Raw genomic sequence first — 114028 nt, forward strand, 5'->3', positions numbered from 1 at the left:
TTCGCCATTTAAAGTGGTACGCGAGCTGGGTTTAGAACGTCGTGAGACAGTTCGGTCCCTATCTGCCGTGGGCGTAGGAAAATTGAGAGGAGCTGCTCCTAGTACGAGAGGACCGGAGTGGACGAACCTCTGGTGTTCCGGTTGTGACGCCAGTCGCATTGCCGGGTAGCTAAGTTCGGACGGGATAACCGCTGAAAGCATCTAAGCGGGAAGCCTCCCTCAAGATGAGTTTTCCCATGAAGCCCGTTGAAGACTACGACGTTGATAGGCGAGGTGTGGAAGCGCAGTAATGCGTGAAGCTAACTCGTACTAATTGGCTGATTGTCTTGACCATATAACCTGAATTGCTTTGAGGTTATAGGCAATAATGAAAGACGAATACGTTTGTGTTACCTCATATTCTTTACCGGCCTCCTGGCTATCGCAGTTAACCCTGCTTTAACCAGAACAGGCAAACCAGTTTTCCTGGCGACCATAGCGGTTTGGAACCACCTGACTCCATCTCGAACTCAGAAGTGAAACAGACCCGCGCCGATGATAGTGTGGAGTTTCTCCATGCGAAAGTAGGTCATCGCCAGGGCTTTTTTCCTAAGCAGTAGCTCGTGTGAATTGCGCACGAGAAAATTGGATGAAACCGTGCTGTTTCATCCGGCTGACTGGAGTCCCAGTTAGCGTGACTAAAGCACATGGCGTAAATAGTATGCTGGCGTAGCTCAGTTGGTAGAGCAACTGACTTGTAATCAGTAGGTCCCGGGTTCGATTCCTGGTGCCAGCACCATCTAGATGCTAGCCCTCGTGTATACAAGGCTATTGACTTTAATCATATCATGAAAGAAAATGGCGTTCTTTTTGGAGGGGTTCCCGAGCGGCCAAAGGGATCAGACTGTAAATCTGACGGCTCTGCCTTCGAAGGTTCGAATCCTTCCCCCTCCACCAATATGAACAAAAAGATGTGGTTGACAAGCGGGTGTAGTTCAATGGTAGAACTTCAGCCTTCCAAGCTGATAGCGTGGGTTCGATTCCCATCACCCGCTCCAAGTTTGTTAAGCGGCAGACTGTAAAGTCTGTAATTTAATGCCCACATAGCTCAGGCGGTAGAGCACTTCCTTGGTAAGGAAGAGGTCGTTGGTTCGAGTCCAGTTGTGGGCACCATACAGTTATAAACTTTTGAATGGGGAGATTTTCCGATGGCGAAGGAAAAATTTGAGCGTAAGAAGCCACACGTTAACGTTGGCACGATTGGTCACGTAGATCATGGTAAGACGACATTAACAGCGGCGATTACCACGATTATGGCAAAGAAATATGGTGGTACAGCGAAAGCGTACGATCAGATTGATGCGGCGCCAGAAGAGCGGGAGCGCGGAATTACGATATCAACAGCACACGTTGAATACGAATCAGCAAACCGCCATTACGCTCACGTAGATTGCCCAGGTCATGCTGACTATGTTAAGAACATGATTACCGGAGCGGCTCAGATGGATGGAGCGATCCTGGTTGTATCAGCAGCAGATGGCCCAATGCCTCAGACAAGGGAACACATTCTGTTGTCGCGTCAGGTTGGTGTGCCTTACATTGTTGTGTTTTTGAATAAGGCGGACATGGTTGATGATGCGGAGCTTCTCGAGTTGGTAGAGATGGAAGTACGCGATCTGTTGAGCAGCTATGAATTTCCTGGTGATGATATTCCAATTGTAGTTGGATCTGCACTGAAAGCGTTGGAAGGCGACACGAGTGATATCGGCGTACCAGCGATTGAGAAGCTAGTAGAGACAATGGATTCATATATCCCCGAACCAGTACGTAACATTGACAAGAGCTTCTTGTTACCAATCGAAGACGTATTCTCGATCTCTGGACGTGGAACAGTAGTAACAGGCCGTATCGAGAGTGGTATCGTTAAAGTTGGTGAAGAAGTTGAGATTGTAGGAATACGGGATACCCAGAAGACGACCTGCACAGGCGTTGAGATGTTCCGCAAACTTCTTGACGAAGGGCGCGCTGGGGATAACGTTGGTGTGTTATTACGCGGAACGAAGCGTGATGAAGTTGAGCGTGGTCAAGTATTGGCGAAGCCAGGAACAATCAAGCCTCATACAAAATTTGAAGCAGAAGTCTATGTGTTATCAAAAGATGAAGGTGGTCGTCATACACCATTCTTCAACGGCTACCGTCCGCAGTTCTATTTCAGAACGACAGACGTGACCGGTTCTTGCGATTTACCAGCAGGTATAGAAATGGTAATGCCAGGTGACAACGTACAAATGATTGTTAACCTGCATTCGCCAATTGCTATGGACGAAGGATTGCGTTTCGCAATTCGTGAAGGTGGCCGCACAGTTGGTGCCGGTGTAGTCGCAAAAATCATTGAGTAAGTGATTGATGGTGTGAAACTTCAGGGTTTCACACCAAGATGTAAGATAGGCCAGTAGCTCAATTGGCAGAGCGGCGGTCTCCAAAACCGCAGGTTGGGGGTTCGATTCCCTCCTGGCCTGCCAACTACTAGATAATTATGAAAAATACGAATGGTTCCACTATGAACTTTAAAGAAATTATGTTGTGGTTTAGTATCGGGCTAATCGCAATTTTAGCCTTTTTCTGTACATATTACTTTAATTTCTCAGGTCCTATAAAAGTCATTATCTGGCTCGGTTGGTTTGTGTTGACAGGATTGTTAGGCTTTTTTACATCCAAAGGTAAAGAAGTCTTCGCATTTGCAAAAGACGCAAAGATAGAGTTGCAAAAGGTAGTCTGGCCAACACGTCAGGAAACCGTTCAAACTACATCAATTGTTATGATCATGGTTGCTGTCACTGGATTCATTCTGTGGGGTATTGATTCTGGCATGATGTGGGTAATCGCTAAATTAACACATTTGGGTTGATAATACGGTGGAAGAGCAAAAAACTAAACAATGGTATGTGGTTCATGCCTATTCAGGTCATGAAAATTTTGTTATGCGTGAAATAAAGTCACGTGCAGAACACCACAACCTGCAAGATAGAATAGGTGAAGTAGTCGTTCCATCAGAAGAAGTTGTTGAAATGCGGGCAGGTCAAAAAAGGAAAAGTACCCGCAAATTTTTTCCCGGCTATGTGCTGGTGAATATGGTTATGGATGATGAAACCTGGCATATGATTCGCGCAATTCCACGTGTCTTGGGCTTTATTGGTGGGACCAGTCAAACGCCGACTCCTATTTCCGATAAGGAAGCTCGAGCAATTTTGCAACGTGTTGAAGATGGTGTTACTAAACCGAGACCGAAGATTCTGTTTGAACCAGGTGAGGTGGTGCGAGTTAAAGATGGACCATTTGTTGATTTCAACGGTGTTGTCGAAGAGGTCAACTATGAGAAAAGTAGGCTGCGAGTAGCAGTACTCATATTTGGTCGTTCTACGCCGGTTGAACTTGAGTTCAGTCAAGTAGAAAAGACGTAATTTGTTTGTATGTTAACCGGGGAGTCAAATTAGTACCTGCCCTTGATGCTTTGAGGGTAACTATGAAATGGCGTTATACCCAAGAGGAGTAATGATGGCTAAAAAAGTAGAAGCATATATAAAATTGCAAATTCCAGCCGGTAAGGCTAATCCAAGCCCACCTGTTGGTCCTGCTTTGGGACAACGTGGTGTTAACATCATGGAGTTCTGTAAGGCTTTTAATGCGCAAACTCAAAATATGGAACAGGGCTTGCCTACGCCTGTAGTGATTACCGTATACAGTGATCGCAGCTTTACCTTTATAACCAAGACACCACCAGCCTCTGTGTTGCTTAAAAAGCAAGCAGGTATCCAAAGTGGAAGTGGTACTCCCAATACCAAGAAAGTCGCTAAGCTTAACCGTGCTCAACTTGAAGAGATTGCTAAAACAAAAGAGCCTGATCTTACAGCGGGTAGTTTGGACGCGGCAGTACGCACGATTGCGGGAACTGCACGCAGCATGGGTATTGAGGTTGAAGGTATTGAATAAGGGGTTACCATGGCTAAGTTAAGTAAAAAACAGCAAAAAATTCGTGAAAAGGTCAAGCTTAATCATCTCTATAACGCAGTTGAAGCGATTGAGGTGTTAAAGGAATTTGCTAGTAGTAAATTTAAAGAAAGTTTTGATGTAAGTTTCAATCTTGGTGTTGATCCACGTAAGTCTGATCAGGTTGTACGTTCATCAACTAACCTACCAAAAGGTACAGGAAAAACTGTACGTGTTGCAGTATTTGCGCAAGGCGACAACGCGACTAAGGCAAAAAATGCTGGCGCTGACTTGGTTGGGTTTGAAGATTTGGCTGAACAAATTAAAGCCGGCGAAATGAATTTTGACGTTGTCATTGCAACGCCAGATGCAATGCGCATTGTAGGGCAACTTGGACAAATTCTAGGCCCCCGTGGTTTGATGCCTAACCCCAAGGTTGGCACTGTAACAATGAATGTTGAAGCGGCTGTTAACGATGCCAAGTCTGGTCAGGTTCGTTATCGAACAGATAAGAATGGTATTATCCACTGCTCAGTCGGCAAAGCAGATTTTAGTGCAGATGATTTGTTAACTAACATTTCTGCATTGATGGCGGATCTACGTAAAGCGAAGCCAGCTTCTTCAAAGGGTGTGTATTTTAAGAAAATATCATTTTCTACCACGATGGGACCAGGTTTGCCTATTGATATTGCTACGATACCCGTGTAACATATATCGCCCTTTAAAACGCTTTCACGGCATAGACATGGTTCGATGCCGTCGAAGACCGCAGGTGCCGAAGGCTTAATTTCCTGCGCAGACGGTGAACCGGCTCCGGAACTCTCCGAGACGGCCACCATAACTGTCAAATCCACAGGATTTGCACAACTTAGGAGGTCAGTAACGTGACGTTAACATTAGCTGCAAAGAAAGCTGTTGTTGAAGAAGTGACTGTAGTTGCTTCTAAGGCTATTTCGGCAGTCGTTGCTGATTATCGTGGTTTAACAGTGAATCAAATGACCCAGCTCCGTAGCGGAGCACGCAAAGCCGGTGTTTACATGCGAGTAGTGCCAAATACACTTGCCCGCAGAGCTTTTGAAAAAACCGAATTTGCTTGCTTAAGTGACAAGTTGGTAGGTCCTCTGTTTATTGCATTGTCACTTGAAGCACCAAGTGATGCAGCAAGAATGCTAAAGGACTTTGTTAAAACATTTGATAAGCTTGAAATCAAAGCATTAGCAGTGAGTGGTAAGGTTTATGAAGCCGATCAGCTTGATGCGGTTGCTAGCTTGCCAACTCGTGATGAGGCGTTAGCCAAGTTGCTGTATGTGATGAAAGCGCCTGTTGAGAAGTTTGTCCGTACACTTGCAGCCCCGCATACCAAATTGGTTAGAACGGTTGCTGCTGTTAAAGACACAAAGTAATAAACCACATAATCTTTTAATATTTTAACTTAGGAGCTAGAAATGGCTGTATCTCAAAACGACATTCTTGACACAATTTCTAAAATGTCTGTAATGGAAGTTGTAGAACTTATCGAAGCAATGGAAAAGAAATTCAACGTATCTGCTGCTGCCGCTGCTGTTGCTGTTGCTGCACCAGCTGCTGGCGCCGCTGCCGCTGCTGAAGAAAAGACTGAGTTTGATGTGGTAATGTCAAGCTTTGGTGCTAACAAAGTAGGCGTTATTAAAGCAGTGCGTGAAATTACTGGTCTGGGCTTGAAAGAAGCTAAAGACTTAGTAGAAGGTGCTCCTTCAACAATTAAAGAAGGTGTATCTAAAGACGAAGCCGCTGACATTAAGAAGAAGCTTGAAGAAGCTGGCGCGTCTGTCGACGTTAAGTAATACCGTTGTTTATATGTATAAAAACCCGGCCATGGTCACATGGCTGGGTTTGTGTGTTTGATGACATCAATAATTTACAGAGGAACCACCATGGCAATTGCAAAAGCTAAACCTCAATATTCACATGCTGAGAAAAAACGATTTCGCAAAAGCTTTGGTAGGCAAGCAGATAAGATGAAAATTCCTAATTTGCTTGAGATCCAGCTAAAGTCCTATAGTGATTTTTTACAGATCGATCCCAAGAGCGAGCAGCAAAATACTGGTCTGCACGCCGCGTTCTCGTCAGTATTTCCTATTGAGAGTTTTTCGGGTAATGCTCGACTAGAGTACGTGAGCTATAAATTGGGTGAGCCGGCATTTGACGTAAAAGAATGTAAACTGCGTGGGTTAACTTATTCAGCCCCTCTGCGCGTAAAAATACGACTCGTTGTCCTGGATAAGGATGCTGCAGGCGAGCCTAAGCCTATTAAAGATATTCGCGAACAAGATGTTTTCATGGGTGAAATACCCTTAATGACTGACGTGGGTACTTTTGTTGTTAATGGTACAGAGCGCGTTGTTGTATCTCAATTACATCGTTCACCTGGCGTTATCTTTGAACATGATAAGGGTAAGACACATTCCTCCGGGAAGTTGCTGTATTCTGCCCGTACAATACCTTACCGTGGCTCATGGTTGGATTTTGAATTAGATCCCAAGGATTGCGTTTTTGTGCGAATTGATAGACGTCGCAAGTTACCCGTGACTATTTTATTGCGTGCTTTAGGCTATGAAACAGAAGAGATCTTAGGTGAGTTTTTTGAATCCACCTATTGCCAATTACGAAATGGTGAATTCCATATTAATTTAATTCCCGCCAGACTTCGGGGTGAAATTGCTTCTTTTGATATTGTTGTTCCAGAAACCGGTGAGTTAATTGTTGAGTTAGGTCGCCGTATTACTGCCCGTCACATTAAGCAGATGGAAAAGAGCAACATGCAGGATCTCGTTGTTCCAAGAGATTATTTGATTGGTAAAATTCTGGCAAAACATGTTGTTAATACAGAAACTGGCGAAGTGCTTGCTCAGGCCAATGATGAAGTGACCGCTGAGTTACTAGACCAACTTGCTGAACAAGGAATTTTCAGTTTTGAAATGATCTATACCAATGATCTGGATCATGGATCATACATTTCCGATACGTTGAAGATAGATCCTACCGCTAGTCAGCTTGAGGCTTTGGTTGAAATCTATAGAATGATGCGCCCAGGAGAGCCTCCGACTAAGGAAGCTGCAGAAGCCCTATTCAAAAATCTTTTCTTTGCTGAAGATCGCTACGATTTATCGGCAGTCGGTCGTATGAAATTTAACCGACGTGTAGGTCGGAAAGATGATACTGGCCCAGGTACTCTAACTAAAGAAGATATTCTTGCTGTTATCAAAACACTCATCGATATTCGTAACGGTATTGGTATGGTTGATGATATTGACCACCTTGGTAACCGTCGTGTACGTAGCGTAGGTGAAATGGCTGAAAACCAATTTCGCGTTGGTTTGGTCCGTGTGGAACGCGCAGTTAAAGAACGTTTGAGTTTAGTTGAGTCAGAAAATTTGATGCCGCAGGATCTGATTAATGCTAAACCAGTCTCTGCTGCGATCAAAGAGTTCTTTGGTTCCAGCCAATTATCGCAGTTCATGGATCAAGTTAACCCGCTGTCAGGTGTTACTCATAAGCGCCGTGTTTCGGCCCTTGGCCCAGGCGGCTTAACCCGGGAACGTGCCGGTTTTGAGGTTCGTGACGTTCATACAACGCATTATGGTCGAGTTTGTCCGATTGAGACGCCTGAAGGGCCAAACATTGGTTTGATTAACTCGTTGTCTGTTTATGCGCGTACAAATGAGTACGGCTTTATTGAGACACCTTGCCGAAAAGTGATTGATGGTCATGTTACTGATGAAATCGAATATCTCTCCGCAATTGAAGAGGTTGATCAGTACATTGCTCAATCAAGTGTTGAAGTGGACGCAAAAGGTAAAATCCTGGCTGATCTCGTACCTTGCAGACACCAGAACGAATTTTCACTGACAACGCCAGATAAGATTAACTATATGGATGTGTCACCTAAGCAAATCGTTTCTGTGGCTGCATCGCTAATTCCATTCTTGGAGCATGATGATGCTAACCGAGCTTTGATGGGCTCAAACATGCAACGTCAAGCTGTACCGACCTTACGTTCTGAAAAGCCGTTGGTAGGAACTGGTATGGAGCGCACAGTTGCTTCCGACTCAGGTGTGTCGGTTGTTGCGAAGCGTGGTGGCATTATTGATTTAGTAGATGCTTCCCGTATTGTTGTCCGCGTCAATGATGACGAAACAACAGCAGGTGAGGCTGGTGTTGATATTTATAACCTGACAAAGTACTTTCGTTCAAACCAGGATACTTGTATCAATCAAAGGCCGATTGTTTCTGCCGGTGATCGTATCCAGCGTGGTGATGTGCTTGCTGACGGTCCATGTACTGACATGGGTGAGCTTGCTCTGGGACAAAATTTGTTAGTTGCTTTCATGCCCTGGAATGGTTACAACTTCGAGGATTCTATTCTGATTTCTGAACGAATCGTACAAGAAGACAGATTTACTACGATCCACATCGAAGAATTAACTTGTATTGCCAGGGATACCAAACTAGGTACAGAAGAAATTACAGCTGATATTCCTAATGTGGGTGAATCAGCTTTGGCTAATCTGGATGAGTCTGGTGTTGTTTATATTGGTGCAGAGGTTAGTGCGGGTGATATTTTGGTGGGTAAGGTAACACCAAAAGGTGAAACACAACTTACCCCGGAAGAAAAACTATTACGTGCTATTTTCGGTGAGAAGGCATCTGATGTGAAGGATTCTTCTCTGCGTGTTCCTTCTGGAATGAATGGTACCGTAATCGATGTCCAAGTCTTTACACGTGATGGACTTGAAAAAGATGAACGTGCCAAGAGTATTGAAGAAGAGCATCTGGCACGAGTTCGGAAGGATCTGATCGACGAGCGCCGTATCCGCGAAGAAGATATTTATCATCGCGTAAACACCTTGCTGTTGAATAAATCTGCGACTGGCGGACCAGGCGCAATAAAAGCTGGCACTAAAATTACTGCAGCACATTTAGAAAAAATCGACAGGGAAAAATGGTTTGATATTCATGTTGATGATGATGCTGTCAGCCAGCAATTGGAACAGCTTTCCAAGCAATTAGAGTTACTCAGCAAGGAAATGGAAAAGCGCTTTAACGATAGCCGTAAAAAAATAATTCAGGGGGATGATTTAGCTCCTGGCGTATTGAAGATTGTTAAAGTCTATCTAGCTGTTAAGCGTCGTATACAGCCTGGTGACAAGATGGCTGGACGGCACGGAAACAAAGGGGTTATCTCGATCGTTGTTCCAGTGGAAGACATGCCTTATATGGAAGACGGTACGGCTGTAGATATCGTACTAAACCCATTGGGGGTACCTTCGCGTATGAATATCGGGCAGGTATTGGAAACCCATCTTGGTCTGGCTGCTAAAGGGCTCGGCCATAGAATTGCTGCACTATTGGATAATCAAGGCTCTACCGGTGAGATCAGGGATTATTTAGGCAAAATATATAATCATGATGATCAGGAACGTGTACGCCTCGATAGTCTGGATGATAGCGAATTGATGCTGCTGGCGGATAACCTGAGAGAAGGTGTTCCCATGGCAACGCCAGTGTTTGATGGTGCAAGCGAGGCAGAAATTAAATCCATGCTCGAGTTAGCCGGTTTACCTGCTGATGGGAAGACAATATTGTTCGACGGAAGAACTGGTAAGCAATTTGATAATCCAGTAACCGTTGGTTATATGTATATGCTCAAGCTGAACCATCTAGTTGATGACAAAATGCATGCCCGTTCAACGGGATCGTATAGTCTGGTAACCCAGCAACCTCTTGGTGGAAAGGCACAATTTGGTGGTCAACGGTTTGGGGAGATGGAAGTGTGGGCCTTAGAGGCTTACGGTGCCGCTTATACGTTGCAAGAGATGTTAACAGTTAAATCGGATGATGTCGGTGGAAGGACAAAGATATATAAAAACATAGTCGATGGCGATCATCGAATGGATCCTGGTATGCCTGAGTCTTTCAATGTGTTACTGAAAGAAATAAGGGCGTTGGGGATTGATATCGAATTGGATCACGACTAATCGTTCACTGAATAATTCTGACTAATAAATTTTTGGAGGCATAGACTTGGCTACTCTAGACCCGATGAGAAAACCGCCTGTAATGAGTGACCTGCTTGGTATCCTCAAACAACAGGGACAAAGTGAAGAATTTGATGCAATTAAAATTGCGTTGGCTTCACCTGATTTAATTCGTTCATGGTCCTATGGTGAGGTGAAAAAGCCAGAGACTATCAATTACCGCACGTTCAAACCTGAGCGTGATGGATTATTCTGTGCGAAAACGTTTGGTCCAGTAAAAGACTATGAGTGCTTATGCGGTAAATATAAGCGTCTTAAACACCGTGGTGTTATCTGCGAAAAGTGCGGGGTTGAACTCGCACTTGCCAAAGTTCGACGTGAACGTATGGGGCATATTGAATTGGCGAGCCCAGTAGCACATATCTGGTTCCTTAAATCATTGCCATCCCGTATTGGTCTTTTGCTTGATATGACACTGCGTGACATCGAACGAGTTCTCTATTTCGAAGCATTCGTCGTTGTTGATCCAGGTATGACGGAATTGGAGCGTGGCCAATTACTGAATGATGAAGTTTATCTTGACGCCATGGAACAATATGGTGATGAATTTGATGCCCGTATGGGTGCTGAAGCAATTCGCGATTTACTCCGTCAAATTGATTTGGAAGAAGAAATTAAATCGTTACGTGAAGAATTGCCGACAACGAATTCGGAAACGAAGATTAAAAAGATCACCAAGCGATTGAAGCTGCTCGAAGCATTTTATGAGTCAGGAAACAAGCCTGAGTGGATGATCATGGATGTGTTGCCGGTACTTCCTCCGGATTTACGCCCACTTGTACCTCTTGATGGGGGACGATTCGCCACGTCAGACTTAAACGATCTTTATCGACGAGTTATCAATCGTAATAATCGTTTGAAGCGACTCCTTGATTTAAGTGCACCTGATATTATTGTTCGTAATGAAAAAAGAATGTTGCAGGAATCAGTTGATGCCTTGCTTGACAATGGTCGTCGTGGTCGTGCGATCACTGGTACCAATAAGCGTCCGTTGAAATCTCTTGCTGATATGATTAAGGGGAAGCAAGGTCGTTTCCGCCAAAACCTTCTAGGAAAGCGTGTTGACTATTCTGGCCGTTCTGTAATTGTAGTGGGACCAACTTTACGCCTGCATCAATGTGGATTGCCAAAGAAAATGGCTTTGGAATTATTCAAGCCATTCATTTTTAGCAAGCTGGAATTTAGAGGTTTGGCAACTACGATTAAAGCTGCCAAGAAAATGGTTGAGAGAGAAGAGCCTGTTGTTTGGGATATTCTTGATGACGTTATTCGCGAACATCCTATTCTACTCAACCGTGCACCGACGCTGCATCGGCTTGGTATTCAAGCATTTGAGCCTGTATTAATTGAAGGTAAAGCCATCCAATTACATCCTCTAGTCTGTACAGCATATAACGCTGACTTTGACGGGGACCAGATGGCAGTGCACGTGCCACTGACCATAGAGGCACAGTTGGAAGCACGTTCCTTAATGATGTCGACAAATAATATTTTGTCGCCAGCAAGCGGTGAGCCGATTATTGTACCTAGCCAGGACGTAGTGTTGGGACTTTACTACCTGACGCGTGAGCGCATAAATGCCCTGGGAGAAGGTAAGATCTTTGTAAGTGCACAAGAGGCCCAGAATTTTTATGAAGCAGGTTATGTAGATATCCATGCGAAAGTGAAAATTAGAATGCCTCGTGAGGATGGTGAAGGCTTCCACTTGGTAGAGACGACTGTGGGACGCGGCATTCTTGCTGATATTCTGCCTAAGGGAATGCCTTTTGCACAGATTAATAGGGCAATGACCAAAAAGGCCATTACTAAGGTTGTAGACAGTTGCTACCGTAAATTTGGTTTGAAAGAAACGGTTATCTTTGCCGACCAACTTATGTACACTGGATTTAAGTATGCGACTCGAGCCGGTGCTTCGATCGGTATTGAGGATATGGAAATCCCGGATGATAAAGCGTCGATCATTGAGCAGGCCGACAATGAAGTTCGTGAGATTGAATCTCAGTTCCGTTCTGGTCTCGTTACTAATGGCGAACGTTATAACAAAGTAATCGATATATGGTCGCGAACCAACGAAATGGTAGCCAAGTCGATGATGGCCAAGATTGCCACCGAAGAGGTTGTTGACCGTACAGGTAAGGTTTTACGTCAAGAATCCTTTAACCCCATCTTTATGATGGCCGACTCCGGTGCTAGAGGATCTGCTGCCCAGATCAGACAGCTTGCCGGGATGCGGGGATTAATGGCTGCACCAGACGGCTCGATTATTGAGACACCAATTACAGCTAACTTCCGCGAAGGTCTAAACGTATTCCAGTACTTTATTTCTACCCACGGAGCGCGTAAAGGTCTAGCTGATACAGCATTAAAAACAGCAAACTCAGGTTACCTGACTCGCCGATTGGTTGATGTGGCGCAGGACGTGGTTATTACAGAAGATGATTGTGGTACAGAAAATGGTATTTTGATGCAGCCGTTGATTGAAGGCGGTGACATTGTTGAGCCATTGCATGAGCGTGTACTGGGCCGAGTCGTTGCTAAAGATGTTTATGTTCCTAACCAGGATGAGCCGGTTGTTACCACAGGCACCTTGCTGGATGAAGATTGGGTTGAAGAACTGGAGAAGTTTGGTGTTGATCAGGTTACTGTTCGTTCACCCATTACCTGTGATACTCGCTTCGGCCTCTGTGCTAAATGTTATGGACGTGATTTAGCCCGTGGTCATTTAGTCAATACAGGTGAAGCGGTCGGTATTATTGCTGCTCAATCAATCGGGGAGCCAGGAACTCAGTTAACCATGCGTACTTTCCACATTGGGGGAGCCGCATCAAGAGCGACGGCAGCAAACAATATTCAAATTAAGAATAAAGGTGTGATTCGCCTGCATAACATCAAAACTGTAACCCACGAAAATAGTAACCTTGTTGCTGTTTCACGGTCAGGTGAAGTTTCCATTGTTGATGATTTTGGTCGTGAGAGAGAGCGTTATAAACTGCCTTATGGTGCGGTTTTAACCGTCCATGACAACATGGCTGTAGAAGCTGGGCAGGTTATTGCTACTTGGGATCCACATACTCACCCGGTTATTTCTGAAGTAAGTGGCCGTCTGAAGTTTGTCGATCTTCTCGAAGGGTTAACGATGAATCGCCAAACTGATGAGTTAACCGGTTTGAGTAATATCGTGGTAACTGATGCCAAGCAACGCATAGCTGCAGGCCGTGATTTACGCCCGATGGTTAAACTGGTCTCTGATGATGGTGATGATATCTACCTGGCTGGTACGAATGTTCCTGCACAATACTATTTGCCGGTGGATGCAATTATTAATTTCGAAGATGGCAGTGCAGTGGGAATTGGGGATGTTATTGCCCGTATTCCACAAGAGCGTTCTAAGACCCGCGACATTACCGGGGGTCTACCACGTGTAGCTGACTTGTTTGAAGCGAGAAAGCCAAAAGATGCGGCTGTTATGGCTGAAACTTCTGGGCTAGTGAATTTTGGTAAGGAAACCAAGGGTAAGAGGCGGTTGATAATAACTGCGTCTGAACAACATTCACATGAAGAACTCATTCCTAAATGGCGTCATATTTCAGTCTTTGAGGGTGAGCATGTTGAGCGTGGTGAGGTAATAGCAGATGGACCGCTTAATCCGCACGATATTTTACGTTTGCTTGGTGTTGGCGCTTTGGCGAATTATATTGTCAATGAAGTACAAGACGTATACCGCTTACAAGGTGTGAAGATTAACGACAAGCACATTGAAACAATCGTTCGGCAGATGTTACGTAAACGTGTCATTACGTTTGCAGGAGATTCAAAATTCCTTGTTGGTGAGCAAGTCGAAGAGAGCATGATGTTGCAGGAAAATGATAGGCTCGCTGCTGAAGGAAAAGAAGTGGCTCGAGGTACGCCTATATTACTTGGTATTACTAAGGCCTCTTTGGCAACTGAATCATTCATTTCCGCTGCGTCATTCCAGGAAACAACTCGTGTTCTGACGGAAGCGGCTGTAAGTGGAAAGGTTGATGATTTGCGTGGTTTGAAAGAGAACGTGATGGTAGGTCGCCTGATTCCAGCAGGAACTGGCTACGCATATCATCAAGGCCGAAAAGCGAAGCGCGCGAGAGCTGCTGCTGCAGGTACTGAGCATAATGCGCATATGGTGACTGCTAGTGATGTGCAACATGCATTAAGTGAAGCGCTTAATGCAGACAGTCATGATGAATAAAGCTGATCTATTACCAGTGGGTTTGAACTTGACAAACCCGCTGGACCTATATAGAATCCGGCCTCCTTATGCACTCGAAATAAATACAAATTGAAAGTTCGGAGTTAAGAATAAATGGCTACTATTAATCAGTTAGTAAGAAAGCCTCGCGTGAACGCCAAGAGAAAATCTAACGTTCCCGCATTGGAATCATGTCCGCAACGACGGGGTGTATGTACACGTGTTTACACCACAACACCTAAAAAGCCTAACTCAGCTATGCGTAAGGTTGCTCGTGTTCGTTTGACAAATGGTTTTGAGGTGTCTTCATACATCGGTGGTGAAGGCCACAATTTGCAGGAACACTCTGTAGTACTAATCCGTGGTGGTCGTGTTAAGGACTTACCAGGTGTGCGTTATCACACTGTACGCGGTAGTTTGGATACTTCCGGTGTGAACGACCGTAAACAAGGCCGTTCTAAGTACGGAACCAAAAAACCGAAAGATAAGAAATAATCTGATTTTAGGAAGCTAGAAATGCCAAGAAGAAGAGAAGTCCCCAAACGCGAGATTTTGCCTGATCCAAAGCATCACAGTGAATTGCTCGCAAAGTTTATCAATGTGCTGATGATTAGCGGTAAAAAATCAACTGCTGAAAAAATTATTTATGGTGCGTTGGAGTTGCTGAACGACCGTGTTAAGAAGACTAAGAAAAGTGATGATGAGAGTGGCGAGCAAGGCAGTACTGGCGGCGCTACTGGAGTTTTGAATTATTTCGAGCAGGCACTTGACAATGTTCGACCAAGCGTTGAAGTTCGTTCACGACGTGTTGGTGGCGCAACCTATCAGGTTCCAGTAGAAGTGCGTACTGATAGAAGTATCGCTTTAGGTATGCGTTGGATTGTGCAGGCAGCACGTTCACGCGGTGAAAAAGGCATGATGCTACGTTTGGCTGGTGAATTGATGGATGCCTTTGAAAGTAAAGGGTCAGCTGTAAAAAAACGTGAGGACACCCATAAAATGGCAAAAGCTAACCAGGCCTTTGCGCACTTTAGATGGAATTAAAAGAGAGGTATGTCGTGTCTACTCCATTAGAACTGTACAGAAATATTGGCATTGCCGCGCACGTTGATGCTGGTAAGACGACCACTACTGAGCGTGTTCTGTTTTATACGGGTGTTTCGCATAAAATTGGTGAAGTACATGACGGTGCTGCGACAATGGACTGGATGGTTCAAGAGCAGGAGCGGGGGATTACGATTACATCCGCTGCAACTACCTGCTTCTGGCCCGGAATGGACAAGAATTTTGCACCTCATCGTATCAATATTATTGATACCCCAGGGCATGTTGACTTCATGATTGAGGTTGAGCGTTCTCTGCGTGTTCTTGATGGTGCTGTTGTGGTATTTGACTCTGTTTCTGGCGTTGAGCCACAATCAGAAACAGTGTGGCGTCAGTCAGACAAATATGGTGTGCCACGTATCGTATTTGTTAATAAAATGGATAGAATGGGTGCTAATTTCCTGCGAGTCGTTACTCAAATTAAGCAGCGCCTTGGTTCAAATCCTGTCGTTGTACAGTTGCCTATCGGTGCTGAAGATTCATTTAAAGGGGTTGTTGACCTTATCAAAATGAAAGCGATTGAGTGGGATGAAGAGTCTAAAGGTATGACCTTCAAATATGTTGAAGTACCTGCAGATATGAAAGCTCAATGTGAAGAGTACCGTGCCAAAATCATTGAGGCAGCTGCTGAAGCTACTGAAGAGTTGATGGAAAAGTACCTCGAAGGTGAGGAGTTTACAGAAGAAGAAATTAAGAAGGCACTTCGTAAACGCACAATTAACAATGAAATTGTTCCTGTCTTCTGTGGTTCGGCTTTTAAGAACAAAGGTGTACAAGCTGTTCTTGATGGTGTTGTTGAGTATCTGCCATCTCCACTGGATATCCCCGCGATTCGTGGTGTTGATGAAGATGGTGAAGAAATTCATAGAAAGACATCTTATGATGAACCTTTCTCTGCATTGGCATTTAAAATTGCTACCGACCCGTTCGTTGGTAACTTGACTTATTTCCGTGCTTATTCGGGTATTGTTAGAAGTGGTGATACAGTATACAACCCTGTAAAAGGTAAAAAAGAGCGTATTGGTCGTTTGCTGCAAATGCATGCTAATTCACGTGAAGAAATTAAAGAAGTCAGAGCGGGTGATATTGCTGCCGCAGTAGGTTTGAAAAACGTAACTACGGGCGATACACTTTGCGATGTTGATAAGGTAGTAACGCTTGAGCGAATGGACTTCCCTGATCCGGTGATCGCAGTTGCTGTGGAGCCCAGGACAAAAGCTGATCAGGAAAAAATGTCAATTGCTCTTGGCAAGTTGGCACAAGAAGATCCATCTTTCCGTGTTCATACTGATGAAGAGTCAGGCCAAACAATTATTCAAGGTATGGGTGAATTGCACTTGGAAATTATTGTTGACCGTATGAAGCGTGAGTTTAATGTGGAAGCCAACGTTGGTAAGCCACAGGTTGCTTATCGTGAAACCTTGAAAGCCAGTGTTGAACAAGAAGGTAAATTTGTTCGTCAATCAGGTGGGCGTGGTCAATATGGACACGTTTGGCTGAAACTAGAACCTCAAGAGCCAGGTGCTGGCTATGAGTTTGTAAATGCTATCGTGGGTGGTGTTATTCCCAAAGAATACATTCCTGCGGTTGATAAGGGTGTACAAGAACAGTTGCAAAATGGTGTTATTGCTGGATATCCAGTGGTTGACGTCAAAGTTACGTTGTTTGATGGTTCTTTCCACGAAGTGGATTCAAGCGAGATGGCATTTAAAATCGCTGGTTCACAATGTTTCAAGCAAGGTGCATTGAAAGCAAAGCCGGTGTTACTTGAACCCATAATGGACGTTGAGGTAGTTACCCCTGAAGATTACATGGGTGATGTCATGGGTGACCTTAATCGTAGAAGAGGTATGGTTCAAGGGATGGAAGATTCTCCGGCGGGTAAAATTGTCCGTGCAGAAGTTCCACTTGCTGAAATGTTTGGTTATGCAACGGACCTGCGTTCAGCAACTCAAGGTCGTGCTACTTACACCATGGAGTTTGCTAAATATTCAGAAGCACCAGCAAACATTGCTGAAGCAATTATCAAGAAACAATAAAAGTTAATGAGGTATTGAAAATGGCGAAGGAAAAATTTGAGCGTAAGAAGCCACACGTTAACGTTGGCACGATTGGTCACGTAGATCATGGTAAGACGACATTAACAGCGGCGATTACCACGATTATGGCAAAGAAATATGGTGGTACAGCGAAAGCGTACGATCAGATTGATGCGGCGCCAGAAGAGCGGGAGCGCGGAATTACGATATCAACAGCACACGTTGAATACGAATCAGCAAACCGCCATTACGCTCACGTAGATTGCCCAGGTCATGCTGACTATGTTAAGAACATGATTACCGGAGCGGCTCAGATGGATGGAGCGATCCTGGTTGTGTCAGCAGCAGATGGCCCAATGCCTCAGACAAGGGAACACATTCTGTTGTCGCGTCAGGTTGGTGTGCCTTACATTGTTGTGTTTTTGAATAAGGCGGACATGGTTGATGATGCGGAGCTTCTCGAGTTGGTAGAGATGGAAGTACGCGATCTGTTGAGCAGCTATGAATTTCCTGGTGATGATATTCCAATTGTAGTTGGATCCGCACTGAAAGCGTTGGAAGGCGACACGAGTGATATCGGCGTACCAGCGATTGAGAAGCTAGTAGAGACAATGGATTCATATATCCCCGAACCAGTACGTAACATTGACAAGAGCTTCTTGTTACCAATCGAAGACGTATTCTCGATCTCTGGACGTGGAACAGTAGTAACAGGCCGTATCGAGAGTGGTATCGTTAAAGTTGGTGAAGAAGTTGAGATTGTAGGAATACGGGATACCCAGAAGACGACCTGCACAGGCGTTGAGATGTTCCGCAAACTTCTTGACGAAGGGCGCGCTGGGGATAACGTTGGTGTGTTATTACGCGGAACGAAGCGTGATGAAGTTGAGCGTGGTCAAGTATTGGCGAAGCCAGGAACAATCAAGCCTCATACAAAATTTGAAGCAGAAGTCTATGTGTTATCAAAAGATGAAGGTGGTCGTCATACACCATTCTTCAACGGCTACCGTCCGCAGTTCTATTTCAGAACGACAGACGTGACCGGTTCTTGCGATTTACCAGCAGGTATAGAAATGGTAATGCCAGGTGACAACGTACAAATGATTGTTAACCTGCATTCGCCAATTGCTATGGACGAAGGATTGCGTTTCGCAATTCGTGAAGGTGGCCGCACAGTTGGTGCCGGTGTAGTCGCAAAAATCATTGAGTAATAATAATGAGTAACAATCAAAATATTAAAATACGTCTAAAATCTTTTGATCATCGGCTGATTGATTTATCAACTCGCGAAATTGTCGAGACAGCGAAACGTACAGGGGCACAAATACGTGGCCCTATACCTCTGCCGATTAAGAAAGAGAAATTTACTGTATTGATCTCTCCGCACGTTAATAAAGACGCGCGCGATCAATATGAACTACGCACTCATAAACGCCTGGTTGTCATCGTACATCCCACTGAAAAAACAGTTGATGCATTGATGAAGTTGGATTTGGCTGCAGGGGTTGATGTGCAGATTAGCCTTGATGACGAATAGTCCTAACAGGCAAGGTTATTAATGAGGTGTTAGAATGACGATTGGGTTATTAGGCCGTAAAATCGGTATGACACGGGTCTTCACAGAGGAAGGTGTTTCAATTCCTGTTTCTGTTGTTGAGGTTGTACCTAACCGTGTGTCACAGATTAAAACCATCGAAAAAGATGGTTATACAGCTGTTCAGATAGCAGGTGGCGTGAAAAAGGCAAGTCATGTAAATAAGCCTTTAACAGGTCATTTTGCCAAGGCTGGAATTGATGCTGGTGATATGCTTTGTGAATTTCGTATAGATGAAATTGATACTTTTACTGCGGGTCAAGTGATATCAGTAAACGAGATTTTCAATGCAGGGCAACTGGTTGATGTATCAGCTCTTTCTAAAGGGAAGGGTTTTGCTGGTACTGTCAAGCGCTACAACTTTCGTACTCAGGATGCAACGCATGGTAACTCAAGGTCGCACCGTGTAGTTGGATCAATTGGTCAAAACCAAACTCCAGGCCGTGTATTTAAAGGTAAGAAAATGGCTGGCCATATGGGTAATGCAAGATGTACAACACAAAGCCTTGAAGTGGTTCGCGTTGATCAAGAGCGTAATTTACTTTTAATCAAAGGCGCTATACCAGGCTGTCCGGGTGCAAGAGTTGAAGTAAGGCCCGCTGTTAAGAAGAATGTAAGGGGCAAATAATGGAACTGAAAACAAAAGATACCAACAGCCAATTAAAGGTTAATGAAGAGGTATTTGGATACAACTACAACGAAGGTCTAATACACCAAGCTGTTGTTACGTTCATGAATAACGCTCGTAGTGGTAATAGTGCGCAAAAGACACGCTCCGAAGTGAGTGGTGGTGGCAAAAAACCTTGGCGCCAAAAGGGTACTGGTAGAGCACGGGCAGGAACTATTCGTAGTCCAATCTGGCGTTCTGGCGGGGTAACCTTTGCTTCTAAAAAGAGAGATTATAGCCAAAAACTTAATAAAAAAATGTACAAACGCGCATTGCGTAGTATAATCTCCGAGCTTCATCGTGCTGGAAATCTGGTGGTTGTCAGTGATTTTCAATGTCAATCACATAAAACCAAAGATTTTATTAGCAAAATGAATGAATTAGAGTTGCCAAATGCGTTGATCGTTATGAATGAAGTCGGTGAGAATGAATACTTGGCTTCTCGTAATTTGATTCAATATGACATTTGTGATGTGAGTTCTTTAGATCCTGTCAGTCTGTTGCGCTTTGAAAAAGTGTTAATGACTCAAGATGCCATTAAAAGTTTAGAGGAGCAGTTACAATGAATGCTGAACGTTTGTTAATGATTCTTCGAGAACCGCATACCTCTGAAAAAACGACAGTGATGGCTGACAAGTTTAAGCAATTCACTTTTAAAGTGTTAAAGACAGCTACGAAGCAAGAGATTAAGCAAGCTGTTGAGCACATGTTTAATGTCAAGGTCAAGAATGTGTCAACTATCAATGTAAAGGGTAAAACAAAACGTTTTAAACAATTGAATGGTAAGCGTAGCGATTGGAAAAAGGCGTTTGTTTCTTTACACGATAATTATGACATCGACTTTAGCGTGACAGAATAAGGCAGATTAAGATGGCATTATTAAAATCTAAACCCACATCACCCGGTAAGCGTGGTGAAATTCGAGTTGTCCATCAGAATATTCACAAAGGACAGCCACACGCTGCCTTGGTTGAAAAATTAAATAAGACAGGTGGACGTAATAACCAGGGGCGAATAACAGTACGTCACATTGGTGGCGGTGTTCGTGCTAAGTATCGTTTGATTGACTTCAAAAGAAATAAAGACGGTATAGAAGCTAAAGTTGAGCGAATTGAATACGATCCCAATCGTTCTGCACTTATCGCTTTAGTCGTTTACAAAGATGGTGAACGACGATACATTATTGCACCTTCAAGTTTGAAAGCTGGTGATACAATTATCAGTGGTGAAGATTCACCAATTAGCAATGGCAACTGTTTGCCGTTGAGAAATATTCCTGTTGGTACAACAATTCACTGCGTAGAGCTCAAGCCTGGCAAAGGTGCGCAGATGTTACGAAGTGCTGGTTGCAGTGGGCAGATCGTTGCTAAAGAGGGTGCTTATGCCACACTGAAACTGCGATCTGGTGAAATGCGTAAAGTATTAGCTACTTGCCGTGCTGTTATTGGTGAAGTTAGCAATAGTGAGCATAGCTTGCGTGCGCTTGGTAAAGCAGGTGCGAAACGCTGGCGTGGAATTCGGCCAACTGTGCGTGGTGTAGCAATGAACCCTGTCGACCATCCACATGGTGGTGGTGAGGGACGTACTTCAGGTGGTCGTCATCCAGTCACACCATGGGGTGTACCAACAAAAGGGTACAAAACTAGAAGTAATAAGCGTACTGACCGTTTTATCGTCAGAAGACGTAAGAAGAAATAATTAGCTAAGAGGATATCAAGGTGGCACGTTCTATTAGAAAGGGTCCTTTTATCGATCATCACTTGATGAGTAAAGTTGAAGCGGCGATCGAATCGAAGTCCAAAAAACCAATTAAAACTTGGTCCAGACGCTCAACAATTGTACCTGAGATGATTGATCTCACAATTGCAGTACACAATGGTAAAGATCATGTGCCGGTATATATTACTGATAACATGGTAGGCCATAAATTAGGTGAGTTTGCCATGACTCGTACATTCAAAGGCCATTCTGGTGACAGAAAAGCCAAAGGTAAGTAAGAGGCAATGATGGAAGTAACAGCAAAGTTAAGAAATGCACCGCTTTCTGCCCAAAAAGGCAGATTGATTGCAGATATGATTCGTAAGATGGACGTTTCTCGCGCAATTGATGTCCTGAAATTTACCCCTAAAAAAGGTGCACAATTGATGTTGAAATTGTTGGAGTCTGCTATTGCTAATGCAGAAAACAACAACGGCGCAGATATTGACGAATTAAAAGTAGGTGTGGTTTTTGTAGATGAGGCAGCAACTTTAAAGAGAATTAGTCCTCGAGCTAAAGGTCGTGCTAATCGTATTTGCAAACGAACCTGCCACATCACAATTAAAGTGTCTGACGAGGAATAGCAATGGGACAGAAAGTAAACCCTATAGGCATACGCTTAGGTATAATTCGAGATTGGAATTCCAAATGGTTTGCAAGTAAAAACTATGCACAACTGCTGAATCAAGATATCAATCTCCGAAAAGACCTGAAGAAAGAACTTATGGCGGCTGCGGTAAGTAGTATCCGTATTGAGCGTCCGGCGAATAATGCAGTTGTTACAATTCATACTGCCCGACCAGGCGTTATTATCGGTAAGAAAGGTGGTGGGATCGAAGCTTTGAGAGCTAAAATTGCTACAAAGCTTGGTGTTCCAGTCCATCTGAATATAGAGGAAGTACGTAAGCCAGAGTTAGATTCAACTCTTGTTGCTGAGGGAATTGCCCAGCAATTAGAACAGCGGGTCATGTTTAGACGCGCGATGAAGCGAGCTGTGACTTCCGCAATGAAAGCTGGTGCCAAAGGAATCAAGATTTGTGTTAGTGGACGACTTGGTGGCGCTGAGATTGCACGTAGCGAATGGTACCGCGAAGGACGAGTTCCTCTACATACATTCCGTGCTGATGTTGATTATGGTACTGCTGAAGCAAAGACAACCTATGGAATCATAGGCGTAAAGGTCTGGATCTTCAAAGGAGAAATCCTTCCACAGAAGAAGCGTAATGCTGAAAGCGGTAAGTGAGTGAGGAATAACAATCATGTTACAGCCAAAACGTACGAAATATCGTAAACAAATGAAAGGGCGAAACAGAGGTTTGGCCCAAAGAGGTAGCACAGTCAGCTTTGGTGAGTTTGGTCTTAAAGCGCTGGAGAGAGGACGTTTGACCGCACGTCAAATCGAAGCCGCTCGACGGGCAATGACAAGGCACATCAAGCGTGGCGGAAAGATCTGGATCAGAGTATTTCCTGATAAGCCAATTACCCAAAAGCCTCTTGAAGTTCGACAAGGTAAGGGTAAAGGTAGCGTTGAATATTGGGTGGCACAAATCCAGCCTGGTAAAGTGCTGTTTGAAATGGAAGGTGTAAGCAAAGAATTAGCAATGGAAGCGTTTGATCTTGCTAAGGCAAAACTACCTTTCAAAGTTATATTTGAAGAGCGCAAGGTGATGTAATGAAAGATATTAAAGAGTTAAGAAATTTAACCCCTGACGAATTGCAAGCCGAGCTCCTCTCATTACGTAAAGAGCAGTTTAATTTACGCATGAAAAAAGCTAGCGGCTCTCTAGATAAGACTCATCATATCACGAAGGTCCGAAAAGCTGTTGCTAGAGTTAAAACAATTATGACTGAAAAGGCGGGAAAGAGTCATGTCGACTAATAGTGAAACAAGTGGCAGAACAATTGTAGGAAAGGTTGTTAGTGACAAGATGCAAAAAACCATTGTTGTAATGGTTGAGCGTACTGTTAAACATCCTAAATACGGTAAAATCATGAAGCGTAGAACAAAGCTCCATGCACATGATGAAGGCCAGATTGGTAAAATTGGAAATACTGTAAGAATACGTGAATCTCGACCACTCTCTAAGATGAAAAGTTGGGTACTTGTTGAAGTAATTTCCTGATCTTCATGATTTACTTTTAAAATACCAAGAGGGCTGATATAATCAGCAGCCTTTTTCTGGTTGGATTTGAGCTGGAGAATAGAATGATACAAATGCAGACAGTGCTCGATGTCGCAGATAACAGCGGCGCACGCAAAGTGATGTGTATCAAAGTGCTTGGCGGATCACACAGACGTTATGCCCGTGTTGGTGATGTCATTAAAGTAAGCATTAAAGATGCAATTCCACGTAGCAAGGTAAAAAAGGGCGCGGTAATGAAGGCTGTTGTTGTTAGAACTAGCCAGGGTGTGCGTCGTGATGATGGTTCACTTATACGTTTTGATGGTAATGCAGCAGTGCTTTTGAATAACCAAAATGAGCCTATAGGTACACGTATATTTGGTCCTGTAACTCGTGAGCTTAGAGAGCGGTTTATGAAAATCATTTCTCTAGCGGCTGAAGTATTGTGAGAAGGATTAGTTTATGAAGCGCATAAAATCAGGTGACACTGTTATTGTCATCGCAGGTAAGAGTAAAGGTCATATTGGCAAGGTGACGCGTGTGATAGCTGACGGCGTTGTTGTTGAAGGTGCTAACCTTATTAAGAAGCATGTCAAGCCAAATCCACAATTGGAGCAACGTGGCGGAATAATTACTCGAGAAGCACCCTTAGATGTTTCCAATGTTGCTATTTACAATCCGGTATCAAAGAAAGCGGATAAAGTCGGCTTCAAATTTCTTGAAAAAGACGGTAACAAGAAAAAAGTTAGATATTTTAAATCTAACAATGAAGTTATTGACGCTGTCTAATTAGGTGACAAAAATGGCTAGATTGAAAGATTTGTATGAAAAAGAAATAGTCGAAATGATGATGAAGAAGTTCGGCTATAAAAGTGTTATGGAAGTGCCGAAGATTGTTAAAATTACCCTGAATATGGGTGTTGGCGAAGCGGTAGGCGATAAGAAGGTTATGAATCATGCTGTTGAAGACATGACTTTGATATCTGGACAAAAACCTGTTGTTACGAAAGCGAAAAAATCTATCGCAGGGTTTAAGATCCGTGAAGAGTGGCCTATTGGTTGTAAAGTGACTCTACGCCGTAGTCGCATGTATGAGTTTTTGGATAGATTAATTACAATCACATTGCCGCGCGTAAGAGATTTCCGTGGTTTGAATCCAAAATCTTTTGATGGTACTGGAAACTACAGCATGGGTATCCATGAACAAATCGTATTTCCTGAAATTGATTTCGATAAGATAGATACTATTCGTGGTATGGATATCTGCATCACTACGAGTGCAAAAACAAATGAAGAAGCAAAGGCTTTGTTGGAAGCATTCAACCTGCCTTTGAAAGACAGAGATAAACACTAAAAAGGGTAATACCGTGGCTAAAAGATCAATGCTTGAACGCGAAAAGAAAAAAGCAAAACTTGTCGCGAAACACAGAGAGAAAAGAACTGAGTTAAAGATTTTAATTAAATCGTCTCAGGATTTTGATGAAATTATGGAAGCGCAAGCCAAACTTGCAAAGCTTCCTTTAAATTCCAATCCTGTGCGACATAGTACGCGTTGCCAGCAATGTGGTCGTCCACATGCCGTTTATCGCAAGTTTGGACTTTGCAGGATTTGCTTAAGACAACAACTGATGGCAGGTAATGTCACTGGTGGTCGCAAATCCAGCTGGTAAATTTTATTCTATGGAGAACAACTGTGAGTATGCATGATCCTGTAGCTGACATGTTGACTAGAATTCGTAATGGTCAACAAGCTAAACATCAGAGCGTTACCCTGAATTCATCTAAATTGAAAGAAGAAATAGCTAGGGTGTTAAAAGAAGAAGGTTATATATTAGACTATAGTGTACAACCTCTTGAAAACAATCTTAAATCAATCACGTTGCAATTAAAGTACTATCACGGTAGGCCAGTAATTGAGCGTATTTTGCGTATTAGCCGCCCCGGTTTAAGAGTGTATAAATCTTCTAAAGAGTTACCTTCAATCCCAGGTTTTGGTGTAGCAATTCTTTCCACCTCTCATGGTGTAATGACTCATGTTACAGCTAAAAAGAAAGGTGTTGGTGGTGAAGTTCTTTGTGAAGTGGCTTAATACTTGGGAGTAATAATATGTCTAGAGTCGCAAAAGCCCCCATTCAATTACCTGCTAACGTTGAACTCACAGTAGGGAAAGACACTTTAACAGTGAAAGGTCCGAAGGGTTCGCTGGTTCAACACTATAACAAGCATGTAGATGTTAGTAAGTGTAAAGAAGACAATAATAAAATATTGTTTAAACCTGCTTCAAATGATCCTAATGCCTGGGCTCACGCTGGAACAGTGCGTGCGTTAGTTAAAAATATGGTTGATGGTGTTACTAAAGGTTACGATCTGACCTTGGAACTGGTTGGTGTAGGCTATCGTGCACAAGCGAGCAGCAAAGCTTTAACTCTCTCTTTAGGGTTTTCTCACCCAGTTGAATATGAGTTACCACAGGGAGTGGCTGTAGAAACACCAAACAATACTACGATTATCATTCGCGGTATTGATAAGCAATTGTTAGGTCAAGTTGCTTCTGAAATTCGTGCTTTCAGGCCGCCTGAGCCCTACAAAGGTAAGGGAGTCAAGTACGCTGGCGAAGTTATTGTTCGTAAAGAAGCCAAGAAGAAATAAGGTATAAATCATGAATAAACAGAAAGCCCGTACTCGACGTGGTTTAAAAGCAAAAGCAATCCTTCGCCATTCAAGCAGACCTCGATTGGTGGTGTATAGAAGTGGTGCTCATATCTACTCACAAATTGTTACACGTGGTGAGAATGGTGATGTTGTTCTTGTTTCTTCATCCACAGTTGACAAAGAGTTGAAGGCCGCTCTTAAAGGCACAAAAGTTGAGCGAGCTCAACAAGTTGGTAAGTTGCTTGGCCAACGCGCAAAAGCCAAGAAAATAATTGATGTTTCATTTGACCGTGCAGGTTATAAATATCATGGCCGAGTGAAAGCTCTGGCTGAAGGTGCGCGTGAAGCTGGGTTGAATTTTTAAGGAACAGTTATGGCACTTGATGAATCACAAAAAACCGATGGATACCAAGAAAAATTAGTATCTGTAACACGTACAGCCAAAGTAGTTAAAGGTGGTCGTGTTTTTGGCTTTGCAGTATTGGTAGTTATTGGTGATGGAAAAGGCAAAGTAGGCTTTGGCCGTGGTAAGGCTAGAGAAGTACCTATCGCAATCCAAAAAGCGATGGAGCAAGCTAGAAAAAATATGACTTATATTCCTTTAGCTGGCAAAACTATCCATCACGAAATTACTTGGAACTATGGTGCTTCTAAAGTATTCATGAAGCCAGCCAGTGAAGGTACTGGGATTATTGCTGGTGGGGCAATGCGTGCGGTATTGGAAGTACTTGGTGTACAAAATATTCTGGCAAAAAGTATAGGTTCAACCAATCCAAGTAACATTGTTCGGGCTACTATTGGCGCTCTTACTAATATTGGAACACCTGATTATGTTGCTGCTAAACGCGGAAAAACAGTAGCAGAAATAATGGCGGAACAAGCATGAGTAAAAAATTAAAAATTACTTTGGTAAAAAGTACTATTGGTCGAAAGCCAAAGCATGTTCAAATTGCGAAGCAACTGGGTTTAGGTAAGTTGAATAGTTCAGTAATTCAAAGTGATAATCCCTGTATCCGTGGTTTGATTAATTCAATTTATTACCTGGTACAAGTCGAGGAGTGTGCGTAATGAATTTAAATACACTATCTCCAGATCCTGGTTCAAAACCAAGTAAAAAACGCCTTGGTCGTGGTATAGGTTCTGGCTTGGGTAAAACAAGTGGTAAGGGTCACAAGGGACAAAAAGCCAGAGCGGGTGGTTTCCACAAAATCAACTTTGAAGGCGGACAAATGCCTATTCAACGTCGTTTACCTAAAATGGGATTCAAATCCCGTGTTGGTAGAACGATTGACCAGGTGACTTTGACCGAGTTGGCTGCTGTGAGTGCAGAGCTTATTGATTTGGAAGCTTTGAAATCAGCCGGTTTGGTTAACAAAGCAATTCGAGAGGTGAAAGTTATTCTTTCTGGTGAAGTGAACATCCCCCTGAAGCTTAAAGGCTTGCGCGTTACCAAAGGTGCACGTGCAGCAATAGAGCAGGCGGGTGGCAGCATTGAAGAGTAATTATGAATAACCAAAGGCAAACTGCTAGCCAATCCCGTGGTGGATTGGCAGAACTTAAGTCACGATTGCTGTTTGTTGTAATTGCTATCTTGGTCTACAGACTCGGTGCTCATATCCCTGTCCCTGGACTAGACCCTCAGAAATTAGCTAATTTCTTTGGGGAACAGCAAAATACGATATTTGGTTTGTTCAACATGTTTTCCGGTGGTGCATTATCCCGGGTAACTGTATTTGCTATTGGTATAATGCCTTATATCTCTGCCTCAATTATAATTCAGCTGTTTTCAGTAGTTTCGCCTAAACTGGAGCAATTGAAGAAGGAAGGCGAGTCAGGCAAGAGAAAGATTAATCAGTACACACGTTACCTGACTTTGATTCTAGCTGTGTTTCAATCGTTGGGTATGGCTAGATGGTTAGCAGGTCAGCAAATAGCGTTACAGCCTGATTTACTCTTCTATTTTACCGCAGTCGTTACTTTAGTAACTGGCACAATGTTTTTGATGTGGTTAGGAGAGCAAATCACTGAAAAAGGTGTTGGTAATGGAATATCACTGATTATTTTTTCCGGTATTGTTTCAAGCATGCCGAACGCGATTGCTTCAGTATTACAACAAGTTAAAGAAGGGCAAATGCAAGCACTTACTTTAATCTTGGTTGCAGTTATTGTGGTTGCGGTAACTGGGTTTGTTGTTTTTGTGGAAAGGGCGCAACGTCGCATTCGGGTTAATTATGCACAAAGGACTCATGGACGTAAGGTTTATGCTGCTCAAACAAGCCATTTACCATTGAAAATTAATATGTCAGGGGTTATTCCTCCCATATTTGCGTCCAGTATTATTCTTTTACCTGCTACACTTGCGCAGTTTTTTGCAAAGGGGAAGGGAATGGATTGGCTGGCAGATATAGGTATGGCACTTTCACCTGGCCAACCGTTATATTTGATTGTTTATGCTGCAGCAATTTTGTTCTTTGCTTTCTTTTATGCTGCATTAGTATTCAATCCCAAGGATACAGCTGACAATTTGAAGAAATCTGGTGCTTACATCCCTGGAATTCGTCCAGGGGAACAAACAACCAGATATATTGATTCAGTAATGACGCGTTTAACTTTGGTTGGCGCACTGTACTTGGTACTGGTTTGCTTATTGCCACAAATTTTAATGTATACCTGGCATGTGCCTTTTTATTTTGGTGGAACCTCACTGTTGATTATTGTTGTTGTAATTATGGATTTTGTTGCTCAAGTGCAAGCCCATCTTATGACACAACAATATGATTCTTTGATGAAGAAAGCCAATTTTAAAGGGACCAAGTTGCCCGGTCTTTTATGATTATTATCGGAGTTATTAATGAAAGTTAGAGCATCAGTAAAGCGCCTCTGCCGCAACTGCAAAATCATTAAGCGTGAAGGTACCATCCGCGTTATATGTAAAGATGCAAGGCATAAGCAAAAGCAAGGTTAAAATCCTTGCTTGATTTTGGTTCATTATAATAGTATTCTTCTGTCCCTTCCTGACAGAGCAAAAAATAACGTTCGGAGAGATTAATGGCTCGTATTGCAGGTGTAAACATACCCGATCACAAACACATCGTGATTGCGCTTACGTCGATTTACGGAATTGGCAAAACTACATCAATGAATTTATGTAAAGCAGTTGGCATTGAACCGTCAACAAAAGTATCTCAGTTAAGTGAAGAAAAATTAGAAGCTTTACGTACTGAAATTGCAAAAATGACGGTTGAAGGTGACCTACGTCGTGTTGTTACGATGAACATAAAACGACTTATGGATCTGGGTTGTTACCGTGGACTTAGACACCGTCGTGGTTTGCCACTGCGTGGTCAACGCACTAAAACAAATGCGCGTACTCGAAAAGGCCGACGTAAAGGTAGCAGTAACTAATTTATATGTAGGAAATAAAGATGGCTATAACTAAGGCAAAGCAACAAAAAGTAAGAAAGAAGGTAAAACGCGTCGTAAATGATGGTATAGTCCACGTCCATGCTTCTTTTAACAATACCATTGTGACTTTCACAGATCGTCAAGGTAATGCTTTATGCTGGGCAACTGCTGGTGGTTCAGGTTTCCGTGGATCCAGGAAAAGTACTCCTTATGCTGCTCAAATTGCTACTGAGAGAGCGTCACAGGTAGCAAAAGAATATGGCATGAAGTCTGTGGCTGTATTTGTACATGGTCCTGGCCCTGGTCGCGAATCAACTATTCGTGAGTTGATATCCCAGGATTTTAAAATAGTAGAGATAACTGATGTGACTGGCATACCTCATAACGGATGTAAGCCACCTAAGAAACGTCGCGTATAAGATTCAGGAGTTTTTAATGGCTAGATACCTTGGTCCAAAATGCAGGTTGTCCCGTAGAGAAGGGACTGATTTATTTTTGAAAAGCGGTGTTCGTGATTTCAAAGCTAAGTGCAAATCAGAAAAGCAACCTGGTCAACACGCTGATAAACGTCCACGTTTAAGCGATTACGGTATACAATTACGTGAAAAGCAAAAAATCAGACGCTTTTACGGTGTTTTGGAAAAGCAATTCCGCAATTACTACAAAAAAGCAGCCGGTCAGAAAGGTTCCACCGGTGAGAATTTGGTGGTATTACTTGAAAGACGCCTCGATAATGTTGTTTATCGCATGGGGTTTGCAAGTACGCGTGCTGAAGCGAGACAATTAGTCGCGCATAAAGCAATTTTGGTTAATGAGAAAGTGGTAAATATACCTTCTTACTTGGTTAACCCTGGTGATGTAATTGCCATTCGTCAGAAGGCAAAAACGCAAGGGCGTATTCAGGCGGCTATCGCATTGTCTGAGCAACGTGCTCCTTGTGATTGGTTAACTGTTGATTCTAGTGCTTGCAAAGGCACCTTTGCGACAGTGCCTACGCTAAATGACGTATCATCTCTTTATAACGTGAATTTAGTTGTAGAACTTTACTCTAAGTAAGCTCGGAGACCTAGCCGAATGATAAACGAAATGCTGACGCCATCTGTACTTAAAGTACTTGCTAATACGCCCTACCATGCTCGGATTGTGCTTGAGCCTTTGGAGCGTGGATATGGTCATACGCTTGGAAACGCTTTACGGCGCATCCTGCTGTCGTCAATGCCAGGTGCTGCCATTACTGAAGCTTCCATTGATGGTGTATTACACGAATACAGTACCATTGAAGGGGTGCAAGAGGACGTAGTTGATATTCTACTGAATCTGAAGCAGGTTGCTATTAAACTGACTACTGGTACTGAGGCCTACCTCACTCTAAGTAAGCAAGGCCCATGTCAAGTTACCGCTGGTGATATTCAGTTGACTCATGGCCAGGAAATCATTAATCCTGACTTGGTTATTGCCACTTTGAATGAGAATGGCAAGCTGAATATGACCTTGAAAGTTGAGCAAGGTGTTGGTTTTCATTCTACTGATTCATTTGTCAGAGCGTTTGACGAGGAAATGGAACAAAAATCAGTTGGCAAACTAAAGATTGATAATACCTTCTCACCGGTCAAAAAAGTGGCTTATTTTGTTGACAGTGCTCGTGTAGAGAATCGTACGGATCTTGATAAACTGACTATTGATTTGCAAACAAATGGCACTTTGGATCCTGAAGAAGCCATTCGTATCTCTGCTTCTATTTTGCAACGTCAATTGCATGCTTTTGTTGATATGAAGTTTGAAGAGTCACGTGCTGATAGTAAAGAGCGAAACGATTTTGATCCAGTATTATTGCGTCCAGTTGACGATCTGGAGCTGACAGTTCGTTCAGCAAATTGTCTGAAAGCCGAAAATATTTATTATATCGGTGATCTGGTGCAGAAAACTGAGAATGAATTATTAAAGACACCCAATTTAGGTAAGAAATCCCTCACTGAGATCAAGGACGTATTAGCGTCACGTTCTTTGTCATTGGGAATGAAACTAGAGAATTGGCCGCCAGCTAATCTTGGCGAGTAATATTAGGAGTTTTAGTCATGCGTCACCGTAATTCTGGCCGTGGATTTAGCCGCACAAGCAGTCACAGAAAAGCAATGTTTTCTAACATGTGTACTTCTCTAATTGAGCATGAGTTGATTAAAACAACTCTGCCAAAGGCTAAAGAACTGCGTCGTTATATTGAACCTTTGATTACAGTTAGTAAGTCTGATTCTGTTGCATCACGTCGTTATGTCTTTGACAGACTACGTTCTAAGAGTGCGGTAGGAAAACTATTTACTACCTTAGGCCCACGTTATGTTGAGCGTCCTGGTGGATATGTACGAGTTTTAAAATGTGGTTTCCGTCCAGGTGATAATGCACCAATGGCCATTGTTGAGCTTGTCGATCGCCCAGTAGCAGCTGAAGGCTCTGACGAGGAATAATCAAGGCTGTCGATTATGAAACCCGCTAAGGCGGGTTTTTTTATTGTTAAAATAATATCTGTTAGCCTTGGTGAAAGCCGAAGGCTGTAACCCGGGTCAAAAAACCGTTAAAACTTTTCATTGTGAGTGCTATTTAAGATCTCAGGTTTCACTCGGGCTATGTGCCGTTTTTGCTAAATGTCCTACATCTACTCGAACAAAAACTGAGTCGCCAAGCGCTGTAAGCGTATCACCAGCATATACCTCACAGAGTACACGGGTTTTACGTTCAATTTTACCTTCGACTCGTGCCTTGAGCGTTAACAGAATGCCCATTGGCGTTGGTTTGATGTATTTCACGCCAAGGGATCCCGTTACGCAATCGATCCGTGGGAGTGTCCCTGCCTCGCGGCCTTCACAGCGATAGTGGTTTGCCATCGCCGTCCAGTTAGAATGGCAGTCGATGAGACAGCTGAGCAAACCGCCATATACAAGCGCTGGCCAACCAGTGTAGCACCTATCTGGCATGTGCGTTGTTACAACGTGCAAATTGTCTTTATCCCAATAGCTTTTGATTCTCAGGCCATGCAGGTTTTTTGAACCACAACCAAAACAAATGCCATCAGGGGCTGCAAGATCTTGCAAGGCGTAACGCTTCTTTTCCATAATCTGATCTCGGGTGATGACAACGATTAGTAGGTTAGTTGTACGGTTCCAATAATATTTCCATTGTGCATTTCCTGCAAGTCTACAGCACAGTAACCTGAGATGCTTTCTGTTTAGGTTGAAAGGGAAGTAATTTGTTTCTTTATCGCAAAAGAGGAATTAAGAATGATTTATCCAATTAGTTATGAAGCAAATCCAAAATTTGAAGATATACAACTATTAAATGATGGCATTATGGAACAGGCTAAGAAGAAAAAAGGTATGAAACAACTTGATTTCTTTGCATTTTTTATGCGTGACGAGGACGGCAATATTGTGGGGGGATGTGCTGGTGATAACCTGTACGGTGGGTTATTTGTTGGCCAGCTATGGGTACAAGAACAGTTAAGAGGCATGGGTTATGGTACCAAGTTAATGCACAGAGCAGAAGAGCTGGCAAGAAGAAGTGCATGTAATTTTATGGCAGTAAATACCTTCGATTGGGAAGCGCTTGAATTTTATAAGAAGCTTGGATTTTATGTGGAATTCGAACGAAAAGGCTTTGAAAAGAATTCGATATTTTATTTTCTTCGCAAGGAGTTAAGCTGACAGGGAGATAGAAGAGTGAGTGCGTATAGCCACACACTCTCCAATCACAAAGTTAGAATGGTATATCGTCGTCCAATTCATCAAAAGCATCTTGCGCTGCCTGAGCAGACTGAGCTGCTGGTTGTGGTTTACGCGCTGGACTACCTTGCTGCTGTTGGGCTGGAGGAGGTGACATCTCGTCATAATTACCTGAGTTGCCTTTGCTATCTAACATTTGAATATCAGTGGCTACGATTTCAGTCGTATAGCGATCTTGCCCTTGCTGATCTTGCCATTTACGGGTACGTAAACTGCCTTCAACATAGAGTTTGGAACCCTTACGTACATACTCACCAGCGATTTCGCCTAAGCGATTAAAACAGACGACACGATGCCATTCTGTACGCTCTTGCTTGTCACCGGTTTGTTTATCTTTCCAGGTTTCACTGGTAGCTAAGGATAAGGTTGTTACTGCGTTACCATTGGGCATGTATCTAACTTCAGGATCCAAACCAACGTTACCGACCAAGATGACTTTATTAATCCCACGGGCCATTTTTTCTCCTGCGTGCGAAAGTTGTTAGACCAGTAATTATACCTAATCTAGGAGGAATCTAATAGTAAACAAATAGGAATCTAATGGTAATCTAATAGCAATCAAATAGGAATCAAAGTTATCTAATAGGTTATCTAATAGGTTATCTAACACTAATTAGCAGTGATCTATTTGCTGCCGTTTGGAGTAGCGAGTTGCTGTAATACTTTTTCAATGCTGCCACCTTGATAAATAGCTTTATCCAGGCGACAGTAGATCACTTTTTCTTCCGGAGCTAGCATGATCTCTTTAATGCCTGGGAGTTTTTTAAGGTGTTGTATGAGTTCATCCTCCCCTCTTTTCAGATTCGCGGGGTAATTCACAATGAGGGTTGATAAATAAGCATGGGGTTGCATAGAAAAAGAAATAAACAGCCACAGAAGTGCTAAAAGCCCATTGGTAAGAAAGATGCCTTTGTCACCTGCCCATTGGTAAAGTAGTCCAGCTAGTGCCCCGCCGGCAAAGATACCTAAAAACTGACTGGAAGAATAAATGCCCATTGCAGTTCCTTTACTATTGGCGTCAGCTTGTTTAGACACCAGTGAGGGTAAACTTGCTTCGAGAATATTAAAGGCCAGAAAATAGGCAAGCATTAATGCAAACAGGGAGAGCCAATATTGGTTTGAGAACGCGAGGAGAAACTGGGTTAGGCTGGTAACTAATACGGAGCCTATGAAAACAGGCTTCATTTGCCGTTTTTTCTCGGCAAGTAAAATAAAAGGAACCATAAAAATAAAAGCGAAGATCATCAATGGCAAATAGAAGTGCCATTGATGTGTCAAATGGCCTTGCTTGAGTTGTTCCTGGAGCATCATGGGAATGGCGTAAAAAGTCGCAGTTAAAATAAAATGCTGGAAAAAAATGCCCATATTGAGGCGCTGTAAATGCTTGTTATGGATAACCGCTTTGAACAGAGATGGGTTGGCTTCGCTATCGATATGAAATCGTTCTCTCTTCGGTGTTGGTATGACGCCATGAAGCAAAAATAAACCCAAGAAAGCCATTCCAGTGGTGAGATAGAAGATACCTGGTAAGCCATAATGATGAGTAATTGCTGGGCTAATTACCATAGCCAGGCTAAATGACAAGCCAATGGTCATTCCAATAACGGCCATCGCTTTTGTACGCTGTTCGTCGGGAGTCAGATCGGCGAGTAAGGCAATTAAAACGCTGCCAATTGCTCCGGTTCCTTGTAAAGTACGGGCAAGTATCATCATATAAATTGAGTGACTCAAGGCACCAATGAGACTACCGCTGGCAAAGAGCAGTAACCCAATAGTTAATAGCGGCTTTCTCCCATAACGATCAGATAACATGCCGAAAGGCATTTGCAATAACCCTTGACTTAAACCATAGCTGCCTAGTGCCAAACCTATGAGAGCAGGCGTTGCTCCTTGAAGGTGAGCGGCAAAAACGGTAAAAACAGGAATTAACATAAATAATCCCAGCATGCGGAATGAAAAAATTGCTGCTATAGGTAAAACACTGTTGAACCAGGAGGAATGCTTCATTGATAATTGTATGCCCATAATACGATGTGCTGATGGTACAAAGTTAACGCCTGAGAGACAAGAATATCATAGATCTTGTTAATTAATTCGCTAAAAATAGAGCAATGATCGACTGCGATTGACAGACTATCTGATTCGCTGTAGTTTGAGGCATTTTTAAACGAGAGGAAAATGGAATGGCTTTGCAGTTCGCCAATAGAGTAGCTTTAATTACAGGCGGTGCGCGTGGTATTGGAAAGGCTACCGCATTGAAATTAGCGCAAGCTGGATGTGATATCGCTATTGTTTATTATAACAGTTCTGATGAAGCGCAAGCCTTGGTAACAGAACTACAAGGCTTAGGACGCAAAGCCATCGCTATACAAGCGAATGTTGCTGATCATCAATCGGTTAAAGAAATGTATACGAAATTCCGCGAACATTTTAACCGGCTCGATTTCTTAATTAGTAATGCAGCGAGTGGTGTTTTAAAACCCGCGTTGAAAATGTCGACTAAACATTGGCGTTGGTGCATGGAAACGAATGCCTTGGCCCTGAATCATTTAGTATCAGAGGGACGGGAGTTGATGTCAGAGGGAGGTCGTGTGGTGGCCTTATCAAGCCTGGGGGCTGAACGAGCTATTCCTAATTATGCTTTCATTGGCGCGTCTAAGGCGGCGCTGGAAGCACTGGTACGTTCCCTGGCGCTTGAGCTTGCAGAATATGGTATCACAGCAAATACGGTTTCAGCCGGGGTAGTTGACACGGACGCCTTAAAACATTTCCCTAACCGTGAGCAGCTGCTTGACGAATATCAAGCGCACTCCTTATCGGCGCGACCATTAACACCCCAGGATGTAGCGAATGCGATTTATCTGCTCTGTTTACCTGAGGCAGCAATGATTAATGGGCATACCTTATTTGTTGATGCAGGATACAGTCGCGTAGGATAAATGCCAAGCAGGCGTTATTAGTGACGTCTAAGGGACTTTACCGATACGCAGCAAGCCTATTGTTTCATCAAAAGGTTTTTCTGCCAGAGTTACCAGGCTCTGATTTTGTTGGTCAATGATAGTCAATAGCGTGATTAAACTATTCACCCCGTGGCAAACAGCATCTGTACGTATGCTTTGGCTGATAAAATCACGCATAAAACCACCAATGGCCTGCGAAGGATTTCGGATGTCATAACTATTCGCTTCCGTGTAAGCATTTTGCAATAGCCAGCGGGTAGTTAAGATAATCGCATCGCGGTATTGCTTACAATTAGACTTGCCTTGGTTAAGACAAGACTGATGTAATTCACCCATCACTTCATTAATCCAGCCATTGCCGCTTGTGGCCATCGTGTCAAGGTAGCGCCCATGGTTGTAAGCATCATTGGGATCATCGATCTGCCTTGCTAAAATCGCTGACGCAGTTTTGTCTATTACTGCGCGATAAAGAGAACCGTTATTTATTTTACTGTAGTCGATTAATGCCATTAGAACCCAACTGGTCGATATGGTATTGGGGGCACGGAAATCATCACCAACAAAATCACCTTGTTTATTTGCTGCAATAGTCATGTACTGTGCGATTTTACTGGCCGCATCATAATAACGTTCATCGTTGGTGATTAAGTAAAGGCGCGAAAGGGCGGAGAGTACTTGTCCTGAATAGAGAAAGGATTGTTTTTTGTTAAAACTCCAATTGTCTGCTTTGCAGCGCACCCCAGATATCACCTGCCCATTATCCTTTATCATAGTTAATAACCAATCTCCCGCTCGTTTAGCGGCACTGAGATAAGCTTCCTCGTGATAAAAACGATAAAGTTCCAAGAGCGTAAAAATCGTTTTGGACGTAGTGCCAACTGACAGAAAGCAAGTTTTTTCCTTGGTATTGATATCATAAGAATAATAAAAACTACCTGCCTGTTTTCCTTGTGTGACTTGCATCCCGAGTAGGAAAGCAGCGATTGCCTTGAAGTGTTTTTCCAGCTGCGGATCTTGATTCAAACGGTAAATTTTCAAAAGGGTATATAAACTTGAAGCACTATAAATGGTGTGTAATTTGCTACTGCGTTTGTCTTCTGCTACATCGTATTTTTTATAAAAGCCATGCAATTGCGGATGCAGGTTGTTGAGTAGATAATGTTGACTGGAATAAATCTGTTGTTTAATTAAATCGCTGTCTAAATAACGTATTACTACACGATTGCTTTGCAATTCCAATCCTTTTCCCTTGTCCTCAATGAAGGAATAATAACGGCGGGGTGGGTAGTCAAAAATAACCTGGAAGCGAAATGCAGCCAATTCTTTTGTACCAATAGGTTTTAAGCGGCTTTGTTCCAAAGCACGCTCTGTTGCTTTTGCAATCGTTTTGGATAACGAGGCTTCATTTGCGGTCCCCACACCGAGTTGTTGCCCTTGAAAATAGGCAATTACACTCACATACCAGTATCTATGTGCATATTGTGCATCCCATCGTTTATCCAGTATTTGAGCATTTGGTAGAGGGGTATTAAAGAGCGTATAGGCTGCAATGGAGCGGACATACTGGATGACTGTGTCGCGAAACTCATTATTCTGTTGGTTGGCTGAGGGGAGAGTAATTGTTGGGCTGGATGGTAAAGCTGCGGCGGGTAAACTTTGTGTGAAAGGCAGCAAAACCAGGCTTAATAAGCTAGTTGTTATTATTTTATGCATTAATCAGAATCCTTGGGCGCTAAAAAAGCCGAGGGTTGCAAATACTAGTTCCCAATTATGCTTCATTCTTTCTTTATTTTCATGCTAACGAAAAAAATTCTTATATTAACCCCCATGTTTGTATAAATGATATACATCTAATGTATGTCGACGTAGCTGAGCGCTAAAAGTTTGTGATACAATCTGAAGTTTTTTGAACTAGCTGAGCTCTGAGGATAGAACATGAATGTAGATAGCGTATACCCCAAGGTGAGGGAAATTATCGCTGACGTACTGGTTATCGATGAAGAAGAAGTCTCTTTAAACAGTCGATTGATTGCTGATTTGGGTGCTGAATCTATCGATTTTCTCGATTTGGTTTTTCAGTTAGAAAAAGAATTTGCTATCAAAATACCACGAGGTCAATTAGAGAAAAATGCTCGTGGCGATTTGGCGGAAGATGAATTTGAGAAAGGTGGCGTGTTAACAGCACAAGGGATGCAGGCACTTAAAAATTATCTAAGTGAAGTCCCTGCTGAACATTTCAAGGCTAATATGAAGGTCAATGAAATTCCTATGCTGTTTACGGTAGAAACCTTTTGTAAGCTGGTTGTTGTTGCTGTCAGCGAGCAGAACGCTTGTGAAACTGTCGCCTGATGCGCTTTCTATTTGTTGATAGAATCCTGCAATTGTCCCCTGGTGAAATGGTGCGGGGGGTAAAGCACATTACACAGGATGATACCTACCTTTGTCCAAGTGCTGAGGGCCCTCTCTGTTTTATGCCTTCTTTGATTGGCGAGACGTTGGGGCAGTTAGCAGCTTGGAATGCCATGTCTTTCAATGATTTCACATTAAGACCTGTTGCTGGGGTTGTAGCAAGCGCACGCTTGCATCGCCCTGCCTATGTCGGTGAAACGTTGTTGTTGGAGTCCTTTATTGAGCGTCTGGATGATGATGCTGTACAGTACCATAGCGTAGCTCGTGTTGGTGACGAAGTGATTTTCAATATTGATGGGGCTTTAGGGCCTATGCTGCCTATGGCAGATTTTATTGATCAGGATGAGGTGCGTCGTCAATTTAATGAGGTAAATAGACCCGGTGAATGGCCTCCGCAGAGTTTTGTTGAGGGGGCTGTTACCGAAAAACCTGATTCCACTGGTATTACTGGGCTCCCTCGGTGTGTGGCTCCTATGTCGTTTGACCATATTCTGACTTCAGAGCCAGGTGTAAGCTTGAGTGCAATAAAATCTATCACTCGGGCTGCCCCTTATTTTCCAGATCATTTCCCCAACAAACCGGTTTTACCCCTGACTATTTTATTAGAGTGTAAATTGAATTTGGCGCAAGAATTTGTGCGACGTGCTTCCTTCTCTAATACCTATGTAGTCAGTGAATTCCGTAAAATTAAAATGAGTGGATTTGTTTACCCCGGAGACGTTCTAATCTGTTATGTCAAAGTCAAAGAGCAAGATGAACAACAATTGGTGTTAAGCTATCGCAGTGAAGTGGCTGGTAAACGAGTATGTGTTTTAGATGTAGTGATGAAGGCGAAAGGTACGAAACATGAAAAATAGACGTGTGGCAGTTACTGGTCTGGGAGTTGTATCGCCCTTAGGCAATGATGTGCAATCTACTTGGACAAATCTGCTGGCAGGTCAATCCGGTGTCGCTGAGATAAGACAATTTGATGCCAGTGCTTTTCCTACCTATATTGCAGCAGAAGTCAAAGGGTTTACATCAAATCTGGCTACTGGCGGGAAGCACAAGCGGTTTACCATGCCGTTTACCCAATATGCTCTGGATGCTGCACAGCAAGCCTTTGCAGATGCAGGAATTCGACCGGAAAAGCCGACTGCCAAGCGTTGGGGAGTGGTGACCGGAAGTGGAATGATGACTGCCGAATTTTCTTATCTGCAACGGTTTCAACAAACTTGCGCTACAACGGGTGAGATCGATTGGAGTCAATTGCAGAATAATACCCAGGATTTTTATAGGTTGGTTGATTTTGGAAAAACAACCTCAAACTCCGGTTTGTCTTCGCTTATTCAGGAATTTGGTATTGAAGGTTTTGCAACGTCTGTGCATACAGCCTGCGCTTCTGGAGGACAGGCTTTAGGGCTAGCCATGCAAGTTATTCGCCGCGGTGAGGCTGATTTTATGTTGGCAGGTGGTTTTGATTCCATGATCAATCCTCTAGGCCTTTCCAGTTTCTGCCTGTTAGGCGCTTTATCTACTTATAATGAGACACCAACAACAGCAAGCAGGCCGTTTGATGGTACTCGTAATGGGTTTGTCCTCGGTGAGGGTGCAGCGTTCCTAATATTGGAAGAGTGGAGCAAGGCAAGGGCTCGCGGCGCAAAAATCTATGCTGAATTGGCGGGGGAAGGCAACTCGTTAAGCTCTTATCGGATTACGGATTCCCATCCTAATGGCGATGGCGCTATCCAAGCGATTGAACGGGCTTTGCAAGATGCGGGTGTGCAAGCGAGTGATGTTGATTACATCAATGCACACGGAACCTCAACTAAAATGAATGATCTAAGTGAAACGAATGCAATTAAAGCCGTTTTTGGGGAACAGGCCTATCAATTACCAGTCAGCTCTACAAAAAGCCAGACAGGTCATTTGATTGCCGCTGCTGGGGCATTGGAAGCTGTCTTGTCTGTTTTATCGATTCAACATGCACAAGTTCCCAAAACAGCCAATTTAACGGTAGCCGATCCTGAGTGTAACCTGGATTATGTCGTTGATGGTCCACGCGAAAAATCATTAGGTGTGGTACTATCCAATTCTTTTGGGTTTGGCGGTTCAAATAGCTGTTTGCTGTTCAAGCATCCCGAATTTGAAGGAGCTGGTAAATGAGTAACGCCAATCGTGTTTTTATTACAGGACTAAGTGCTTTAACTGCTTGTGGTGAAACGGCTGACAGCACCTGGGATGCGCTGCTTGCCGGCCAAAGTGGTATCGGTGAAATCAGTCAATGGGATTTATCAACGTGGGCTCACCGTTTGGGGGGAGAACTGAAGAATTTTCAACCTGCCAAGATGCTCCCTGATCGCAAACTAATGAAAGTTATTTCGCGTCAGGATGCGATGGGTATTAATGCAGCGATGCAAGCCATCAATCATAGCCAGCTTCTTCCTTATCGTGAAACCCTGGCTGCTACAGAATCTTTTAATGATCAAACGGCTGTGTATGTTGGTTCGCCCGGGAATAAATATTTCCAACAATATGATTTTTTGCCTTTGCTCGCCAAAACAGGCAGTGATATGCAGCAGTTTGCTACACAGCTGTTTAATGAAGTGCATCCCATGTGGTTACTGCGCATTTTACCTAATAATGTTTTGGCTTATACTGGTATTAGCTATGGTTTTAAAGGGCCTAATCACAATATCACTAACCATGCAGTGAGTGGCACACAGGCTATTTTAGAGGCTTATCATGCGATTAGGCAGGGACAGGCTGAACGCGCAGTAGTCGTTGGCTACGATATAGGGATTGAACCTCAGGCACTCTTTTATTATGAAAAATTGGGAGTCATGAGTGCAAATCATTTAAAGCCCTTTGATAAAGAACATGATGGGACTGTCTTAGCCGAGGGGGCCGCTGCATTGATTCTTGAAAGTGAAGCAAGTGTGCAAGCGCGTTCTGCGACTTGTTATGGAGAAATTGTCGGAGGTCTGTCTGCCAGTGAGGCATCCGGGCTTTTTTCTATTGAAGCAGAAGGCAACCATTTGGCTGAGCTGATGTCGAATACCCTTGAGACTTCCCAAATTAATTCCTCCGAAGTAGGTTTGCTAGTGGCTCATGGCAATGGCAATAGCAAATCAGATGACAGTGAGGCGATAGCGATTCAGCGTGTTTTTGGTGATAACTCTGTACCGGTTACTGCATTTAAATGGGCAATGGGGCATACGCTTTGTGCTTCAGGTGTTTTGGATACGGTATTGACAACCTATGCTTTGCGTAACGATTGTGTCCCCGGTATCGCCAACTTCAATCAGGCCGCCTCTGTATGCGAGCCATTAAACATAAGCGCTCATCATCGTCGATTACAAGGTAATAAAAAGGCTGTCATGCTCAATCGTGGGTTTGCCAGTATGAATGCTTGTTTGGTGATCAAAGCTTGTGACTGAATTAGCCGATAAGATTAATAGCCTGCCCTTATCATGGAGCGGGCGTTTTTTATACCGTTATCTACCTTATCGCCGTAAGGTCATTATGGCTAATATTGCGCAAGTATTTGGTGATCACTTGACTATTGCGCAGCAAACCCATCTTGCTAAAGCATTTTATTCGCACCTGGCTACCTCCATCAAAGAAGCAATTCAGTTGCGTTTTATGAGCGAACAGACACTTAGTGAACGGGTGGAAGTACGCGGGTATGAGCGTTTGTTGGCGATTGCTGCTGAAAATAAAGGGGTGTTGGTATTAACGGGTCACTTTGGTAATTGGGAATTTGCACCGCTTGGCGGAATTCTCAATTTTAAGCAGTTTCAAGGCCAATTTCATTTTATCCGCCGTACTTTAGGAAATAAAACATTAGAGCGCATCTTGTTTAGCCGTTATTACCGTGCAGGGTTAAATGTGATTCCCAAGAAAAACTCACTGCAACAGGTTTGTGACGCACTGGATCAAAATCACGCGGTGGTTTTTGTTTTAGATCAACATGCCTCGATAGTCAATCGCGATGGTATTGCAGCGGAATTTTTTGGTAAGAAAGCTGGAACTTATCGCAGTCTGGCAAGCTTTGCGCGTCACACAGGAGTACCAGTGGTTCCTGCTGCAGGTTACCGGCTACCTGATGGACGTCATGTGCTTGAATTTCATGAGCCGATCAAATGGCAAGACTATGGTAGTACCCAAGAATCAATTTATCGCAATACGCTTGCTTATAATCAGGCTTTGGAACGTATTATTTTAGCCCACCCAGAACAATGGTTGTGGTTACATAAACGCTGGAAATTAAAAGAAAAATAACCCTCATTTACCGAAATAAATCGCTTTATGTCGTCCCCGCATTAATTACTGGGGAATAAAAAACTCAAAATCGTAATTATACATTCGTACAAAAGTGCCATCATTTAGAATTTGCTCCAGGACCGTATCTATTTGCTCAATTTGTTCTCTGTTGTCCATCGTTGTTGCAATAGCAATACCATCACCTAATGAAAATTGCTCCGGAAGTGCTCGTACACGTGTGGGATATTGGTGCATGAAAAACATCGCGGTGTAGGTGTTCATGAAAACAGCATCAATGGTATTCGAATTAAGAGCCTGGATTAAATTGCTAGGCTCCTCAAAGGGTACTACGATTAACTGGTCAACAAAATTTTGCTCAAGGTAATTGAAATATTCCTTTCCTTTTAAACAACCTACTTTTTTTCCTGCTAACTCTTTTGCATGTCTGAAGGGAGCTTGCTTCAGGGTAACAAATACAGCAGAGCTAGGCATGTAAGGAATGCTAAATAAATAGTGTGATTGACTATAGGGTGTAATAATAATCGCCCCCAGTACAAAATCAACTTTGTTTGCTTGCAAGGCGGAAAGTAACTCGTAATACCGCATACCAATATATTGGCATTGCCAATGCAGGCGTGCGCAGATTGTATTCATCAATTGAATATCGAATCCCCCAATTGGATAGGCAGGATTATTAACTACAAAGGGCGGATCATAGATTGGCGTGCCAATTTTAACAGTGGCATTCACATGACAAGATAAGCAAAAGAACAGCGTTACTACGACTCGAAGACAGGCCTTTGCCATAGACGCATCCCATACTCATTTTTTTTAATTATAGAACGACTTTGGATCATAAATAAAATAGGTCTAACTCTCTCTATAGAGGACAAAACTTGAGAATCGAGTCTTTTTGCGGCATTTAGCGAAGCGAGCGAGCTTGATTCTGAACAAAAATTTCTTTTGTTCGCAACGACAATAAACATTTTTTCCCTGTACCGAGTCTAAAGCGAAATAATGGTTGGAACATAATTACCGGGGTTGGTTTATATGTTACCATTAGCTCCTTTTCTTGGCCATGTGGCATTAATAAACGGTGAGATTAGGCATGTTTTATCGAAAAATGTTGAAATCAAAAATTCATCGCGCTTGTATTACCCAAGCTGATTTGGATTATGAGGGGAGTATCACCCTGTCCCCAGAACTACTTGCAGCGGCTAATATTTTACCCAATGAGGCCGTCAATGTGTGGAATGTGACAGCAGGAACGCGATTTGAAACCTATGCTATAACGGGTGAAAAAGGGTCTAAAGACGTCTGTGTCAATGGTGCCGCCGCTCATTTAGTCACGCCTGGCGACATTGTTATTATTGCAACCTTTATTCAGCTTCCTGAAGAGCTTTGCCAAAACCATCATCCTAAGGTTGTCTTCGTCGACAGCAATAATCGTATAAAAGAAGTCCGCCCAGAGCTTGCAGAGAACAATAAGCAGGGTGCAAGCGTTGATAACGCTGTTTGTGAGGTATAGAGAATGGCCTGCCCGTATTACCTTGTGTCCGCTAATACCGGGGCGGCAGGGTGGTTAAGCGTAAGAGATTAGCTTTCTTACCAGTTCTAATTCCTCATTCACATCATTAATACAGGATTGAGAGCAGGGACGTTGAAACATTCTGCTGCAGATAAGTGCTTAGATGGAGTCATTTGGCCTGTTCCAGAGGGTATAGCCTGACAGATACAGGTTGAGAAAAATACTCGTGATGGCGATATCTGCTATCGTAAAATGCTCGTCCACCTGCCACCCAACCGTTCTCTAACTAGTCAGCACTTGGCGGAAATTTTTCCGCCAAGTGCCTCGTTAATTGCATGCTGATTAGGTTTGCGGTTACGGTAGAGGGGCAAAAAGTACAGTTTGATAATCGCAAGGGGCAATGGCCTGAAATAAGGTCATATAAGACTCTCGTCAAGAGCTTTTATCCTGCAATGATGTTTAGCTGAGATAAAGAACCGCTATAACAAAAGCAGGATAAAAGAAGCAGCCATGGTTAGAACGTTGGAGCAGTATCTGGCGACTTAGTGTGATTTACAACTGGCGCGCTCATGCTACCTGTTCTTGTGGCAAAGAAACCAGATAATAAGGCTAAGTAACCATCACTACTTGCAACCGCATTATTTACCGGAGTCAGTAGTCTCTGACGAATAGTCTCTGCCGCTTCACGCAGTTCTTGCGAAGAGCCTTTGCCCTGATAGACATTATAGCGGTAACGCGTCGTTGCAGTATCAACAAGGGAATCGCGATTAAAAGGGTTTGTTGCATCTGTTGAAACCCACCGCCAAAGCGATTCTCTGTCACTTATCTTGGTATAGGCTGGGACTGCTTTCCACTCACCCGATTGAAGTTCTTGTTTAACTAACAGGATAGGCTTCTCTATCGGTGTAGAGACTATTAACTCATCATCCAGAGTACCGGCTTCAAGGTCATTCAGACGATTGTTAAGACTTGTATATTGGGTTAAAACGGTCGAGAGCTCGCCGATTTTTGAGGCCCTTTCCAGTTCATCTGCCGTTAAGGGTTCGAACTCCGTACTTGCTGGCACAATTTCTAAATCATCATACTCTTTTCTGGTAAGTTTATCCTTCGCCACGGGTTGTGGGTGAGTAAATGATCGCTGTAACGCCACTTGAAGGAGGTTGAATGATGGAGTGGGCAGATCAAAAAAGTCTTGGTTAATTGCTTGGGCATTCTCATCTTCTGCACGCAAATAACTAAAAAAGCTAAATGGAATCTTCCACCATTGTTTAACAACATGAACCAGGCCTTTGTTATAACCCTCGGTTAAACCATAAGGAACCGTATAGGCTAAGTCTTCAATTGCTTTGAGCACTAATCTTACGCTACCGATGACTAGTAAGGGCGGAAGGATTAGGCGATTAAGACCAAGCGCCATTACTGTACTGAAAAGAGTCATAGAAAAGCTGTGAGTTACTTTGTAAGCCCAGAATGCTGCGGCTATTGGAAGAGCAACACGAACAGTTAATGTGAATGCCAAGAGAGCGAGCGACATGAGCAGATTCAGCATGAGAGAGGTCAACGAGAATAAAGTAACCCCTGCAATAGCCCCGAAAACTTTGTCGAGAAAATTGATTGCGACTTTTGCAATACGTTCTCCTGAATCAAGCGCGGGTTGAGCGTATCTCTTTACTGATCCAAGCATGGTTAATGTCCCCATCAAGTACTTCAAGCACTGTATTGTATAAAAAATTAGCTAAGAGTGCAAGTATTATTAATCTTTATAGATTCTCAGCGTGGTCTATTCTATGTGAAGAAAATTAACACAATATTAACAACACTAAATAGACATTACGAGTGTCTACTCCACCAGACGAAACTTACTATACTTGAAATGGAGTAGCTGATAGAGGGAGAAAACCATGGACTTAACCCTTTTTTTAGCCAGAGTGATTGGCTGGTACTTTGTGATTATCAGTCTGTATATGTTGTTTTGCCAACAGGCATTAAAGGCGATTATCGTCGACATTTTAGGGCAGAGGGCATTAATGTTCTTTATTGCCCTATTAACGGTGGTTTTGGGCTTGCTTTTGGTGATAAGTCATAATGTTTGGGTAATGGGTTGGCCCGTCATTATTACTCTAATAGCCTGGCTGGTTTTGGTCGGGGGAGTTTTCCGCCTGATTAACCCGGATTTATTAACAAAAGTAGCGCAATGGTGGTTACGTAACCCTGCTTACCTTGTTATCGCCGCCATTATCTATCTGCTTATTGGCCTTTACCTTCTTTACAGGGCTTACTTTATTTAACAAGAGTAAGCCAAATTAGAGGATTGCTATTTTTGCCAAAAATGAGGCGAAAAAAGGATAAGAAGAGAAAATATCTCCAAACGGCCTGCAATCATGGAAAAGATAAGCAGCCACTTGCTGGGGGCGCTGAGATCAGCAAAATTGTCATGAATATTACCTATCCCGGCACCCGCGTTAGATAGCGTTGCAGTAATGGCTGAGAATGAGGTAATCAAATCATTCCCTAACGCCATAAATAAAAGTATAAAAGCCACAAAGAGGGCAATAAACACCGATATAAAGCCCCACATGGATTGTAAAACAGGCTCTGGCAGGGTATGTCTACCAAATTTAATGGGGATGATGGCGTGGGGGTGTAGTAAACGCACCATTTCACGTTTACTTTGTTTATAAATCAACAGGGCACGGATGACTTTTACACCGCCGCTTGTTGAGGTTGCACAGCCGCCAACAATTGATAGCAGCATCAGTAAAAGGGGTACATAAGTTGGCCAGCTGTTAAATGGAGCAGAAATAAAACCGGTTGTTGTGGCCATTGAAATCACATTAAATAAACTTTTCACCAGCGCGTGCGGATCAGCGGCAAAAAAACCGTACATGACGAGACTGAGCGTTACCAGGCAGCTGGCTGTAAATAAAAAAGCAACATAGAGACGAAACTCTTCATCTTGCCAATAATGGATGAGGCTGCGCTTTTTAAAAGCAATAAAATGCAGGGCGAAATTGGTGCCGCCTAATAACATGAAAAAACAGGCAATTAACTCGATGGCATCGTTTTGATAATAAGCAAAACTATTATCGTGCATCGAAAATCCGCCAGTGGAGACGGTCGTAAAGCTTTCGCCCAAGGCATCAAACCAGTCCATACCTGCAGCCCAATAGCTCAACATACAAAGGAATGTTAATAGAACATAAATAAACCATAATGCTTTGGCGGTGTGGGCAATGCGAGGAGTTAATTTACTATCTTTCATTGGTCCTGGTGTCTCTGCCCTGAACAGTTGCATGCCGCCCACGCCTAGCATAGGCAAGATGGCTACTGCCAGGACTACAATACCCATACCTCCTAAAAACTGTAATTGTTGACGATAAAACAAAATCGCATGAGGTAAGCCGTCTAAATGCCTGATAATGCTTGCCCCAGTCGTTGTAAATCCAGATACCGATTCAAATAGTGCGTCAGTTAAACCATGATTTTCATGACGAAGGGCGAATATAAACGGTAGGGAAGCGAAAAAACAAAGGACAAACCAAAATAAGACGACAAGCAGAAAACCATCGCGGATTTTGAGTTCGTGATGCTGGGTTCTAAAGCACAGCCAAAGTGTACTACCAGTAACAAAAGTACAGGTGAAGGCCGCGACGAAGGGCAGCCAAAAATGTTCATTAAATATCGGATTAATGATGAGTGGTGTTAGCATACTGACGCTAAACATCATTAACAGCAAACCTAAAAGGCGCAGGATGGTTTTAATTTGCATTACTTATTTTAATCTCACCTTGGCCAAATGGAGTGGTTTTGGGCTGATAATCATAACACCAGGTTGAGGGCAGTGGTCAATAGAGGAATCAGAGACTTCTTTCGAACCTCTACTGCAGTGGGGCATCGCTTCGTCGAACCGGTGCTCGAATCCTCATGTACTGACGTGTACACTGCGGTTCTGCGCGCCATTTCTCCTCGCGCTGCTCTCACTGGAGCGAGTTTCGAAAGAAGTCTGGTGTTTTCAACTGGTAAAGGCCAGGTTTACCTGAAATAGCGATTCTACCTGACGGACATAGCGTTTTTTTAGCAACAGCAAGATGACATGATCATCCGATTCAACCACCAGTTGCGGATTTGCCATAAGTAATTTTTCACCCCTTACAACAGCGACAATAGAACAACTGGGAGGTAATTTAATGTCTGATAATTGACGCCCGACAACCTGGGAAGTTAACTGATCGCCGTGAGTAATCAATTCAATCGTTTCAGCCTCGTCATTTTGTAAACGATACACTTTGATCATATTCCCACGTCGTAATTTGGTAAGAATACTGCCGATAGTGATTAATTGCGGGGAAATGGCATGATCAATTGGGCTGTCTTCAATAAGTTCGACATAGGCATTGCGATTAACCAACGCAATGGCATGGCGTGCTCCCAGACGCTTGGCCTGCAAACAGGACATGATGTTAGCTTCATCATCGTTGGTGACAGCACAGAATACATCGGTAAACTCAATATTTTCACTCACGAGCAGATCGCGATCGGCAATATCACCTTGTAAAACAGTCCCTTTATGCAATTGAGAGGCTAATTTACTGGCATGGGCCAAATTGCGATCGATCACCTTGATACGGTATTTTTTTTCCAATGCCTGGGCCAGCTTGGTCCCGATGTGTCCACCACCTGCAATCATAATGCGGCGATTGGGATGGGTATAACGTCCCAGGGCGATAAGGAGCTGTTGAATTGCCGGGGGCGAGGCCACGAAAAGAACATCATCATCGGCCATAATTTCACAATCACCCTGTGGGGCAATAGCAATTTTATCGCGAAAAATCGCAACCACTCGCGTTTCAATGGGCTTCAAATGTTGATAAAGCTGCTCAACAGTTTTACCTACCATCACGCCGGCGGACTGGGGTTTAATAGTAACCAGTAAAACCTTTCCTTCAGCAAATTCGAGAACTTGGGTAACACCTGGGTAGTCAATTAAATTTTCAATATGTTCGGTTACCAGTTTTTCTGGGCTAATACATACATCAACAGGCACATGTTCATTGCAAAATAATTGGGGGTAATCGTAATAATAGCGCGAGCGGATGCGGGCAATTTTTGTGGGGGTGCGAAACAAGCTATAGGCAATTTGGCAGCCCATCATATTAATTTCATCGCTATCAGTGACTGCAATTATCATGTCCGCCTGTTCTATACCCGCAGTAATGAGAATATTCGGGTGGGCAGCTGAACCCAGTACTGTTTTGATATCAAGCTTATGCTGTAATTCGCGCAAGCGATCCTCATTAAGATCGACCAGCGTGATATCATTGTCTTCACGCGCCAGATTACGTGCCAGTGTCCCTCCAACCTGTCCAGCCCCTAGAATAACTATACGCATGACATTAATACTCCTTCATAGACGAAGGTTGCAGGGCCTCTTAGATAGATAGGGCCGTTGATATCCGGCCAATCAACAATCAATTCCCCACCAGGCAGCGTAATATGAATTTGAGGTGCAAGCTGGTGATAAAGTCTGCCGATTGCTGCAGCAGCGACGGCACCACTACCACAGGCTTGGGTTTCACCACAGCCACGTTCATAAACGCGTAAACGAATGTGATTGCTGCCAATCAGTTGCATGAAGCCAGCATTGCATTGCTCGGGAAACAAGGAATGCTCACTAATTTCTTTTCCCAGACGGTCTATTGCTATTTCAGCAAGATTGTTTACGACACTGACTGCGTGAGGGTTACCTACACTTAAGGCATGTACTTGCCAGAGTGTACCGTCGTTGAGTGGTAACGAATAGAAAGGGGCTTGGTGTTTTACTTTCAGAGGAATCGCGTCAGGCACAAGATTAGGTTGTCCCATATTAACGGTAACCGTTTGATCGTCATGCAACGCTAGTTGCATTTTGGTCGTACAGGTTGCAACGGTTATTCTTTTTTTAGTGGTTAAACCATAATGAAAAACAAAACGAGCCAGACAACGGGCACCATTACCACATTGCCCCACCTCCTGCCCATCCGCATTAAAAATGCGATAAAAAAAATCAACGCCTGTTTCTTTGCTGGTTTCAACGAGTAAACATTGGTCAAAACCGACTCCTGTATCACGTTTGGCAAGGAGGGCAATTTGTTGCGGAGATAAATCGACTTGCTGGCGAATAGCATCGATCACCATGAAGTCATTCCCTAAACCGTGCATCTTGGTAAATTGAATAGTCATTTAGCGGCTCATTAATTCATTGTGGCAACTAGGATTTCTTTGCTGTTTGCGTATCAGTAGGCAGATAGAGAGGGCCTTTTTGCCCGCAAGCTGATAATACCAAGGATGCCCAAATAATAAGTATAATGGTAAGCAAGCGCATCATGCATAATCTGCAATAATAAATAACAGAGTATAGTGAATTCATAATGAAAGCGCTATTAGGGACGGTTGACATTTCTGCTATCCAGACCGAAAAGCGTCGATTTGCCAGGCCTACGCGGCTCATTGACTCTCCTGTAAACGGTGCTGCGCTGCGCGTAAATCAACGCTTTTAGACTCAATCTGGCGAAATGTTAATCGACCCAGGAGTTTCGAAAGAGGTCTATTGCTATAGGGAAGCGCTTTGGTGATAATTTGAGTTTTTTTGTCGGAGCTATGTTGAACGTTTATGTAAAAGAGCCAACACATCAGGCGAAAGCTTGTATGATTTGGATGCACGGTTTAGGGGCTGATTCCTCTGATATGGCTGGTTTGGTGGAAGAATTGCCGCTTAATGATGTGGCCCTTCGTCATGTTTTTATCGATGCCCCTGTTCGACCCGTTACTATTAATAATGGTATGTCAATGCGTGCCTGGTACGATATTCTTGGCATGGAGCTGACGGATCGCGAAGATCAAAAAGGGATTTTAGCGTCGCAGAATTATATTCGCCAAATTATTGATGCACAGATCAAGGAAGGATTTTCGTCAGATCAAATTATGCTGGCTGGCTTTTCTCAAGGCGGTGCAATGGCTTTATATACAGCCTTGAATCTGGAAACACCAATTGCAGCTGTGGTTGCTCTCTCTGCTTATTTGCCGTTGGCGGCTCAGTGTACTCCCGTTCTTGCCAAAAAGACGCCGATGTTTCTTGCGGGGGGACGGTATGATTCTATTGTTTTACCTGTCTGGACGAAGCAAACAGCGGCTTGGTTAACTACGACAGGGTATGAAAACGTAACACTCCATGAATATCCTATGGATCATGCTATCTGTGCTGAAGAAATTGATGATCTGGCTCGTTGGATAAGAACTCAAGTAAAAGGAGACTTTTGATGACTGTTGTAAAAAAATCCCGTGTGGTTCCTTTTGCATGTGAGCAAATGTATGGCCTGGTTAATAATGTCGAGCAATATGCCGATTTTTTACCTTATTGCTCACAAAGCCTGGTACATCATCGCGATGAGGATGAAGTACAGGCAACCTTAGTTATTTCAGCTGCTGGAATGAGTAAATCATTTACTACTCGTAATCGTTTGCAGGCTAACAAGATGATTGAAATTCGTTTGGTCGATGGGCCCTTTAGCCATCTGGAGGGGTTTTGGCGTTTTGATGAAGTTCCGGAAGGTTGTAAAGTGTCATTTGATTTGGAATTTGAATTTGCCGGCCGTATGTTTTCAATGCTTTTAGGTCCAGTCTTTGAACAAGTTACCGACAAGATGGTAGATGCCTTTTGCGATCGCGCTGAGATGCTTTATGGTAAACGTTGAAATTGTTTATATAGCAGCTGATCAGGCAACCATACAATTAAAACTTGCTTTACCAGTGGGAGCAACCGTTGCGGATGCGCTGAAGGAGTCAGGTATTTTTGAGACCCATCCAGAGGTGCAAACATTGCCGATAGGGATTTTTACCAAACGTGTTGCGATGGAGACGGTATTAAAACCAGGCGATCGCCTTGAAATTTACAGGCATTTAACGTTGGACCCGAAAGAGAAAAGAAGACAACGCGCCAAGGCAAAGGATTAACTTGATATCTGTTAGCCGAATCCAGTGATGCCAGGACCCTGGCATCACTGGATACAGTTATTATGGATGATGCTCAATACGCGATAACACGCCATGAGAAAAATACAAGCTTAAGTTGCGTACATGCATACCATTGCCGCCTTTACGCCAGGTATAGGCGTAGTCCCAGCGCTCATTGTTAAAAGTGGGGCTTAGTAAACTGGTCCCCATGAGAATTGCAACGTCATGTTTACTCATACCTAGTCTTAAACGTTCAATTTTGCTTTGGGGTAATAAATTACCTTGTTGCACAATCCGTCTGGAAAAATCATAGTCCACACAGTGGGTGAGTGTTAAGGTCAACGCGATACTAATGAGAATGGTTCTAATTCGCATTTTTTTTGCCTGTCGTGAAAAATTTCGCCATAATAGCATGCCATCAATAGAAAGACACCTGGATCAAAGGTGTTGAATATCACGCAGAGGAGTGCTTGTGGAAGAGAGCCAGCAATTAAAAGACGCCGGATTAAAGATCACGATGCCCCGCTTGAAAGTATTACAGATTTTAGAGCAATCACGAGATCATCATTTAAGTGCAGAGAGCGTATACAAAGCGTTACTGGATATGGGGGAGGATGTTGGTTTGGCAACGGTTTACCGTGTGCTCACGCAGTTTGAAGCAGCTGGTTTAGTTGCCCGTCATAATTTTGAAGGTGGTCATTCGGTATTTGAACTCAGCCAGGGGGAACATCATGACCATCTGGTCTGTGTAAAATGCGGCAGGGTAGAAGAATTTATTGATGAAATTATCGAGCAACGGCAACGTATGATTGCAGAGGAAGCCAATTTTAAAATGACTGACCATGCTTTGAATATTTATGGTCTGTGCCCAGCTTGTCAGATTCGTTAAGTAGTGTGTTCAGTAAAGACTTAATGTTTATACTTTAAGCTTTTCTTAATCTTTGTATGCTATGCTGGATCGCTGATCAATAAATCAAACGGTATCAAAATTATGATTATTGGAACATTCTGGTCTCAAAAAGACAATAAATGGGTGCGTTTTGTAGAGGAAGATGGCCTGGTACGCGCTGAAAGTGCTTCTGCTCGCGAAGATAATCCTTCCCTGGCAGGAGAATGGAGTCCAGAGGGCGAGGGTATTTGGTCTGTTAATTATAGTCTGGGAGAAGAAGCCCCCCTTAGAAACGAATTTTACCGCGTACAAGATGGTATTCTTTACCATGACACGGGTATAACGAGGTATGGAGTTAAAATAATAGAACACTACCTTCCTTCCGGATGGGGACGATACCCTGAAAGCATGAAGGCAAAATATAATCCCTTTTCAAATGTTCAAGGAGAAGCGGTCGAATTATTAGCTTATGAGCAACTGCCTTTAACGGTTGAAATACAGGAAGAAAGACGGGAAGAAGAGGAGCGGCTTGCTGAAGAGGCTCGGGAGCTAGAGCGTAAGCAGTGGGATGGGATAATAAAAAGTGATTTTTTTAGTCGATTTGTTGATAGTGTAGAGAGTGCATTTACACCAGAGCAAAATGCTTATCTATACCACGAACTTTCCAAGGAGTTACTGTCTTTCCCAATCCGTCATCATGAAACTCCCGCTGATTTTGTAGGGCTATGGTCTTGGGCGTTAGAGGATAGGGAAAGTGATATATACAGGGCAGTAATTAAAGTCGCCTCCACGACTTTTTTGGATGAAGATTTTAATCTTAATCCGGAGAAGGATGAGGAAACGCGTAGATGGTTATTTGAGCATAAAAAAGCGTTTTGTTTGGCCGTCATTAACGCTGGTGTTGGATTCGTATGCGATACTTTTAGTCTGTCTAACCCATTGGAGCAACAACTAGCGGCATTACAGGTGCCTTTGAATGTAGAGGCTCCTGTTTTGGATACACGAATAAAGGTCAATATTGGTCAAGCTATTTATCAGTTTTTCTCTGGTTGGTTAGCTACTATTGCTCAATTCATCCCCACTATTTTTAGCTGGTCAAAGCCGGCTATGAGAGAGGATGTAGCGAGAGAGGATGTAGCGAGAGAGGATGGACCCGAGCAGCATGAGCAGGCTGTCGTTATCGCTCGTAGTATGCAGGAAGGACCTAACTTGGGAGCAGCCTCTTCTCAGGAAAGCTGGTTATCACGCAAAAAGGCAGGTGAGCTAGTTCAGAGTTCAATGAGTTATGTTAGCTCTTTGGGCTCCTTGTTTTGGTCAACTCCTCGACCCACTGATAATGCTCAGAGACATGCACCTCAGCCAGATGGGGAAGAGTCGCAATTCGAGCAGCGCCTCTCATAAGTTGGGAAAGGTGGATAAAAGAGGTTTTACAATTAGAATAGCGCGGAAACCAATTGAATCCTTTGCAAAAATCTGAGTTATAATTAATGCATTATATGTCAACAAGGACGTTGCTATGTACGATGATTTACGTAATCCTTATCATGAGGAAGGATTTCCTGCCTTGCAATTAGGTGGTATTCTTCTTAATGAAGAATTACTTGCTGATTCCCCAGTCAATTTGGTGCTTAAATCCTTAAATCGCCATGGTCTAATTGCTGGTGCAACCGGTAGTGGTAAAACCAAGACCATCCAAGTACTTAGTGAGCAACTTTCCTTACAAGGTGTTCCTAGTTTAGTTATGGATATCAAGGGAGATGTCTCGGGCTTGGCTATGCCAGGGGAGGCTTCTGAGTTTTTATTATCACGCAGCAAATCGTTAAATCTTAGTTATGTTCCACGTGCCTTTCCGGTTGAAATGCTCACTTTAAATGAGTCAACCCAGGAAGGCGTTCCTTTACGCTCAACCATTAGTGATTTTGGTGCAGTCCTGTTTTCCCGCATGCTTGATGTGAATGAAACACAAGCAGGCGTTATCACTGTTCTTTTTGAATATGCAAAAGATAATAAGTTACCCTTGATTGAACTGGCTGATTTTAAAGCGTTGTTACAATTTGCCCAAAGCGATGCCGGTAGCGCAAAAATTGAGGCTTCTTTTGGTTCTGTAGCTACTTCATCAGTGGGGACTATTGTTCGTAAAATTATTGAGCTTGAGGCTCAGGGCGGTGACAAATTTTTTGGCGAGCCAGCATTTAACGTCATGGATTTGGTGCGTACTAATACTCAAGGCCAGGGGATAATTTCAATCTTGCGTTTGTTGGATATGCAAGATAAACCAAAATTATTTTCTACGTTTATGCTGAAGTTATTATCTGATGTTTATCGCGTGATGCCCGAACTCGGTGATCCGCCTAAGCCAAAGCTAATTCTCTTTATTGATGAGGCCCATTTAATTTTCAGTAATGCCAGTAAAGCCTTATTAAGTTTATTGGATACCATGGTTAAATTAATTCGCTCCAAGGGGGTTGGTTTAATTTTTTGTACGCAAACACCCAATGATATTCCCGATGCGGTATTGAGCCAGCTTGGTTTAAAAATACAACATGCCTTACGTGCTTTCACTGCGAAAGATCGCAAGGCGATGAAACTGGTGGCACAAAACTTCCCACCTTCTACGTATTACAATACAGAGCAATTATTGACTGCTTTAGGAATTGGTGAAGCGTTGGTCAGCGGTTTGAATGCCAAAGGAGAGCCGACACCACTTGTTGAATGTTTGATCCGTGCTCCGGAATCACGCATGGGGGTGCTCAACCCGCAGGAGTTAGCTGCTGTTGTGGCGCAATCAACGTTAATCGCTCGCTATGGACAGCGCATAGAACGCGAATCGGCTAAAGAGATACTGGCCAAGCAAGTGGCGAGTGCAACGCAAACAAATACTACCGAGACCACAACCAAGAGAGGCACGGCAGACCCTCAGGAGCCTGGCATGATAGAGCAGATAAGTAAAAATACCTTATTTCGTCAGGTGGTACGGCAAATTATGCGTGATCTAATGCGTTCTTTATTGACTGCTTTAGGCATAAAACGACGTTAGATCGGTGTGAAGAAGAGGCCCTACATCTTTCAGGGCCTGAACGCTCATGTCAGACGCGATTAACTTAATGGTATACCGCGCGAGGTAGTTTTTTGGCCTGGATTATCCAGGATTCAACTTGCGATAAACTTGGCAGCTGGCGCACCAGTCTATTATGTTCATTGGTTGCCTGGAGTGCTTGATGCAAATTGTCCGGGCGACGTTGTGCCAATTCCAGGACTGAATCCACTCCACTGCGTTCTAATAATTCACTATATTCCTCACTGATACCTTTAATGCGTGCCAGATCAGCTTGATTGGTCCATTTCAGGATTAGCTTAGGACTGATACCTGTTTTTTCCGCAATGGTTTGTCGGCCATTGCGATGACCACAAACGTCTAACAATTGAGTTTGGTTTTCAATGCCGGCCGTTTGCAGAAGCGCAGCATATTGTTCGCCAATTCCTTCAATCTCAATTAATTTATGCATGATCACTCCATGATTTGGTGAGTACTCTACTACAAGTATATACCAGCATGAAAATGAGTTAGGAGAACAGCCCGATGTGGCTGCTCCTTAAAAAAAATAAGCTAAGCGTCCAACAACCGAATATAAAAAAGGAAAAAAGGTATTTACAGGGTTTAACTGCGACTCCCCATATCCAGCGGTATAATTTCCAGCGATTTCAGCCATGAGGTGTTCCCCCAAGGGGGTATTTAATCCGACACTGAATGTTGGGCTCAGACGCCAGTCTTCCACCAGTAAATCATCTCGATGTACGCCTGCAACCCCGGCACTGGAAAAAAGTCTAAGGGAAGTATTGTAGATAGGCAGCATAATTTTGCCGGTTAAACTGATTGTTTCCGTTTTAGTAGAAAAGGTTGTCGATTCATTATTCTCAAAGCTGAATAAGCTCGCAGCATCAAATGAGATTTCCGCTTTAGGGTAATGCATATAACTAAATTCGATGGCGAAAGAGCGGGAAAATTCATGTCCAACAAAAGCCCCCCAACCTGCACCGCCTTCTCTGGTATGAATTGGAGTGGAAACATTTAGGGCTAAGTTTTGATTTTCTTGGGAGGGTACTAAGCCGTGCCAAGTCGTTGAAGCATAACCCCCAAGTGCGCCAATATAAAAACGAGGATGAAAGGGAAGCCCTTCTTCACCAGCATGGCTATTCATTGAATACAAATACAAGGGTAACATACTGGCTAGTAACAAATTTCTGACAATCACAATAAACACTCTCTCTCTTATCTCCTCATTTCTTTCCTAAGAAAGGAGGAGATAACTTAGCTAACAAAATTATTGGCAGGCCTTACTGCAAATCCGGCCTGGAGAATTAACTCTACCAAACAGATAGCAATTCCAGTTATCCATACAATCCTGAGGGGTCGTATACTTCTGGCGGTCACAAGCTGTTTGAAGAGAACCATATATAATTAACAATCGTGCGTATAGCTTTCTCACATCTTGACACATTCCAGATGGAAGTCCCGAGGATGTGCAGTAACAGGCAGCTACGGATTTAAACGATGAGCAAAAGTTCGCATCGTTTGTAGGTAAAGCTCTATCACATGCCACTGCAGTTTGAACAAACAGATAGGCAGTGATGATAATAAAAAACTTTCTTATCATCCTTGCTCCTTGATAATTTAATGATTTTCCTCAAGACTTTATCAGAATTCAGCTTAAGCACAAAACATTGATTGATCTTTTGGATAATATTGTTTGGTATCCTCTTTCATAATTCGCAGGATTTCTTTGGCAAGCCTCTCACGAAAATCGGTAGTCAAATTGGCTGAAATAGCCATATGGGGTCTGTTATCGGCCATACGCAGAAAGCAAATATCGAGAAAATTGTCTACTTCCAATAAATCATATTGATAATTGTTTACATTTTGTGTTTTTAATCCAAATAACGAGGTACTCTCCCTTTCTGAGATTAAAAAATCACTATGCATATTGATATTGATGAGAAAATTATTACCTTTAAAAGAACTTAAACGGCCACAGCAGTTGAGAATTTTTCGGTTTAATTGAAGGGTAGGGAATAAACAACTATATAACCAGGTTAATAGTTTGACACCATATTCTTTAATTTTTTTAGGTTCTCGAAAGGTGCCTATACTGGCGAGCTTTACCAAATTAGAACATTTTTGATAAGGGCTGGTAGTCATGATCGATTCATGAACCTGTTTGCAGACCGAGTTTAAGGTAGATTGTTTGTTAATCTGCGCCTTAATTAGCTCCAGCTCCAAGAAGCAACCGATGGTCTTGTCATATTTATGATCATCGCGAGTAGATTTAACTTTAGTAATACAGATGGAAGAATGTGCATTGAGCTTATAGCCACAACAATTACGCAGCGCTAACAAAAGTACACTACTCAAACCATCGTTAAGGCTTATATGGTTATGAGCACAGAATAGTCGCAGATTTTGCAGTGCCTCCTGAGAGATTTCTGTGTAGGTTGAATAAGGAGTTTTTCTTTTCTTCATATTGGCTACAACATATTCCGCGGGAAAGGTAAATAAAGAAGCATCCTCCAAATAGTCCTCCCAGAACATTAAGTCGCGATTAAAATAAGTTTGAATATAGGCTTGTTCTTTGAATATATATTCTCGATAACGGGTGTCTCTGTCCAAAGAGGGCGACTGAGCAGATAAGTAAAAATTGGATAAGTCAGCGAGCAAGATTGCAGGTGAAACATGATCAGAAATAATATGAGGCATACAAAGTTGGATTTCTGTATTTCTGCCCTTTAAATAAAATAAACGAACCATTATCAGCGGTTGATTTTTAGGCCAAGGATAGAGTGCCCTTAACTCATTGAAGGAAGTCTCTAAAACAATCTCGCTTTCTTTCTCAGACAGCGAGGCGAGATTTTTTACTGCGATCTCAGGAGGACGATTTTTCTGGAGAGACTGGACAGGCCGAAAAGAGAATACTCGGTAGCATAGGGTTTCATGTTTTCTAATAATCAAAGCCAAGGCAGCATTTAGTTTTTCCAAATCCAACATCCCTTGCACACGTTCTCGCGCGCAGACATTTAATTTTTTGGCCTTCGATTCAAAGGTATTTGATAGCCATAAAGTGAATTGGAAATCACTCAATGGCAACTGACTTTTATCTTTATAAGTCTCTGTATTAATATCTGTTTGCTGCCTTACTTCCTGTAATTGATCGAGCAAGCTGGCCACCGCTGCGATGGTTGGCTTCTGATAAAAATTTTGTAAACTGATTTCTTTTCCTAGAGCGTGATTGATGGTTGTAATAATTCTTGCTGCCGACAAAGAGTGTCCTCCCAAATCAAAAAAATCATCATGAATACCAATTGGTTTTATACCTAGTTCCTCCGACCAAATTTCAGCAATTATTTTCTCCAGAGGTGTCTGTGGTGCCACCTGTCCTATGGTTGGAGTGAAGGAGGGAGCAGGCAAGGCGAAGGTGTCTAGCTTGTCATTGGCATTGAGTGGAAAGGATTCCATGCTGACAAAACAAGAGGGAATCATGAAGTCAGGCAAGTACAGCTTTAAATATTGCCGCAGTTCATTGTCACTTACAGCCTGATTTTTATCTTTCAAAATGTAATAAGCGACTAATATTTTCTCCTTGCGATAGCCATCGGCAGTAATGACTACGGCGGATTTGAGCTGGTGATGAGCCGCTAAACAGTGTTCAATCTCGGCTGGTTCTACGCGAAAGCCTCGTATCTTTATCTGATGATCGATCCTTCCGATGCACTCCAGTTCCCCCTTCGGTAGGCGGCGGCATAAATCGCCGGTTTTGTACAAGCGGGCATTGGGGGCATTGTTGAAAGGGTCTTTAATAAAGTATCGCTCTGTTAATGTCTTATTGTTTAAATATCCACGGGCTAGACAACAACCGCCCAGATAAAGTTCACCGGTCTCTCCCTCAGCAACAGGTAGGCCAGTTTCATCAAGGAGATAAGATTGGCAATTAGGAACCAACATACCAATAGGTACATTTGCTCCCAGCCTGGAAATATTTTTAGAATCAATTTGATATAGACAAACAGCCACACTGGTTTCCGTAGGACCATATTCATTAAACAAACGATGTTTGGGATAAAAACTCAACCAGGCTGCACAATCACTAGCGGCTAAACTTTCTCCTGCCAACATGATTTTTTGCAGATGATGAAGAGGCCAGCATTTCATTTTTAGCTGATGTAACAATACTCTAAAATAACTGGGCGTTAATTTAATGAAATTGACTTGACTGGTGACAAGATAATTCAGATACAGGCCAGGATCTTTTTTAACTTTATCTTCACAAATCACAACCGTTAAGCCAATTGTTAAGGGGACAAGCGAGGTTGTTAGCGCAAAATCAAACGAAGGATTGGAAGAAAAATCAACCAATTGTTGTGTGTTTAACGAGCAAAAATCAGCAAACCACTCCGCGTAATTGACAACCCCCTCATGCTCGATGAGTACCCCTTTAGGCTTACCAGTTGAACCAGACGTATAAATTATATAAGCCAGGTGATGAGGGGACGTTACTGATTGAGGATTATCTGGTGATTGCTTGCGAAATTCTTCCTCTTCATTAAAAACAAGGGTTTTTCCCTGGTATCGAGACAATTTTCTTTTCCATTCACTCGTCGTAATGAGAATGGACGTTGATCCTTCATGTAAAATGAGTAATAACCGCTCTTCCGGAGATGACGGATCTAAAGGAATATAGGCTCCCCCTGCCTTTAGAATTGCCATAATCGCAATAAGAAAATCGATGGAGCGATTCATGCAGAGGGCAACTTGCGTTTCTGCGGTCACGCCCAATGTCCGCAAATAATGGGCTAGCTGATTTGCCCTCTGATTTAATTGCGCGTAACTAATGGACTGTCTTCCAAAAATAGCTGCAATTTTTTGTGGTCTTTGTTTAACTTGTAGCTCAAACATTTCATGCAGGGTATTGGCTGTTTTCCTTTTCAATTTTTCTTCCTTCCTATCAAAGTAACCTAGACTCCACTTTCTATTATTATAGTTTTGGCAAAATCCTATCTAGCCATCTAGGCAGGTACCAATTCCATTCTTTAAGCAATACCATCGTGGAGGGAACGAGGAGCGTCCGAATTAAAAAAGCATCCACAAAAATCGCCACTGCGATGCCAAGCCCAAAGGCTTTCACCATTAATACATCGGCAACTAAAAATGAACCGCAAATGAAGATAACGATCAGTGCGGCACTGGTAATAATGCGACTGCTCCGCTCAATGCCCGAAATAATACTTTTATTGTTATGATGACCATTTTTTTCATAAGCCTCTTTTATTCGCGATAAGAGAAAAACCTCATAGTCCATCGAGAACCCAAAGAGGGCGCAAAAGATGATGACTAAAAGACTGATATCCAACATTCCCTGTGGTTCAAAATTAAGGTATTTCGCTAAATAACCATCCTGAAATACGAGTACAAGCGCACCATAGCAGGCACTAAGACTTAATAAATTCATGAGAATGGCTTTAATAGGGATAAATAAAGAACGCAATAGCAGAAGTAAAATGAGATAAGTGAAAACCATAATCCATAACAAAGCCCAAGGTAAAATCTGGGAAATACGGTTTAAAACATCCACGTTGATGGCCGGTGTCCCAGTAATTTCCATAGTCAGTCCAGAAGACACTTGGGTGTTTCTTAGAGTCTTAACCAGTTGTATGGTTTGAGCGTCATTGCTCTGATAATTGCTACTCACATTTAATACAGCAAAAGAATAGCCTGTCGTTGTTGCTAATAATTTTTTTATATTAGCAGCCAAAAACTTCTTAGGCGTGGAATAGAGGTTGATATATTGTTTCTTGGTTAATTTCCCATCAGAGGAGACGACGCCGCTAATCTCGTCAATAGAGGGATGGTCTTTTAGTTTTTGTACTAAAGTATAGATTTTGGAAAGACTATCTTGCGACAAAATATAATGATGGGGAGATTGAACTAATAACAAAATTGGGGTTAATGATTTGACATCAAATTCTTCTTCGTAGGTATTAAAAAACTGTCGGCTCTCGGACTCTTTGGGAGTAATGCGATAATCTGATACGCCAAATTTGGCCGACAAGAATGGATAACCAAGCAGGAGCAATAAAATAAGAATCGGGAAAAAAAAGTATAAAGGATGAGCAACAACTTTTTCTGCCAGCCAACGCCAGGCAGGTGAGCTATGCTCCTTCTTTCTTCCGGGCAGATGGATCGAAAAAAGATTAATTTTGTTTTTGAGAACAGCAAGAAAAGCTGGGAGTACGATGACCGCAGTAATTACTGCAACCACCACGGCAACGATCCCGCCAACAGCCATAGAAAATAAAATATTAATAGGGAAAAGAAATAAAGCACTGATACTGATAAGAACGGCTAGGCCACTGAAAAAAATAGCTTTTCCCGCTGTTTCTGCAGTAATGGCAATGGCTTCGCTTACATCGATGCCATTATGTAATTCTTCGCGAAAGCGACTGATGATAAATAGAGAATAATCCAGACTCAGGCAGAGACCTAACAATAAAGCAATATTCAAGGTATACACCGAGAGAGTCCAGGATTCTCCTAAAATATAAAGGGCGGTAAGGATTATGAGCGCGCATCCGCCTCCCAAAAGAATAGGCAGCAAAGCGGCAGTCAGGGAGCCAAAAACGACTAACAAGGTAATAATTGCCACCGGTGTTGCGATAAAATCGGCCTTATAGAGATCATGCTGAGTCTCTTTATTGATCTCTCTAACAAAAATAGCCTGCCCGCCCATTTCAATAGTCATATTGGATGGTTTTTTTATTGCAGCTGTAAATTTGGCTAGCGTGTTCGCATTAAGAGGTTCCTGGCTTTTAACAATGACGACGACATAGGCAGAATGCTTATCCTTGGAAATTTGATGTTTGTTGTCTGAGGGGAGGAAAATGTCATGTTTAATAGGGAAATTTTCCAAACCCGAAAGAGATTGATTGATTTTCTTATTAAATAGGGATTGGTCAGCCCGAAGAGTTTTACTCTGATAGATAATCAGAAATTTATTAGCGCTATCGTAACCCAGCTTCTTATCGATATATTCCTGGGTCTTGGCACTTTGTGAATTCTCATCTTTAAAACCGGTTGTTTTAAAAGGAGCAACAATGTGGATGAGCAGAGGAACACAGGCCAGGATTATAATCACCCATAGGATGATGAGATACCAGCGCAGCGGGTAGATTTTACTCCCTAACTTGTAAAATAAGTGTTTTTTCATCATCCTTTAAGCGCCCCACTCAGCACTTGGTTTAAAATGGTCTAATTCAACTGTAGCCATAGACTTTTTTGTAATAAATTGCGTTGGGTTATCCAGAAATCTCTCTTTATAGCGAGGGGTTTGGGGATGTTGTGTTTGACAGTTTTTCCCTAACTCCATGTTTTTATTCCATTAGTGTAGAGACATATAAATTTAGTGTAGTTAAATGGTGCGGTTTGTCAAAATTAAACTCATTTTTAGCGATAGGCTTAAGCGGTTGAATGAAGTTGCTTGCCAAATTTTCTTTGCTGATTAAAATTTGCCTTTTTTGAATCACGAATAAATGGCTATGGAAAAGACAGAAGAAAAGCACTGGTCCAAAATAGAATATTTACATCAGCATGTTAAAAATCCCAATATCCATATCAAAGGAACGCATAGCTACTACAGTGATGCATGGACGGGGAGTTTTGAGGAAACCGTAGTCCGATATCTTTATGGAGATGAATACAGTCTAAAAAATTGGCAGCCGCAATGGCCAATTGATCAACTTTATGTTGGTAATTATGTTTGTATTGCTGCCGAGGTCATTATTATGTTGGGCGGAAATCATAATCACCGTACAGATTGGTTTTGTCTTTATCCTTTTGCAGACAGGTATGTTGATGCCTATGAAGGGAAGGGAGATACAGTGATTAAGGATGGTGTTTGGCTCGGAATGCGTTCAATAATTATGCCGGGTGTCACTATTGGAGAAGGGGCGATAATAGCTGCAAATACCATTGTGACCAGGGATATTGAGCCTTATAGCATCGTGGCCGGAAGTCCTGGCAAAATAATAAAAAAGCGCTTCGCGCAAGACATCATTGAACGAATCCTAAAGTTGGACATTTATTCTTGGCACGAGGATAAATTTAATGTCTTAAAAAACCATATTTGTAGCAATGACATAGCAGCATTGGAGCAAGCGAGCAGGGAGTATGATGCTACTCAAGTCGCTATTTAATTAAAAACGATTAGAGCAGCAACCAGGATTAGTATAGAGGCTTCTACTCTGCTGTCTGATTGGAATCGAGAATTTATACAATTGCAAATTAGCCTTATTAGCGGGGGCGCATGGGCTCTTTTGGGCAAATTTTGCTCTCTACGCATATAATTAAATTATTCATGACGTGAGATATTATGATGCCTGGAGAAGAGCCTGCAATTATAGATGATGATCCCTTCGCCTATTCCTATGCAAAATATGAGCCCGTATTATCACCACAAAATGTTGTGAATATTGGTCCTGAAGATGGAAATGGTGTTTTTACTTCTGGCATGACGGACTGCGTCGCTTTGTGCTTTCGGATCAAAGATCAGGCTGGGGATATCGTTCGCCTCTCAATGATTCATTTGCCAGGAGGAATTAATGCCGCTCAATTAGAGAGTGATGAAGGAAAAGAAGTCATCCAACAAATGTTAAAACATGCCCCCGAAGGCGCGCAAGTGGAAGTAGTGATTGCCTGGAATAAACAACACTATGATGAGCAACGTGACTATGCGTGGGAATCACGAGGCGGTACCCTGCTTGATAGGCCTTTATTTGATGCCCTGCAAAGCCAGATAGATGATGATGAAAAAAATATTATGCTTACAGACATGACCACTTTTTCTGGTGCACGGCATAATTTAGATGAAAGTGCTTTTAGTTTTTCCCTTAATTTCAATGGAGAGGAAGGGGAATTTAAAAATTGCCATGGCACAAGAGCGTTAGCACCGGATGTTCATGTAAAGTATGATGCGCCGCCTACAAATGGAAGCCGAGCAGTTTACCTGCTTAATTGGGCAATGGGGTTAGGAGACAAAAAAAGATGGGACGAAATTCAAAGCGATATACGAGATTCTACCGATCCAACTTTTGATAAAGCAAAGAAAATGGAATTTGAATTTCCTTTGCAAGATCATGTTCGTCTAAAAGAAATGATGCTCAAGGCTCGAGCAACCAATAACGCCACTCTATGGAGGCAGATAAAAGATGCACTCGTTGATGATATAAAAAATAGCGCCAATAAAGAAGATACAGTTGCTGCACACAAGGAACTATTACAACTGCATTTTAAAAAAGATGATAAAGGTCAATACAATGGCAGTATCTTTTGTCGACTGTTTCAAAATGGTGAATCGACTCACTGGCGTCAAGTCAAACAGTGGGATAGGCCTAATACTCAGCAAATTTCAAGCTCAACAGCAACAACAAAAAACTACAAACAGGATTTAAGGGAGACTCAACAACTACTTGCTGCTGATGACGAGGTTGATAAAACAGAACAACACGTCTCAAAAAAATCTTAGCATTTCATTTTTATTACCTCATTATTATGATCATACTTGGTTTGCCCCCTATTATTAAATCAATTGCTATCATTTTTAATGAGTAGTATCAGTATTCGTACTGGGTGGGTTATATGGGTTAGTCTTACTGCCAGGGGTTAACTGAGGATTCGGAATTGTAGTGCCGGGCAGTGGGTTAACGATGCCCGGCGTAGTGGGCATGTTCCCTCTTTGATGGCTTATTCCGGTTTTGGGGGCATTATTCTTTGTAGCATTCGATCCTGAATTATTGGTGGTATTTGCGTAGGTTGCACTCCCTAAAGAAAACGAGGTCAACAAGATTAGAAGAGTCCGTTTCATTACTTTCTCCTCAAGGTGGTGTAACTAAATTATAGTACTTTGCTATGAAAGCTTTAATCGCATTGCCTCATTAAAAACGAGAGTTAAAAGTTCTTGGTGTAAGATTGTTAAATCCAGGATTATTATGAGGCCCAAAATTACTCTGCGGCCCGAAGTTATTTAATCCAGGATTATTATGAGGCCCAAAATTACTCTGCGGCCCGAAGTTATTTAATCCAGGATTATTATGAGGCCCAAAATTACTCTGCGGCCCGAAGTTATTTAATCCAGGATTATTATGAGGCCCAAAATTACTCTGCGGCCCGAAGTTATTCAGTCCAGGATTATTATGAGGTCCAAAATTACTCTGCGGCCCGAAGTTATTTAATCCAGGATTATTATGAGGTCCAAAATTACTCTGCGGCCCGAACTTATTTAATCCAGGGTTAATAGTCGCGTTAGCATAGGTTGTAATTAAAGAAAGCAAGGTAAAAAGCAGTCCCAGAGTCCTTTTCATAAATTTCTCCTTAACGTATTGCACTAATTATAGTACTCGTTCGCATAGAGCTATTAAAAATGCCTCCTGTAAAAGTACTTGAAGGAGGGCTAATTCGCTGAGAGGTAGGCTTGCTTCTGAGACTTAAAAGCCCTAGATTAAAGACTATGAAACCACTGTTGGAAGAAATCATTGGTACATCTTGTTCTCTCCAATAACAATATTCGTTCCAAATGTCGTAGCATTATTTTTAATACCGATACCAGCCTATTCCTGCTTGAAGATAATCAGCAACTTAAAAAACAGGCGTTAATCAATATTGGGTTTGAACATCCATTGCTTGTTCAGCCTGAAATCCTGCCATTGAATGGTATTTATCATTATCAGTATGAAGATATAGAGGGCTTATTTGAATCAACTAGGTATGTTTATTCCGTTCTATTACAAGCGAGTGAGCCATCGAATTGCCGATTTAATATTCATCCCTCAGCAAAGTTCATTGACTCAAATACGAAAGGACAAATTTATTGTTCCATGAAGGGTAATCAACCCGCCAACGAAGCAATCAATATGGAAGAATTTGAAGGTTTGATTAGTGAACTAAGTGGTTATAATTTCAAATTTATAAATCATATTTTGATAAAGGATAGTTTTAATACAAAGGATCTCCCGAATTCGATTGATGGGGATTTACTTTTTGAAACAAAAACAGAGCTTGTTAATTTATTAAAGCAGCCCTGTGATTTGGACAGATTTGAATTACGTTACATTGATCCGGTTGTGAGGTTTGGTCTCTTCACTAGAGCTTTCATCCGCAAGGATGAAATTCTATTTCCTTATAGTGGTGAAAAAAGAATTTTTGATTCCAAACGTAAAGGTTATGCATTTGAATGTCATGCCGATTGCTTGAACATGCATATGGATGCTTCCAGGTATGGAAATATTTCGCGCTTTGTAAATCATGCGCCAGAATCAAAGAATGGCTCTGATTCCCGGTTACTTGATGCGAATTTAAAAACAATTAGTCACCATTTGAACGGAATAGAGGTTATATTTTTTAAAGCAAGCAGAGATATTTTAATAGGGGAGCAACTACTTGCTAATTATGGAGAAAATTCATTTAAAAGCAGCCCGATGGCTCGCTTCACAAGCAAGGGAAAGGTTATCTATAAAAATAGGCTTGGATTTTGGAAAAAATCACAAAATAAAATTGCTCATATAAAAATAATGGCTAATCATGGCTTGAAAAAGGCACAACGCTATCTCTTGCTAAGACTATTTTTAATAAGCATTGTATTATTGATTATGGTGAGCAGCGTGTAAGAATCCATACGGCGTGTGTTTATTTGCTTGCAGTCATTCCAAATAGGCATCTCACCTTCCCAAAAATTCCTTTTTAAAGCGTCTATTTTCTATGTTCGAATAATAGCCATTAGGTTGATTATCAATTCAGATAAGAATTAATTGGGGTATTTATGAGAGAAAAGCAAGAAAGCAAACTAGCCTTGGCGGAAAGGAAAATAATCATTGCTGGAAGGATGGGTGAAAATGATGCCCGTAGAGGCAAGCCTAGAAAAGATTTCTCTGTGACGAATAAATCTCAGGAGTATGTTAGCAGCTACAATGTGGGCTATGACAAGATTGCCTTACAACGGATACAGACAAAGAAAAGGCAAATGCCTTCCAGCTCCCTACCAGTTAATCCGAAGCGAACTAAAATCGATGCGGTTTCAGTCAGTACTCGTGCTACGAGAAGAGGGGGCACGCAGGGAGATGAAGAAGAGGTTAGGCATAACTTCCCATCATCCTCCAACCATACTGGTGACCTGGGCCAGAGTATTAGAAACATGTCATCACATCAGAGAATTACTATTACAGGGCGTACCATTACTGTGGATGCTTTTCTTAAGCGTCATTACATTTTTCAGGATACAAAAGAAAAAGTGAGTCGCCGTGCATTATATCATGCGGTATTGTTTGAAGATGGAACAATCACTGTCAAAGGAAGGCTAATTAAATGGAATACCCGGATAAAATCTGCGGATATCTCTCAATTAATAAAAATAGGAGAAGAAAGTCCTATTACAAGAGGCGGTTTTCTGAAGCGAACTTATGTGTTTAAAGACACCGGAGAAGTGGTAGGTAAAAAAGCCAAGAAAGCAGCGAAAATTCATAAAGATGGGACAGTTACTGTCAATGGGAAGCTAATTGAGTGGAGGAAAAAGTCCAGCATTAGGGACATGAGTATTGGCGAAGAAGTGACAGATGAAATTCAGGGCGATGTAAGAAGCGATGGCAGTGAGAAAGAAATTGGAATTAAGGAAGAAAATTTTTCTTTCTCCTCAGGGGATTATGAAATCCCAGCGGGTCTTAAATTTGATGAGCTGTGGACAATGCTGATACCGGGCGATATAGAGCAGGGGGTTAACCCAGGAACACAAGGAAATGATAATGGAAAAAACGCCGCTTTATCTTCAGCGTTGAGTGATGTGGCTGGTAGTCCAGGATTTGAAGAATTTAAGAAACAGTTTGTGGCTGATACTCCAAGTGTAAATCCCGAATGTAGAGGGCAGTCACTGGGAGCAACCCCTTTCGAGCGTGGAGAAGCTGGGGCTGAGGGACTAAGCGAATTAAGCCCCCAGGCTCGACAATCTTATTCTCCCCAATTTTTCTCGGGTCGAGGGAAATCGGAGCGAGTTGCTACGCCTCGACAAGTTTCCGAGACTAGCATGAGAGTCGAGGGGGGGAAAGAACCCGATCGAGACAGAGCTGGGCCTCATTGGCAGCCTGCTTATTTTACACAACAGTTCGTCAAAGAGGAAAAGGAAGACGAAGTGAATAAGTGCATTTTATGTTAGATTTCTGCAACAAGAACTGGGCGACGATCGCGCGCAAGGAGGCGTGCCCGTAAGTATCCGCGCTAAGCGGAAGCTGCGGGTTTTATTCAGTACAATAATTATCGATGGTTGGAGCATGTACCTGGATGTTGAACTTCTGGCATACTGTATTACATACTTCAGTCCTAAATCGATTAACTGCTAATTGCTATGAATAACCTAAAGAAAATCGCCTGCCCTACCTGCGGTAAAAAAAATACCTGGTGCCCTGAAAACACCTTCAAACCTTTTTGTTCCGAGCGCTGTAAACTGATTGATTTAGGCGAGTGGGCTCGTGAAACCAGAAAAATACCTGGCGACTCTGTTGACCCAACTAGTTCAGACATCAATGGCTCTCACGATGCAAATGAAGATTTTTAAAAAAATCTGAGAGATTAGAAACAGCAATATCAAATGGCTTCCTACCAATTTAAACGTGGGTCATTTCCCTAATATTTTCTTAATCCGCTCAGGATAAAATGCTCGTCGATAACCAGTAATTGTTACTGAGAGCTAATGGGAGCATGATGAATCTAAGTCAGAAACATCTTAATGAGCAAGTCAATAAGTGGCTCACACAAAAAAAGCGTACCCTCCAGATTGATTCTAATGGGGATTGTCTACGAAGAGCACTTATCTGGTTATTGCACGCGCAGCAGCGCGATTTAACCAATTTATATGCAAATTATGAGCATATTTCAGGGTGGGATGGGATTAGTACGACAACTGTATTCGATGATGAAGCCTTTGAATTGTTTTTGGCGTTTAACGATACCATGCAGAGACCAGGCAATCTTGCCTACCACATCCAACCCGATAAGCTTAACCGCCATAAGAAAAAAGAGTTAACTATCCCCAATCTTAAAAGCAAGCGCGTGAAATCGTTAATTTGGGAGTTGGCTGAATTAATAAATTTTTTAGAAAAAGAGGCTCAGCAAGGGGAGATGTTGCTACTCAACTCTGACAGCCATGCCTTTGGACTCATCTATTTGTCAGGTACTTATTTTTTCTACGATCCCAATAATCCTGAAGGCCATGTCCTTTGCAAAGATATTTATGACGTTGTTCAAGAATTAATGTCAAAATTAGATTGTGATACGAAACATATTCCACTTTCTGTCCATACAATCTGTTTCGAACAGCATTTCACCGCCCAGGAAAATACGCCATTCCCTGCTGACTCGAGCACTTTGTCTGCTCGAGTCAGCAAGGAGGGTATGAGTGCTACAATGCTAGCTGCACAAAATAATGATTTGCAAACCCTTCATTTTTTAGCCACGAAAGAAAGACTAGAACAAACTGATTGTGAAGGGATGAATGCATTTTATCTTGCGGCTCAAAATGGACATGAGGAGTGCTTCCGTTATTTATTAAGTTTAGGAGCCAATATTGATTTTGAAGGCCCCGAAAAGAAAACACCACTTTATGTTGCGGCTAAAAATAATCATCTCAATCTATGTGTGCAGCTCATTGCACTTGGGGCTGACATTGATAAACCGGCAGAGGATGGTACATCCCCCTTATATGTTGCTGCGGAAAAGGGCAATGAAAATATTGTTTTTAATTTGATACGAGCTGGTGCAAATGTAAATAACCAGGCTGAGGAAGATGGCAGCTCACCTCTCTATGTAGCGGTACTAAACAGTCACGAAGGCTGTGTGAAAATTCTCTTAGGCAATCCTGATATTAAAGTAAACATTCAATTGTTTGATGATTGCACAACTCCCTTGCACCTCGCGTGTGAGCAGGGGGATATAGCCATCGCTTCTCGCTTACTTGCCCATCCTGATATCGATGTGAACGTTCAAGCTGAGGATCTCTCTACCCCGTTGCATAATGCCTGCGAATCAGGCTCTTTAGAGATAATAATTCAATTAATTGCCAAGGGTGCTGAAATAAATGTTAAAAATCAGGCGGGAATGACACCACTGGCGATTGTTTGTAACCATCGACATGTCGCAGCAGCCCAAGAACTCCTAAAAAGAGGGGCTAACCCTGCGCAAGTTAGTGATAATGATAATGAGTGGTTGCAAATGATTATTAGTGAGTCCAACGAAACCCAAAAAACAGTTTTTTCAGAAGGAGAACGATCGAAATTCTTTTTTCATACTACGCAACCCCCTACTGTGGAAAAGGGGCACAAACGGTTAAAATTAGGTAGCACCCATGAGTAATCAGTCAATTTCGAGTATAACGATACTAACTCATTACCCTAGGCTTTCGGTGGTTCCGCTGGGGGCGTGAACGTTTGTTGAAGGCGCTCAACTTCTTCTTTCACAGGACTCGGATTAGCAAAAAAGCTAAATCGGCTCTTGCTAGCTTCTGTTTTGGGCAGCTCTGCTTCTTGAGGAGAGGCTTCCCTCTTCGAAAATAAGTCTTTTGTAGCAGACTTGAAAAAATCAATGATTCGATTGGCACAATCATCAACGATTTTCCGCCATCCTGTTTGTTGCTCCAATACTGAGTTTGCTCCATCAATGGCAGAATTAAAGGAACTTATAAATTTTTCACGAGCAGACTCTAATTTCTCAGGATAAAACTCAAACTCTGCACACTCTTTCCCACAGGTAACCATGGCTTTTTCTATTGAAGTAATCATCGTTGTCATAGCAGGAATAAGGTCGGGATTTTTCTCGTTCCTTAATTTTTCTTTTAAAGGCAAAAGTAAATTGAGGACAGGAAAGGCGCCAAACTGAGCTAATTCGACAAGGTATTCGTCTTTCTGGAGGTCTTCGGAAGCAAACGGGAGTGCGTCTCCCTGCTGGGCTACAGCGGTAGTCACAACGTATTTATTGTCTTGAAACTCTGGCACATACTGAAGGGCATAGCCATTCTGGCTCACGGCAGCAAGAACTATTTCTATCTTGCTTCTTAGCGGTTCTAAAACGAATTTGAGAGCCATTCCATTCTGTGCTAGAGCGGCAAGGACGACGCGTTCATTTTTTCTTAAATCTTCTGATGCATATTGAAGTGCTAGTCCTTGTTGCTTAACAGCAGCAAGCACGATCTCTTCGTCATTTTTGAGGTCTTCGGGAAGACTGTGAAGGATATAGCCATTTTGCGCTAAAGCAGTAAATAGTATTTCTCTATCTGCTTGTATTTCAGGATGTGCATTAAATAGTTCAAAGGCATTTTCAGTTACGGCGGCTAGGACTTCATCTCTGGTAGAATCGATATCGATCATTTTCATAAGCCATATTTGGACTACTTGTATTAATTATATGCTTCGAATATTAATGGAAACTTAAGGCATTTATTGTTAAGGCCTAATGAAAGTGTAATAATTCATTTTGACTAGAGTAAGAGCGGAGTGATCAGGATTTGTTTGTTCTAATATCCATTCAATTGCCTGTTTTTCAGACTTTTTCAAGTAGGCCTCACTAGAGGCACATAACATCGCATCCTTTTATAACATTAAGAGAATTTATTTTTATGCCATCAACAATTGTTCCTATGGGTACTTATACCGTTAAAAAAAAGCGCACAGCTGGGCCTACTGATGAGATTGTGTCACCAGGAGCACAAACCTGTGTGGTCGTTGTTTTGGAGTCTCCGCACGGAGTTGCTGTCGCTCATATTGATACGCCGGTTGTTGCGGCCAAGATAACTTCAGCAATGATAACTGAATTGCAAACAATGGGAGAAGGTGCTATCACAGCGCGTTTATATGGTGGAGATTATGGTAACCCTGTGAGTAGTTCTGCCAGTATATCCAATCCTATTTATGAAGAATTAAACAAGCGACATATTTCCTACTCACATAAAGACTATCATCTTACAAGTGGTTTGTTTTTGGCTGCAGCAACCACGCTATGGGCTTTAAGCTCTCTTGGCCCTGAATCCCCACTAGTGGCTTTGGCATGCATAGGATTGGCCTATAAAGCGACAAGTATATTAAGTGCAGTGTTACCGGAAAATTGGCAGCCAAGGTGTTTAGGCAATAATATTGATGTTTGCGTCAATGTTGCAATAGGAAGAGTGCGGCTTGTAAAAGATAACGAAGAACATAGCCGTGTATTTTTGAGTGAAGCCAGGAACAGACTGATTGGCGGTGATCAATGGAGGCGTATTACAGCAAGAGCAAACCTTAATCCTACTGATCCAGGCAACGAAAAAGGGCTTGCAATGGTGAGAGTATAAGCTTTCGTGTTGAGTCTGCGAAAATTCAAACTTATTTAGTTGGTTAAACTATCGTTTTTGCGTAACATGAGCAGTAAGTGATGACTATCCAAGGAGCAGGCGTGTCGACCGAAACCAATTGTCCATTTCATTACACTGCGGGAGGGGGAACTTCAAGCCGTGATTGGTGGCCAAATCAGCTTAAACTCAATATTTTGCATCAACACCCATCTGTGTCTAATCCAATGGGTGAAGATTATAATTACGCGGAAGAATTCAAAAGTCTCGATCTGGAAGCCGTCAAGCAAGACCTTCAGGGACTGATGACGGACTCACAACCCTGGTGGCCGGCTGATTTTGGCCACTACGGACCTTTTTTTATTCGTATGGCATGGCATAGTGCGGGAACCTATCGTATCGGGGACGGCCGTGGTGGTGCAGGCAGTGGCAGTCAGCGGTTTGCACCACTGAATAGCTGGCCAGACAATGTTAATCTCGATAAAGCACGCAGGTTACTGTGGCCAATCAAGCAAAAATATGGCCGAAAAATTTCCTGGGCTGATCTGATAATTCTTACTGGTAATGTCGCACTGGAATCAATGGGATTCAAAACATTGGGGTTTGGTGGCGGCCGTAAGGATATTTGGGAACCAGATGAAGATATTTATTGGGGGCTTGAGACTACCTGGTTGGGTGATAAACGTTATTCTGGCGACCGTATTCTTCAAAATCCACTCGCTGCTGTTCAAATGGGCCTAATATACGTGAATCCAGAGGGGCCAAATGGTAACCCAGATCCACTTGCTGCCGCGCGGGATATACGTGAGACATTCGCTCGTATGGCGATGAACGATCAGGAAACCGTTGCACTGATTGCGGGCGGCCACAGCTTCGGCAAAACGCATGGTGCAGGTGAAGCAAAATTTGTAGGGCCAGAACCAGAGGGAGCCGGTATTGAAGAGCAAGGCCTTGGTTGGAGCTGCAGCTTTGGAACTGGCAAAGGAGGCGATACCATTAGCAGCGGCCTCGAAGTGACCTGGACTAAAACACCGACACAATGGAGTAACAATTTTTTTGAAAACTTGTTTGGTTATGAGTGGGAACTGACGAAAAGTCCTGCGGGTGCCCATCAATGGGTTGCGAAAGATGGCGCAGGGTCAGGGACTATTCCTGATGCCCATGATCCGAATAAACACCATGCGCCAACGATGCTAACGACTGATCTCGCTTTACGCTTCGATCCTGTTTATGAAAAGATTTCACGGCACTTCTTCGAGAATCCAGAGGAGTTTGCAGAGGCTTTTGCCCGAGCATGGTTCAAATTGACGCACCGAGATATGGGGCCGCGTGCACGTTATCTTGGTACTGATGTTCCAAGTGAAAATTTTATATGGCAGGATCCGATTCCTCCAGTGAATCACAAGCTGATTGATGAAAAAGATATTGTCTCTCTTAAGGGAAAGATTCTTGCTTCCGGTCTAAGTGTTTCGGAACTGGTCGCAACAGCTTGGGCATCCGCATCCACATTTCGAGGTTCTGACAAGCGCGGGGGCGCTAATGGAGCTCGTATTCGTCTTGCGCCGCAAAAAGATTGGGAAGTTAATCAGCCTGCGCAGCTTGCGAAAGTACTCACAATCCTGGAGAGTATTCAGTCAGAATTCAACAGCGCTCAGTCGGGTGGGAAAAAAGTGTCACTCGCTGACATCATCGTTCTTGGTGGTTGTGCTGGTGTCGAGCAAGCGGCAAAAAGAGCAGGCCATGAGGTGACGGTTCCCTTTTCACCAGGTCGTATGGATGCATCACAGGAACAAACGGATGTAGAGTCTTTTGTTGCCATGGAACCAGTCGCAGACGGCTTCCGCAACTATCAAAAGACACGATTTACTGCGTCGGCTGAAGAGCTGTTGGTGGATCGAGCACAATTACTCACAGTCACTGCACCTGAAATGGCGGTGTTAATCGCTGGATTAAGAGTTCTTAATGCGAATGTCGGATCCTCGCCACATGGTGTTTTTACTAAACAACCGCAGGTACTGACTAATGATTTTTTTGTGAATCTGCTCGACATGGGGACAAGATGGAAGCCTGCTTCAAAAGACACTGACGTATTTGAAGGGCGTGATCTGGTCACTGGCGAACTTAAGTGGACTGCTACTCGGGTTGATCTCATTTTTGGTTCAAATTCGCAGCTCAGAGCCTTGGCCGAAGTCTATGCCAGCGCGGATGCAAAGAAAAAATTTGTTGAGGATTTCATTGCCGCTTGGACCAAAGTGATGAACCTGGATCGTTTCGATCGAAGGCAATAGTTCTCTTTTTGTAACCAGGTACCTGCATTTAGGTATCAATGCCTATGGCTACATGTTCCCGGGTCTGATAGGAGGCTGGGAACATGTCAAGGTCAGGTTGTGTCCGTATTACTATCCTGGAGTTTAAAAAAGATATTTTTAAAAAGATCGACGTGAGGCACCGCAGGGTGCATTTCTACGTCCTTGGCTTTTAACACATGTTCCATCTGTTTTCCCTGCGCTCATAATAGTAGGTCTAATCACAGCGGAAGGAGCTTTAACGTGCATTATGCGATAAGAAATCTTGGTAGTAAAACCATTGCTGAAATAGTTAAAGAGTTCGCAGAAATCCCTTATGGCGTATCTTCCCTTAATTTGAGCGACAATTTTCTTGGCCTCAAACCTGGTACTAAATTGACTCGTCTTTTGGCAAAGCTTCCTCGGAGCTTAAGTTCTCTTAATTTGAGAAATAATCGTCTTCATCACCTGGCTAGTGCTAAATTGGCTTGCCTATTGGCATCAATCCCCCAGAGCGTGACCTTCCTTAATTTGAGCAAAAATTTCCTTTACCACTACAGTGTTGATGAGTTGGTGCAAATCCTGGCAGCCATCCCGGTCAGCGTAACTCGTCTTGATTTGAGTGATAATGGCTTTCATCTGAAATCCGGGACTGAGTTGGCCAAGATCTTTGCAGCGATTCCTGCGAGTGTGACTTTTCTTGATTTAAGCGAAAATGAGCTTGGCAAAAAATCTGATGTTGAATTGGCGGAGGCCTTTGCAGCGATTCCTCGCCATGTAACCTCCCTTAGCTTGGGCAAAAATTCACTTAATCTCAAATCCGGTGCTGAATTAGCCAAGGTCTTGGCTGCGATTCCTGCAAATGTTACTGCTCTTGATTTGAGTCGTAACCGCCTTAATCTTAAATCTGGCGCTGAATTGGCTGAGTGTCTGGCAGCAATTCCTGCAAGCGTAACTTGTCTTAATTTAAGCTGGAATAATTTTCACTTCAAATCCGGTGCTGAATTAGCTGAAGGTTTGGCGGCTATCTCTAAGGGCGTCACTTCCCTTAATTTGACGGGGAATGCCCTTCATTTCAAATCCGGTGTTGAATTAAGCCAAGCCTTGGCAGCAATTCCCGCGAATGTGACTTTTCTTAATTTAAGTGAGAATGGCCTTCACTATAAATCCGTGCCAGAATTGGTCCAAGCCTTGGCAGCAGTTCCTGCGAGTGTGGTTTCTCTTGATTTAAGTGGAAATGGTCTTTACTTAAAATCTGCTGCGGAGTTGGTTCAAGTGTTGGCTGCAATTCCCCCACAGGTGATTTCCCTCAAGTTAGGTGGGAATGGCCTTAACCAGAAATCCGGTACGGAATTGGCGCAAATCCTGGCAGCAATTCCTCCGGGTGTGACTTCCCTTGATTTACGTGGCAATGGATTTAATCTCAAATCCAGTGGTGAATTAAGCCAGGCCTTGGCTGCGATTCCTAAAGGCGTAATCGCCCTTAATCTGAGCCAGAGTAATTTGGGTGAGAAATCTGTTGATGAATTAATCCAGATTTTGGGAGCGATTCCTGGAACAATAACTTCACTGGATTTGAGTGATAATGGGTTAGACAAATTCACTCCAGCCGAATTGGTACTCCTTTTAAAAGCAATTCCTGCAACAGTAACTTCTATCAATGTCGGTAAGAATAATTTATTTACCAACAAAACCATTATTGAACGCGATTGTTTGCTGAAAAGTTTGCAACCTTTTGAGCAAAACGGTCGACTTCAATTGTCACATAATGGTGAATCCGCTTTTGCAAGAGCCTTATTGCCAATGTTGTCTTTAGTAAAACAAAACAAACTGCCTTTCGATATAGTCAGCCATATTTTAGGGCAGCTCTTATCAAATCCAGCGAACAAATCTGAAATAGCTTTACTTAACAACAAAATAGCCCAATCAGTGATGTCCAAAAATGGCTTACTTATTCAACATGGTTATTCGCGAAATGGCGCCTCCTTTTTTCAAAGACTCTCCCTGTATTTTGGTGATAGCACATCAAAAATGAATACGTTAAAAAATAGAGCTAAAAATAATCCTGAAAGTGCTGAAGCAAAAACATTAGAACATTTTTGCTTACGGGTTCATTAAACAAGACAGAACTTGATGTTCTTACTTTTTAAGTGGATTGCCCTCTAATGAGTAGCACGGGCATTGTTGCAGTTCGAATGATCTGTTCAGCTACGCTGCCTAAAAATAAATGACTCAAACCTCGTCGACCATGAGTGCCTATGACCAGTAAATCAGCAGGCCATTCTTTTGCTTTCTCAACAATGACCTCACTAACACGGCCCTGAAATGGATTTAATTCAATAAGGGTAGTGTCGAATTTGATGGAGGATTGTTTGGAAACAAGGGCAGCAGTCTTATCTAAAATCTTTTGTCCCTCATCCTTAAATGCTTTAAGAATCAGAGAATAATCAAAGCCTGGTCCTCCATGGTAGACAAATCCTTCATCAACCACATAGGCGATCCGTAAATGTGCTTTTTGGTCTGTTGCCAATTGAATTGCTTCTTGCAGTACATGATTTGATAGGTCACTGCCATCAGTAGCTACCATAATTTTTTTATATAACATAATGCTTCATTTCCTTAGAATGTTAAATTTTGTATAAGAAATGTCATAATGTGGGGCCTCAATTTAAAGCCATTCATTGAACAGGGTTCTCGATTGGTAAATCCTTTTTGTTCCTCATTAAAGCACCCCCTCATTTCAATTTCAAATTACCGAATGGTGCTAGTTCCAGACATGCCAGGGCGTGGCCTCCATTTAAAGCGATTAACGGAACAGGTTTGTCGATTTGTAAATTCTTTTGGTTCCTTATAAAAACCTCTCTTGCGATCTTAAAACAGTTGAACAGCGATTCATGAAAATAGAAACTTTCAAATGAACGAGAGAACGTTGCTGATCATCACTCACCCAATGAAAACAAGGTTGTTTAGATATTCAGCTCGGGTGTTCATCATTTAATTGATGTGGTCAATAAATTGTCATATAATCTATGAACATTCCTCTTCTTAGCGATCGATATGTCTTATTATATGTATTTTCCTTTTAAGGAAAGCGAGCTGTCTGAAGAAGAGAGAGCAGCTAAAGATCGTTGGCTTCATAATGAAAGAATAAATCACAAAGACGTGATCGTTCTTTATCATGGTGATAAATTAAGCAATATTCCTTCAAATGCAAAGATCTACATTTCTTTGCATGGAACATCGCAGGCCAATTATAACGTTACAGATGGAAAAAACACGATTAGTGTCCAAGAGATTGCCAGGCGCATGATTGCTGATGGATTGCTTGATGAGGCAAAAGTTTTAAGATTGAAATTATTTTTTTGTGATTACATCAACAAAGCCCTACCAGTCGCTCAAGCTTTTCTGCAGACGTTACGGGCTGAGCCCAAATCTGAGCAAAGCCGCCTGCGTGTGGATTATTATCCTGATCATTTATTGGCCTCACCAGGAATATCATCATCAGGAAAAGAAATTCATAAACATGGCCTGAAATCCTCTGTTCGGAGCGTGGCTGATCCACGAGCTCGAGATATACGGGAGTCTTTATACACGAATCAAGACTGTATGCCTAAACTCACCAGAGACGATATTCAACAGGTAATTGATCAATATGAGGGCTATAAATCATCCAGGCTTTACGGATTTTCTGGTCGTTTCAATCTAAATGGTTTTTTTTCCACGAGAGAGAGTGCTGATATCAGGAAAAGCTTGTTATCAGCAACTTCGGAGACAGATCGATTTTATATCGCCGCCAATTATGTCAAATATTTCCCTGAAACGCATTTTGCAAAATTTCTTGTGCCTGCGATTAATAATGCAGTTGAAGAAAATAAAAAATTCTGGGAAGGAGGACTGTTGCCTTATTTCTCAGACATGGAACCATGAGATTGATGACATTTTGCCGCGATTAGGTATTGCGAGGGGTATTGTCTCATGCCTTTTTGCTTTTTAGAGGTGAACAATGCCGTTCTCTATTCTTATACTTTTCCCTTTATCATCGACACAGTTTGAATTAAATAAGGATCCGCCAGACTCACAATCACGGAAAATTCAATGACTGCATTTAATTCTGGAACGCTAATCACCTGATTAATCCGCCAAAAGATAATCCCGGAATTGACACCGGAGGTAACGATCATGGGTGGCCCGACAGGCACAGGATGCAAACTTAGTTTCTGTTGACGTACTATATTAATTTTGTCACCAAGAAAGGCTTGTAAGCCTTCCCAGGCATTAGGCGAGTAATTTTTTCGTACCTCGGCCATGTCATCAGGTAGTTTTATGTTGTAATCGATAGTTAATGTGGCAAGAAGGACTTTCTGAGTCCAGGTTGATACATCGATATTAGCCGCGTAATTGAGAGGAGGAAAAACCAGAAACCCTATCAAGAGCATGCGTGCTAGTCGATTGCCTTTCATGATCATCCTTATACTGTGCTTAGCAAATAATACATAAAACAATCATTAGACTTCTTCACAAACGTCTATTTGTTTAATGAGTATAGCAGAGTATAATTTGCTTCTTTTTGTGGTTAAAACCAAGAGTCCAATGCAATCCAACTCCATTATTATTCGCGGTGCTAAAACACATAATCTAAAAAATATTGATGTGGATTTACCGCGTAATCAATTAACTGTCATTACCGGCCTTTCTGGGTCTGGCAAATCGTCATTGGCTTTTGATACCTTGTATGCGGAAGGTCAGCGTCGTTATGTCGAATCACTTTCGGCTTATGCGCGGCAATTTTTATCAATGATGGAAAAACCGGAGGTTGACTCCATCGAAGGTTTATCACCAGCTATTTCAATCGAGCAGAAAGCAACGTCTCATAATCCTCGCTCAACAGTGGGAACCATTACGGAAATTTATGATTATTTGCGCTTACTTTATGCGCGCGTAGGTGAGCCGCGTTGCCCGACTCATCATGTTAGTTTGCACGCGCAGACAATCAGTCAGATGGTGGATCAGGTTTTAACCATGCCAGAAGACTCTAAGGTGATGATTCTTGCGCCAGTGGTAAGAGAGCGCAAAGGCGAGCATGTGCAGTTATTGCAGCAATTGCAGGCTCAAGGCTATGTTCGTGCCCGTATCGATGGTGAGCTGTGTGAGCTCGATGATCCGCCCAAATTGGCTTTGAGGCAAAAACACAGTATTGACGTGGTGGTGGATCGCTTCAAGGTGAGGAATGATTTGGCGCAGCGCTTGAGTGAGTCGTTTGAGAATGCACTTAATCTGGCTGATGGCTTGGTGATCGTGGCATCGATGGAGGGTGAGTTTGATGAGATCGTTTTTTCATCAAAATTTGCCTGTCCGGAATGTGGCTATAGTTTGAGTGAATTAGAGCCGCGACTTTTTTCCTTTAACAATCCGATGGGAGCCTGTCCTTCCTGTGATGGCCTGGGTGTTGATCAATTCTTTGATCCGGAGCGGGTAGTACATGATCAGACTGCCAGCCTGGCAGATGGGGCTATCCGTGGTTGGGATAAGAAAACCACTTATTATTACCCAATGTTGGAGTCACTGGCTAAGCACTACAAATTTGATATAGAACGCCCCTTTTGTGATTTACCAGAGAAGATACGGCAAACGGTGCTCTATGGCAGCGGGCAAGATGAAATTGAGTTTCGTTATCAGCGTCCTCATGGCGGCTATATGGTCAAAAAGCATGTTTTTGAAGGAATTATTCCTAATATGCAGCGTCGTTATCGGGAATCAGATTCAGCGATGATTCGGGAAGAATTAGCCAAATACCTCTCTTCGCGTCCTTGTATGACCTGTCATGGAACCCGATTAAGAGAAGAGGCGCGCCATGTATTTGTTGCTGATAAAAATTTACCTGAAATCACTGCTTATTCGATCGAAAAAGCGCATGAATTTTTTAAAAATTTGCAATTAACGGGCTATCGAGGTGAGATTGCAGCCAAAATTAATAAGGAAATTGTCGAACGTCTGGGTTTCCTCGTTAACGTAGGTCTGGATTATTTATCCCTTACTCGCAGTGCGGAAACGTTGTCCGGCGGTGAAGCGCAACGAATTCGTCTCGCCAGCCAGATTGGTTCTGGCCTGGTAGGCGTTATGTATATCCTTGATGAACCCTCTATTGGTTTGCATCAACGTGATAATGAGCGGTTGCTGCAGACTCTCTTTCACTTGCGTAATCTCGGTAATACCGTCATCGTGGTAGAACATGATGAAGATGCGATTCGGTCCGCCGATTATGTTCTGGATATTGGTCCTGGAGCGGGCGTGCATGGCGGGAAAATAGTTGCCAGCGGTACTCCGGAAGAAGTCATGGCCAAGCCGTCCTCCTTGACTGGACAATACCTGTCCGGCAAACAAGAAATTGTTGTTCCCAAGGAGCGGGTTGCTGTTGATGAAAAAAAGATGATTCATTTAACCGGAGTGACTTGCAATAATTTAAGTGATATTAGCGTTAGTATTCCTTTGGGATTGATTACTTGTGTAACAGGGGTTTCTGGTTCCGGTAAATCCAGTTTAATTAATGACACACTCTATCCCATCGCTGCGAATCGATTAAATCGGGCAAGCCTTTTAACGCCGGGGGCGCTTCGCGATATTAAGGGTTTGGAGCTTTGTGACAAAGTGATTGATATTGATCAAAGCCCCATTGGCCGCACACCACGTTCTAATCCAGCGACTTACACCGGCCTGTTTACACCGATTCGTGAGTTATTTTCAGGGACACCAGAGGCAAGAGCGCGCGGTTATCAGCCCGGCCGCTTTAGTTTTAACGTCCGTGGCGGGCGTTGCGAAGCGTGTCAGGGTGATGGGTTGATCAAAGTAGAGATGCATTTTCTGCCTGATATTTACGTAGCTTGCGATGTGTGCAAGGGCAAACGTTATAATCGGGAAACGTTAGAAATTCAGTATAAAGGTAAAAATATTCACGAAATTCTGGATATGACCGTAGAGGATGCGCGTGTCTTTTTTGATGCGGTACCGGTGCTAGCCAGAAAATGCCAAACGTTAATTGATGTCGGTTTGTCTTATATCCGCTTGGGACAAAGTGCTACTACCCTGTCAGGAGGGGAGGCGCAGCGTATCAAACTGGCTCGCGAATTATCAAAACGGGATACCGGCAGTACACTCTATATTCTCGATGAGCCCACGACAGGGTTACATTTTCACGATATCAAACAACTGCTTGCTGTTTTATTCCGTTTGCGTGAGCAGGGCAATACCATTGTCATCATTGAGCACAATCTTGATGTGATAAAGACAGCCGACTGGTTGATTGATCTTGGCCCTGAAGGGGGGCATAAAGGCGGGCAAATCATCGCAACCGGTACACCGGAAATGGTTGCGAAGTGTAAGCATTCTTATACCGGCCAATTCTTAAAGCCTTTGTTGGATAAAGCGAAGAAGAAATCTAAATAGAATATCGTCATTGAAGCGAAAAGGGCAAAAATTTCTTGATCCTAACAATCGCCTATCCTAAGATGCAAATTTTATACAGTTTAAGAGATAATTATGCCATCCGAGCAAGGCAGCATCGAACGAATCAAGAAATCATTAGAGGAAGCAAAAGGACCTGGCCTTTGCCTTTCTTTTTTTAGTGATGGGCTTGACTCTTTTGGCGCGGATCTCATTGGCAAATTCCTGAAATCGAATACGACCGTAACTGATCTGGAGCTTTATGGTAATAAATTCACTAGCGTAGGGACCTTCCTGCTAGTCAAGAGCTTAAAAAGGAATACCGGTCTGGTCAAGCTTGCCCTCGGAGGTAACAATTTTAATGATGGTTTTGTGTTAGCCACGTTGGCTGAGGCGGTAAATAGCCATCCTAATTTGGTTTTTCTTGAGTTGGGGGATAGCGAAATGGGTGGAAATGCAACCTTTTTGTTATCGAAGCTGGCGACAAGGCGATTTCCAAAACCACTTATTCTTATTCTTAATAATAACGACATTACAGATGATGTAATTGCCGCTTCAGCCCAGGCCTTGGAGAATAATGCTTCTCTGACGGAGATTAATCTTTCCGAAAATGAAATAACCAGTGCCGGGGCTTCCGTTTTGGCAAAGGTATTAAAAAAGAATAATACGCTGAAAGTACTTAACCTTTTTGCAAATGCAATCGATTATCAAGGGGTTTTAGCTCTGTTTGAGGCGCTAAAAATTAATCGTACTTTGACTACAATCGACCTGTCTTCGAATGAAATTTATACTAGCCAGGATAATCAGGGGGAGCTTGGTGCCAGGATAGCCGAAGTACTCATGGAAAATGGCTCATTAACCGCCGTATTACTGAGTGACTTGCTACTGGGGAATGAAAATATATTACCATTTGTCACCGTAATCAGGGCTAACACGAGTCTAACTGCACTGGGTCTTGAGGGTAACTCTATTAGCGACCAGACCGAGGAAGCCTTGGTTGAAGCATTAGAAGATAATATCTATTTGACCAAATTCGAGCTTGATACAAAACTGCGGCCTCAGATAGATCGTTTGTTAGCTCGTAATCAATTGTTGCAACAGAGGTATGTACAGCCTTTACTGGCTGCCTCTCAGCAAGAGGATACCGCTGAGATTATCAGGTTGTTAATGCAGATGAAAACCGCATACCCAGAGATAGATAGTGCTAATTCCAAATTACCAAAACAATTAGTCCATTTCTATTGGAGTGTTGCTGATGAACTCGTTGATTCTTTATTTGTGAGTGAAGGGTTGAATGATAAAGCCCGTTATTCCTTGATTCTTGAGCTGTTAAAAAATAAGCTTAACGAGGAGAAATATCAAAAAATAGTAAGGGCCTGTTTGAAAGGACTTGGACGATTAAGTGGAGCGCAAGAGAGTGATTCGGATTTTGAACCCCATCAATCGAATCAGTTTGTGACCTACTGTCAATTGCGATCGGCTGCGCAGCGAGTACTGAGTGAAACGATCGATACGAATGGCCAAATAAAAGAAACACATCACCACCGACATCAATTGCTAAGAGCACTCTGTCATCAGGAAAGTTATACACCACTGGCAACACAGTACTTGCTTGCTTCGCCAGAAGTAAGAGCGCAACTTAACCTGAATGACAGCGACAAACCTGTTGTCATTGATGCAGTTATAGTAACAAGTACAGATAATTCAAGTAATAGGCATGATAAAGACGCTGCGATTTTAGTAATGGGGGATAACATTGAACCCGATCACCGGGCGCAATTAATGTTATACGGCTATACAGAGGCCGTAAAAAAATTCTCTAAAGATACGCTACCCAAGCCTGAACAACTTCTGAGGCATGCTGTCGATAGGCTTACAACCGAACTCGATGATGAGAAAGAACATCGGTTCACGTCTTCCTCCGGCAAGGAAGAAGTAGACACTGAAGTTACTCCAGGCTACCCAAATTCATTAGCCCTAAAGGGTGTTTTCGGGAAAAGTTATGTCAGAAAGGAATCTTCATCAGAAGATGAAGAGGACCCGTGCCCACAGAAAAAAACAAAATTTTTCTAAACCATGTTGGGCAGTCTTCCTAACCCGGCTATTTATATTGGGCAGTCCATTATTGAAGGGCTAAAATAACCGGCCGCGTTTCCCCAAGGGCACCTGTTTTCTATAGTAAAGAATAGGTGGTAAGTGCTTGGGTAGTTGTATTTTTTCATGAGAAGTTCTCTGTTATTCTGGCTGATACCATGCTTTTAATTTATTCCTTTTCAATAAATATTGTATTTAAAGCAACATATTTATATTGTTAAACAATATTTTTGCTATCGTCGCTTTTAACCTGGTCTATAATTAACCCGTGGGATTCTGCATCATAATGATGCAGCGTAGTATAAGGAGATTTATTATGAAGATTAAATCCACAATAGCTGGGTTAGTATTCGCTACATCGATGATTGCAGTAGCGGGCACAAGCCAAGCTGCATGTGCATCTTGTACCGTGCAAGAAGGATTTTCAGGAACTGGATGGCACATGGTTCGATGTAATATTTGTCTTCAACCTGCCGAAACCTGGCAGCAATATGTTAGCGGAGGATACGCTCCACCAGTAACTGGAAATAATAACCTATGGCTCATAGGACGATAATTTCCAGTACAGAGGGGGAGATTGACTCAGTAGTTCTGGCTGGTCTCACCCTCGCTTCTTTAATTGAAATATAAACGCTTCAAATAGATGCACACCCGATGTTTTTGCAGATGATCAAATGCATTTGAGTTCAGAAACCCTGTTCAAGTCTATTCATTAATTCTGTCGCTTCTCTGCGGGTAAATGGTTTAGAGATGAAACCGGAGATGTTGGCTTTTTGAATTTGTCTGGCAAATTGCGCTTCACTATGCACACTCAAAGCGACAACGGGAGTCTTTTTATTAAGCAGGCTGGTGGTTTTAATTAGCTCTGTAACCTCAAATCCATTATGTCTGGGCAAGCTTAAGTCCATCACGATAAGATCAAAATGCATCAGGTTGCATTCTTCCAGGGCTTCTTCACCTGACTCAGCTACAATGACGTCACAGTGAAAGTCTTCTAAAATGGCCTTAAACGCTTCCTGGGCTGGCTTGGAATCGTCTACTAATAGGAGTTGATATCTTTTCATGATCCACTTAATCCCTGTGAAAAATTGATAAACCAATTTTAAGTGCGTTAATCAGCATTATTGAAAACCAGATTACTTTAGCAATAAAAAACAGATCAGAACAGTCACCGGCATGTGATCGCTAATTTTATACCAAGCCTCAGTCTCTGAGGGCTCGACCGATTTATTTTGAACAGCACTTTTAGATGCCGTGCCTATAGCACGGCAGGTAGGTCATTAAAGGGCTTTCATAAACTCAGTCAGATCCGCTTTTTCCTGAGTATTTAATTGTAATTGCAGAACCAAATTAAAGAATTCGACCGTATCAGCCAAAGTCAACAGACGACCATCATGCAGGTAAGGTGGAGAATCCTTTATACCGCGTAAAGGAAAGGTTTTAATCGGTCCATCACCTACTGCTCTGAGCCCATTGATGGTTTGTGGATTAAAGAAACGTTCCGTATGCAGGTTATGCATGGTGTTGTCGGTGTAATAAGGAGGGGTGTGGCAAGTGGCACATCTTGCTTTACCAAAGAAAAGTTCCTGGCCGCGCAATTCTGCTGGCGTTGCTTTAGCTGGATCCAGTTTCCCATCCCAACTCAGTTTGGGAGCAGGCGGAAAATCCAATATTTCCTGAAACTCAGCCATGAAGTGGACCTGGCTGCCACGCTCAAGAATATTGATTCCCTTTTTGGTCGCAATGACCGGGTCGCCATCAAAATAAGCAGCACGTTGTTCGAATTCAGTAAAGTCTTCGATTGTTTTTAAGGCGCGCTGTGAGCCAAAGAGCCGCTGAATATTTACACCACGCAAAGTCGGGGTATTAATACGATGACGAAACTCTTGTGGGCGAATGTCTCCAACCAGGTGAGTTGCCTTGTTGGTATGGCCATTGGCATGGCAATCAAGACAAGCAACACCACGGCTGGGTTCTATGGTGCGCCGATCATCGGTTTGGTTAAATTGTTGTTGTGGGAAAGGGGTTACCAACAACCGTAGACCTTCCAATTGTTTAGGGTTAAGGATGCCGTTAAATAATTCAAAATAATTATTGATAGTTACCAGCTTTCCTTGTGATACATCGCCAAGATCCGGACGTGTTGTCAAAAAGATTGGGGCAGGAAAGGGTGGTAAAAAATGGTCGGGAATATCAAAATCCAGATCAAAGCGAGTCAGATCGCGGTGTTCCTGCTTGTTGATTTCATCGATAGCAAATTTTGGAAAAAGCATACCCCCTTCAGGATGGTTGGGGTGCGGCAGAGGCAAGAAACCTTGAGGATATAACCCTTCTTCCTTAATTTGCTCGGGCGTCATTTTAGCGAGTTGATCCCAGGTTGTTCCTTGAGGTAGCTTAACGCGTACACCTTCCTGAATGGGTTTCCCATTTGACATTTTCGCATTTTGCGACGGGTTGTTGGTTAAATCATAACGCTGGTTAAGCAAATCCTGCTGTTTTTTATTAATCGCGTCTTTTGCAGCAGACATGCGCTTCATAACTGTCTGAAAAGGTTCTTGCATGATAACGGGCATGTAGCTGGTAGGCGGTGCACCAGAGGCTTGGGAATTAGAAGGTGCCGTAGCTGGAGTAGACGCCGGCTCAGCATAGGCTGACGTTATAACTGAGCAAGAAAAGGCGGTCAATCCAATGATTTTTTTTAACATAGAAGATCCATTTCTTATGAATATAGTCTTCCTAATCATAAAAGAGTTGTAATTTCATTACAATAAGAGAACTTTGATGCTTAGTTCCCCAAGACAAATAACTACTAATTCTGCACAAAATTGCACGCAGGTTGACAAGTTTTTTCGCTTCAACTAAATTAAGGGTCGTTTTTATCACCGGGGGTGCTTTGCAGCGATTCGTGTTGCAAGGCTGAGAAAAACCCTTAAAACCTGCTCTGGTTAATACCTGCGGAGGGAGTGTGATGGTTAGAGATATTTTTCTTATTTAATGGCCTTTTAAGCAGGCTTATCTTTGACGTCACATCCTCTGTTGTATGAATAGAAGGATGTTATGGCTGCTCCATTTTACAAACTTATGTTGGTCACCCATCGCGGGTCTTGTCCTTTAGCGGAGTATTTGCTCTTTATTGAACAATGTGTCAGTGCAGGCGTTAGTTCTGTACAACTTCGCGAAAAAAATGCTTCCCCAGCTTTTCTATTAGCATTCGCTTCTGAACTTAAGAGTCTTTTAGATCACCACCATATTCCGCTGATCATCAATGATGATCTTGAACTGGCTTTAGCCGTCGATGCACAGGGTCTGCATTTGGGACAGACGGATGGTTCACCACAACTTGCCAGACAGCGTTTGGGGCCGGATAAATTGCTCGGTTTATCAATAGAAACGGAGGATGATTTGCAGCGAGCCAATCAGTCTGTTGTGGATTATGTGGCCGCCAGTGCAGTTTTCCCTACTCAGCATAAAAAGAATATTCGTACAACCTGGGGCTTGGATGGGCTGCACCGTTTAAGTTTGCGCTCGACTCATCCAATGATCGGTATTGGCGGTATTGATCAACACAATGTCAAGGAAGTCATGGCAGCGGGAGCGAAGGGGATTGCGGTAATTGGTGCTCTGCATAAGGCGGAAAACCCTGCGCTTATGGCAGCAACGCTACGTCAATTAATGGAGGGAAGTGAAACATGATGAATCTGTTGAAGGATTTGGAAGAGGCGTTAGTTAGCCTCCGTCAAACGAAGCCTTTGGTTTTATGTTTAACCAATTTTGTTACTATGGAATTTATGGCTAACAGCTTATTGGCCTCGGGGGCGGCACCCTTGATGAGTCAGGCGATGGATGAAATAGAAGAGCTGATTACGATCAGTCAAGTCGTTAACATCAACTTAGGTACCCTCGATCACGCTTTTTATGAACGCGCTTTAGAGGCGGCAAAAATAGCCAAGTCACAAAGCAAGCCTGTTGTGCTGGATCCCGTTGGTGCTGGCGCAAGTCGTTTACGCACCACTGCGGCAAAATCGCTTCTCCCTCATGTCGATATCATTCGCGGCAATGCCAGCGAGATTCTGGCTTTAAGCGATGAAGCAGGTGATACGAAAGGCGTTGAATCGGCCCGTAGTGTGAATCAGGCAATGAATGCTGCGCAACAACTGGCTGTTTCACCATCAAAAATTGTTGTAGTGAGTGGCCCGGTTGATTTTATAACCGATGGCAGACAGGCAATCAATTTACCCTTTGGTTCACCACTGATGCCTTTGGTGACGGGTATGGGTTGCACGCTGACTGCTGTAATCGCTGCCTTTGCGGCAATTGGCTTAAGCATGTACCAGGCTGCTCTACTGGCGACTGCTTATTTTGGTTTATGTGGACAACTAACCCAGCATAAAACACAAGGACCAGGCGCTTTTCGACAAGTATTTATTGATAAATTATATAAACCCGATTGGGAATTATTCGGTGAGTGGATTGCAGGTTCTGAGATAGTTGACTCGTTCAATTCGATTAACTGAGATAGAAAAATGACAATGCGCTATAAAACCCTGTCTATAGCAGGTTTCGATGGTTCCGGTGGGGCGGGTATTCAAGCCGATTTGAAAACTTTTTCTGCTTTTGGCTGTTATGGTATGACAGTGCTAACCGCGTTGCCGGTACAAAATACCCGTGGGGTTAAAGCTTGTTATGAGCTGCCTTTACAGGCTATTGATGATCAATTGCATACTATTTTTGAAGATATCCGCCCAGACAGTATTAAAATCGGTATGCTTTTTAAACGAGATATTATTGAGTTAGTAGCCCATTTCCTCAGGCGCTACGCAGCAGGAATCCCGATTGTCCTTGATCCCGTACTTGTCGCTAAAAGCGGCGATCGGCTGCTATTACCTGATGCCCTGGATACCATGAGATCAGTGCTTATTCCGCTTGCAACAATCATTACACCGAATTTACCCGAGGCTTGGGCATTAACTGGTGAGACGAATGCTGCGAGTGACACCATGCTGGAGCTAGCGCGAAAGCTGATTAAACTGGCCCCGCAAAATGTCTTATTAAAGGGCGGGCATTTATCCGCATCCCACTCGAATGATCTGCTTCTTAACCAAAATGGGGAGTTTTGCTGGCTAGAGGGAACCAGAATTAATTCAAACAATACACATGGAACGGGATGTACCTTATCTGCTGCTATCAGTGCGTGCCTGGCTTTAGGTATTGAGTTAAAGGAAGCGTGTAAAATAGCTAAAGACTATGTGTTTAAGGCAATAGACGCCGCGAAAAATGAGCAAATTGGCTTGGGACATGGGCCGGTACATCATTTTTATAATCTCTGGCACAAGCTGGACTTTTATAAACCTTGAGCGACTCTTGTTTAAGAGTTTGCTTTTTCCCTTACTTTAGAGCTATAACTTATTGGAGATAAACCAAAAGGATAGAGCAATGAGTACCTTTCTCATAGCGATTTTAGTCATCATTGTGTTACTCGTCTTCTGGGCGATAGGCATTTTTAATAGCTTAATTGGCTTAATTGAGGCGATTAATAACAATAAACGCCAAATTGATATTCAATTAGATAGGCGCTTCAAGGTATTTGAATCCTTAATTGAATCAGTAAAAAAATACATGGATTACGAGAAAACCACTTTGAAGGATGTCGTGGCGTTACGTAATCAAGCGCAGGCAGCCAAGGCTGCTGGCGATGAAAAAGCCCGGATGGCGGCAGAAAACGGGATTTCGCAAATTGCATCTGGCTTGAATGTGGTGTTTGAGCAATATCCTGACCTGAAGGCAAGTTCGAACGTTTTGCAATTGCAAGAAGAAATCGTCAATACTGAAAATAAACTGGCCTATTCCAAGCAAGCTTATAACGATAGTATTGAACGTTATTACGCGAAGAAAAAATCCTTTTTTGAATCCATGGTAGTTAGTTTTTTCCGTGATAAATTGGATAAAGTATTTGACTATTGGTCATTGCCTGATGATCAAATTAAGGCACGCGAAGACTATACCGTGAAATTTTGAGTAATTTATGGCTCTTTCTGATTATCATGCATCCGTAGGCAATTGGCGCGAGCAATTGCGCCGTAATGAACGCAGGACTTTCTGGGTAATTATGATTTTCCTTGCTGTTTATGCGGGCGTCGGTATGTTTGCGGATGTGGTTATTGTGCAGTCGCTCTATCCCCAGGCAACTTTGCAGCAGTGTATCTATGCTCTGGTCACCTGGCGTGTCATGCCTTATGCAACGATATTAATGATAGCTTTTGCAGCTATCTCCTTATTGGTTACCTATACGCTCTATGATCGCATTATGTTACTCGGTACTGATTCACGCGAGATTAACGAGAACCTTGCCCAAACGTTACAGGAAAAACAACTTTATAACGTGGTTGAGGAAATGAAGGTTGCAGCAGGCCTGCGGTATATGCCCAAGGTTTATCTCATTGAAGCAGACTACATGAATGCCTTTGCCAGTGGTTACAGTGAAAAATCAGCCATGGTCGCTATTACTCGCGGTTTAATGGAAAAATTGGATCGTGCGGAATTACAGGCCGTTATGGCACATGAATTAAGTCATATTCGCCATCATGACATCAAGTTGACACTGATGGTTGCAGTGCTAAGTAATATTCTGTTGATTGTAATTGATATTTTATTTTACAGCGTGATTTATCGGCGTGATCGACGTGAAGATAACCGCCTGGTATTGGTTATCACTTTACTACGGTATATCCTGCCTATCATTACAGTGGTTTTAGCGCTCTTTGTAAGCCGTACACGTGAATATATGGCAGATGCCGGATCCGTTGAATTAATGCGTGATAATGAACCCATGGCGCGTGCACTGCTGAAAATAACCCAAGATCATCAACAGCACGCTGAGCAATATAGCGGTCAATATGGGCAAACACCGCATGAACAGGTGCGGCATGCTTCTTACCTGTTTGATCCTTCCAGTATTGATCCGGTGAAATCATTTAGTAATGCTTTCTCTACTCATCCTTCGATTGATGAGCGTCTACGTGCTTTGGGTTTTAAACGCAAGAGTCCTAAAGAAACGAAGGAAGAGCCTCAGGAATAAATGGTATCAGCCTTTTGCTTCTTCGGGTTACTCAGCGTTGATGGCAGGCTACGCAACCATAGCCAGAGTTAAACAGGATTGCTTTGTCTGGATCAGAATGGTCTTTCTGAAAATTGGCAACATTAGCCTTCGCGTTCAAAATTCTTTTTTCCAGCATTTGGCGATAGGGCCAGGATGAATAATTTTTGGCAAGTTTGGCGTTTTGATAGATTTTGATACCGGTTTGCCAATCGCCGGCTTTCACTAACATATCGCCCATATTCATAAAAAATCCTTCAAAATTATGAGGGGCAACCCATGAATTCCAGCAAGCGCGCGCTTTACCTTGCTGCGTTTCACGAGCCATATAGGATTTGTAATCAGGATTTTTGCGGTCGACTTTCTTTTCTGCACACAAATCGAGAGTACGCCATTGCCATTCCAAGCCCTCTTTAAAAGAATCGGATTGCGGCGCTAAAGTACTCATTGGATAGCCTGCGGTAAAATAATTAAATTCCGGCCAATTAGCTATCGCGCGCTGCAAGGTAAAATAACCGCGCACTTCTTCGCGCTTATCATGAAAAATTTTGCCTTCAATTAATTGAGCATCCCCCAGGAAACCTTCGAAGACAGCATTGTGCGGATCAAGAATAAAGGCATCAGAAAAATATTTTTTTGCCAAGACAATTTCATTGGCAATTTTAGGTGATTCCTGGGGTAGGCGTTGCCGTTCCGTGATCTTCCAGATATGGGTAAAGCCTATATGGGCAGCAAGCTTGGGATCATTCGGATTTTGAAGATAAGCGGCCATCAATAAGTAATCTGCTTTGTTTAGATCGTCATAGCGTCCTTGATGCAAGGTATCCCAAAAAAAAAGTTCTGCTTTCTTAGCCAGTTCGCTATGCGATGGAGTAGCGTGCTTTTGTGGAGTAGTCATTAAGGCAATTCGTTCACAGCCTGTAAGACTTAACACAATGAGATTTAAGAGAATAAAAGAGAATCTCATCTGGGCTCTCCTTGGCAATTGACTCGTCTTTATAGCATCTAAACTTAATTATTGACAAGCCAAGGAAAGAATATGGGGGGCTATACAAATAATTTTTCATTAGCATCATAACCAGGAAATTCGGGATCTTTTAGATGTTTTTTGTCCTCTTCGTACTCTAATGGATCAAGAAGAAAAAAACGATCAGGCAGGTAATGTGAAGTGGCTACGGCTTTATTCGGTTTACTGGGCTTCGAGGCAGAGGTAGAAACAGAGACAGACGGCACTGGCACTGGAGGGGGAGCTACGGTAACAGGCACTTGCGCAGCCTTTTTTAATGCCTTGTTATAACGCGAGTCTTTAACAATAATAGCCAGAGGCAGTAAGTCATCAAAGGTTTGTCTCTCTACAATTGCTTTAACAGAGAACTCTTTAATACAGTTTTCAGTAAGAACGCTTGTATGATCTTCATAAACTAAATGTTCGTTTTTTGACAGGTTATAGTAATAGTGAAGATCCTCCAGCATTTCTTCCTTAGTGGGTCTATAATGGCCGCTTTCATTGCTGACTAAACACAATTTCCCTTTTTCAAAGACCAAATAACCTGCTGAAGTGACTTTTTTGCCATTACTTAGATAGGAGTGATGTGCAGTATCCTTTTCTTTGGCAGCAAAGAGAGCGCCTGACAGGGTTCGTACATAAAGATATTTACCATCAGGCATTATTCCATCAGCGAATGCAAAAATCCCTGTCTTATTCGTGTGTAATTCTGCCGCAAGTTTTAATAATACCTCGGGAAGGTAACTGGATTCTTCATAGTTGGCTTGTAATGCTCTTTGGCGTTTTCTCTCCGGACGACAATTATCTTTTAATGCAATCCCGCGGAGTCGGATATTATTCGCATTTTCTGAATTAAAGCTATCTGTTGGCATGACGTCTACTATGACTAACTAGTTTGCGTCATTTTAAAAAAGAATTATTAAGACTGTATTAAATTAGGTGTTTTTGGTTTTAAATTTTACTTTTTGTATGCTTACAGCCATTTCTTGCGTTTAAAATACTTAAAAGGTATCAGAGCTGATAAAATCATGAGACCAAGCGCTACGAGATAACCCCATTTGAAGTTTAATTCCGGCATGAAATGGAAATTCATACCATAAATACTGGCGATCAAGGTGGGTGGCAGGAAAATAACAGCCGCTACGGAAAATATTTTAATGATGGCGTTCTGTTCGATATTAATCATTCCCAGCGTTGCATCAAGAAGAAAATTGACTTTACTAGAAATAAAATTAGCGTGGTCGCTTAGTGCACCAACATCTTTGGCTAAAGTACCTAGCCTGATTTGCCCTTCACTATCGATTTGAGTACCGGCTGACTGGCCAAAGAAAGTAATCAAGCGATTAAAGGTAACCAGACATTCACGCGCTTTGGTGTTTAGATCCGCATTGGCACCAATGAGTTGAATGAGTTGTTGATAATCCGGTTTTTCAGCAGTTGGGGTTTGCTGTTGGCGAAAAATGGTATTGGAGGCTTCTTCCAAACGGTGGCCAACAGTTTCCAGCATATCGGCCAGTCTATCGACTGCCGATTCAATTAGTTCGATGAGCAGGTTAGCTGGTTGATGGAAGTTAATATCAATTTTTTGTACCTTTGCTATAAATAATTTAAAAGCCAGCGGTTCGATATATCGTATAGTAATCAGCTGTTGCTTGGTCAGCACAAAAGTTACCGCGTCATGTTTGGGATCCGGAGAGGCTGAGCGTGCAATCATTAACGCGGTCATAAACAGGGCTTCTTTGGTTTTATAGAGTCGGCTGGATAGTTCAATTTCAAGCATTTCTTCACGAGTGGGAATATTTAAATTTAAGAATTTTTCAATGAGTAGTTCTTCTTCCTTTGAAGGATGAAGTAAATCAAGCCAAATGGCATCGTTCAGTAAAGGAAGATTATTTTCAGTGATTTCATGAACTTGCAGGGCACCGTGATCCAGGTAGGCTGTAATCATCCGATTCTCATTTCTCATGCTGATAAATTAAGTTAATCTATTTAGCAGTGACAAGCTAGTCAACGGCTGAAATTTTTATTAATGAGGATAGGGCTTATTCATAGCCGATTTGTTTAGCTGCATGGGAAGGGTATAAACCGTATCAATTCATTGAAAAGGACAATCGGATGAACAAAATCTGCATCGGTATACTGTTATTTTTTAGCCCAATGATCGTGGCAAATGCGGCACAGAAATCAGTGCGTTGTGTGTTGCAGGGTTTAAAAGATCCCATCGCCTTTGTAGTACCGAGCAAAGCAGGAGATTTGCCTAAGATTGATTTTCCTTATGCGGTGAAGACGATACTGTTTAGTCTGAGAGATAAGAATTTAATTCTGGTGGCAGTCGATCAGGATGATGCTTCGCGAATGAGGCTCTTTCTTTCTGCGCAAGCCCATACCAACAAAAAACGCTATGAAGGCCAATTTATGACCGATTATGGTGGTAACCAACTGCAACTGGATAATGGGCCTGTTTCTTGTGAGATTAAATAGCGTGAGTTTCCGAAGAAGTCTAATAATACCTGGGGTCAATCGCTCAAGGACAGTTGGGTTGTGAAACCCAACTGGCTATTCCTCAATACTGGAATTAGATGCTTACTGATGGGCGTTCTATTGCAGGCGCGCCATGCTCTACGTTCTCAGCGGGGGGATCGGCTTCTGCTATTGTCTGAACTAACTCCGCTTTGTCAATTTGCTCGGCTATATGTTTTCTTAGTTCTGGAGGTAAACAGGGTTGTGCAAGATCCGCTATTTCAGACATAAAGAAACGAAGACGATTTTTCTGAAATAGAAGCTGTTTAACATAATTTAAATTTAAATGTAGCCCCATGTGTTTTAAACGTGTAGAACTCTCGTCTGTAAAAATAATCTTCTTTTGGAAATCACTCTCAGCGTCGTAGTCTAACCTTAAAATCGCTGCCAACTCCCTCATATCGTGTTCAAAAAATCTCTCTTGCATTCTGCCCGGCGCATACCGTACCTGATAAATAGGATTATTACTGATTCCAAAGAGTCCTATCTTGCCATCCCCTCTTAAGAAAAAGGTTGCTTGCTCAGTGAAGAGACGTGCATCAGATTCCATAAAATCACGTCCTCTTATCATTGCCCCTTCCCCAATTGCCATGAGATCCCCTTTGGTTATTTCATTGAGTATAGGAATAATTCTGGCCAACTCTATTTGGCGATCATTTTGAATAAGCTGTTTTATAAAGCCAAGAAGACAAAGGGTTTTACTTAGAGGTTCCCCTAATTCATCAGCCGGATTCCTAAGTAACATAGTTACTATTGACATAGTCTCTTGATAATCTGCGATATTACGGAAGGTTAAGATCGCTTTAAGGATTGCTTGAAATACATCCCGCTTATTCGTGAACTGGCCATGAAAATAATCGTGGAGGGGGCTTGGTAGTCTAGTTTGCCCTGTCTCCTTGTCTACAACAAAGTTGTCTTCCAGCCTCTTATGATCGACAGCAAAATAGTCATAGTTGGTAAGATAGGTAAAATCATCTTTGGTAAACTTGGTAAAGGTATTTATAAAATCCAACAGGGCAAGAGCCAGGATTCGATCTTTGGGTAACTCACAACAACGAGTCTCCATAGAAAATTCATTATGAATACCACCCACACAGGCATGGAATTTATATTCTTGTCTATTGTCCCCAATAATCGTTTTGAGGGTATCGCTTAAGTCCTGGAAGTGTGGATGAAAGTTCAGAGCCATACCTATATAGTCATTGTTGAAAAAGTAGCTTTTAGCCCGTGGTGCCCCATTGGCAGGCAACGAATCTGCTGGTTGTATGGAGGTAAGTTTTATTTGGATAATGCCCTCAGTCTCATAGATGCTAAAACCAAGAAAAGTCATTTCTAGATCCTTGAATTAAAAGGGATCATTTGATAACAATCAAAAAATTTAAAAAAACGAAAAATTATCTTCCCCTGATTCCTAAATGGAATGAAAGTCTTGTCGATGGTTAAAAATTTCTGGATAATCGAATTCCTCTCATAAAAAGCTAAATTGCTCTGCTCCTATGAAGCTAAATTACCGTCTGTTTAACGCAATTATTTTTGATTTTGATGGTGTCATTTTGGATAGCGAGCCGATTCACTACGAAGCTTGTAACTATGTACTAAAAGATATTGGCTTTAATCTTGATTACGAAGAATTTAAAAAAAGTTATTTAGGTTTAGCTGACAAAACATTATTTCCGCAATTATTGGCTAGTAAAAGATTGAATCTGCCATTGGATAAAATCGATCAAATGATCGATAAAAAACAAAATTATTTTACGTCTATCATTCGTGATAAAAAGGCATTGCCGGTTATTAACGGTGTGGCTCAATACATCAAACAAGCTGTTAACGCAGCAAAAAAACTTGCCATTTGTAGTGGCGCAGCCCAAAAAGAAATTTTAACCGTACTGAAAAAACTAGAGCCTGACATTCAGGTGTCTCATTTCAATACCATCGTGACAGCTGATGAGGTCCGCTATGGAAAACCCTCGCCTGAGGGCTATTTACTCACCGCGCAAAAATTAGGACTACTTCCTAATCAATGTCTGGTGATTGAAGACTCACCGCACGGCATTATGGCCGCAAAAGAAGCTGGAATGTCTGTCGTTGCTCTACTCACTTCCTATCAGGAAGCAGAGTTACTGAAGGCAGATTATATTACCCGTGATTTTGAAACCTTGGGGCTTGTTCATTAAGCTTTTTGGGTATCAATTTTTATTTCTTCATCGCCTTTGATTACCGCATTAATGCTCGTTGTATTAATAATGAATTCCTTTTAGGAGTTCCATTCAGAAAATCTTTCTCTTTATATAAATTAAATAAAAAGTAATAATCTTAATCAATAAGATTAATAAATGATCTTTTGTGCTAATTATTAGAGGAAGTCCCCTGATGAATAAACAACAGATATTGCTTGCAGAACAACCGGCAATTGATTTAATCGAACCAATCAGAAATCTTGGTGCGGGTATAACTGAGCTTGATTTGGCTGAAAACAAACTCGGATCCAAAAGCACAGAAGAAATTATTCAGGTTTTAGCGGCCATTCCTGATAGGATAACGTCACTCAATTTGTCTTGTAATGGTTTTGGTGAGAAGAGCATCGATGAAATCATTCAAATTTTATCGGCTATTCCCAAGACTGTAAGACATCTGGACTTTGGTGGAAATTTTTTTGACGAGCTAGAAAAAGGCGCTCTAGCGAGGATTCTTGCAGCGCTACCCCATACAGTCTCTTCGCTCTCATTAGTTGGGAATACTTTTCCCCAAGACGGTATGGAGTTAGCTCAAGCCTTTGCATGTCTCGGACCAAACCTCTTAACGCTGGATCTTTACTTCACAGCGCTGGCCAGGCTCTCAACAGAGCACTTAAAGCTATTAAAAAATTCGTTACCTTACGTGCAAATCATCTATTTAGAGTATGATGAGATGGTGACGATGGGGCCGGAAAAAGTGAGAATTTTAAATGAGGCTTTTCCCAACGCTGAAGAGATTATTGTGCTTGACGGTACTGCGGAAACAGCTGCTCTCGATGTGATCGGAAGAGCCAATTCGCTTAAAAAACTGGGGTTCAAAGTAAACGTACCGTCGCTTGTAAATCAGTGTGTGTTCTTTATAAATAGAGACGCTCCGAATCATGAGTTAGCTTCTCTTCCGGTAGAATTGCAGGAAAAGGTTAATATCCTCCCAAAATGCTGAGAAGTACCTTGATTAATAAGTGAAGGTACTTTTATTTAGAATTGAGCCATTAACAGGGGTTAATAAGGGTAAGAAAAACCATTTAGTTAACATTTAGATGGCGCCTTTAATTCAGGCCATATCCCTCCGGGTGCAAAATTTAGCTATATCTATACGAAGCCAGCTACTTATAACTATAAGTGCATTATTCCTACCTTGTTAGGGTTTGGATGACAGGAGGGGTTATTGTCAAGTAATAGAAAACAGCCTGGCACTCATTCAGGCTGTTTTCATGATTTTTAAAAGTTGCAAAATAAGACGAATTAAAATGAATTAACCTTTTCCTGTAATTCTGTCGGAAGAGAAGCTAACTCATGATTCGGAGTGTCTCTATTTATAAAGAACGCACACTGATTCAGGAGTGAGGGTACCACTGATTTAATCTCTTGTTTGCGAAGGAAGTTAGCCAGGACCAAATTGAGATCGTTGCTGTCGTTTAATGCGACGCCCTCCTTAATAAAAATAATATTCTCACGGGCAACGTTCGGGAAAATATCAAACAAGGCCGCTAACTTTTGTTCTGAAATGCTTGATACTTCATCATAAGATAAATAAATTTTGCGCAAATGAGGTAAGGAGTTTTTTAACTTAATTAAGCTTTTTAAAGATAAGCCACCTAACAGGGTTTCCGTTAAATCCATCGTTATTATGTTGGGAGAAAGGCCGGTGAAGGCTTCAGCCAGTTCGTCAGCTTCGCTTAGCCCAAAAGATTGTCGACTCAGGATGAGCTCACTTAGACCGTCTGGTATAGCCGCGAAAGCCCTTTTTAAAACGTTGCCTGGTAGTATATCCAGAAGATTGTAGCTTAAATCCAGGGTAGTTATCGTTTTGGGAATGGATGACAATATTTCGATTAAATGGTCGCCATTGCGATAATTAAGATGGTTGCTCGCCAAGCTAAGTGTAGTTACCCATGGTGGAATGGTTTTTAATACCTGAGTTACTTTGTCAATGTTTTTGAGCCCCAGGTAATTTTCGCTCAAATCAAGTCGCGTAGTGTCTGTGCTAAGGGTTTTTATTGATTTTGCCAAATTAACTTTTGAATCGTTTAGTTTTAAAGTTGGAAGACCGCTCATTATAAATTCCTCTGATTATATTCATGCAACAAAGATATTAACTGCTCTTTTTGGTTGCAATTGTTTCATTTAGAATTTAAATAATACAGAGAAAAATTGTCTTGGCTTGATTCCATTGAGGAATAGATAAAGGACGTTACCCATCCCTGGGTTGAAGCAACACGTTAACCACCAATGGCATTAACCCTTGTCTGTAACTCCTGGGGAAGGCAGTCGAGGTCAGCCATGCCAAAAGAACGTTTTACAAAAAAAGCGCTTAGATTAACGAGTGAAGGGGGTGGAATATTGAATCCTAATGTTCTAAGTAAATTGGTTTTTACAAACAAATTGGTGGTATCCGAAGGGCTGCCAATAATGTTGATACTTTCAATATTCGGAAAACTATCATGCAAGAGTCTCACCTTTTGGGGACCCATGGCCACCATCTCATCATAATCTAAAAAGACGGTTTTCAAGTAAGGTAGCGAGTTGTTTAACTGCTTTAAGGTTTCTAATGATAATCCAGATAATTCGGTGAAATACAAATCGAGAGTCGAGAGATTAGGGCCTAAGGTTGCAAAAGCCTGGGCTAATTCTTCTCCGTCTTGAAGAAAGGGATTTCCAACCAATGAGAGGAAATCCAACGTTGGTGGCACTCCGGCAAAAACCTGTTGGAGACCGCCCTGTTCCAATTCACCCAGTGAGTTTGCATCTAAATAAAGCTGTCTCACCGTACCAGGAATTTTAGCTAAAATTTTTACCAAGTCCTCGACGCTTTTTTTAGAAAGTTGATTGGAAGATAAATTTAATGAAGTAATCCACTCCGGTATGGATGATAAAATTTGCTCAATTTCTTCTGTACTCTTGAGTCCGAGTTCATTATCACTCAAATCAAGTTCCGTTGTTTCTCTGGAAATGTTTTGAATTGGCTCGTTTAAGTGAATTGCCGGTTGTTGGTCAATCGATATACGCAAACTGCTCATATTTTTTCCTCAATTAATCATTGATTTATGCATTTTGTAATTTAAATGGATTCCTTGATTTTTATTTTCGCATTTTAGATGAGAATAATACAGCGAAATATTGTCTGAAATCGATACCTGAAAGGAATGAGACTTAACGAGTCGGAGAGAATGGCCTGGGCGCGTTTTTAATGGTCTAACGGTGTCAGGTTATTAAAAACCGAATTACACGAGCCTTGCTTTTTCAAAGCCAGGCATTGTTATAATTAGATCAATAACATTGATGTTATCTTAGAACAAAGTGTCATTGGACTAGTGATAAATTTTAGAAGGTTATCAATATGAACACTGAATTACCGGAGCAGCTAACTGACTTGATCGTAAAAAGGTTAAGTGAGGCCAGGGACGATTTGAAAAAACAATTTTCCTTTGAGCATCCTGTAAAAGTTGCACGCCATTTCGCTCTGGATAATCTTCTTCCTAAGGAAATCGCAGAGGAAATCTATGCTAACTTTCCTAAACCCAAGGACATGCATGTATTAAGTCATCGTGGGGAATTAAAGCTACGGTATAGTCATCTAAAGGATACATCCAGTCTGATACAGGATATAAACAAGGCGATTCAAAACCCACGAGTGGTTGCTGAAATTGAAGCGATTACAGGGATCAAAAACCAAATACCCGATCCCTCGCGATTTGCGGGTGGTATCAGTATGTTACTCAAGGGATATTACATCAATCCTCATTTAGATAATTCGCATGATATCGATAAAAAATTCTATCGCACTGTTAATTTACTTCTCTATGTTTCACCGAATTGGAAGGAAGAAAATGGCGGCAATTACGAATTATGGGATCAATCACTTAAAAATCGTATTGTTGTTCCCTGTTTTTTTAATCGTCTGGTTGTGATGGAAACCAATCGCATTTCTTGGCACTCTGTTAATAAAGTCTTATGTGATGCCCCCCGCTGTTGTGTATTCAATTATTTTTTTTCCGAGCAATCACCGGCAGGCGAACCTTATTTAAATATTAATTCTTTTCTGAATCCCCTCTATAGACCTCGCGCTGAACAAAAAATTCGGTGCGCAATTGCTAATGTAAAGCATGCAATTTTGAACAAGATACGATAATACACTGGATAGGTGTAGCAACTGTCTTGAAATGGAAATTCAAAACAGTTGCTAAAGGGTACTTATTTAGTGCTGGTATAGGCTGGGCATGATGGGCAAAAGAGACCACAACCTGAAACGAGGGCAGTAGAGCCAACGATTGCTACTAAAAATAGTATTGTTTTCATGACATTTCCTTATTATTTAGTGCTCGTGTAGGCTGGGCATGATGGACAAAAGAGACCACAACCTGAAACCAGGGCAGTAGAGCCAACGATTGCTACTAAAAATACTATTGTTTTCATGACATTTCCTTATTATTTGGTGCTCGTGTAGGCTGGGCATGCTGGGCAAAAGAGACCACAACCTGAAACGAGGGCAGTAGAGCCAACGATTGCTACTAAAAATAGTATTGTTTTCATGACATTTCCTTATTATTTGGTGCTCGTGTAGGCTGGGCATGATGGGCAAAAGAGACCACAACCTGAAACCAGGGCAGTAGAGCCAACGATTGCTACTAAAAATACTATTGTTTTCATGACATTTCCTTATTATTTAGTGCTCGTGTAGGCTGGGCATGATGGACAAAAGAGACCACAACCTGAAACCAGGGCAGTAGAACCGACGATTGCTACTAAAAAGATGATTGTTTTCATTTATTAGCATCCTTGCATAAGTGTTGACATACATAGTATATATACAGTTTTAAAAATTGACAAATTGCATATTAAAAAGCACAAATGTTCTTTAAATGAAAAAGTTAATTGTGTATTGATACTCTTATTATAGTCTTTGTACGGATAAGTATTCTTCAGACTTGGATTGCAATAACAAGGGCGCTTAGAGTCAACGGTCTCTATAGAGTCTGTATTGAGGTATTGGCGTCCGGATCAGGTGAGCCCCTAACCCGGATTACCTTTAACTATTAGTAACAAGTAGCATCGTAACAGGTTGGGCAACAACGTTTGGTAACAACAGGTCTGGCAACCACGACTGTTTTACAGCAAGTACTGTCAACAACAGCAGTTCTTACATTTCCGCAACAGGGGGTGGCTACAACGGGTGAAACAGTATAATCGCTTCCAGCCATATCCATACAACCACAACCAGTTAGACTGACTACTATCGGTATCAATGCTATCCCTTTCATAGTTAACCTCTAGTTTAGGTAGGTAGCTTGAGTGTATATTATTTATTCTTTTTGCGCAAGTTTTGCCTATTTCGGGGTGAGGATACAAACGTGTCTATTGCCCTTTTTAAAGACATCCAACACCGAGTTAAGCCCGGTGTTGTGGTTTGTACTTATTATTCTACATCCTATGTAGACAAGTCCTTATGCGCAATACACATGTAAAAAAAGCAGCAATGCTTTTTGCACATGCAAGCGATTTTCGCTTTGGGTAAACAAGGCGGCTGCAGGTTCGTCTGGCAGGGTTACAGAGACTTCTTTACCACGAGCCATCGGCATACAATGCATAAAAATAGCTTCTGGTTTGGCATGAGCCATGAGTTGTTCATTCACCTGAAAATCAGTAAATGAAGTCTCGTCGGTTTCTTGCTCAAATCCCATACTTGTCCACACATCGGTGTAAACGGCGTGAGCGTCACGAACTGCTGTTTCCGGTGTTGAATGACTGTGAATCATTCCAGGTGCTGCCTCCATGCTCTTGGCAAGAAGCACCTCATTAGGTTGATTGGCTGGAGGACAGCAATAGTTTATTGTTATGCCGAGTTGGGGTGCCATTAATAACAGACTATGAAGAATATTATTACCATCACCAATATAGGCCAACGTTAAACCGGCCAGGGTATTGAAATATTCCTGTAGGGTCAGTAAATCAGCAAGGATCTGGCAAGGATGATACAAGGCGGATAATCCATTGATAAGGGGGACATTGGCGTAAGTCGCCATTTCTTCCAAACCTTGATCATCATGGGTTCGCACCATAATGAAATCGCAATAACCGTTTAATACTCGGACCAGGTCCCGTGGTTCTTCCGATTTTCGGGTCGTGCTGACACTTTCTACAGCTGTACCCCCCAGACTTTGCATGGCAAGAGAGAAACTTAAGCGGGTCCGGAAAGAGGGTTTTTCAAAAATCATCGCCAGATTCTTATGCAACAAGACATTAGAATAATTTTCTGGTTTCTCTTTCACTAGTTTGGCGAGTGTCAAGATGGCCAGGATATCCTGGTTGTTGAGTTCCATCCCTGTTAAAACATGCCTGGTTTTCGAAGGATGCCTGATTTGCTGATAGAGTTTTTGCAACGGTTTGACAAAAGGTTCTTCTGCACGGTTGTGGCAAAGGCTTTGTACCATCATTGCAGCGGCTTCATAAGTGGATGCGTAGGGAATATGGTGTTGCAGGGCAAACGATAAATAATCCAGATGAGCGTCAACCACCAGGATTAGATCAGGATTCTTGCCTGACTTGAGTTCGTCGATAAGCGTAAATCCTGCGTTTGCCAGGGTTATCAACAATGGATCATTTTTAGCAAAACCAGAAGTAAAAACAACCTTGACGTTTTGCTCATCGCAGTGATTACCTGCAGCAATCTGTGCTTTTAAGTAAGCTTCATGAGGTGTCAAACCGATACCCATGACTTCGCCAGTACCCTTCATTTCCGGGCTAAGGAATGGGGTTGACGTTGAAAATTTGCGGAAAGGTAAGACGGCTTCTTTCACACAATAATAGGGTAAGGTGACGGGTGTTAAACAGCGTTGTTCTTTAAGTGAAATGCCCAGCATGCAATTGACTGCAATTTCTATTAAAGGAATACCTGTTGCTTTGCAGATAAAAGGAGTGGTTCTTGATGCTCTGGGATTGACTTCAATCAAAAATACCTCAGACCCTTTTACTGCAAATTGCACATTCATAAGACCTTTCAGTTTTAAGGCACGCGCCAGAATTTTCGTTTGTTTATGAAGAAGATTAGTGAGAGCCAAAGGAAGTTTATAAGGGGGCGTTATACATGCTGAATCACCCGAATGAACACCCACTGCTTCGATGTGTTCGAGGACTGTGGGAATAAAGATATCGTCGCCATCCGATACAGCGTCAATATCGACCTCAATCGCACCCGTAAGAAACTCCTCCAGTAAAACAGCGTGTGATGTCGTTTTAAAGAGCGTTTTAAGCTTGGCAACCAGGCTCTCTTTATTGGCCACAATTTCCATACCACGGCCACCCAAGACAAAAGAGGGTCGAATAATCAGGGGAAAACCAAGCGTTTCTAAAGCCTGATCGAGTTCATCAAGATGGGTAATCGCCCGATTTTTAGGTTGTTTTAAGCCTAAATGGACGATTAAATCCCGGAATTTATCCCTGTCTTCGGTGATGTTGACCAGTTCAGCAGTTAATCCTAGCAAAGGAACGCCATCCTGATGGAGCCTGTCTACCAGATTTAACGGCGTTTGTCCGCCAAATTGCAGAACGACGGCTGTCGGTTTTTCATGCTCAATCACATCGCGTACTTTTTCATAGGTTAGTGGCAGAAAATAAAGTTTGTCAGCAACATCATAATCAGTAGACACGGTTTCCGGATTGCAATTAACCATGATGGTTTCAAAGCCTGCCTTGGCAAATGCCTGCATGGCTTTGACGCAGACATAATCAAATTCGATGCCTTGTCCGATACGATTGGGACCACTGCCAATAAGCATAATCTTGGTTGTCGTCCCGGGCTTCGATTCGCAATACTGTTGGTAGGTGCTGTACAGATAGGCAGTGGCTGTTCGAAATTCACCGGCACAGCTATCGACACATTTATAGACTGGTTGTATCCCAAGTTCTTGCCGGTAAGATCGCACCTCTGCTTCTGTGCTATGGATAAGTTTGGCGAGCCGTTGATCAGAAAAACCATGTTTTTTCAGAGTTAACAAGGTGGTTTGATCGAGATCATACAACGATTGGCCGCCAAGGTTTTGTTCCAGGGTAACGATTGTTTTAATTTGGTGTAAAAACCAGGGATCAATAAACGAAGCAGCATGCACTTCTTCAACGCTAAAGCCGCGACGAAAACTTTCCGCAAGACACCAGAGATGCGTACTGGTATGTCGTTTGAGTAACACTTTTAACGCATCATCATCTAATTCATGTAACGAATCGAAACCCGACGCATTAATTTCCAGACTTAAGATGGCCTGTTGCAAACTTTCCGCGAAAGTACTACCAATCGCCATCACTTCTCCCACAGAGCGCATTTGTGGGCCGCGAGCCAGGTCTTGCGCGTTAAATTTCTCATCATGAAAGCGAGGTATTTTGACTACGGTGTAGTCAATGCTTGGTTCAAAAGAAGCGGGTAAGATGCCGCCGGTAATTTCGTTTGGTAATTCGTCCAGGGTATAACCGACCGCAAGCTTGGCAGCAATTTTGGCAATGGGAAAACCAGTTGCTTTTGAAACCAGCGCGGAAGAGCGAGAGACCCGCGGGTTCATTTCGATGACGACCATCCTGCCATTTTGGGGATTAAGAGCGAATTGAACATTTGAACCTCCGGTGTCAACACCAACCGCACGCAGTACGGCAAAAGCTGCGTCACGCATGGCTTGATATTCATCATCGGTAAGCGTTTGGATGGGGGCGACGGTGATCGAGTCACCCGTGTGAATTCCCAAGGGGTCAAAATTTTCAACACCACAGACTACAATGCAATTATCCTTTTTATCGCGTACCACTTCTAATTCAAATTCTTTCCAACCGATAAGCGCTTCATCGATGGAAATTTCCTGGCAACCTGGTTGGGAAAAAGCGTGTTTGAACGCCGCTATGGCTTCTTCTTCACTATGTACAACGGCTGCTCCGGCACCACCCAGGGTGAAGGAGGAGCGGACGATGAGAGGTAAGCCCAAATTCTGCATGATTTGTTTAGCACTATCCAGGCTAGTAGCGGAGTAACTTTTAGGAACATTTAAACCAATCTCTTTCATTTTCTCATGAAACAAGGTTCTGTCTTCGGCAATCGTGATTGCGTTAATGGATGCCCCAATTAATTCAACCTGATATTGGGCTAACATACCTTCTTTATGCAGCGCTAAAGCGCAATTAAGAGAGGTTTGCCCGCCGAGGGTAGCAATAAGGGCATCCGGGCGTTCTTTGGCAATAATTGCGCTCACTGAAGCAGTCGTAATGGGTTCAATATACGTCGCGTCGGCTAAATCAGGATCGGTCATAATAGTAGCTGGATTCGAATTAACGAGAATGACTCGATAACTTTCTTCACGCAGGGCTTTTAAGGCTTGGGTACCTGAATAATCAAATTCACAGGCTTGGCCAATATTGATTGGGCCGGAGCCGATCACCAAAATGCTTTTAATGTTAGTGTTTTTTGGCATACTGCACCTCGTGAAAAAACTGCTGGAACAGGATCATGAGTTCGTTTGGTCCTGGATTCGCTTCAGGATGTCCTTGAAAAGAAAAGGCGGGGGCATTGCGATGGGCAAGCCCGGCAATTGTTCCATCAAACAAGGAAATATGAGTAGTAATTAGATGCTCGGGTAATGAGTGCTCATCGACGACAAAACCGTGGTTCTGACTGCTAATAAAGACAGTGCCGGTTTTACAGCATTTAATGGGGTGATTGGCACCATGATGGCCAAACTTCATTTTCCTTGTCTTTGCACCGGCTGCCAGCGCTAAAATCTGATGGCCTAGGCAAATACCAAAGATGGGGATTTGTTGCTCTAATAATTGAGAGGCCAGGTGAATGACTGACTCACAACTTTCCGGATCGCCTGGTCCATTAGAGAGTAATACACCGTCAGGAGAAAAGCGTGTTAATTCGCTAAAACTAATCGTATCGGGTACTACTGAAATTTTGATAGGGTAAGTTGCCAGGGTTTTTAAAATGGCTGTCTTCACGCCACAATCAATAACGACAATATGCGCTAACGCATCGATGGGATCAGCATAGAGATACGCTTTTTTGGTCGAAACCAGGGTTGCCAGATTACTCCCTTCCATATGCGCTAACGCATCGATGGGATCAGCATAGAGATACGCTTTTTTGGTCGAAACCAGGGTTGCCAGATTACTCCCTTCCATGGCTGGCGCACTTTGTAGCATCGATAGCGCCTGGTCAGGCGTGATGGAATCGACGGTCACTATACAACCATTTTGACTGCCTTGTTCGCGCAAATGCAGGGTGAGTGCGCGGGTATCTATCTCTGTCAAGGCAGCAATATGATGTTTCAGAAGAAAATTCTCCAGGCTATCTTGTGCGCGCCAGTTACTATAATGAGGTGAATAGTCTCTGAACACGGCTGCAGCGGCATGGATTTTTTCTGATTCATGATCGGCTTGATTAACACCGACATTGCCGAGGTGGGGTGTCGTAAAATTAATAATTTGGCCAAAATAGGACGGATCGGTCAAAATTTCCTGATAGCCTGTTTGTGAGGTATTAAAGACCATCTCTCCCAAGGCGTGGGTTTTTGCACCAATCGCTTTCCCTTGAAAGAGAGTGCCATCAGCCAAGATGAGGAAAGCCATTTTCTGTCTCCTTAAGAAGCTCGGAAAGCGAGCAATTTTTTTCAACGGCTTCGCTTACCCAAAGACCGACTTGATGGTGTGCATCCCTAAATGGCATTCCTTGTAAAACCAGGGACTCCAGGATCGCTGTTGCATCCAAATAACCACTGGTTGCTTTCTTATGCATTAACTCGGTATTGAAGGTGAGGCTTTGCAGAAAAGGGGAAATAATTTGCAGGCAAGCAGTCAGTGTATTGACCGTATCAAATAAACTTTCTTTGTCTTCCTGCATGTCTTTGTTGTAAGCAAGCGGCAAGGCTTTCATCACCGTCAAGATACCGGTTAAATGACCAAAGACCCGCCCGCTTTTGCCGCGAATTAATTCTAGCACGTCAGGATTTTTCTTATTGGGCATTAGCGACGAGCCGGTCGAAAAGGCATCATCAAGGGTAATAAAATTGAATTCCTGGGTTGCCCAAAGAATAAGATCTTCTGCCAAACGTGATAAATGCATCATGATAAGAGCAGCAATAGAGCAAAACTCAATGATAAAGTCGCGATCGCTGACTGCATCCAGTGTATTACTAATCACCCCCTTAAAGCCCAGTTTTTCGGCGACCCACTGTCTATCCAAAGGCAGATTACTCCCTGCGAGGGCACCAGCACCAAGGGGCGAAAAATTCATTCGTTCATGCCAATCATGCATGCGGCTCAGGTCACGGCTGAACATGGCATCAAAGGCCGCAAAATAGTGCCCTAAATAAATAGGCTGAGCCTGTTGCAGATGAGTGTATCCAGGCATCTTGGTATTAGCATGCCGGGTGGCCAAATCCTGCAAAACTTCCTTGAGTGTTTGCAAGAGGCTGCTTATCTGTGCACCGGCTTCCCTGGTATACAGTCTCAGATCGAGAGCGACCTGATCATTACGGCTGCGGCCAGTATGTAATTTCTTACCAAGATCGCCTGTTTTTTGAATGAGCAACTGTTCAACAAACATGTGAATGTCTTCACAGTTTTCATCAAGAACATGTTGTCCTTTGGTTATTTCCAACTCAATTTCGGCAAGTGCTTTATTAATAGACTGTGCTTCATCATGGCTTAAAAGACCCTGACGTGCCAGCATGCTGGCATGCGCCTGACTGCCAGCAATGTCATGACGGTAAAGGATCTGATCAAAAGCCAGTGACGCATTAAATTTCACCACACTTGGATCAAGCGGCTTTTTAAATCGGCCGCCCCAGGTTTTATTCGTCATACTTGCCACCCCTTATGAACCATGCCGTATACTTTTGCTGACAAAGAGAAAAGATTGATAAACCCTTCCGCATCTTTTTGATTGTAAACATTATCCTCCTCAAAGGTAGCGAGAGCAGGATTATGTAAACTGTATTCAGATTGCATACCGCAAGGAATGAGATTGCCTTTAAACAGTTTTAACTTGACTGTGCCGGTGATATGTTTCTGCGTCACTGCAATCAAAGCGTCCAGGGCTTCTTTCGCTTGAGAAAACCATCGTCCCTCGTAAACAAGATTGGCATAGCTTTGTTGTAGAGATTGCTTCAAATGGAGCGTGGCTCGATCAAGGCATAGGCTTTCCAACATCTTATGCGCTTTATAAAGCACTGCGGCAGCCGGTGCTTCATAGACTCCCCTGATTTTCATCCCTACCAGCCGATTTTCAACGATATCAGCCACACCGATGCCATGGGCTCCTGCCCGCTGATTCAGTTCTGTTAATAAAGCGACTGGATCCATGGCTTTATTATTCAAAGCCACAGGGACACCTTGTTCGAAATCGATAGTCATCAGTTCAGGCGTATCAGGTGTCTGTTCAAGTGTCGCGGTCATTAGCAATAAATCGTCGGGTTGCCCCTGACTGGGATCTTCCAGAACACCGCCTTCATGGGAGATATACCAAATATTATGATCGCGAGAATAAGGCGCCTTTGGTGTTACCGGGACATCAATACCATGTGCTTTGGCATAATCGATTGCTTCCTGGCGTGACTTAATTTCCCAGGATCGCCAGGGGGCAATAATTTGCAATTGAGGAGCCAGTGCTTTCACGGTGTACTCGAAACGAACTTGATCATTGCCTTTGCCAGTTGCGCCATGGGCAATCGCATCAGCGTTTTCTTGCAAAGCAATTTCAACCAGTTTTTGTGCAATTAAAGGTCTTGAGATCGTTCCTAAAATATATTGCTCTTCATACAACGCGCCAGCCTTCACCAGTTGCCACAGGTAATTGGTGACAAACTCTTCCTGTACATTGACCACATAAGCGTTGGTTGCGCCACTTTTAATGGCTTTCTGCTTAATGGCTTGCAAATCTTCTTGTTGGCCAAGATCACAAATGACTGCAATCACTTCAGCCTGGTAGTTTTCTTTCAGCCAGGGGATCATGACAGAGGTATCGAGGCCTCCTGAATAAGCTAAGGCAATTTTTTTAATGGTTGTGGTCATTCGTGTCTCCTAATAGTATTTCTTTAAGTCGTGAACAGGGTTGGTTAATTCCTGGGGTTTAACATCAGCTACCAATTGACCGCCTTTGAGAACGACCAGGCGATCACTCATTTTGGTGAGAAAATCCAAATCATGCGAGGCAATCACCATGGTAACCCCCATGGATTTAACGGAATGCAGTAAGCTAACAACGTCTTCAATGGTTGCCAGATCCAGGCCGGAAGTTGGTTCATCACAAAGTAATAAGTTGGGTTGCATCATCAGACTGCGAGCCAGGGCTACGCGTTGTTTTTGTCCCCCGGAGAGTTGATGAGGGTAAGACGCTGTTTTGTCTGCTATGCCAAGTGTATTTAACAGGGCTAGTGCTTCCTTGTCGTGCTGACTTGCCTTATTTTGCAGTTTGGGAGCGTAAGTTAAGTTTTCTAACACCGTCATATGAGGAAACAGCTGGAAGTCTTGAAACATAAATCCGCTTTTACCTGAGAAGTCGATAGTTCCTGAATCAAGGACTTCCAATTTTTGTATACAACGCAGCAGCGTCGATTTTCCTCCACCCGAAGGACCAGCCAACCCAATAATCTGATGGGCAGCAATACTCAAATTCAGCTGATCTAATACAGGGGTAGAGCCAAAATTTTTGCAGGCATTATTGATGTACAGCATCATGCCCTCCTTGTTCGATTTTTTTGCCTAAATATTCAATGAGTAAAACCAGACCGTAGTAGTAACAACCAGCAATACACAACGGTAAAAAATAGGTAAACTGTTCGGCAGCAATGGATTGTGCTTTGCGCATCAGATCCATACCACCAATAGTGGAGATCAAAGCGGTCTCTTTAAGAAGCGCGATCATTTCATTAATGAGGGCTGGCAAAATATTCTTGATGACTTGCGGTAAAATAATATCTTTCCATAAATAAAAGGTTGGAATTTGTAATGTTTTTGCTGCCTCGAATTGCCCCTTAGGCAAATTTTCTATTCCGGATCGCAGAATTTCAGCAATATAAGCAGAGCTATTAAGACCGAAGGTCAGTATTCCAGCAACCAGGATATCGAGTCGCAAACCGAGCAACCCAGGTACGGCAAAATAGATGAAGCTTAATTGTAGAATTAATGGTGTTCCTCTTATTATTGAAACAAAACGATTAATCAGTAATTTCGCCATCCCGTTATAACGCAAAATGGCAAGAATTGTCCCCAGCAGGATGCCTATGAGCATCCCGCCTGCCAGGAGTTCTAACGTAAGTACAGTGCCTTGACCGATAAAGAGGAGATTTTGTTTTAACTCGTCCATTTGCCACCCTCCAACCAGATTTTTTGAAGTTTGGCGATTTCCCCTTTGGTTTTTAACGTATTGAGGGCTCGATTAACCTGTGCTTTCAATAAGGAATTCTTTTTGAAGACCAACCCGTAACCATCGGTTGCTTTAGCAATAATGGTGTAGTTTAAGCCGGGATTTTTTTTGCTGAAGATGGCTCCCTGAGCACCATCGACAAGAACGACATCCACATGGCCGGCTTTTAGTGCTTCTATTGCCTGGTTGTTATTATCCATTGCCACAATATTTCCTTGGGGAAACTGTTTTTTCAACCAAATTTCCATCGTGCTGCCTAGTTGGCAAGCTAATTTTTTTCCTGCCAGTTGTGAAGGGTTATTGATGGGGTCTGTTTGATTAAACACCGCTGCCATTCCCTCAAAATAGTAGGGTGTACTAAAATCAAAATTCTTTTTCCGATCTTCAGTGATGGTAATCGTTGAGATGGCAATGTCAGCTTGTCCTGCACTTAGCGCTGGTAAGATAGAGCTAAATTGCATATTGTCAAAAACGGCTTTTTTGCCTAATTCTTTAGCAACAAGCTTTGCCAGATCAATATCGAACCCCTTAATTTCACCTTGCTCTTGATATTCAAAAGGTGGATATTCTGCGGAGGTGATAAAATGGATTTCATCGATCTCATTTTCGTTTCCACATCCAGAAAGAAAAAGAATTGATGCACTTAACAGGCAAGGTATTAGTTTTCTCATGATAGTTATATATCCAAAATATATCCATTTTTTGACTATATTTGATTTTGCCTTGTGATGTCAACCATTAATGAATATAATTTCTATTTTTATGATTCTGCATTCATTTTGGGGGCGAGAAATGTCACATGATAATCTGCTTGACGGCCACATATTGAGTATCGTGCAAATACAAGAGATTGCTGAGCAAAGTGATTTGCAGCAGGCGTTGAAAGAAAGGGGTTATGATATCCCGCAAGCGACCTTGTCCCGCCGACTTAAAAAATTGAAAATTGCTAAAGTGGCAGGCATTTATCGGGTCGTTGATTTTAATCCGCCCAATCTACCTTTGGTTTTAAATGCACAGGTATCAGAGTATGGTTTGGTTGTTTTACATACCCAGCCAGGCCATGCGAATAGCCTTGCTTTGTTTATTGATAAAAAATATGTCGCTTTTTACCCGCAACAAGCCAATAGCTCAGGGATTCTAGGTACTATCGCGGGAGATGATACGG

The 114028-nt window shown here is 42.6% G+C and carries 114 protein-coding genes, 5 tRNA genes, 2 rRNA genes, 1 pseudogene and 1 riboswitch (2 of these 123 only partly in view); of the genes and pseudogenes, 86 read left to right on the plus strand and 36 right to left on the minus strand.

Translation table 11 applies throughout. The features are described from left to right. From DYC89_RS01635 to rplQ, 48 genes are all read left to right on the plus strand, one after another. Positions 1–334: ribosomal RNA gene (locus tag DYC89_RS01635) — 23S ribosomal RNA — on the plus strand (it extends 2563 nt beyond the left edge of the window). A gap of 130 nt (positions 335–464) precedes the next feature. Next, positions 465–580 (plus strand): 5S ribosomal RNA (gene rrf, locus DYC89_RS01640). Between the two features lie 122 nt (positions 581–702). After that, positions 703–778: transfer RNA gene (locus tag DYC89_RS01645), tRNA-Thr, on the plus strand. Between the two features lie 73 nt (positions 779–851). Next, a tRNA-Tyr gene (locus DYC89_RS01650) sits at positions 852–936 on the plus strand. 27 nt (positions 937–963) lie between these two features. Further along, positions 964–1037: transfer RNA gene (locus DYC89_RS01655), tRNA-Gly, on the plus strand. 39 nt (positions 1038–1076) lie between these two features. Then, positions 1077–1152: transfer RNA gene (locus tag DYC89_RS01660), tRNA-Thr, on the plus strand. 35 nt (positions 1153–1187) lie between these two features. Then, positions 1188–2378 carry an elongation factor Tu gene (gene tuf / locus DYC89_RS01665; protein WP_115220224.1) on the plus strand — a complete coding sequence of 397 codons (1191 nt, stop codon included), beginning with the start codon at positions 1188–1190 and terminating at the stop codon, positions 2376–2378. A gap of 47 nt (positions 2379–2425) precedes the next feature. Then, a tRNA-Trp gene (locus tag DYC89_RS01670) sits at positions 2426–2501 on the plus strand. Between the two features lie 14 nt (positions 2502–2515). Further along, positions 2516–2887, plus strand: coding sequence for a preprotein translocase subunit SecE (gene secE, locus DYC89_RS01675; RefSeq protein WP_115220225.1), 372 nt, complete (start codon positions 2516–2518; stop codon positions 2885–2887). A 7-nt stretch (positions 2888–2894) separates the two neighbouring features. Continuing rightward, entirely contained in the window at positions 2895–3440 is a 546-nt protein-coding gene (nusG, locus tag DYC89_RS01680; protein WP_115220226.1) for a transcription termination/antitermination protein NusG, read from the plus strand. A gap of 94 nt (positions 3441–3534) precedes the next feature. Next, positions 3535–3969, plus strand: coding sequence for a 50S ribosomal protein L11 (gene rplK / locus DYC89_RS01685; RefSeq protein WP_058444512.1), 435 nt, complete (start codon positions 3535–3537; stop codon positions 3967–3969). A 9-nt stretch (positions 3970–3978) separates the two neighbouring features. Next, positions 3979–4674 (plus strand): 50S ribosomal protein L1, encoded by a 696-nt coding sequence (rplA, locus tag DYC89_RS01690; RefSeq protein WP_115220227.1) that lies wholly within the window; start codon positions 3979–3981, stop codon positions 4672–4674. Positions 4675–4850: 176 nt separating this feature from the next. Further along, on the plus strand, positions 4851–5369 hold the full coding sequence (gene rplJ, locus DYC89_RS01695; protein ID WP_058444516.1) for a 50S ribosomal protein L10: 519 nt from the start codon (positions 4851–4853) through the stop codon (positions 5367–5369). A gap of 42 nt (positions 5370–5411) precedes the next feature. Next, on the plus strand, positions 5412–5789 hold the full coding sequence (rplL, locus tag DYC89_RS01700; RefSeq protein ID WP_115220228.1) for a 50S ribosomal protein L7/L12: 378 nt from the start codon (positions 5412–5414) through the stop codon (positions 5787–5789). A gap of 90 nt (positions 5790–5879) precedes the next feature. Then, positions 5880–9983 carry a DNA-directed RNA polymerase subunit beta gene (gene rpoB, locus DYC89_RS01705; protein ID WP_115220229.1) on the plus strand — a complete coding sequence of 1368 codons (4104 nt, stop codon included), beginning with the start codon at positions 5880–5882 and terminating at the stop codon, positions 9981–9983. 82 nt (positions 9984–10065) lie between these two features. Continuing rightward, positions 10066–14268, plus strand: coding sequence for a DNA-directed RNA polymerase subunit beta' (rpoC, locus tag DYC89_RS01710; RefSeq protein ID WP_181879436.1), 4203 nt, complete (start codon positions 10066–10068; stop codon positions 14266–14268). A 114-nt stretch (positions 14269–14382) separates the two neighbouring features. Next, positions 14383–14763, plus strand: coding sequence for a 30S ribosomal protein S12 (rpsL, locus tag DYC89_RS01715; protein WP_058444522.1), 381 nt, complete (start codon positions 14383–14385; stop codon positions 14761–14763). Positions 14764–14784: 21 nt separating this feature from the next. Further along, a complete protein-coding gene (gene rpsG, locus DYC89_RS01720) occupies positions 14785–15312 on the plus strand; it encodes a 30S ribosomal protein S7 (RefSeq protein ID WP_115220231.1) in 528 nt (175 codons plus the stop codon). Next, a complete protein-coding gene (gene fusA / locus DYC89_RS01725) occupies positions 15303–17411 on the plus strand; it encodes an elongation factor G (protein WP_181879300.1) in 2109 nt (702 codons plus the stop codon). Before rpsG ends, fusA begins: the two co-directional genes overlap by 10 nt. 20 nt (positions 17412–17431) lie before the next feature. After that, positions 17432–18622, plus strand: coding sequence for an elongation factor Tu (tuf, locus tag DYC89_RS01730; protein WP_115220224.1), 1191 nt, complete (start codon positions 17432–17434; stop codon positions 18620–18622). Positions 18623–18627: 5 nt separating this feature from the next. Continuing rightward, a complete protein-coding gene (rpsJ, locus tag DYC89_RS01735) occupies positions 18628–18948 on the plus strand; it encodes a 30S ribosomal protein S10 (protein ID WP_058447223.1) in 321 nt (106 codons plus the stop codon). Positions 18949–18982: 34 nt separating this feature from the next. Continuing rightward, positions 18983–19633 carry a 50S ribosomal protein L3 gene (rplC, locus tag DYC89_RS01740; protein WP_115220232.1) on the plus strand — a complete coding sequence of 217 codons (651 nt, stop codon included), beginning with the start codon at positions 18983–18985 and terminating at the stop codon, positions 19631–19633. Beyond that, positions 19633–20238: a 50S ribosomal protein L4 gene (gene rplD, locus DYC89_RS01745; protein ID WP_115220233.1), complete on the plus strand. Its 606-nt coding sequence runs from the start codon at positions 19633–19635 to the stop codon at positions 20236–20238. Before rplC ends, rplD begins: the two co-directional genes overlap by 1 nt. Next, the gene (gene rplW, locus DYC89_RS01750) at positions 20235–20531 is read left to right on the plus strand and encodes a 50S ribosomal protein L23 (RefSeq protein ID WP_115220234.1); all 297 of its coding nucleotides are present in this window, start codon (positions 20235–20237) and stop codon (positions 20529–20531) included. Before rplD ends, rplW begins: the two co-directional genes overlap by 4 nt. An 11-nt stretch (positions 20532–20542) precedes the next feature. After that, positions 20543–21370: a 50S ribosomal protein L2 gene (gene rplB, locus DYC89_RS01755; RefSeq protein ID WP_115220235.1), complete on the plus strand. Its 828-nt coding sequence runs from the start codon at positions 20543–20545 to the stop codon at positions 21368–21370. A gap of 20 nt (positions 21371–21390) precedes the next feature. Beyond that, positions 21391–21669: a 30S ribosomal protein S19 gene (gene rpsS / locus DYC89_RS01760; RefSeq protein WP_058447232.1), complete on the plus strand. Its 279-nt coding sequence runs from the start codon at positions 21391–21393 to the stop codon at positions 21667–21669. Between the two features lie 9 nt (positions 21670–21678). Continuing rightward, a complete protein-coding gene (gene rplV / locus DYC89_RS01765; protein WP_058447234.1) occupies positions 21679–22014 on the plus strand; it encodes a 50S ribosomal protein L22 in 336 nt (111 codons plus the stop codon). Positions 22015–22016: 2 nt separating this feature from the next. Continuing rightward, positions 22017–22673: a 30S ribosomal protein S3 gene (gene rpsC / locus DYC89_RS01770; RefSeq protein ID WP_058447236.1), complete on the plus strand. Its 657-nt coding sequence runs from the start codon at positions 22017–22019 to the stop codon at positions 22671–22673. A 16-nt stretch (positions 22674–22689) separates the two neighbouring features. After that, positions 22690–23103, plus strand: a complete 414-nt coding sequence (rplP, locus tag DYC89_RS01775) for a 50S ribosomal protein L16 (protein ID WP_019217916.1) — start codon at positions 22690–22692, stop codon at positions 23101–23103. Then, the gene (gene rpmC, locus DYC89_RS01780) at positions 23103–23309 is read left to right on the plus strand and encodes a 50S ribosomal protein L29 (RefSeq protein WP_115220236.1); all 207 of its coding nucleotides are present in this window, start codon (positions 23103–23105) and stop codon (positions 23307–23309) included. The genes rplP and rpmC overlap by 1 nt, the downstream gene beginning before the upstream one ends. Next, complete coding sequence (gene rpsQ, locus DYC89_RS01785; RefSeq protein WP_019217914.1) at positions 23299–23553, plus strand: 30S ribosomal protein S17; 255 nt, start codon at positions 23299–23301, stop codon at positions 23551–23553. Before rpmC ends, rpsQ begins: the two co-directional genes overlap by 11 nt. 83 nt (positions 23554–23636) lie before the next feature. After that, a complete protein-coding gene (rplN, locus tag DYC89_RS01790; protein WP_028388517.1) occupies positions 23637–24002 on the plus strand; it encodes a 50S ribosomal protein L14 in 366 nt (121 codons plus the stop codon). Between the two features lie 13 nt (positions 24003–24015). Beyond that, positions 24016–24342: a 50S ribosomal protein L24 gene (rplX, locus tag DYC89_RS01795; RefSeq protein ID WP_115220237.1), complete on the plus strand. Its 327-nt coding sequence runs from the start codon at positions 24016–24018 to the stop codon at positions 24340–24342. Positions 24343–24355: 13 nt separating this feature from the next. Beyond that, the gene (gene rplE, locus DYC89_RS01800; protein WP_115220238.1) at positions 24356–24907 is read left to right on the plus strand and encodes a 50S ribosomal protein L5; all 552 of its coding nucleotides are present in this window, start codon (positions 24356–24358) and stop codon (positions 24905–24907) included. A gap of 13 nt (positions 24908–24920) precedes the next feature. Continuing rightward, positions 24921–25223: a 30S ribosomal protein S14 gene (rpsN, locus tag DYC89_RS01805; RefSeq protein WP_115220239.1), complete on the plus strand. Its 303-nt coding sequence runs from the start codon at positions 24921–24923 to the stop codon at positions 25221–25223. 29 nt (positions 25224–25252) lie between these two features. Further along, the gene (gene rpsH, locus DYC89_RS01810) at positions 25253–25642 is read left to right on the plus strand and encodes a 30S ribosomal protein S8 (RefSeq protein ID WP_220271782.1); all 390 of its coding nucleotides are present in this window, start codon (positions 25253–25255) and stop codon (positions 25640–25642) included. A gap of 17 nt (positions 25643–25659) precedes the next feature. Then, positions 25660–26202: a 50S ribosomal protein L6 gene (gene rplF / locus DYC89_RS01815; protein ID WP_115220241.1), complete on the plus strand. Its 543-nt coding sequence runs from the start codon at positions 25660–25662 to the stop codon at positions 26200–26202. Between the two features lie 10 nt (positions 26203–26212). Continuing rightward, entirely contained in the window at positions 26213–26569 is a 357-nt protein-coding gene (gene rplR / locus DYC89_RS01820; protein WP_115220242.1) for a 50S ribosomal protein L18, read from the plus strand. Positions 26570–26578: 9 nt separating this feature from the next. Next, positions 26579–27091, plus strand: a complete 513-nt coding sequence (gene rpsE, locus DYC89_RS01825) for a 30S ribosomal protein S5 (protein ID WP_058447252.1) — start codon at positions 26579–26581, stop codon at positions 27089–27091. Next, positions 27088–27273: a 50S ribosomal protein L30 gene (gene rpmD, locus DYC89_RS01830; RefSeq protein ID WP_115220243.1), complete on the plus strand. Its 186-nt coding sequence runs from the start codon at positions 27088–27090 to the stop codon at positions 27271–27273. The genes rpsE and rpmD overlap by 4 nt, the downstream gene beginning before the upstream one ends. After that, entirely contained in the window at positions 27273–27707 is a 435-nt protein-coding gene (gene rplO, locus DYC89_RS01835; RefSeq protein WP_058447256.1) for a 50S ribosomal protein L15, read from the plus strand. The genes rpmD and rplO overlap by 1 nt, the downstream gene beginning before the upstream one ends. A gap of 2 nt (positions 27708–27709) precedes the next feature. Continuing rightward, positions 27710–29038 carry a preprotein translocase subunit SecY gene (gene secY, locus DYC89_RS01840; RefSeq protein ID WP_115220244.1) on the plus strand — a complete coding sequence of 443 codons (1329 nt, stop codon included), beginning with the start codon at positions 27710–27712 and terminating at the stop codon, positions 29036–29038. 18 nt (positions 29039–29056) lie between these two features. Further along, positions 29057–29170 (plus strand): 50S ribosomal protein L36, encoded by a 114-nt coding sequence (gene rpmJ, locus DYC89_RS01845; RefSeq protein ID WP_082646647.1) that lies wholly within the window; start codon positions 29057–29059, stop codon positions 29168–29170. Between the two features lie 83 nt (positions 29171–29253). Then, a complete protein-coding gene (gene rpsM / locus DYC89_RS01850; protein ID WP_115174374.1) occupies positions 29254–29610 on the plus strand; it encodes a 30S ribosomal protein S13 in 357 nt (118 codons plus the stop codon). A 20-nt stretch (positions 29611–29630) separates the two neighbouring features. Further along, positions 29631–30029, plus strand: a complete 399-nt coding sequence (rpsK, locus tag DYC89_RS01855; RefSeq protein WP_019217901.1) for a 30S ribosomal protein S11 — start codon at positions 29631–29633, stop codon at positions 30027–30029. Between the two features lie 16 nt (positions 30030–30045). Further along, complete coding sequence (gene rpsD, locus DYC89_RS01860; protein WP_115220245.1) at positions 30046–30666, plus strand: 30S ribosomal protein S4; 621 nt, start codon at positions 30046–30048, stop codon at positions 30664–30666. An 18-nt stretch (positions 30667–30684) separates the two neighbouring features. Further along, complete coding sequence (locus DYC89_RS01865; protein WP_040916731.1) at positions 30685–31668, plus strand: DNA-directed RNA polymerase subunit alpha; 984 nt, start codon at positions 30685–30687, stop codon at positions 31666–31668. A gap of 17 nt (positions 31669–31685) precedes the next feature. Continuing rightward, positions 31686–32072: a 50S ribosomal protein L17 gene (rplQ, locus tag DYC89_RS01870; protein ID WP_115220246.1), complete on the plus strand. Its 387-nt coding sequence runs from the start codon at positions 31686–31688 to the stop codon at positions 32070–32072. 141 nt (positions 32073–32213) lie between these two features. Here the strand turns inward: rplQ and DYC89_RS01875 are convergent, their stop codons facing one another. Beyond that, positions 32214–32717, minus strand: coding sequence for a PaaI family thioesterase (locus DYC89_RS01875; protein ID WP_115220247.1), 504 nt, complete (start codon positions 32715–32717; stop codon positions 32214–32216). A 165-nt stretch (positions 32718–32882) separates the two neighbouring features. Here DYC89_RS01875 and DYC89_RS01880 point away from each other — a divergent pair, with 165 nt between their 5' ends. Next, positions 32883–33305, plus strand: a complete 423-nt coding sequence (locus tag DYC89_RS01880) for a GNAT family N-acetyltransferase (protein WP_115220248.1) — start codon at positions 32883–32885, stop codon at positions 33303–33305. Between the two features lie 52 nt (positions 33306–33357). Here DYC89_RS01880 and ssb read toward each other — a convergent pair whose 3' ends face one another. Both ssb and DYC89_RS01890 read right to left on the minus strand, forming a co-directional pair. Continuing rightward, positions 33358–33840: a single-stranded DNA-binding protein gene (gene ssb / locus DYC89_RS01885; RefSeq protein WP_115220249.1), complete on the minus strand. Its 483-nt coding sequence runs from the start codon at positions 33838–33840 to the stop codon at positions 33358–33360. A gap of 167 nt (positions 33841–34007) precedes the next feature. After that, entirely contained in the window at positions 34008–35390 is a 1383-nt protein-coding gene (locus DYC89_RS01890; protein ID WP_115222618.1) for an MFS transporter, read from the minus strand. A 176-nt stretch (positions 35391–35566) separates the two neighbouring features. On the opposite strand from DYC89_RS01890, the gene fabL reads away from it, so the two are divergent. Further along, positions 35567–36322, plus strand: a complete 756-nt coding sequence (gene fabL / locus DYC89_RS01895; protein ID WP_115220250.1) for an enoyl-[acyl-carrier-protein] reductase FabL — start codon at positions 35567–35569, stop codon at positions 36320–36322. Positions 36323–36349: 27 nt separating this feature from the next. Here fabL and DYC89_RS16655 read toward each other — a convergent pair whose 3' ends face one another. Beyond that, complete coding sequence (locus DYC89_RS16655) at positions 36350–38056, minus strand: glycoside hydrolase family 76 protein (protein ID WP_245953926.1); 1707 nt, start codon at positions 38054–38056, stop codon at positions 36350–36352. A 222-nt stretch (positions 38057–38278) separates the two neighbouring features. Here DYC89_RS16655 and DYC89_RS01905 point away from each other — a divergent pair, with 222 nt between their 5' ends. From DYC89_RS01905 to DYC89_RS01925, 5 genes are read left to right on the plus strand one after another with little or no spacing between them, the layout of a single operon-like run. Then, on the plus strand, positions 38279–38692 hold the full coding sequence (locus DYC89_RS01905; RefSeq protein ID WP_058447280.1) for an acyl carrier protein: 414 nt from the start codon (positions 38279–38281) through the stop codon (positions 38690–38692). Continuing rightward, positions 38692–39609 carry a hydroxymyristoyl-ACP dehydratase gene (locus tag DYC89_RS01910; protein WP_115220251.1) on the plus strand — a complete coding sequence of 306 codons (918 nt, stop codon included), beginning with the start codon at positions 38692–38694 and terminating at the stop codon, positions 39607–39609. The genes DYC89_RS01905 and DYC89_RS01910 overlap by 1 nt, the downstream gene beginning before the upstream one ends. Beyond that, positions 39599–40897, plus strand: a complete 1299-nt coding sequence (locus tag DYC89_RS01915; protein ID WP_115220252.1) for a beta-ketoacyl-[acyl-carrier-protein] synthase family protein — start codon at positions 39599–39601, stop codon at positions 40895–40897. Before DYC89_RS01910 ends, DYC89_RS01915 begins: the two co-directional genes overlap by 11 nt. After that, positions 40894–42171, plus strand: a complete 1278-nt coding sequence (locus DYC89_RS01920; RefSeq protein ID WP_115220253.1) for a beta-ketoacyl-[acyl-carrier-protein] synthase family protein — start codon at positions 40894–40896, stop codon at positions 42169–42171. The genes DYC89_RS01915 and DYC89_RS01920 overlap by 4 nt, the downstream gene beginning before the upstream one ends. Then, entirely contained in the window at positions 42164–43015 is an 852-nt protein-coding gene (locus DYC89_RS01925; protein ID WP_115220254.1) for a lysophospholipid acyltransferase family protein, read from the plus strand. The genes DYC89_RS01920 and DYC89_RS01925 overlap by 8 nt, the downstream gene beginning before the upstream one ends. A gap of 45 nt (positions 43016–43060) precedes the next feature. On the opposite strand, the gene DYC89_RS01930 is transcribed toward DYC89_RS01925, so the two are convergent. Then, positions 43061–43804, minus strand: a complete 744-nt coding sequence (locus tag DYC89_RS01930; RefSeq protein ID WP_115220255.1) for a transporter substrate-binding domain-containing protein — start codon at positions 43802–43804, stop codon at positions 43061–43063. A 301-nt stretch (positions 43805–44105) separates the two neighbouring features. On the opposite strand from DYC89_RS01930, the gene panD reads away from it, so the two are divergent. Further along, on the plus strand, positions 44106–44525 hold the full coding sequence (gene panD, locus DYC89_RS01935) for an aspartate 1-decarboxylase (RefSeq protein WP_115220256.1): 420 nt from the start codon (positions 44106–44108) through the stop codon (positions 44523–44525). A gap of 514 nt (positions 44526–45039) precedes the next feature. Here the strand turns inward: panD and DYC89_RS01940 are convergent. After that, positions 45040–46209, minus strand: a complete 1170-nt coding sequence (locus DYC89_RS01940) for a hypothetical protein (protein ID WP_115220257.1) — start codon at positions 46207–46209, stop codon at positions 45040–45042. A gap of 217 nt (positions 46210–46426) precedes the next feature. Here DYC89_RS01940 and DYC89_RS01945 point away from each other — a divergent pair, with 217 nt between their 5' ends. Further along, positions 46427–46813, plus strand: a complete 387-nt coding sequence (locus tag DYC89_RS01945; protein ID WP_115220258.1) for a hypothetical protein — start codon at positions 46427–46429, stop codon at positions 46811–46813. 26 nt (positions 46814–46839) lie between these two features. Here the strand turns inward: DYC89_RS01945 and DYC89_RS01950 are convergent, their stop codons facing one another. The 4 genes from DYC89_RS01950 to lptM all read right to left on the minus strand — a co-directional run bounded on the left by DYC89_RS01950 (position 46840) and on the right by lptM (position 50889). Then, positions 46840–48294, minus strand: a complete 1455-nt coding sequence (locus tag DYC89_RS01950) for a TrkH family potassium uptake protein (protein WP_115220259.1) — start codon at positions 48292–48294, stop codon at positions 46840–46842. 243 nt (positions 48295–48537) lie between these two features. Continuing rightward, positions 48538–49914, minus strand: coding sequence for a Trk system potassium transporter TrkA (trkA, locus tag DYC89_RS01960; protein WP_115220261.1), 1377 nt, complete (start codon positions 49912–49914; stop codon positions 48538–48540). After that, positions 49905–50744 carry a diaminopimelate epimerase gene (gene dapF / locus DYC89_RS01965; RefSeq protein ID WP_115220262.1) on the minus strand — a complete coding sequence of 280 codons (840 nt, stop codon included), beginning with the start codon at positions 50742–50744 and terminating at the stop codon, positions 49905–49907. The genes trkA and dapF overlap by 10 nt, the downstream gene beginning before the upstream one ends. Positions 50745–50772: 28 nt before the next feature. Next, positions 50773–50889 (minus strand): LPS translocon maturation chaperone LptM, encoded by a 117-nt coding sequence (gene lptM, locus DYC89_RS16910; protein ID WP_019217873.1) that lies wholly within the window; start codon positions 50887–50889, stop codon positions 50773–50775. A 272-nt stretch (positions 50890–51161) separates the two neighbouring features. Here lptM and DYC89_RS01975 point away from each other — a divergent pair, with 272 nt between their 5' ends. The 3 genes from DYC89_RS01975 to DYC89_RS01985 are packed head-to-tail and all read left to right on the plus strand — an operon-like array spanning position 51162 to position 52514. After that, positions 51162–51821 carry an alpha/beta hydrolase gene (locus DYC89_RS01975; RefSeq protein WP_115220263.1) on the plus strand — a complete coding sequence of 220 codons (660 nt, stop codon included), beginning with the start codon at positions 51162–51164 and terminating at the stop codon, positions 51819–51821. Continuing rightward, positions 51821–52255, plus strand: a complete 435-nt coding sequence (locus DYC89_RS01980; protein WP_115220264.1) for a type II toxin-antitoxin system RatA family toxin — start codon at positions 51821–51823, stop codon at positions 52253–52255. The genes DYC89_RS01975 and DYC89_RS01980 overlap by 1 nt, the downstream gene beginning before the upstream one ends. Continuing rightward, the gene (locus DYC89_RS01985; RefSeq protein ID WP_115220265.1) at positions 52242–52514 is read left to right on the plus strand and encodes an RnfH family protein; all 273 of its coding nucleotides are present in this window, start codon (positions 52242–52244) and stop codon (positions 52512–52514) included. Before DYC89_RS01980 ends, DYC89_RS01985 begins: the two co-directional genes overlap by 14 nt. Positions 52515–52574: 60 nt before the next feature. Here DYC89_RS01985 and DYC89_RS01990 read toward each other — a convergent pair. Further along, positions 52575–52920, minus strand: a pseudogene (locus tag DYC89_RS01990) (outer membrane protein assembly factor BamE). A 66-nt stretch (positions 52921–52986) separates the two neighbouring features. Between DYC89_RS01990 and fur the strand changes: the two are divergent. The 3 genes from fur (at position 52987) to DYC89_RS02005 (ending at position 56440) form a co-directional block, all read left to right on the plus strand. Further along, positions 52987–53403, plus strand: a complete 417-nt coding sequence (gene fur / locus DYC89_RS01995) for a ferric iron uptake transcriptional regulator (RefSeq protein WP_115220266.1) — start codon at positions 52987–52989, stop codon at positions 53401–53403. A gap of 102 nt (positions 53404–53505) precedes the next feature. Then, positions 53506–54804 carry a hypothetical protein gene (locus DYC89_RS02000; protein ID WP_115220267.1) on the plus strand — a complete coding sequence of 433 codons (1299 nt, stop codon included), beginning with the start codon at positions 53506–53508 and terminating at the stop codon, positions 54802–54804. 115 nt (positions 54805–54919) lie between these two features. Beyond that, entirely contained in the window at positions 54920–56440 is a 1521-nt protein-coding gene (locus tag DYC89_RS02005; protein ID WP_115220268.1) for a helicase HerA-like domain-containing protein, read from the plus strand. 64 nt (positions 56441–56504) lie between these two features. On the opposite strand, the gene DYC89_RS02010 is transcribed toward DYC89_RS02005, so the two are convergent. The 4 genes from DYC89_RS02010 to DYC89_RS02030 all read right to left on the minus strand — a co-directional run bounded on the left by DYC89_RS02010 (position 56505) and on the right by DYC89_RS02030 (position 63659). Beyond that, entirely contained in the window at positions 56505–56909 is a 405-nt protein-coding gene (locus tag DYC89_RS02010; RefSeq protein ID WP_115220269.1) for a DUF4332 domain-containing protein, read from the minus strand. Between the two features lie 87 nt (positions 56910–56996). After that, the gene (locus DYC89_RS02015) at positions 56997–57665 is read right to left on the minus strand and encodes a hypothetical protein (protein ID WP_245953928.1); all 669 of its coding nucleotides are present in this window, start codon (positions 57663–57665) and stop codon (positions 56997–56999) included. A 446-nt stretch (positions 57666–58111) separates the two neighbouring features. Then, positions 58112–61381 (minus strand): non-ribosomal peptide synthetase, encoded by a 3270-nt coding sequence (locus DYC89_RS02025; RefSeq protein WP_115220271.1) that lies wholly within the window; start codon positions 61379–61381, stop codon positions 58112–58114. Positions 61382–61427: 46 nt separating this feature from the next. After that, positions 61428–63659 (minus strand): MMPL family transporter, encoded by a 2232-nt coding sequence (locus DYC89_RS02030; RefSeq protein WP_115220272.1) that lies wholly within the window; start codon positions 63657–63659, stop codon positions 61428–61430. A gap of 319 nt (positions 63660–63978) precedes the next feature. On the opposite strand from DYC89_RS02030, the gene DYC89_RS02035 reads away from it, so the two are divergent. Together DYC89_RS02035 and DYC89_RS02040 are read left to right on the plus strand one after the other, a co-directional pair. Next, the gene (locus DYC89_RS02035) at positions 63979–64641 is read left to right on the plus strand and encodes a CatB-related O-acetyltransferase (protein ID WP_245953929.1); all 663 of its coding nucleotides are present in this window, start codon (positions 63979–63981) and stop codon (positions 64639–64641) included. 176 nt (positions 64642–64817) lie between these two features. Continuing rightward, positions 64818–65969, plus strand: coding sequence for a hypothetical protein (locus DYC89_RS02040; protein ID WP_115220273.1), 1152 nt, complete (start codon positions 64818–64820; stop codon positions 65967–65969). Between the two features lie 75 nt (positions 65970–66044). On the opposite strand, the gene DYC89_RS16380 is transcribed toward DYC89_RS02040, so the two are convergent. Then, positions 66045–66308, minus strand: a complete 264-nt coding sequence (locus tag DYC89_RS16380) for a hypothetical protein (RefSeq protein ID WP_147285463.1) — start codon at positions 66306–66308, stop codon at positions 66045–66047. A gap of 70 nt (positions 66309–66378) precedes the next feature. After that, positions 66379–66804: a hypothetical protein gene (locus DYC89_RS02045; RefSeq protein ID WP_115220274.1), complete on the minus strand. Its 426-nt coding sequence runs from the start codon at positions 66802–66804 to the stop codon at positions 66379–66381. A 513-nt stretch (positions 66805–67317) separates the two neighbouring features. Here DYC89_RS02045 and DYC89_RS02050 point away from each other — a divergent pair. The 4 genes from DYC89_RS02050 to DYC89_RS02065 all read left to right on the plus strand — a co-directional run bounded on the left by DYC89_RS02050 (position 67318) and on the right by DYC89_RS02065 (position 71833). Continuing rightward, positions 67318–68106, plus strand: a complete 789-nt coding sequence (locus tag DYC89_RS02050; protein ID WP_147285464.1) for an SET domain-containing protein-lysine N-methyltransferase — start codon at positions 67318–67320, stop codon at positions 68104–68106. A gap of 152 nt (positions 68107–68258) precedes the next feature. Beyond that, positions 68259–69641, plus strand: coding sequence for a hypothetical protein (locus DYC89_RS02055; RefSeq protein ID WP_115220276.1), 1383 nt, complete (start codon positions 68259–68261; stop codon positions 69639–69641). Between the two features lie 189 nt (positions 69642–69830). After that, the gene (locus DYC89_RS02060; protein WP_115220277.1) at positions 69831–70040 is read left to right on the plus strand and encodes a DNA gyrase inhibitor YacG; all 210 of its coding nucleotides are present in this window, start codon (positions 69831–69833) and stop codon (positions 70038–70040) included. Positions 70041–70183: 143 nt separating this feature from the next. Further along, entirely contained in the window at positions 70184–71833 is a 1650-nt protein-coding gene (locus tag DYC89_RS02065) for an ankyrin repeat domain-containing protein (protein WP_115220278.1), read from the plus strand. A 38-nt stretch (positions 71834–71871) separates the two neighbouring features. On the opposite strand, the gene DYC89_RS02070 is transcribed toward DYC89_RS02065, so the two are convergent. Then, positions 71872–72843 carry a DUF4116 domain-containing protein gene (locus DYC89_RS02070; RefSeq protein WP_181879301.1) on the minus strand — a complete coding sequence of 324 codons (972 nt, stop codon included), beginning with the start codon at positions 72841–72843 and terminating at the stop codon, positions 71872–71874. Between the two features lie 248 nt (positions 72844–73091). Here DYC89_RS02070 and DYC89_RS02075 point away from each other — a divergent pair, with 248 nt between their 5' ends. The 3 genes from DYC89_RS02075 to DYC89_RS02085 all read left to right on the plus strand — a co-directional run bounded on the left by DYC89_RS02075 (position 73092) and on the right by DYC89_RS02085 (position 78199). After that, positions 73092–73799, plus strand: coding sequence for a hypothetical protein (locus DYC89_RS02075; protein ID WP_115220280.1), 708 nt, complete (start codon positions 73092–73094; stop codon positions 73797–73799). An 86-nt stretch (positions 73800–73885) separates the two neighbouring features. Continuing rightward, the gene (katG, locus tag DYC89_RS02080) at positions 73886–76084 is read left to right on the plus strand and encodes a catalase/peroxidase HPI (protein ID WP_425451564.1); all 2199 of its coding nucleotides are present in this window, start codon (positions 73886–73888) and stop codon (positions 76082–76084) included. Positions 76085–76345: 261 nt separating this feature from the next. After that, the gene (locus DYC89_RS02085) at positions 76346–78199 is read left to right on the plus strand and encodes a hypothetical protein (protein WP_115220282.1); all 1854 of its coding nucleotides are present in this window, start codon (positions 76346–76348) and stop codon (positions 78197–78199) included. A gap of 28 nt (positions 78200–78227) precedes the next feature. Here DYC89_RS02085 and DYC89_RS02090 read toward each other — a convergent pair whose 3' ends face one another. Continuing rightward, positions 78228–78686, minus strand: coding sequence for a universal stress protein (locus tag DYC89_RS02090; protein ID WP_115220283.1), 459 nt, complete (start codon positions 78684–78686; stop codon positions 78228–78230). A gap of 452 nt (positions 78687–79138) precedes the next feature. Here DYC89_RS02090 and DYC89_RS02095 point away from each other — a divergent pair, with 452 nt between their 5' ends. Further along, positions 79139–80008, plus strand: a complete 870-nt coding sequence (locus DYC89_RS02095) for a hypothetical protein (protein ID WP_115220284.1) — start codon at positions 79139–79141, stop codon at positions 80006–80008. A gap of 92 nt (positions 80009–80100) precedes the next feature. On the opposite strand, the gene DYC89_RS02100 is transcribed toward DYC89_RS02095, so the two are convergent. Then, positions 80101–80541, minus strand: a complete 441-nt coding sequence (locus DYC89_RS02100; RefSeq protein WP_115220285.1) for a DotI/IcmL/TraM family protein — start codon at positions 80539–80541, stop codon at positions 80101–80103. Positions 80542–80671: 130 nt separating this feature from the next. Here DYC89_RS02100 and uvrA point away from each other — a divergent pair, with 130 nt between their 5' ends. From uvrA to DYC89_RS02115, 3 genes are all read left to right on the plus strand, one after another. Then, positions 80672–83521 (plus strand): excinuclease ABC subunit UvrA, encoded by a 2850-nt coding sequence (uvrA, locus tag DYC89_RS02105; protein ID WP_115220286.1) that lies wholly within the window; start codon positions 80672–80674, stop codon positions 83519–83521. Between the two features lie 93 nt (positions 83522–83614). Continuing rightward, complete coding sequence (locus tag DYC89_RS02110; RefSeq protein ID WP_115220287.1) at positions 83615–85591, plus strand: hypothetical protein; 1977 nt, start codon at positions 83615–83617, stop codon at positions 85589–85591. A 337-nt stretch (positions 85592–85928) separates the two neighbouring features. After that, on the plus strand, positions 85929–86168 hold the full coding sequence (locus tag DYC89_RS02115) for a hypothetical protein (RefSeq protein ID WP_058446864.1): 240 nt from the start codon (positions 85929–85931) through the stop codon (positions 86166–86168). A gap of 130 nt (positions 86169–86298) precedes the next feature. Here DYC89_RS02115 and DYC89_RS02120 read toward each other — a convergent pair whose 3' ends face one another. Together DYC89_RS02120 and DYC89_RS02125 are read right to left on the minus strand one after the other, a co-directional pair. Next, entirely contained in the window at positions 86299–86676 is a 378-nt protein-coding gene (locus DYC89_RS02120) for a response regulator (RefSeq protein WP_058446867.1), read from the minus strand. A gap of 216 nt (positions 86677–86892) precedes the next feature. Beyond that, positions 86893–88317, minus strand: a complete 1425-nt coding sequence (locus DYC89_RS02125; RefSeq protein ID WP_115220288.1) for a cytochrome B6 — start codon at positions 88315–88317, stop codon at positions 86893–86895. 169 nt (positions 88318–88486) lie between these two features. After that, a riboswitch (TPP riboswitch) is annotated at positions 88487–88593 on the plus strand. 76 nt (positions 88594–88669) lie between these two features. Between DYC89_RS02125 and thiE the strand changes: the two genes are divergently transcribed. The 5 genes from thiE (at position 88670) to htpX (ending at position 92687) form a co-directional block, all read left to right on the plus strand. Continuing rightward, positions 88670–89305, plus strand: a complete 636-nt coding sequence (thiE, locus tag DYC89_RS02130; RefSeq protein WP_115220289.1) for a thiamine phosphate synthase — start codon at positions 88670–88672, stop codon at positions 89303–89305. Continuing rightward, positions 89302–90126: a hydroxyethylthiazole kinase gene (gene thiM / locus DYC89_RS02135; protein WP_245953931.1), complete on the plus strand. Its 825-nt coding sequence runs from the start codon at positions 89302–89304 to the stop codon at positions 90124–90126. Before thiE ends, thiM begins: the two co-directional genes overlap by 4 nt. Before the next feature lie 15 nt (positions 90127–90141). Continuing rightward, positions 90142–90966: a bifunctional hydroxymethylpyrimidine kinase/phosphomethylpyrimidine kinase gene (gene thiD / locus DYC89_RS02140; protein ID WP_115222624.1), complete on the plus strand. Its 825-nt coding sequence runs from the start codon at positions 90142–90144 to the stop codon at positions 90964–90966. A gap of 79 nt (positions 90967–91045) precedes the next feature. Beyond that, a complete protein-coding gene (locus tag DYC89_RS02145) occupies positions 91046–91627 on the plus strand; it encodes a LemA family protein (protein WP_058446875.1) in 582 nt (193 codons plus the stop codon). 7 nt (positions 91628–91634) lie between these two features. Beyond that, positions 91635–92687 carry a zinc metalloprotease HtpX gene (gene htpX / locus DYC89_RS02150; protein ID WP_058446877.1) on the plus strand — a complete coding sequence of 351 codons (1053 nt, stop codon included), beginning with the start codon at positions 91635–91637 and terminating at the stop codon, positions 92685–92687. Between the two features lie 31 nt (positions 92688–92718). Here the strand turns inward: htpX and DYC89_RS02155 are convergent, their stop codons facing one another. The 3 genes from DYC89_RS02155 to corA form a co-directional block, all read right to left on the minus strand. Then, positions 92719–93672 carry a hypothetical protein gene (locus DYC89_RS02155; RefSeq protein WP_115220290.1) on the minus strand — a complete coding sequence of 318 codons (954 nt, stop codon included), beginning with the start codon at positions 93670–93672 and terminating at the stop codon, positions 92719–92721. An 80-nt stretch (positions 93673–93752) separates the two neighbouring features. Continuing rightward, positions 93753–94583: a hypothetical protein gene (locus DYC89_RS02160; RefSeq protein WP_115220291.1), complete on the minus strand. Its 831-nt coding sequence runs from the start codon at positions 94581–94583 to the stop codon at positions 93753–93755. A 101-nt stretch (positions 94584–94684) separates the two neighbouring features. Then, positions 94685–95659 (minus strand): magnesium/cobalt transporter CorA, encoded by a 975-nt coding sequence (corA, locus tag DYC89_RS02165; RefSeq protein WP_115220292.1) that lies wholly within the window; start codon positions 95657–95659, stop codon positions 94685–94687. Positions 95660–95826: 167 nt separating this feature from the next. Between corA and DYC89_RS02170 the strand changes: the two genes are divergently transcribed. Next, entirely contained in the window at positions 95827–96192 is a 366-nt protein-coding gene (locus tag DYC89_RS02170) for a hypothetical protein (protein ID WP_115220293.1), read from the plus strand. A 94-nt stretch (positions 96193–96286) separates the two neighbouring features. On the opposite strand, the gene DYC89_RS02175 is transcribed toward DYC89_RS02170, so the two are convergent. After that, positions 96287–97561 carry a hypothetical protein gene (locus DYC89_RS02175; RefSeq protein ID WP_115220294.1) on the minus strand — a complete coding sequence of 425 codons (1275 nt, stop codon included), beginning with the start codon at positions 97559–97561 and terminating at the stop codon, positions 96287–96289. Positions 97562–97727: 166 nt separating this feature from the next. Between DYC89_RS02175 and DYC89_RS02180 the strand changes: the two genes are divergently transcribed. Together DYC89_RS02180 and DYC89_RS02185 are read left to right on the plus strand one after the other, a co-directional pair. Continuing rightward, positions 97728–98405 (plus strand): HAD family hydrolase, encoded by a 678-nt coding sequence (locus DYC89_RS02180; RefSeq protein ID WP_245953932.1) that lies wholly within the window; start codon positions 97728–97730, stop codon positions 98403–98405. Positions 98406–98601: 196 nt separating this feature from the next. Continuing rightward, on the plus strand, positions 98602–99408 hold the full coding sequence (locus tag DYC89_RS02185; protein WP_115220295.1) for a hypothetical protein: 807 nt from the start codon (positions 98602–98604) through the stop codon (positions 99406–99408). 302 nt (positions 99409–99710) lie between these two features. On the opposite strand, the gene DYC89_RS02190 is transcribed toward DYC89_RS02185, so the two are convergent. Both DYC89_RS02190 and DYC89_RS02195 read right to left on the minus strand, forming a co-directional pair. Further along, positions 99711–100523 carry a hypothetical protein gene (locus DYC89_RS02190; RefSeq protein WP_115220296.1) on the minus strand — a complete coding sequence of 271 codons (813 nt, stop codon included), beginning with the start codon at positions 100521–100523 and terminating at the stop codon, positions 99711–99713. Positions 100524–100687: 164 nt separating this feature from the next. Then, entirely contained in the window at positions 100688–101485 is a 798-nt protein-coding gene (locus tag DYC89_RS02195; protein WP_115220297.1) for a hypothetical protein, read from the minus strand. A gap of 320 nt (positions 101486–101805) precedes the next feature. Here DYC89_RS02195 and DYC89_RS02200 point away from each other — a divergent pair, with 320 nt between their 5' ends. After that, positions 101806–102597 (plus strand): 2OG-Fe(II) oxygenase, encoded by a 792-nt coding sequence (locus tag DYC89_RS02200; protein ID WP_115220298.1) that lies wholly within the window; start codon positions 101806–101808, stop codon positions 102595–102597. A 904-nt stretch (positions 102598–103501) separates the two neighbouring features. Here DYC89_RS02200 and DYC89_RS16385 read toward each other — a convergent pair. The 8 genes from DYC89_RS16385 to DYC89_RS02235 form a co-directional block, all read right to left on the minus strand. Further along, positions 103502–103726 (minus strand): hypothetical protein, encoded by a 225-nt coding sequence (locus DYC89_RS16385; RefSeq protein WP_131753200.1) that lies wholly within the window; start codon positions 103724–103726, stop codon positions 103502–103504. Positions 103727–103909: 183 nt separating this feature from the next. After that, positions 103910–107911, minus strand: coding sequence for a carbamoyl-phosphate synthase large subunit (carB, locus tag DYC89_RS16665; RefSeq protein ID WP_115220299.1), 4002 nt, complete (start codon positions 107909–107911; stop codon positions 103910–103912). Then, a complete protein-coding gene (gene carA, locus DYC89_RS02210) occupies positions 107895–109067 on the minus strand; it encodes a glutamine-hydrolyzing carbamoyl-phosphate synthase small subunit (protein ID WP_115220300.1) in 1173 nt (390 codons plus the stop codon). Before carA ends, carB begins: the two co-directional genes overlap by 17 nt. Further along, positions 109045–110301, minus strand: coding sequence for an argininosuccinate lyase (argH, locus tag DYC89_RS02215; RefSeq protein ID WP_115220301.1), 1257 nt, complete (start codon positions 110299–110301; stop codon positions 109045–109047). The genes carA and argH overlap by 23 nt, the downstream gene beginning before the upstream one ends. After that, positions 110298–111509 (minus strand): argininosuccinate synthase, encoded by a 1212-nt coding sequence (locus tag DYC89_RS02220; protein WP_115220302.1) that lies wholly within the window; start codon positions 111507–111509, stop codon positions 110298–110300. The genes argH and DYC89_RS02220 overlap by 4 nt, the downstream gene beginning before the upstream one ends. A 9-nt stretch (positions 111510–111518) precedes the next feature. Beyond that, the gene (locus DYC89_RS02225; protein WP_115220303.1) at positions 111519–112172 is read right to left on the minus strand and encodes an amino acid ABC transporter ATP-binding protein; all 654 of its coding nucleotides are present in this window, start codon (positions 112170–112172) and stop codon (positions 111519–111521) included. After that, complete coding sequence (locus DYC89_RS02230) at positions 112156–112803, minus strand: amino acid ABC transporter permease (RefSeq protein ID WP_115220304.1); 648 nt, start codon at positions 112801–112803, stop codon at positions 112156–112158. The genes DYC89_RS02225 and DYC89_RS02230 overlap by 17 nt, the downstream gene beginning before the upstream one ends. After that, on the minus strand, positions 112791–113534 hold the full coding sequence (locus DYC89_RS02235) for a substrate-binding periplasmic protein (RefSeq protein ID WP_115220305.1): 744 nt from the start codon (positions 113532–113534) through the stop codon (positions 112791–112793). The genes DYC89_RS02230 and DYC89_RS02235 overlap by 13 nt, the downstream gene beginning before the upstream one ends. A gap of 121 nt (positions 113535–113655) precedes the next feature. On the opposite strand from DYC89_RS02235, the gene DYC89_RS02240 reads away from it, so the two are divergent. Next, a protein-coding gene (locus tag DYC89_RS02240) for an arginine repressor (RefSeq protein WP_115222626.1) crosses the window boundary here: on the plus strand, positions 113656–114028 show its 5' portion. 86 nt of this gene lie beyond the right edge of the window; only the first 373 of its 459 coding nucleotides appear in the window; it begins with the start codon at positions 113656–113658; its stop codon lies beyond the right edge, outside the window.

Source organism: Legionella donaldsonii (genome assembly GCF_900452385.1).
Lineage (GTDB): Bacteria > Pseudomonadota > Gammaproteobacteria > Legionellales > Legionellaceae > Tatlockia > Tatlockia donaldsonii.

Excerpts from the sequence above, each read along its gene's own strand:
- tuf (WP_115220224.1), top strand. The coding sequence starts at position 1,188 with ATGGCGAAGGAAAAATTTGAGCGTAAGAAGCCACACGTTAACGTTGGC.
- secE (WP_115220225.1), top strand. The coding sequence starts at position 2,516 with ATGAAAAATACGAATGGTTCCACTATGAACTTTAAAGAAATTATGTTG.
- rplK (WP_058444512.1), top strand. The coding sequence starts at position 3,535 with ATGGCTAAAAAAGTAGAAGCATATATAAAATTGCAAATTCCAGCCGGT.
- rplA (WP_115220227.1), top strand. The coding sequence starts at position 3,979 with ATGGCTAAGTTAAGTAAAAAACAGCAAAAAATTCGTGAAAAGGTCAAG.
- rplL (WP_115220228.1), top strand. The coding sequence starts at position 5,412 with ATGGCTGTATCTCAAAACGACATTCTTGACACAATTTCTAAAATGTCT.
- rpoB (WP_115220229.1), top strand. The coding sequence starts at position 5,880 with ATGGCAATTGCAAAAGCTAAACCTCAATATTCACATGCTGAGAAAAAA.
- rpoC (WP_181879436.1), top strand. The coding sequence starts at position 10,066 with ATGAGTGACCTGCTTGGTATCCTCAAACAACAGGGACAAAGTGAAGAA.
- rpsL (WP_058444522.1), top strand. The coding sequence starts at position 14,383 with ATGGCTACTATTAATCAGTTAGTAAGAAAGCCTCGCGTGAACGCCAAG.
- rpsG (WP_115220231.1), top strand. The coding sequence starts at position 14,785 with ATGCCAAGAAGAAGAGAAGTCCCCAAACGCGAGATTTTGCCTGATCCA.
- fusA (WP_181879300.1), top strand. The coding sequence starts at position 15,303 with ATGGAATTAAAAGAGAGGTATGTCGTGTCTACTCCATTAGAACTGTAC.
- tuf (WP_115220224.1), top strand. The coding sequence starts at position 17,432 with ATGGCGAAGGAAAAATTTGAGCGTAAGAAGCCACACGTTAACGTTGGC.
- rpsJ (WP_058447223.1), top strand. The coding sequence starts at position 18,628 with ATGAGTAACAATCAAAATATTAAAATACGTCTAAAATCTTTTGATCAT.
- rplC (WP_115220232.1), top strand. The coding sequence starts at position 18,983 with ATGACGATTGGGTTATTAGGCCGTAAAATCGGTATGACACGGGTCTTC.
- rplD (WP_115220233.1), top strand. The coding sequence starts at position 19,633 with ATGGAACTGAAAACAAAAGATACCAACAGCCAATTAAAGGTTAATGAA.
- rplW (WP_115220234.1), top strand. The coding sequence starts at position 20,235 with ATGAATGCTGAACGTTTGTTAATGATTCTTCGAGAACCGCATACCTCT.
- rplB (WP_115220235.1), top strand. The coding sequence starts at position 20,543 with ATGGCATTATTAAAATCTAAACCCACATCACCCGGTAAGCGTGGTGAA.
- rplV (WP_058447234.1), top strand. The coding sequence starts at position 21,679 with ATGGAAGTAACAGCAAAGTTAAGAAATGCACCGCTTTCTGCCCAAAAA.
- rpsC (WP_058447236.1), top strand. The coding sequence starts at position 22,017 with ATGGGACAGAAAGTAAACCCTATAGGCATACGCTTAGGTATAATTCGA.
- rplP (WP_019217916.1), top strand. The coding sequence starts at position 22,690 with ATGTTACAGCCAAAACGTACGAAATATCGTAAACAAATGAAAGGGCGA.
- rpmC (WP_115220236.1), top strand. The coding sequence starts at position 23,103 with ATGAAAGATATTAAAGAGTTAAGAAATTTAACCCCTGACGAATTGCAA.
- rpsQ (WP_019217914.1), top strand. The coding sequence starts at position 23,299 with ATGTCGACTAATAGTGAAACAAGTGGCAGAACAATTGTAGGAAAGGTT.
- rplN (WP_028388517.1), top strand. The coding sequence starts at position 23,637 with ATGATACAAATGCAGACAGTGCTCGATGTCGCAGATAACAGCGGCGCA.
- rplX (WP_115220237.1), top strand. The coding sequence starts at position 24,016 with ATGAAGCGCATAAAATCAGGTGACACTGTTATTGTCATCGCAGGTAAG.
- rplE (WP_115220238.1), top strand. The coding sequence starts at position 24,356 with ATGGCTAGATTGAAAGATTTGTATGAAAAAGAAATAGTCGAAATGATG.
- rpsH (WP_220271782.1), top strand. The coding sequence starts at position 25,253 with ATGCATGATCCTGTAGCTGACATGTTGACTAGAATTCGTAATGGTCAA.
- rplF (WP_115220241.1), top strand. The coding sequence starts at position 25,660 with ATGTCTAGAGTCGCAAAAGCCCCCATTCAATTACCTGCTAACGTTGAA.
- rplR (WP_115220242.1), top strand. The coding sequence starts at position 26,213 with ATGAATAAACAGAAAGCCCGTACTCGACGTGGTTTAAAAGCAAAAGCA.
- rpsE (WP_058447252.1), top strand. The coding sequence starts at position 26,579 with ATGGCACTTGATGAATCACAAAAAACCGATGGATACCAAGAAAAATTA.
- rpmD (WP_115220243.1), top strand. The coding sequence starts at position 27,088 with ATGAGTAAAAAATTAAAAATTACTTTGGTAAAAAGTACTATTGGTCGA.
- rplO (WP_058447256.1), top strand. The coding sequence starts at position 27,273 with ATGAATTTAAATACACTATCTCCAGATCCTGGTTCAAAACCAAGTAAA.
- secY (WP_115220244.1), top strand. The coding sequence starts at position 27,710 with ATGAATAACCAAAGGCAAACTGCTAGCCAATCCCGTGGTGGATTGGCA.
- rpmJ (WP_082646647.1), top strand. The coding sequence starts at position 29,057 with ATGAAAGTTAGAGCATCAGTAAAGCGCCTCTGCCGCAACTGCAAAATC.
- rpsM (WP_115174374.1), top strand. The coding sequence starts at position 29,254 with ATGGCTCGTATTGCAGGTGTAAACATACCCGATCACAAACACATCGTG.
- rpsK (WP_019217901.1), top strand. The coding sequence starts at position 29,631 with ATGGCTATAACTAAGGCAAAGCAACAAAAAGTAAGAAAGAAGGTAAAA.
- rpsD (WP_115220245.1), top strand. The coding sequence starts at position 30,046 with ATGGCTAGATACCTTGGTCCAAAATGCAGGTTGTCCCGTAGAGAAGGG.
- DYC89_RS01865 (WP_040916731.1), top strand. The coding sequence starts at position 30,685 with ATGATAAACGAAATGCTGACGCCATCTGTACTTAAAGTACTTGCTAAT.
- rplQ (WP_115220246.1), top strand. The coding sequence starts at position 31,686 with ATGCGTCACCGTAATTCTGGCCGTGGATTTAGCCGCACAAGCAGTCAC.
- DYC89_RS01875 (WP_115220247.1), bottom strand. The coding sequence starts at position 32,717 with ATGGAAAAGAAGCGTTACGCCTTGCAAGATCTTGCAGCCCCTGATGGC.
- DYC89_RS01880 (WP_115220248.1), top strand. The coding sequence starts at position 32,883 with ATGATTTATCCAATTAGTTATGAAGCAAATCCAAAATTTGAAGATATA.
- ssb (WP_115220249.1), bottom strand. The coding sequence starts at position 33,840 with ATGGCCCGTGGGATTAATAAAGTCATCTTGGTCGGTAACGTTGGTTTG.
- DYC89_RS01890 (WP_115222618.1), bottom strand. The coding sequence starts at position 35,390 with ATGAAGCATTCCTCCTGGTTCAACAGTGTTTTACCTATAGCAGCAATT.
- fabL (WP_115220250.1), top strand. The coding sequence starts at position 35,567 with ATGGCTTTGCAGTTCGCCAATAGAGTAGCTTTAATTACAGGCGGTGCG.
- DYC89_RS16655 (WP_245953926.1), bottom strand. The coding sequence starts at position 38,056 with ATGCATAAAATAATAACAACTAGCTTATTAAGCCTGGTTTTGCTGCCT.
- DYC89_RS01905 (WP_058447280.1), top strand. The coding sequence starts at position 38,279 with ATGAATGTAGATAGCGTATACCCCAAGGTGAGGGAAATTATCGCTGAC.
- DYC89_RS01910 (WP_115220251.1), top strand. The coding sequence starts at position 38,692 with ATGCGCTTTCTATTTGTTGATAGAATCCTGCAATTGTCCCCTGGTGAA.
- DYC89_RS01915 (WP_115220252.1), top strand. The coding sequence starts at position 39,599 with ATGAAAAATAGACGTGTGGCAGTTACTGGTCTGGGAGTTGTATCGCCC.
- DYC89_RS01920 (WP_115220253.1), top strand. The coding sequence starts at position 40,894 with ATGAGTAACGCCAATCGTGTTTTTATTACAGGACTAAGTGCTTTAACT.
- DYC89_RS01930 (WP_115220255.1), bottom strand. The coding sequence starts at position 43,804 with ATGGCAAAGGCCTGTCTTCGAGTCGTAGTAACGCTGTTCTTTTGCTTA.
- panD (WP_115220256.1), top strand. The coding sequence starts at position 44,106 with ATGTTTTATCGAAAAATGTTGAAATCAAAAATTCATCGCGCTTGTATT.
- DYC89_RS01940 (WP_115220257.1), bottom strand. The coding sequence starts at position 46,209 with ATGCTTGGATCAGTAAAGAGATACGCTCAACCCGCGCTTGATTCAGGA.
- DYC89_RS01945 (WP_115220258.1), top strand. The coding sequence starts at position 46,427 with ATGGACTTAACCCTTTTTTTAGCCAGAGTGATTGGCTGGTACTTTGTG.
- DYC89_RS01950 (WP_115220259.1), bottom strand. The coding sequence starts at position 48,294 with ATGCAAATTAAAACCATCCTGCGCCTTTTAGGTTTGCTGTTAATGATG.
- trkA (WP_115220261.1), bottom strand. The coding sequence starts at position 49,914 with ATGCGTATAGTTATTCTAGGGGCTGGACAGGTTGGAGGGACACTGGCA.
- dapF (WP_115220262.1), bottom strand. The coding sequence starts at position 50,744 with ATGACTATTCAATTTACCAAGATGCACGGTTTAGGGAATGACTTCATG.
- lptM (WP_019217873.1), bottom strand. The coding sequence starts at position 50,889 with ATGATGCGCTTGCTTACCATTATACTTATTATTTGGGCATCCTTGGTA.
- DYC89_RS01975 (WP_115220263.1), top strand. The coding sequence starts at position 51,162 with ATGTTGAACGTTTATGTAAAAGAGCCAACACATCAGGCGAAAGCTTGT.
- DYC89_RS01980 (WP_115220264.1), top strand. The coding sequence starts at position 51,821 with ATGACTGTTGTAAAAAAATCCCGTGTGGTTCCTTTTGCATGTGAGCAA.
- DYC89_RS01985 (WP_115220265.1), top strand. The coding sequence starts at position 52,242 with ATGGTAAACGTTGAAATTGTTTATATAGCAGCTGATCAGGCAACCATA.
- DYC89_RS02000 (WP_115220267.1), top strand. The coding sequence starts at position 53,506 with ATGATTATTGGAACATTCTGGTCTCAAAAAGACAATAAATGGGTGCGT.
- DYC89_RS02005 (WP_115220268.1), top strand. The coding sequence starts at position 54,920 with ATGTACGATGATTTACGTAATCCTTATCATGAGGAAGGATTTCCTGCC.
- DYC89_RS02010 (WP_115220269.1), bottom strand. The coding sequence starts at position 56,909 with ATGCATAAATTAATTGAGATTGAAGGAATTGGCGAACAATATGCTGCG.
- DYC89_RS02030 (WP_115220272.1), bottom strand. The coding sequence starts at position 63,659 with ATGATGAAAAAACACTTATTTTACAAGTTAGGGAGTAAAATCTACCCG.
- DYC89_RS02035 (WP_245953929.1), top strand. The coding sequence starts at position 63,979 with ATGGCTATGGAAAAGACAGAAGAAAAGCACTGGTCCAAAATAGAATAT.
- DYC89_RS02040 (WP_115220273.1), top strand. The coding sequence starts at position 64,818 with ATGATGCCTGGAGAAGAGCCTGCAATTATAGATGATGATCCCTTCGCC.
- DYC89_RS16380 (WP_147285463.1), bottom strand. The coding sequence starts at position 66,308 with ATGAAACGGACTCTTCTAATCTTGTTGACCTCGTTTTCTTTAGGGAGT.
- DYC89_RS02045 (WP_115220274.1), bottom strand. The coding sequence starts at position 66,804 with ATGAAAAGGACTCTGGGACTGCTTTTTACCTTGCTTTCTTTAATTACA.
- DYC89_RS02050 (WP_147285464.1), top strand. The coding sequence starts at position 67,318 with ATGAAGGGTAATCAACCCGCCAACGAAGCAATCAATATGGAAGAATTT.
- DYC89_RS02055 (WP_115220276.1), top strand. The coding sequence starts at position 68,259 with ATGAGAGAAAAGCAAGAAAGCAAACTAGCCTTGGCGGAAAGGAAAATA.
- DYC89_RS02060 (WP_115220277.1), top strand. The coding sequence starts at position 69,831 with ATGAATAACCTAAAGAAAATCGCCTGCCCTACCTGCGGTAAAAAAAAT.
- DYC89_RS02065 (WP_115220278.1), top strand. The coding sequence starts at position 70,184 with ATGATGAATCTAAGTCAGAAACATCTTAATGAGCAAGTCAATAAGTGG.
- DYC89_RS02070 (WP_181879301.1), bottom strand. The coding sequence starts at position 72,843 with ATGATCGATATCGATTCTACCAGAGATGAAGTCCTAGCCGCCGTAACT.
- DYC89_RS02075 (WP_115220280.1), top strand. The coding sequence starts at position 73,092 with ATGCCATCAACAATTGTTCCTATGGGTACTTATACCGTTAAAAAAAAG.
- DYC89_RS02090 (WP_115220283.1), bottom strand. The coding sequence starts at position 78,686 with ATGTTATATAAAAAAATTATGGTAGCTACTGATGGCAGTGACCTATCA.
- DYC89_RS02095 (WP_115220284.1), top strand. The coding sequence starts at position 79,139 with ATGTCTTATTATATGTATTTTCCTTTTAAGGAAAGCGAGCTGTCTGAA.
- DYC89_RS02100 (WP_115220285.1), bottom strand. The coding sequence starts at position 80,541 with ATGAAAGGCAATCGACTAGCACGCATGCTCTTGATAGGGTTTCTGGTT.
- uvrA (WP_115220286.1), top strand. The coding sequence starts at position 80,672 with ATGCAATCCAACTCCATTATTATTCGCGGTGCTAAAACACATAATCTA.
- DYC89_RS02110 (WP_115220287.1), top strand. The coding sequence starts at position 83,615 with ATGCCATCCGAGCAAGGCAGCATCGAACGAATCAAGAAATCATTAGAG.
- DYC89_RS02115 (WP_058446864.1), top strand. The coding sequence starts at position 85,929 with ATGAAGATTAAATCCACAATAGCTGGGTTAGTATTCGCTACATCGATG.
- DYC89_RS02120 (WP_058446867.1), bottom strand. The coding sequence starts at position 86,676 with ATGAAAAGATATCAACTCCTATTAGTAGACGATTCCAAGCCAGCCCAG.
- DYC89_RS02125 (WP_115220288.1), bottom strand. The coding sequence starts at position 88,317 with ATGTTAAAAAAAATCATTGGATTGACCGCCTTTTCTTGCTCAGTTATA.
- thiE (WP_115220289.1), top strand. The coding sequence starts at position 88,670 with ATGGCTGCTCCATTTTACAAACTTATGTTGGTCACCCATCGCGGGTCT.
- thiM (WP_245953931.1), top strand. The coding sequence starts at position 89,302 with ATGATGAATCTGTTGAAGGATTTGGAAGAGGCGTTAGTTAGCCTCCGT.
- thiD (WP_115222624.1), top strand. The coding sequence starts at position 90,142 with ATGCGCTATAAAACCCTGTCTATAGCAGGTTTCGATGGTTCCGGTGGG.
- DYC89_RS02145 (WP_058446875.1), top strand. The coding sequence starts at position 91,046 with ATGAGTACCTTTCTCATAGCGATTTTAGTCATCATTGTGTTACTCGTC.
- htpX (WP_058446877.1), top strand. The coding sequence starts at position 91,635 with ATGGCTCTTTCTGATTATCATGCATCCGTAGGCAATTGGCGCGAGCAA.
- DYC89_RS02155 (WP_115220290.1), bottom strand. The coding sequence starts at position 93,672 with ATGAGATTCTCTTTTATTCTCTTAAATCTCATTGTGTTAAGTCTTACA.
- DYC89_RS02160 (WP_115220291.1), bottom strand. The coding sequence starts at position 94,583 with ATGCCAACAGATAGCTTTAATTCAGAAAATGCGAATAATATCCGACTC.
- corA (WP_115220292.1), bottom strand. The coding sequence starts at position 95,659 with ATGATTACAGCCTACCTGGATCACGGTGCCCTGCAAGTTCATGAAATC.
- DYC89_RS02170 (WP_115220293.1), top strand. The coding sequence starts at position 95,827 with ATGAACAAAATCTGCATCGGTATACTGTTATTTTTTAGCCCAATGATC.
- DYC89_RS02175 (WP_115220294.1), bottom strand. The coding sequence starts at position 97,561 with ATGACTTTTCTTGGTTTTAGCATCTATGAGACTGAGGGCATTATCCAA.
- DYC89_RS02180 (WP_245953932.1), top strand. The coding sequence starts at position 97,728 with ATGAAGCTAAATTACCGTCTGTTTAACGCAATTATTTTTGATTTTGAT.
- DYC89_RS02185 (WP_115220295.1), top strand. The coding sequence starts at position 98,602 with ATGAATAAACAACAGATATTGCTTGCAGAACAACCGGCAATTGATTTA.
- DYC89_RS02190 (WP_115220296.1), bottom strand. The coding sequence starts at position 100,523 with ATGAGCGGTCTTCCAACTTTAAAACTAAACGATTCAAAAGTTAATTTG.
- DYC89_RS02195 (WP_115220297.1), bottom strand. The coding sequence starts at position 101,485 with ATGAGCAGTTTGCGTATATCGATTGACCAACAACCGGCAATTCACTTA.
- DYC89_RS02200 (WP_115220298.1), top strand. The coding sequence starts at position 101,806 with ATGAACACTGAATTACCGGAGCAGCTAACTGACTTGATCGTAAAAAGG.
- DYC89_RS16385 (WP_131753200.1), bottom strand. The coding sequence starts at position 103,726 with ATGAAAGGGATAGCATTGATACCGATAGTAGTCAGTCTAACTGGTTGT.
- carB (WP_115220299.1), bottom strand. The coding sequence starts at position 107,911 with ATGCCAAAAAACACTAACATTAAAAGCATTTTGGTGATCGGCTCCGGC.
- carA (WP_115220300.1), bottom strand. The coding sequence starts at position 109,067 with ATGGCTTTCCTCATCTTGGCTGATGGCACTCTCTTTCAAGGGAAAGCG.
- argH (WP_115220301.1), bottom strand. The coding sequence starts at position 110,301 with ATGACGAATAAAACCTGGGGCGGCCGATTTAAAAAGCCGCTTGATCCA.
- DYC89_RS02220 (WP_115220302.1), bottom strand. The coding sequence starts at position 111,509 with ATGACCACAACCATTAAAAAAATTGCCTTAGCTTATTCAGGAGGCCTC.
- DYC89_RS02225 (WP_115220303.1), bottom strand. The coding sequence starts at position 112,172 with ATGCTGTACATCAATAATGCCTGCAAAAATTTTGGCTCTACCCCTGTA.
- DYC89_RS02230 (WP_115220304.1), bottom strand. The coding sequence starts at position 112,803 with ATGGACGAGTTAAAACAAAATCTCCTCTTTATCGGTCAAGGCACTGTA.
- DYC89_RS02235 (WP_115220305.1), bottom strand. The coding sequence starts at position 113,534 with ATGAGAAAACTAATACCTTGCCTGTTAAGTGCATCAATTCTTTTTCTT.